Origin of the sequence: Bacillus horti, from assembly GCF_030813115.1 — a bacterium.
In the GTDB taxonomy this organism is placed as follows: domain Bacteria; phylum Bacillota; class Bacilli; order Caldalkalibacillales; family JCM-10596; genus Bacillus_CH; species Bacillus_CH horti.
This window is the reverse complement of sequence record NZ_JAUSTY010000011.1, coordinates 1-115,343: the sequence shown is the minus strand read 5'-3', so window position 1 is coordinate 115,343 and position 115,343 is coordinate 1. Positions and strand designations below refer to the sequence as shown.

Annotated in this window: 106 protein-coding genes and 3 pseudogenes (1 of these 109 running past the window's edge); 92 read left to right on the top strand and 17 right to left on the bottom strand. The window is 40.7% G+C overall.

Features of this window, described 5'->3' with window-relative positions; all coding sequences use genetic code 11:
- The 5 genes from J2S11_RS13790 to phaZ form a co-directional block, all read left to right on the top strand.
- Positions 1-2,064, top strand: partial view of a vitamin B12-dependent ribonucleotide reductase gene (locus tag J2S11_RS13790; RefSeq protein ID WP_307395483.1) — the 3' portion only. Its footprint begins 513 nt before the window's first position; the window shows 2,064 of its 2,577 coding nt (coding positions 514-2,577); the start codon falls outside the window, past its left edge; the stop codon is at positions 2,062-2,064.
- A 329-nt stretch (positions 2,065-2,393) separates the two neighbouring features.
- A complete protein-coding gene (locus J2S11_RS13785; protein WP_307395481.1) occupies positions 2,394-3,017 on the top strand; it encodes a TetR/AcrR family transcriptional regulator in 624 nt (207 codons plus the stop codon).
- 31 nt (positions 3,018-3,048) lie between these two features.
- Complete coding sequence (locus J2S11_RS13780) at positions 3,049-4,002, top strand: alpha/beta fold hydrolase (RefSeq protein ID WP_307395480.1); 954 nt, start codon at positions 3,049-3,051, stop codon at positions 4,000-4,002.
- A gap of 89 nt (positions 4,003-4,091) precedes the next feature.
- Positions 4,092-4,691: a class I SAM-dependent methyltransferase gene (locus tag J2S11_RS13775; protein ID WP_307395478.1), complete on the top strand. Its 600-nt coding sequence runs from the start codon at positions 4,092-4,094 to the stop codon at positions 4,689-4,691.
- 503 nt (positions 4,692-5,194) lie between these two features.
- Complete coding sequence (phaZ, locus tag J2S11_RS13770; RefSeq protein WP_307395475.1) at positions 5,195-6,085, top strand: intracellular short-chain-length polyhydroxyalkanoate depolymerase; 891 nt, start codon at positions 5,195-5,197, stop codon at positions 6,083-6,085.
- 104 nt (positions 6,086-6,189) lie between these two features.
- On the opposite strand, the gene J2S11_RS13765 is transcribed toward phaZ, so the two are convergent.
- Positions 6,190-8,055, bottom strand: a complete 1,866-nt coding sequence (locus J2S11_RS13765; protein WP_307395473.1) for an ABC transporter substrate-binding protein — start codon at positions 8,053-8,055, stop codon at positions 6,190-6,192.
- 225 nt (positions 8,056-8,280) lie between these two features.
- Here J2S11_RS13765 and J2S11_RS13760 point away from each other — a divergent pair, with 225 nt between their 5' ends.
- Positions 8,281-9,519 (top strand): MFS transporter, encoded by a 1,239-nt coding sequence (locus J2S11_RS13760; protein WP_307395471.1) that lies wholly within the window; start codon positions 8,281-8,283, stop codon positions 9,517-9,519.
- A gap of 305 nt (positions 9,520-9,824) precedes the next feature.
- Positions 9,825-10,826 carry a DUF2268 domain-containing putative Zn-dependent protease gene (locus J2S11_RS13755; RefSeq protein WP_307395469.1) on the top strand — a complete coding sequence of 334 codons (1,002 nt, stop codon included), beginning with the start codon at positions 9,825-9,827 and terminating at the stop codon, positions 10,824-10,826.
- Positions 10,827-11,053: 227 nt separating this feature from the next.
- Here J2S11_RS13755 and J2S11_RS13750 read toward each other — a convergent pair whose 3' ends face one another.
- Positions 11,054-12,622, bottom strand: coding sequence for an ABC-F family ATP-binding cassette domain-containing protein (locus J2S11_RS13750; RefSeq protein ID WP_307395467.1), 1,569 nt, complete (start codon positions 12,620-12,622; stop codon positions 11,054-11,056).
- Positions 12,623-13,267: 645 nt separating this feature from the next.
- Between J2S11_RS13750 and J2S11_RS13745 the strand changes: the two genes are divergently transcribed.
- The 4 genes from J2S11_RS13745 to J2S11_RS13730 all read left to right on the top strand — a co-directional run bounded on the left by J2S11_RS13745 (position 13,268) and on the right by J2S11_RS13730 (position 16,844).
- Positions 13,268-13,996, top strand: coding sequence for a cytochrome c biogenesis CcdA family protein (locus tag J2S11_RS13745; protein ID WP_307395464.1), 729 nt, complete (start codon positions 13,268-13,270; stop codon positions 13,994-13,996).
- Between the two features lie 178 nt (positions 13,997-14,174).
- Positions 14,175-15,200 carry a spore photoproduct lyase gene (gene splB, locus J2S11_RS13740; RefSeq protein ID WP_307395572.1) on the top strand — a complete coding sequence of 342 codons (1,026 nt, stop codon included), beginning with the start codon at positions 14,175-14,177 and terminating at the stop codon, positions 15,198-15,200.
- Positions 15,201-15,349: 149 nt separating this feature from the next.
- Entirely contained in the window at positions 15,350-15,772 is a 423-nt protein-coding gene (gene mntR / locus J2S11_RS13735) for a transcriptional regulator MntR (protein ID WP_307395462.1), read from the top strand.
- Between the two features lie 130 nt (positions 15,773-15,902).
- Positions 15,903-16,844, top strand: a complete 942-nt coding sequence (locus J2S11_RS13730; protein ID WP_307395460.1) for a patatin-like phospholipase family protein — start codon at positions 15,903-15,905, stop codon at positions 16,842-16,844.
- A gap of 79 nt (positions 16,845-16,923) precedes the next feature.
- Here the strand turns inward: J2S11_RS13730 and J2S11_RS13725 are convergent, their stop codons facing one another.
- Positions 16,924-17,298: an SA1362 family protein gene (locus J2S11_RS13725; protein WP_307395458.1), complete on the bottom strand. Its 375-nt coding sequence runs from the start codon at positions 17,296-17,298 to the stop codon at positions 16,924-16,926.
- Between the two features lie 56 nt (positions 17,299-17,354).
- On the bottom strand, positions 17,355-18,314 hold the full coding sequence (locus J2S11_RS13720; protein ID WP_307395456.1) for a DUF1385 domain-containing protein: 960 nt from the start codon (positions 18,312-18,314) through the stop codon (positions 17,355-17,357).
- A 184-nt stretch (positions 18,315-18,498) separates the two neighbouring features.
- Here J2S11_RS13720 and J2S11_RS13715 point away from each other — a divergent pair, with 184 nt between their 5' ends.
- From J2S11_RS13715 to efp, 4 genes are all read left to right on the top strand, one after another.
- Entirely contained in the window at positions 18,499-18,810 is a 312-nt protein-coding gene (locus tag J2S11_RS13715; protein ID WP_307395455.1) for a c-type cytochrome, read from the top strand.
- 81 nt (positions 18,811-18,891) lie between these two features.
- Entirely contained in the window at positions 18,892-19,530 is a 639-nt protein-coding gene (locus J2S11_RS13710; protein ID WP_307395454.1) for a YqhR family membrane protein, read from the top strand.
- A gap of 248 nt (positions 19,531-19,778) precedes the next feature.
- Positions 19,779-20,849 carry a M24 family metallopeptidase gene (locus tag J2S11_RS13705; RefSeq protein ID WP_307395452.1) on the top strand — a complete coding sequence of 357 codons (1,071 nt, stop codon included), beginning with the start codon at positions 19,779-19,781 and terminating at the stop codon, positions 20,847-20,849.
- A gap of 21 nt (positions 20,850-20,870) precedes the next feature.
- Complete coding sequence (gene efp, locus J2S11_RS13700; RefSeq protein WP_307395450.1) at positions 20,871-21,428, top strand: elongation factor P; 558 nt, start codon at positions 20,871-20,873, stop codon at positions 21,426-21,428.
- 227 nt (positions 21,429-21,655) lie between these two features.
- On the opposite strand, the gene J2S11_RS13695 is transcribed toward efp, so the two are convergent.
- The gene (locus J2S11_RS13695; protein WP_307395448.1) at positions 21,656-22,369 is read right to left on the bottom strand and encodes a 2-phosphosulfolactate phosphatase; all 714 of its coding nucleotides are present in this window, start codon (positions 22,367-22,369) and stop codon (positions 21,656-21,658) included.
- A 287-nt stretch (positions 22,370-22,656) separates the two neighbouring features.
- Here J2S11_RS13695 and spoIIIAA point away from each other — a divergent pair, with 287 nt between their 5' ends.
- The 29 genes from spoIIIAA to J2S11_RS13550 all read left to right on the top strand — a co-directional run bounded on the left by spoIIIAA (position 22,657) and on the right by J2S11_RS13550 (position 48,045).
- Positions 22,657-23,658, top strand: coding sequence for a stage III sporulation protein AA (gene spoIIIAA, locus J2S11_RS13690; protein WP_307395446.1), 1,002 nt, complete (start codon positions 22,657-22,659; stop codon positions 23,656-23,658).
- Positions 23,651-24,169 (top strand): stage III sporulation protein SpoIIIAB, encoded by a 519-nt coding sequence (spoIIIAB, locus tag J2S11_RS13685; RefSeq protein WP_307395444.1) that lies wholly within the window; start codon positions 23,651-23,653, stop codon positions 24,167-24,169. The genes spoIIIAA and spoIIIAB overlap by 8 nt, the downstream gene beginning before the upstream one ends.
- A gap of 13 nt (positions 24,170-24,182) precedes the next feature.
- Complete coding sequence (gene spoIIIAC, locus J2S11_RS13680) at positions 24,183-24,386, top strand: stage III sporulation protein AC (protein ID WP_307395442.1); 204 nt, start codon at positions 24,183-24,185, stop codon at positions 24,384-24,386.
- Between the two features lie 12 nt (positions 24,387-24,398).
- Positions 24,399-24,788, top strand: coding sequence for a stage III sporulation protein AD (gene spoIIIAD, locus J2S11_RS13675; protein ID WP_307395440.1), 390 nt, complete (start codon positions 24,399-24,401; stop codon positions 24,786-24,788).
- Positions 24,789-24,823: 35 nt separating this feature from the next.
- Complete coding sequence (spoIIIAE, locus tag J2S11_RS13670; protein ID WP_307395438.1) at positions 24,824-26,038, top strand: stage III sporulation protein AE; 1,215 nt, start codon at positions 24,824-24,826, stop codon at positions 26,036-26,038.
- A 7-nt stretch (positions 26,039-26,045) separates the two neighbouring features.
- Positions 26,046-26,726 carry a stage III sporulation protein AF gene (spoIIIAF, locus tag J2S11_RS13665; protein ID WP_307395436.1) on the top strand — a complete coding sequence of 227 codons (681 nt, stop codon included), beginning with the start codon at positions 26,046-26,048 and terminating at the stop codon, positions 26,724-26,726.
- Between the two features lie 6 nt (positions 26,727-26,732).
- Positions 26,733-27,413 carry a stage III sporulation protein AG gene (gene spoIIIAG / locus J2S11_RS13660; protein WP_307395435.1) on the top strand — a complete coding sequence of 227 codons (681 nt, stop codon included), beginning with the start codon at positions 26,733-26,735 and terminating at the stop codon, positions 27,411-27,413.
- Between the two features lie 12 nt (positions 27,414-27,425).
- A complete protein-coding gene (locus tag J2S11_RS13655) occupies positions 27,426-27,962 on the top strand; it encodes a SpoIIIAH-like family protein (protein WP_307395433.1) in 537 nt (178 codons plus the stop codon).
- A gap of 137 nt (positions 27,963-28,099) precedes the next feature.
- Positions 28,100-28,603: an acetyl-CoA carboxylase biotin carboxyl carrier protein gene (gene accB / locus J2S11_RS13650; protein ID WP_307395431.1), complete on the top strand. Its 504-nt coding sequence runs from the start codon at positions 28,100-28,102 to the stop codon at positions 28,601-28,603.
- A gap of 13 nt (positions 28,604-28,616) precedes the next feature.
- A complete protein-coding gene (gene accC / locus J2S11_RS13645) occupies positions 28,617-29,966 on the top strand; it encodes an acetyl-CoA carboxylase biotin carboxylase subunit (RefSeq protein WP_307395429.1) in 1,350 nt (449 codons plus the stop codon).
- A gap of 28 nt (positions 29,967-29,994) precedes the next feature.
- A complete protein-coding gene (locus tag J2S11_RS13640; RefSeq protein WP_307395428.1) occupies positions 29,995-30,378 on the top strand; it encodes an Asp23/Gls24 family envelope stress response protein in 384 nt (127 codons plus the stop codon).
- Complete coding sequence (gene nusB / locus J2S11_RS13635; RefSeq protein ID WP_307395426.1) at positions 30,375-30,818, top strand: transcription antitermination factor NusB; 444 nt, start codon at positions 30,375-30,377, stop codon at positions 30,816-30,818. Before J2S11_RS13640 ends, nusB begins: the two co-directional genes overlap by 4 nt.
- Before the next feature lie 3 nt (positions 30,819-30,821).
- Complete coding sequence (locus J2S11_RS13630; protein WP_307395424.1) at positions 30,822-31,811, top strand: tRNA (adenosine(37)-N6)-threonylcarbamoyltransferase complex transferase subunit TsaD; 990 nt, start codon at positions 30,822-30,824, stop codon at positions 31,809-31,811.
- Positions 31,812-31,919: 108 nt separating this feature from the next.
- Positions 31,920-32,783 carry a bifunctional methylenetetrahydrofolate dehydrogenase/methenyltetrahydrofolate cyclohydrolase FolD gene (folD, locus tag J2S11_RS13625; protein WP_307395571.1) on the top strand — a complete coding sequence of 288 codons (864 nt, stop codon included), beginning with the start codon at positions 31,920-31,922 and terminating at the stop codon, positions 32,781-32,783.
- A gap of 52 nt (positions 32,784-32,835) precedes the next feature.
- Entirely contained in the window at positions 32,836-34,191 is a 1,356-nt protein-coding gene (gene xseA / locus J2S11_RS13620) for an exodeoxyribonuclease VII large subunit (RefSeq protein ID WP_307395421.1), read from the top strand.
- Positions 34,184-34,450 carry an exodeoxyribonuclease VII small subunit gene (gene xseB / locus J2S11_RS13615; RefSeq protein ID WP_307395419.1) on the top strand — a complete coding sequence of 89 codons (267 nt, stop codon included), beginning with the start codon at positions 34,184-34,186 and terminating at the stop codon, positions 34,448-34,450. The genes xseA and xseB overlap by 8 nt, the downstream gene beginning before the upstream one ends.
- Positions 34,447-35,334 (top strand): polyprenyl synthetase family protein, encoded by an 888-nt coding sequence (locus J2S11_RS13610; RefSeq protein WP_307395416.1) that lies wholly within the window; start codon positions 34,447-34,449, stop codon positions 35,332-35,334. The genes xseB and J2S11_RS13610 overlap by 4 nt, the downstream gene beginning before the upstream one ends.
- A gap of 318 nt (positions 35,335-35,652) precedes the next feature.
- The gene (gene dxs / locus J2S11_RS13605; RefSeq protein WP_307395414.1) at positions 35,653-37,545 is read left to right on the top strand and encodes a 1-deoxy-D-xylulose-5-phosphate synthase; all 1,893 of its coding nucleotides are present in this window, start codon (positions 35,653-35,655) and stop codon (positions 37,543-37,545) included.
- A 1-nt stretch (position 37,546) separates the two neighbouring features.
- Positions 37,547-38,398: a TlyA family RNA methyltransferase gene (locus tag J2S11_RS13600; RefSeq protein WP_307395413.1), complete on the top strand. Its 852-nt coding sequence runs from the start codon at positions 37,547-37,549 to the stop codon at positions 38,396-38,398.
- 40 nt (positions 38,399-38,438) lie between these two features.
- Entirely contained in the window at positions 38,439-39,302 is an 864-nt protein-coding gene (locus tag J2S11_RS13595) for an NAD(+)/NADH kinase (RefSeq protein ID WP_307395411.1), read from the top strand.
- 33 nt (positions 39,303-39,335) lie between these two features.
- Positions 39,336-39,785 (top strand): transcriptional regulator AhrC/ArgR, encoded by a 450-nt coding sequence (gene ahrC / locus J2S11_RS13590; protein WP_307395409.1) that lies wholly within the window; start codon positions 39,336-39,338, stop codon positions 39,783-39,785.
- A gap of 49 nt (positions 39,786-39,834) precedes the next feature.
- Positions 39,835-41,562 (top strand): DNA repair protein RecN, encoded by a 1,728-nt coding sequence (gene recN, locus J2S11_RS13585; protein ID WP_307395407.1) that lies wholly within the window; start codon positions 39,835-39,837, stop codon positions 41,560-41,562.
- Between the two features lie 60 nt (positions 41,563-41,622).
- Positions 41,623-42,126: a hypothetical protein gene (locus J2S11_RS13580; RefSeq protein WP_307395405.1), complete on the top strand. Its 504-nt coding sequence runs from the start codon at positions 41,623-41,625 to the stop codon at positions 42,124-42,126.
- A gap of 181 nt (positions 42,127-42,307) precedes the next feature.
- Positions 42,308-43,642: a SpoIVB peptidase gene (spoIVB, locus tag J2S11_RS13575; protein ID WP_307395403.1), complete on the top strand. Its 1,335-nt coding sequence runs from the start codon at positions 42,308-42,310 to the stop codon at positions 43,640-43,642.
- A gap of 436 nt (positions 43,643-44,078) precedes the next feature.
- Positions 44,079-44,891, top strand: coding sequence for a sporulation transcription factor Spo0A (gene spo0A, locus J2S11_RS13570; protein ID WP_307395401.1), 813 nt, complete (start codon positions 44,079-44,081; stop codon positions 44,889-44,891).
- A 46-nt stretch (positions 44,892-44,937) separates the two neighbouring features.
- Positions 44,938-45,294, top strand: a complete 357-nt coding sequence (locus tag J2S11_RS13565; RefSeq protein ID WP_307395399.1) for a 2Fe-2S iron-sulfur cluster-binding protein — start codon at positions 44,938-44,940, stop codon at positions 45,292-45,294.
- A gap of 161 nt (positions 45,295-45,455) precedes the next feature.
- Positions 45,456-46,526: a putative cytokinetic ring protein SteA gene (steA, locus tag J2S11_RS13560; protein ID WP_307395397.1), complete on the top strand. Its 1,071-nt coding sequence runs from the start codon at positions 45,456-45,458 to the stop codon at positions 46,524-46,526.
- Positions 46,523-47,200 (top strand): glycosyltransferase family 2 protein, encoded by a 678-nt coding sequence (locus J2S11_RS13555; RefSeq protein WP_307395395.1) that lies wholly within the window; start codon positions 46,523-46,525, stop codon positions 47,198-47,200. Before steA ends, J2S11_RS13555 begins: the two co-directional genes overlap by 4 nt.
- On the top strand, positions 47,188-48,045 hold the full coding sequence (locus J2S11_RS13550; protein WP_307395394.1) for a hypothetical protein: 858 nt from the start codon (positions 47,188-47,190) through the stop codon (positions 48,043-48,045). The genes J2S11_RS13555 and J2S11_RS13550 overlap by 13 nt, the downstream gene beginning before the upstream one ends.
- Here J2S11_RS13550 and J2S11_RS13545 read toward each other — a convergent pair.
- On the bottom strand, positions 48,042-48,299 hold the full coding sequence (locus J2S11_RS13545) for a DUF2627 domain-containing protein (RefSeq protein WP_307395392.1): 258 nt from the start codon (positions 48,297-48,299) through the stop codon (positions 48,042-48,044). The genes J2S11_RS13550 and J2S11_RS13545 overlap by 4 nt on opposite strands.
- A gap of 146 nt (positions 48,300-48,445) precedes the next feature.
- Here J2S11_RS13545 and J2S11_RS13540 point away from each other — a divergent pair, with 146 nt between their 5' ends.
- From J2S11_RS13540 to J2S11_RS13485, 12 genes are all read left to right on the top strand, one after another.
- Positions 48,446-50,500, top strand: a complete 2,055-nt coding sequence (locus tag J2S11_RS13540; RefSeq protein ID WP_307395390.1) for a sigma 54-interacting transcriptional regulator — start codon at positions 48,446-48,448, stop codon at positions 50,498-50,500.
- Positions 50,501-50,801: 301 nt separating this feature from the next.
- The gene (ptb, locus tag J2S11_RS13535) at positions 50,802-51,707 is read left to right on the top strand and encodes a phosphate butyryltransferase (protein ID WP_307395388.1); all 906 of its coding nucleotides are present in this window, start codon (positions 50,802-50,804) and stop codon (positions 51,705-51,707) included.
- Between the two features lie 21 nt (positions 51,708-51,728).
- Complete coding sequence (locus tag J2S11_RS13530) at positions 51,729-52,820, top strand: Leu/Phe/Val dehydrogenase (RefSeq protein ID WP_307395386.1); 1,092 nt, start codon at positions 51,729-51,731, stop codon at positions 52,818-52,820.
- Positions 52,821-52,915: 95 nt separating this feature from the next.
- Positions 52,916-53,998: a butyrate kinase gene (buk, locus tag J2S11_RS13525; protein WP_370875523.1), complete on the top strand. Its 1,083-nt coding sequence runs from the start codon at positions 52,916-52,918 to the stop codon at positions 53,996-53,998.
- Positions 53,999-54,123: 125 nt separating this feature from the next.
- Positions 54,124-55,548, top strand: coding sequence for a dihydrolipoyl dehydrogenase (gene lpdA, locus J2S11_RS13520; protein WP_307395382.1), 1,425 nt, complete (start codon positions 54,124-54,126; stop codon positions 55,546-55,548).
- 72 nt (positions 55,549-55,620) lie between these two features.
- Positions 55,621-56,613, top strand: a complete 993-nt coding sequence (locus tag J2S11_RS13515) for a thiamine pyrophosphate-dependent dehydrogenase E1 component subunit alpha (RefSeq protein WP_307395380.1) — start codon at positions 55,621-55,623, stop codon at positions 56,611-56,613.
- 12 nt (positions 56,614-56,625) lie between these two features.
- Entirely contained in the window at positions 56,626-57,609 is a 984-nt protein-coding gene (locus tag J2S11_RS13510) for an alpha-ketoacid dehydrogenase subunit beta (protein WP_307395378.1), read from the top strand.
- A gap of 53 nt (positions 57,610-57,662) precedes the next feature.
- Positions 57,663-58,994 (top strand): dihydrolipoamide acetyltransferase family protein, encoded by a 1,332-nt coding sequence (locus tag J2S11_RS13505; RefSeq protein ID WP_370875519.1) that lies wholly within the window; start codon positions 57,663-57,665, stop codon positions 58,992-58,994.
- Between the two features lie 18 nt (positions 58,995-59,012).
- Positions 59,013-59,705, top strand: a complete 693-nt coding sequence (gene lipB, locus J2S11_RS13500) for a lipoyl(octanoyl) transferase LipB (RefSeq protein ID WP_307395376.1) — start codon at positions 59,013-59,015, stop codon at positions 59,703-59,705.
- A gap of 395 nt (positions 59,706-60,100) precedes the next feature.
- Entirely contained in the window at positions 60,101-60,835 is a 735-nt protein-coding gene (locus J2S11_RS13495) for a C40 family peptidase (RefSeq protein ID WP_307395374.1), read from the top strand.
- 415 nt (positions 60,836-61,250) lie between these two features.
- Positions 61,251-62,318: an undecaprenyldiphospho-muramoylpentapeptide beta-N-acetylglucosaminyltransferase gene (locus tag J2S11_RS13490; protein ID WP_307395567.1), complete on the top strand. Its 1,068-nt coding sequence runs from the start codon at positions 61,251-61,253 to the stop codon at positions 62,316-62,318.
- Between the two features lie 29 nt (positions 62,319-62,347).
- Complete coding sequence (locus tag J2S11_RS13485; RefSeq protein WP_307395372.1) at positions 62,348-62,746, top strand: MazG-like family protein; 399 nt, start codon at positions 62,348-62,350, stop codon at positions 62,744-62,746.
- A 128-nt stretch (positions 62,747-62,874) separates the two neighbouring features.
- Here the strand turns inward: J2S11_RS13485 and prli42 are convergent, their stop codons facing one another.
- Positions 62,875-62,970: a stressosome-associated protein Prli42 gene (gene prli42, locus J2S11_RS13480; RefSeq protein WP_307395370.1), complete on the bottom strand. Its 96-nt coding sequence runs from the start codon at positions 62,968-62,970 to the stop codon at positions 62,875-62,877.
- A 203-nt stretch (positions 62,971-63,173) separates the two neighbouring features.
- Between prli42 and J2S11_RS13475 the strand changes: the two genes are divergently transcribed.
- Genes J2S11_RS13475 through J2S11_RS13465 form a run of 3 tightly spaced genes read left to right on the top strand, consistent with a single transcriptional unit; the run spans position 63,174 to position 67,250 of the window.
- Positions 63,174-64,826, top strand: coding sequence for an acyl-CoA mutase large subunit family protein (locus tag J2S11_RS13475; protein ID WP_307395368.1), 1,653 nt, complete (start codon positions 63,174-63,176; stop codon positions 64,824-64,826).
- 27 nt (positions 64,827-64,853) lie between these two features.
- Positions 64,854-65,681, top strand: coding sequence for a methylmalonyl-CoA epimerase (gene mce / locus J2S11_RS13470; protein WP_307395366.1), 828 nt, complete (start codon positions 64,854-64,856; stop codon positions 65,679-65,681).
- A gap of 45 nt (positions 65,682-65,726) precedes the next feature.
- Positions 65,727-67,250, top strand: a complete 1,524-nt coding sequence (locus J2S11_RS13465; RefSeq protein WP_307395565.1) for an acyl-CoA carboxylase subunit beta — start codon at positions 65,727-65,729, stop codon at positions 67,248-67,250.
- Positions 67,251-67,408: 158 nt separating this feature from the next.
- On the opposite strand, the gene J2S11_RS13460 is transcribed toward J2S11_RS13465, so the two are convergent.
- Both J2S11_RS13460 and J2S11_RS13455 read right to left on the bottom strand, forming a co-directional pair.
- Complete coding sequence (locus tag J2S11_RS13460) at positions 67,409-67,714, bottom strand: hypothetical protein (RefSeq protein ID WP_307395363.1); 306 nt, start codon at positions 67,712-67,714, stop codon at positions 67,409-67,411.
- Positions 67,715-67,769: 55 nt separating this feature from the next.
- Positions 67,770-68,225, bottom strand: a complete 456-nt coding sequence (locus J2S11_RS13455) for a hypothetical protein (RefSeq protein WP_307395362.1) — start codon at positions 68,223-68,225, stop codon at positions 67,770-67,772.
- A 171-nt stretch (positions 68,226-68,396) separates the two neighbouring features.
- On the opposite strand from J2S11_RS13455, the gene J2S11_RS13450 reads away from it, so the two are divergent.
- From J2S11_RS13450 to srtB, 4 genes and pseudogenes are all read left to right on the top strand, one after another.
- Complete coding sequence (locus J2S11_RS13450) at positions 68,397-69,518, top strand: M20/M25/M40 family metallo-hydrolase (RefSeq protein WP_307395360.1); 1,122 nt, start codon at positions 68,397-68,399, stop codon at positions 69,516-69,518.
- A 354-nt stretch (positions 69,519-69,872) separates the two neighbouring features.
- Positions 69,873-70,097 (top strand): annotated as a pseudogene (locus J2S11_RS13445) (reverse transcriptase domain-containing protein); the annotation flags it as partial.
- Positions 70,098-70,438: 341 nt separating this feature from the next.
- Positions 70,439-76,732 (top strand): DUF7601 domain-containing protein, encoded by a 6,294-nt coding sequence (locus tag J2S11_RS13440; RefSeq protein ID WP_370875522.1) that lies wholly within the window; start codon positions 70,439-70,441, stop codon positions 76,730-76,732.
- 19 nt (positions 76,733-76,751) lie between these two features.
- On the top strand, positions 76,752-77,531 hold the full coding sequence (srtB, locus tag J2S11_RS13435) for a class B sortase (RefSeq protein ID WP_307395356.1): 780 nt from the start codon (positions 76,752-76,754) through the stop codon (positions 77,529-77,531).
- An 81-nt stretch (positions 77,532-77,612) separates the two neighbouring features.
- Here the strand turns inward: srtB and J2S11_RS22410 are convergent.
- Positions 77,613-77,798, bottom strand: a pseudogene (locus tag J2S11_RS22410) (IS30 family transposase); the annotation flags it as partial.
- A 103-nt stretch (positions 77,799-77,901) separates the two neighbouring features.
- On the opposite strand from J2S11_RS22410, the gene J2S11_RS13425 reads away from it, so the two are divergent.
- The gene (locus J2S11_RS13425; RefSeq protein ID WP_307395355.1) at positions 77,902-78,987 is read left to right on the top strand and encodes a response regulator; all 1,086 of its coding nucleotides are present in this window, start codon (positions 77,902-77,904) and stop codon (positions 78,985-78,987) included.
- A 231-nt stretch (positions 78,988-79,218) separates the two neighbouring features.
- Here the strand turns inward: J2S11_RS13425 and J2S11_RS13420 are convergent, their stop codons facing one another.
- Positions 79,219-79,488, bottom strand: a complete 270-nt coding sequence (locus J2S11_RS13420) for a hypothetical protein (RefSeq protein WP_307395353.1) — start codon at positions 79,486-79,488, stop codon at positions 79,219-79,221.
- 129 nt (positions 79,489-79,617) lie between these two features.
- Here J2S11_RS13420 and trpS point away from each other — a divergent pair, with 129 nt between their 5' ends.
- From trpS to J2S11_RS13405, 3 genes are all read left to right on the top strand, one after another.
- Positions 79,618-80,613 (top strand): tryptophan--tRNA ligase, encoded by a 996-nt coding sequence (gene trpS / locus J2S11_RS13415; protein WP_307395351.1) that lies wholly within the window; start codon positions 79,618-79,620, stop codon positions 80,611-80,613.
- Positions 80,606-81,463: a sulfurtransferase gene (locus J2S11_RS13410; RefSeq protein WP_307395349.1), complete on the top strand. Its 858-nt coding sequence runs from the start codon at positions 80,606-80,608 to the stop codon at positions 81,461-81,463. The genes trpS and J2S11_RS13410 overlap by 8 nt, the downstream gene beginning before the upstream one ends.
- A gap of 428 nt (positions 81,464-81,891) precedes the next feature.
- The gene (locus J2S11_RS13405) at positions 81,892-85,524 is read left to right on the top strand and encodes an S-layer homology domain-containing protein (RefSeq protein WP_307395347.1); all 3,633 of its coding nucleotides are present in this window, start codon (positions 81,892-81,894) and stop codon (positions 85,522-85,524) included.
- A gap of 251 nt (positions 85,525-85,775) precedes the next feature.
- Here J2S11_RS13405 and J2S11_RS13400 read toward each other — a convergent pair whose 3' ends face one another.
- Positions 85,776-87,512 carry a protein kinase domain-containing protein gene (locus J2S11_RS13400; RefSeq protein WP_307395345.1) on the bottom strand — a complete coding sequence of 579 codons (1,737 nt, stop codon included), beginning with the start codon at positions 87,510-87,512 and terminating at the stop codon, positions 85,776-85,778.
- A gap of 427 nt (positions 87,513-87,939) precedes the next feature.
- Between J2S11_RS13400 and J2S11_RS13395 the strand changes: the two genes are divergently transcribed.
- The 20 genes from J2S11_RS13395 to J2S11_RS13300 all read left to right on the top strand — a co-directional run bounded on the left by J2S11_RS13395 (position 87,940) and on the right by J2S11_RS13300 (position 107,188).
- Positions 87,940-88,755 carry a GNAT family N-acetyltransferase gene (locus J2S11_RS13395; RefSeq protein ID WP_307395343.1) on the top strand — a complete coding sequence of 272 codons (816 nt, stop codon included), beginning with the start codon at positions 87,940-87,942 and terminating at the stop codon, positions 88,753-88,755.
- Between the two features lie 38 nt (positions 88,756-88,793).
- Positions 88,794-89,804: a dipeptidase gene (locus tag J2S11_RS13390; RefSeq protein ID WP_307395340.1), complete on the top strand. Its 1,011-nt coding sequence runs from the start codon at positions 88,794-88,796 to the stop codon at positions 89,802-89,804.
- Between the two features lie 74 nt (positions 89,805-89,878).
- Complete coding sequence (locus J2S11_RS13385; RefSeq protein WP_307395338.1) at positions 89,879-90,727, top strand: MurR/RpiR family transcriptional regulator; 849 nt, start codon at positions 89,879-89,881, stop codon at positions 90,725-90,727.
- Between the two features lie 82 nt (positions 90,728-90,809).
- Positions 90,810-91,943 carry an o-succinylbenzoate synthase gene (gene menC / locus J2S11_RS13380; RefSeq protein WP_307395563.1) on the top strand — a complete coding sequence of 378 codons (1,134 nt, stop codon included), beginning with the start codon at positions 90,810-90,812 and terminating at the stop codon, positions 91,941-91,943.
- Positions 91,940-93,388, top strand: coding sequence for a serine hydrolase domain-containing protein (locus J2S11_RS13375; protein WP_307395336.1), 1,449 nt, complete (start codon positions 91,940-91,942; stop codon positions 93,386-93,388). The genes menC and J2S11_RS13375 overlap by 4 nt, the downstream gene beginning before the upstream one ends.
- A 48-nt stretch (positions 93,389-93,436) precedes the next feature.
- A complete protein-coding gene (locus tag J2S11_RS13370) occupies positions 93,437-95,071 on the top strand; it encodes an ABC transporter substrate-binding protein (RefSeq protein ID WP_307395334.1) in 1,635 nt (544 codons plus the stop codon).
- Positions 95,071-96,009 carry a nickel ABC transporter permease gene (gene nikB, locus J2S11_RS13365; protein WP_307395332.1) on the top strand — a complete coding sequence of 313 codons (939 nt, stop codon included), beginning with the start codon at positions 95,071-95,073 and terminating at the stop codon, positions 96,007-96,009. The genes J2S11_RS13370 and nikB overlap by 1 nt, the downstream gene beginning before the upstream one ends.
- Positions 96,006-96,908 carry an ABC transporter permease gene (locus tag J2S11_RS13360; protein WP_307395330.1) on the top strand — a complete coding sequence of 301 codons (903 nt, stop codon included), beginning with the start codon at positions 96,006-96,008 and terminating at the stop codon, positions 96,906-96,908. The genes nikB and J2S11_RS13360 overlap by 4 nt, the downstream gene beginning before the upstream one ends.
- 20 nt (positions 96,909-96,928) lie before the next feature.
- Positions 96,929-97,909, top strand: a complete 981-nt coding sequence (locus J2S11_RS13355) for an ABC transporter ATP-binding protein (protein ID WP_307395328.1) — start codon at positions 96,929-96,931, stop codon at positions 97,907-97,909.
- Complete coding sequence (locus J2S11_RS13350; RefSeq protein WP_307395326.1) at positions 97,906-98,865, top strand: ABC transporter ATP-binding protein; 960 nt, start codon at positions 97,906-97,908, stop codon at positions 98,863-98,865. Before J2S11_RS13355 ends, J2S11_RS13350 begins: the two co-directional genes overlap by 4 nt.
- Before the next feature lie 232 nt (positions 98,866-99,097).
- Entirely contained in the window at positions 99,098-99,535 is a 438-nt protein-coding gene (locus tag J2S11_RS13345) for a hypothetical protein (protein ID WP_307395324.1), read from the top strand.
- A 16-nt stretch (positions 99,536-99,551) separates the two neighbouring features.
- Positions 99,552-99,767, top strand: coding sequence for a helix-turn-helix transcriptional regulator (locus tag J2S11_RS13340; RefSeq protein ID WP_307395321.1), 216 nt, complete (start codon positions 99,552-99,554; stop codon positions 99,765-99,767).
- Positions 99,768-99,855: 88 nt separating this feature from the next.
- Positions 99,856-100,188, top strand: coding sequence for a hypothetical protein (locus J2S11_RS13335; RefSeq protein ID WP_307395320.1), 333 nt, complete (start codon positions 99,856-99,858; stop codon positions 100,186-100,188).
- 326 nt (positions 100,189-100,514) lie between these two features.
- Positions 100,515-102,131: an ABC transporter substrate-binding protein gene (locus J2S11_RS13330; RefSeq protein WP_307395317.1), complete on the top strand. Its 1,617-nt coding sequence runs from the start codon at positions 100,515-100,517 to the stop codon at positions 102,129-102,131.
- Positions 102,132-102,265: 134 nt separating this feature from the next.
- Complete coding sequence (locus J2S11_RS13325; RefSeq protein ID WP_307395315.1) at positions 102,266-103,216, top strand: ABC transporter permease; 951 nt, start codon at positions 102,266-102,268, stop codon at positions 103,214-103,216.
- Positions 103,217-103,228: 12 nt separating this feature from the next.
- On the top strand, positions 103,229-104,134 hold the full coding sequence (locus J2S11_RS13320) for an ABC transporter permease (RefSeq protein WP_307395561.1): 906 nt from the start codon (positions 103,229-103,231) through the stop codon (positions 104,132-104,134).
- 18 nt (positions 104,135-104,152) lie between these two features.
- Positions 104,153-105,166, top strand: a complete 1,014-nt coding sequence (locus J2S11_RS13315) for an ABC transporter ATP-binding protein (RefSeq protein WP_307395313.1) — start codon at positions 104,153-104,155, stop codon at positions 105,164-105,166.
- A gap of 49 nt (positions 105,167-105,215) precedes the next feature.
- Complete coding sequence (locus J2S11_RS13310; RefSeq protein ID WP_307395559.1) at positions 105,216-106,190, top strand: ABC transporter ATP-binding protein; 975 nt, start codon at positions 105,216-105,218, stop codon at positions 106,188-106,190.
- Between the two features lie 111 nt (positions 106,191-106,301).
- Positions 106,302-106,688, top strand: a complete 387-nt coding sequence (locus J2S11_RS13305) for an OsmC family protein (RefSeq protein WP_307395311.1) — start codon at positions 106,302-106,304, stop codon at positions 106,686-106,688.
- Between the two features lie 350 nt (positions 106,689-107,038).
- Entirely contained in the window at positions 107,039-107,188 is a 150-nt protein-coding gene (locus J2S11_RS13300; RefSeq protein WP_307395309.1) for a hypothetical protein, read from the top strand.
- A 138-nt stretch (positions 107,189-107,326) separates the two neighbouring features.
- On the opposite strand, the gene J2S11_RS13295 is transcribed toward J2S11_RS13300, so the two are convergent.
- The 4 genes from J2S11_RS13295 to J2S11_RS13280 form a co-directional block, all read right to left on the bottom strand.
- Positions 107,327-107,776: a class I SAM-dependent methyltransferase gene (locus J2S11_RS13295; protein ID WP_307395307.1), complete on the bottom strand. Its 450-nt coding sequence runs from the start codon at positions 107,774-107,776 to the stop codon at positions 107,327-107,329.
- 73 nt (positions 107,777-107,849) lie between these two features.
- On the bottom strand, positions 107,850-108,767 hold the full coding sequence (locus J2S11_RS13290; RefSeq protein ID WP_307395306.1) for an alpha/beta fold hydrolase: 918 nt from the start codon (positions 108,765-108,767) through the stop codon (positions 107,850-107,852).
- Between the two features lie 205 nt (positions 108,768-108,972).
- Complete coding sequence (locus J2S11_RS13285; protein ID WP_307395304.1) at positions 108,973-109,752, bottom strand: TetR/AcrR family transcriptional regulator; 780 nt, start codon at positions 109,750-109,752, stop codon at positions 108,973-108,975.
- A 244-nt stretch (positions 109,753-109,996) separates the two neighbouring features.
- Positions 109,997-110,440 carry an Hsp20/alpha crystallin family protein gene (locus J2S11_RS13280; RefSeq protein WP_307395303.1) on the bottom strand — a complete coding sequence of 148 codons (444 nt, stop codon included), beginning with the start codon at positions 110,438-110,440 and terminating at the stop codon, positions 109,997-109,999.
- Positions 110,441-110,564: 124 nt separating this feature from the next.
- On the opposite strand from J2S11_RS13280, the gene J2S11_RS13275 reads away from it, so the two are divergent.
- Positions 110,565-111,197, top strand: coding sequence for a hypothetical protein (locus tag J2S11_RS13275; RefSeq protein WP_307395301.1), 633 nt, complete (start codon positions 110,565-110,567; stop codon positions 111,195-111,197).
- A gap of 34 nt (positions 111,198-111,231) precedes the next feature.
- A pseudogene (locus J2S11_RS13270) lies at positions 111,232-111,342 on the top strand (GNAT family N-acetyltransferase); the annotation flags it as partial.
- A 106-nt stretch (positions 111,343-111,448) separates the two neighbouring features.
- Here the strand turns inward: J2S11_RS13270 and J2S11_RS13265 are convergent.
- Positions 111,449-112,270, bottom strand: coding sequence for an SDR family NAD(P)-dependent oxidoreductase (locus J2S11_RS13265; protein WP_307395557.1), 822 nt, complete (start codon positions 112,268-112,270; stop codon positions 111,449-111,451).
- 191 nt (positions 112,271-112,461) lie between these two features.
- On the opposite strand from J2S11_RS13265, the gene J2S11_RS13260 reads away from it, so the two are divergent.
- The 3 genes from J2S11_RS13260 (at position 112,462) to J2S11_RS13250 (ending at position 115,067) form a co-directional block, all read left to right on the top strand.
- Positions 112,462-113,049 carry a TetR family transcriptional regulator gene (locus J2S11_RS13260; RefSeq protein WP_307395299.1) on the top strand — a complete coding sequence of 196 codons (588 nt, stop codon included), beginning with the start codon at positions 112,462-112,464 and terminating at the stop codon, positions 113,047-113,049.
- A gap of 227 nt (positions 113,050-113,276) precedes the next feature.
- Entirely contained in the window at positions 113,277-113,933 is a 657-nt protein-coding gene (locus J2S11_RS13255) for a hypothetical protein (RefSeq protein WP_307395298.1), read from the top strand.
- A 24-nt stretch (positions 113,934-113,957) separates the two neighbouring features.
- Positions 113,958-115,067 (top strand): hypothetical protein, encoded by a 1,110-nt coding sequence (locus J2S11_RS13250; protein ID WP_307395297.1) that lies wholly within the window; start codon positions 113,958-113,960, stop codon positions 115,065-115,067.
- Positions 115,068-115,343: the final 276 nt, after the last annotated feature.

Below are 115,343 nucleotides of genomic sequence, written 5' to 3'. Positions count from 1 at the left end.
CCTGCAGGCCGTGTGTTATACGGAGCTGGAGCGGGTACAGACGTAACCTTCTTTAACTGCTATGTGATGCCTTTTCCTCAGGATTCACGCGGAGGAATTGCCGAGCATCGTAAAAAAGTAATGGAAATTATGAGCCGTGGAGGAGGAGTAGGGACAAATGGTTCTACCCTACGTCCTAGAGGTGCGCTATGTAGAGGTGTAAATGGTAAGTCAAGCGGCTCTGTATCCTGGTTAGATGATATTGCCAAGCTGACCCATCTTGTGGAGCAGGGTGGTTCAAGACGTGGAGCACAGATGATTATGCTTAGCGATTGGCATCCAGATATTATTGAATTTATTATTTCTAAAATGCAAAACCCAAAGGTACTCCGCTTTATCATTGAGAAGGCTGAGGACCCTCAGATTAAGAAGCTAGCGAAGGACAAGCTTAAGTTTACACCGTTGTCTGGAACAGAAAAAGAAATGTACGAGCGGATTATAGCGGTGCATAAAGAAGCTAAGGAATCTCCTTTTACCTCTGAGGTCGTTCGAGAAGCGGAAGCAAAGCTGGTAGACGGTGGAACGTATTCTGTCAATAATCCTGAGTTTCTGACGGGAGCGAACATTTCTATCTGCTTGACAAAGGAATTTATGCAGGCTGTGGAAGAGGACGGAGAATACGAGCTGCGTTTTCCTGCTGTTGAAACCTACTCTGAGGTGGAAATGAAAGCCTATAACAGAGACTGGGCACAATCCGGGGATGTTAGAGAATGGGAAGCGAAGGGCTACGGTGTACGTGTCTATAAGAAAATGAAAGCTAGAGAGCTATGGAAGCTTGTAAATATCTGTGCTACGTATTCAGCTGAGCCTGGCATTTTCTTTATCGATAATGCTAATGACAAAACGAATGCTTCTGCCTATGGTCAAAAGGTTGTGGCGACAAACCCTTGTGGAGAGCAACCACTAGCCCCTTACAGTGTGTGTAATTTAGCTGCTGTTAACCTAGCCGAAATGGTGAACAAGGAAACAAAGACCTTCGACTTTGAAAAGCTAAAGAAAACGGTTCGTGTTGGTGTGCATATGCAGGATAACGTAATTGATGCTACTCCTTATTTCCTTGAAGATAACACTATACAAGCTAAAGGGGAAAGACGTGTAGGACTTGGTGTAATGGGCTTACATGACGCACTGATCTACGAAGAGAAGGTTTATGGATCTGATGAGGGTAACAAGCTTGTTGATCAAATTTTCGAAACGATTGCTACAACAGCGTATCGTGCATCTATCGAATTAGCGAAGGAAAAGGGCAGCTTTCCTTTCCTAGAGAAGGAATCAGCCGCCGAAACAAAGCAGCTAAGGGAAGCCTTTGTCCAAACGGGATATATGAGTTCTATGCCTGAGGATATTCGTGAAGGGATTTTAGAGCATGGTATTCGTAACTCACACCTATTGACGGTAGCACCTACAGGAAGTACAGGAACAATGGTAGGAGTATCAACAGGTCTTGAGCCTTACTTTTCCTTCACGTATTTCCGTTCAGGAAGACTTGGTAAATTCATTGAGGTTAAAGCAGATATTGTACAGGATTACTTGGATCGCAATCCTGAGGCAAGCTCCGAGCAGCTACCACCTTGGTTTATATCTGCCATGGAGCTGACTCCAGAACAACACGCAGATACACAATGTATTATTCAACGTTGGGTGGATAGCTCACTGAGTAAGACGGTTAATGCTCCTAAGGGATACTCTGTTCAACAGGTTCAGGGTGTATATGAGCGCCTACACCGTGGTGGAGCAAAAGGCGGAACTGTTTATGTGGACGGCTCCCGTGATGCTCAAGTGCTTACGTTGACAGCAGAGGAAAATGATTTAAACAAAAATGATAGCCTATTTGAGCAATGGGAAATCGAAGAAAAGCCAAAGCAGTATGTGCTTGATACGATTCCAGCCCTAACGTCTACAAAGGTAACCTATGGAACAGAAGTAGGGGAAACATGTCCGATTTGCCGTAAAGGGACTGTTGAGGATATAGGTGGATGTAACACGTGTACGAATTGTAACGCTCAACTGAAGTGTGGGTTATAATAATTGTTGAAAAAGATGTGTTGCTTTGAAATAAAGTTCGATTTTTGAAATAAAGATTGATAATACGAAATAAAGTTCGATAATAAATTAACCTCTTTGGTATTTTCTACTAAAGAGGTTAATTTTCATTTTTTCAAAACGGGTGGGTGAGATGCAAAGAGTTACTTGGATGTGCTCCACACGAAATGAGAAACGTGTGAAAATGCTTAATGGGCTGAGCTGTATTTGACCTCATAGGTAAAAAATTTTATGAAAACTGTTGACCTTTTAGGTAAATGAAATTATAATAAATTGACCTTAAAGGTAAAAAGTAAATAAAGGTGGTTATCATGCTTACAAAAATTTCGAATCTGGAATCCAAAAGAAAAGAAGTAATATTAAATGCAGCATTAAAGGAATTTGCCACAAAGGGATTTGATGATGCCTCGACAAATGTTATTGCTAAAGAGTCCGGGATTTCAAAAGGTTTAATGTTCCACTATGTAAATAGCAAAAAAGACCTTTTTCTATACCTTTATGATTATTGCACTGACATGATAAATAAAGAATATCTTGATTTAATGAATTTTAAAGAACAAGATATTTTTGAAAAACTGCGTCAATCATATCTTCTCCAGATTGAGTTGCTGCAAAAGCATCCTTGGATTTTCGAATTTATAAAAATTACTGCTACCACGAAGTCTGATGAAATCAACAAGGAGCTGGAAGGAAGAGTAAATGAGAAACAATTTTTATGCCACGAGACAATGTTTGATAAGGTTGATGAATCTAAATTCAGGGAAGGACTGGACGTTGAAAGAAGCAAGCAGCTTATTTTTTGGTCGAATATTGGTTTTACCAATCAGATACTAGAGGATATTAGGAACTCAGAAATCACTGAATTAGATTATGACAATATTCTTGCAGAACTTGATGGATACCTTAATGAACTCAAGAAAATCTTTTATAAATAGAAATTAATGAATGGAGGTCTTGATATTAGCGATGAAAGACTATACAAATAAACATCAAGGTGATAAGTCCATAGACAATGGATCGCCGATTGGACGTTTTTACAACGTGGAAGGACGACACTTGTTACTCGACTGTGCTGGGGTCGGAGGTCCAGCAGTAGTCTTTTTACCAGCAGCCGGCATGGTCGGGCTTGATTATCTCAATATTCACAATCAAATTAGTCAGCGTACAACATCAGTGATCTATGATCGAGCGGGAACGGGCTGGAGCGATCAGGTTAAGCTGCCTCGAAGTGCCCTCGAGGTCACTGATGAATTGCGGAGTCTTTTACGTACCGCTGGTGTACCAGCTCCCTATATATTCGTCGGCCACTCGTTGGGTGGAATTTACGCACAACGGTACGCTCAACGGTTTCCAGATGAGGTAGCCGGAATGCTTCTGTTAGAACCGCCTCACGAGGACTTTCTCTCCCATACACCAAAGTTAAAGAAACGCTATCTACCTCAGCAGAGCTTTGCGATCGTTCGGACACTCCTAACTTACAAGCGATCCTTTCGTGGATTATTCGATCAGATGTTTGCCAAGTGGCCGGATTCGATACGTGAACCGCTGATTGACTATCATCTCAGGACATTATTGAAAACGATTACGGAAAAGAAAAACTTGAACAGCGAACTCTATAACGAAGTCCGTAAAGGAGGAGACATGCCAGATATCCCGTTGATCGTGTTTACAGCGTTGGGGATCGACCCATTTACGACTCTGTTAACAAGTCAATCATTCCTGCGCGAGACTATTGATCCATTCAATAATGTAAAAAATACGATTTATACAAAATTAGCCAATTCAGTTCCGCGTGGAGAGCATCGTATACTCAAAAATGCTGGGCATGCCACGATTCACACGGATTGTCCATTCGAAGTTGTCGAAGCAATCTGGAACTTGCTCGATTTGAGCAAAACGTATAAAGAAAATTACAATTAAGTAAAAAGGGAGATATAAATCCTCAACTAAAATGGACTGATTTCGCTAAATAAAAATGCTCTGAATGAACAAGGAGATCGAGGGATGATATGGATCGTCAATCATTAATTAAAAAGTTTGATAAGCAAGCAAAAAAATATGATAAACGACGAAAAAACGGTCAGGCTTATAAGTTCCGTCAACGAATTTTTCAAGAAGCCAAAGGAAAGGTATTGGAAGTTGCCATTGGTTCTGGACTGAATTTCCCCTTCTATAGTAGTGATATTGAATTGACAGGTTTGGATTTTAGTCATGCAATGTTGAAAACAGCGCAGAATGCGGCCAAAGATTATCCTTTTAAAACAACACTTATTCAAGATGATGTGGAAACTGTTGAATTTAACGAAAACAGCTTTGATACTATCATATCTTCCGGCAGCTTATGTGCCTATCAAGAACCTGTAAGTGTTTTAAATAGCTTTCAAAAGTGGTGTAAGCCAGAAGGGAAAATACTGATGATGGAGCACGGTATTAGTACAAACAAACCGTTGGCATGGTTACAAAAATCTTTGAATCCTTTGGCACTAAAGGTTGTAGGGTGCCACCAGAACAGAGATATTTCTGAAATTGTAAAAGAGTCTGACTTAAAGTTCATTAGGGAGGAGCGTTACTTGGCTGGTTATTTATATTTGATATGGGCTAAACCATAAGCTTTTTCCTAAATCTTAAAACACCTATATAATCATGAAAAATTGTAACGGAGGATGTGGGTTTGTGAGGTGTCTTTGATCAAACTTTATTTTAGAGCTACATGTTGAGCTATAAGTCAAAAAAGCTGTCCCAAAGTCATGGAAATGGCAGCTTCTTTGAATGATTAGGCTAAATAAATCACTAGATGGCTATTTAGGATATCTTTTAAACACCTATAAAAGTCTTAAGTTACAGTTTACCTTTATAGATTTTGACAATAATAGCCTATTTATTCTATAATGAAAGAAATTATATGAAAGGGTGACCTAGGCCAATGATCAACTAATTCTCATTCAAAAAATGAATGTTCGTGAATGAACCATTTTTGGATAGGATTAGTATGCCTTTTTTAGTGCGATCATTATTGGCTCGAGGAAACTCTTGGTTTCTTTGTGTTCTTTTTGTCGCCTCCTATCCAATTGATGGTAGGTTTTTTTTATGACTAAAATAAGGAGGCGTTTTGATGAAGGTTGAAAAGAAGAATGTGGCTTTACCTAATGGAGAAACTCTGACGTATCGCGAAAGAAAAGGTGGCGAACGAAACCTACTATTAATTCATGGAAACATGGCTTCCTCCATTCATTGGGATGTTTTTCTTGAGGAAATGGACGAAACGTATACGATATATGCTGTTGATTTACGGGGATATGGAGACTCAACATATCGGGAACCGATTCGATCAATAAAGGATTTTACTACTGATCTTAAACACTTTGTTGATCAAATTGGACTAGAGGCGTTCTCTATCATTGGATGGTCAAATGGAGGGGGTGTGGCGATGCAATATGCCGCTAATTACCCGCAACATGTCGAAAAAATCATCTTGCTGGCCTCACTTTCCACACGTGGCTATCCAATCTATCAAAGTGAGGAGAGTGAGAATGGTAGTACGACAAATCGTCTAACATCGAAGGAGGAGATTTTGGACGATCCAAGACTGGCTGTAACGTTACAAGCCATTTCCTCAAAAGACAAGCAGTACATGAAAAAGGCTTGGGATTATCTTGTATTTGATAAAGTTCAGCCTAGTGAAGAAAGGTATGATCGTTATATAGAGGCAGCGTTACAACAGCGTAATACGATTGATGTGATGCATGCCGCTAATTACTTTAATATAAGTAGTAAGTGGAATGGATTAGTTGATGGGACAGGAGAAATTCGATTAATTGAAGCTCCAGTGCTTGTGTTGTGGGGAAAAGAGGATCGTTTGACATCTGAATCGATGATAGTGGAGATCGTAGAGGATTTAGAAAGTCATGGTAAAGAAGCGAAGCTCGTCTATCTTGATGCTGGCCACTTTCCTTTTATTGACGACCTTGATCATGTTATGAAGGAAATTCATGATTTTTTGTAACAAGCATACGCCGAGTGCATGTATTGAAGATGCATTCGGCGTTTTTTTAATACCCCAATATTATTGTTGTATCTTAATTTGTATATTAAAGAGTAAATTGGTAGTTAGCTTCTTAATGAACGAGGTTTAAACCATAGAGACTTATAGTCTACGCGTCCATCATCATTTAGCCTAACACCTTGAAGTGCTGTACCTGAACGTACTTGTACACTATGTGATCTGTGGAATAAAAATTGAAGAGCGTGCTCTTCAATCAGCACATTCTCTAAATCGATTAAAGCATTCATCTGATCATCAGAATCCGTTGTACTTTTTACTACATTAAGTGTTTCATTTAGTTTATCCTTCAATGATTGATGAAGCATGGGATAGATGAATGCCATAGGCATTTGTAAGGTTCGTACCAGAGATACAATTGGATGATGACCTAAAGTCACTCCAGCAAACACGATATCAACTTGAGATAGGAACTCAGGTTTTGCAAGCTGGTGAATGGGAATTACTTCAGCCTTAGATTGAACCCCAATGGAAGACCATTGTTTTTGAACCCACTTCATTTCCATCTCTAGGTTGACCTTTGGGCGAATTTCTGTGGAACAGATACGAATGGTTTCTCCATTATATCCTGATCGCTTCAACCATTCTTGGGCTTGTTCGAGGTTGGCTCGCTGTACGGGAAACTCCTTACTTTTCTCCGCAAAAAAGCTAAAGGCAGGGATGTAATTGGCAAAGCCAAGATCTGTTCCAATTTGTGAAATAGACAAAGCCGTATACAATGCTTGCCGAAATAAAATACTCTGTTGTGGTCCTTTTTTTTCTAGATTATGAACGAAATAGGACGCCCCATTCTCCATACTAACTAAACTTTTCCAAGAACTTTTATCCTTTAAAGCACCTTCAGATCTATGAGTTTTTTCACTAAAATCATATCTATAGTTGATTAGCTCCCCTTCCTCTTGAAGCAGCTCTGGAAGAGTTAGAATCTCTACTCGGTCTACTTGGACACGTCCCTTAAAATAGTGATTAAAGGCATTTAGAGTAAGCATGGTTTTATCATGTTTCATGACTTTGAAGGGGCCCGTTCCGACGGGGGAAAGACCAAAAGCTCCTACATTTTTTTCTACCACTTCAATAGGAATAATAGAAGTATGCGGATAGGTTAAATAGTAAGGAAACAAGTAATCAGGTTTTTGCAATGTAAATCGGACTACATAACGATGTGGTGCTTCTACTTTTTTTAATGTCCACTGCTGCCAAAGATGAGCCGCTTTTTTGATCTCCCTGAATCGTTGGAATGTCTGTACGACGTCCTTAGCTGTAAGCTCCCTGCCGTGATGAAATCTGACTCCTTTTTTCAAATAAAAGGTCCATACTTTCCCCTTCCGAGTGGGCTCCCAATAATGAGCTAAATGAGTGACTATCTTATTCTGTTGTTGGTCGTATTTCAGCAGAGTGTCAAAGATATGCCCGATCATATGAGCTTCATGTCTTGAAAGTAAATGGGCAGGGTCAAGACTGAGAATGGACGGGTAAAAAGGATATCGTAATACATCTATTTCTTTCTGCCCCTCCTTCTCGATCATGTACCCTAGCTGACCATTAAGCCAATGATGAAATTGCTCTTTAATCGCTTGGTCAGCGTTGGATAATTGCTGTAAAGCAAGATCATACTTACCTTCAAGTACAAGCTCCTTAGCCATTTGAGCATTCACTTCATCTGGGAGCAGGAGAAAGGTAAGTTTCGAAGATTTTCCTCTACCACGAACAGCTTCCCACTCGATCCAATGCTTGTTCCGAAGTTCTTTTAAGATCCATTTGGTATGCCTAGTTGTACAGCATAAAACCGATTGAATCTCATCTATCTTGGTATGGACAGAAGAATGTAGCCCATATCCGCTCTCTGGTGGTTTGCTAGCTTGTTGAGAGATGAACGTCTCAAAAAGCTGAACATAATGTTCACTTAATTTCAATTCTGTTCCTCCTTAAATAGTGAGATTAATTATATATAATTCTACACTTTTTTCACACCTTTTTTCTAGATAAACTAGACAAGCGTACATAATCAAATGCTACAACATATCATGCAAGTCTAATTACATAGTTATACATGGTAAAAAGCATTAAATTTATAGCATTGATTATGGCATTGATTGAGGGTGAATAGGAGAAAACAAAAATTAAAGAGAGGTAAAATAGTGAATATTAATCCTACTAATTTGCAACAAGAGGTACTAGAGAAATCGTTGTGGCAAAATAAGAACTTTCTATTTTTATGGACAGGCTCCATACTTTCAAACTTCGGCTTTCAGATTTATTTAATCACCCTACCTTTATTGATATACGATTTGACCCAATCTGCCTTAGCTATGAGCACAATGAGAGCTATTGATTTTTTCCCAAATATTATTATCGGTATGATAGCTGGTGTCCTTGTCGATCGCTATCATCGTAAATGGATACTATCTATAACGGTGATACTCAGAATTCTATGCTTAAGTGGAATTGTTTATCTCCTGTATGTCGATCAAATAGAGCTGTGGCATTTATATCTTCTTGGATTTGTATTATCTGCCTCAGGCTATACGTTTGGGAATGCTCATCATTCTGTGCTCCCACAGCTTGTAACCAAACAACAATTAACAGCAGCCAATGCGAAATTATCCTTTGTAGATACACTGATAAGTATGACTGGTCCAGGTATAGCAGGTGTTCTGATCGCCTTGTATTCATTTGAAGTAAATTTCTCATTATATTTAGTCTGTTTAGCTTTACTACTTATCTGTGTTCAGTTCACCCGGATTCCAGCTACTGTTAAGCAGGAAAAGAAGGTGAACAGTTCAATTTGGAAGGAAATGAAGGAAGGAATTGACTCACTATTATCAAATAAAATACTACTTACACCAACAATTGCGGTTCTTTTTAACAACTTCTCCGCTAGCCTTGTTACAGGAGTTCTAATTTTCTATGCAGCTGATATTCTTGATACTACAAAACAACAAATTGGTTTTATGTTCAGCATGGGGGCAGTCGGGGGATTAGTTGGCTCCATATGTATCCCTTTTCTAAGGAGGAAATTTGGTCGAGGTAAACTTTATGTTTCGTGTATCTTTTTGGAGGCGATAAGCTATCTCATTCTTGTGTTCTCTATTCATTGGTGGATGCTTAGTTTATCCTTATTCATACGTGTTTTCGCTATTACAATGTCTAACGTTGTCTACTTTACCATTAGGCAAGAATTCACTCCAAATCATTTGTTAGGACGAGTAGCTGGTACGTCATCCATGTTAATGAAGCTTGCTGTTCCCCTTGGGTTGTTTATTTCTGGTTTATGGGCTGAATTTCTTCCTATCCCCTTGTTATTTATTATGTCTACACTGCTAACCTTGATCTTGTTTGCTATCCTGAGAAAGCATACTTTTGCTAGTGTAGAGTAATATGTTCCGCTCGACTTCTTTTGCGAGCGGTTTTTTTAACGTTTAAGAAAGTGTAAAATATGATATCTTGTTTCCATCAAATTTTATACTTTCTGACGGCAAGTGAAGCTTCCACTAATGATGGACTAGACGACTTCTTCGAGGGGGCTTCAATAGAAGCTTTTCTTGAATTGAGCACCTAGTAAATTTTTATAGAAAAACATTATTTTTATATTTCCTAATTTACCATTTTTATCTTATTAATTTGTAATATAATGTATCTAGATAGTAAATTTTCAATTCTCAAATCGAAAGGAGTGGTTAACTTGGCAAAGTTCCTACTATATACGTGTAAACTTATTGTCTTTAGTCTTCTTTTTCTAACGGCATGTGAAGTTTCTGAAGATGAGGATGTTATAGCTCAGATAGAAGTACAAGAAACCGAAGAAGGATCTTTCACTTTTGTACATAAGGATACGGAGTTTTTTATAACTACTTTCTTTGATCATGCTTTGGAGTATGTTTCTCTGGCTAGAGAGAGTGACAGAGGAGAATGGGAGCGGATTTACAGGGAGACTATTCTAGAGCCTTTTCGTTTGATCGCAAGGGGAGGGAAGCACCGAATAAACTCATTAGATGAAGGTAATTTTAGATATAGCTATAGATTAGACGAGTATGAATCCTATATCAACCTCATTAAAGAGCGGCAAGATGAAATCCTAGAAGCAGTTATCTTGTCATTAAATGAGTCAACTGAACTTTTACCTAGTAAACTACCTATAAATATCTTTCTCTTTGTAGCTAATCCTGAAGAGGCTTATTACAATCAGTATGTTAGTGGAGTTAGTGGGTTTGCTGATAAAGATAGAAACATTGTAATCCACTTAGATCCTATTAGCTTAGATATAGATATTCTAAAGTACATTTCAGCACATGAGTATCATCATGCTATTGTTTTTGAAGATATGATTGTGAATAGGCGACCACTTGATTTTCTAGAACAAAAAATAATTATGGAGGGAAAGGCAGATACTTTTGCTCAGTTAATCTATCCAGATACGCATGTCCCTTGGCTTGATCAACTTGAAGAAGAGGAGCATGTATGGAATATAATGAAGAAGGTTATGGAGCCAGATTCTAATCTGTCTGTAGACTTTTTTAGAGGTAATCATGGAATGCGGATTCCCATGGCCTCAAACTACAAAATAGGATATCAGATCATGCAGGATTTTCTAGAAAACAATCCAGAGGTCACTTTGGAGGAGTGGACAGCTATGTGGGCTACTGAAATCTTAGAGAAGAGTAAATTTGAGGATAGATTTAAATGAATTGTCTGAGTAGGATATAATCAGTGGAAGTGATCCACAGATTAATAAAATCAGAGAATTAATAAATGAATAGAATTCAAAAAAGAATAGAGAGCAACGATTCCACTCTCTATCCTCTATTTACTTAACACTAGTTGATCAGCACGAAAGTGTTCAGCTATCTCTATTACACATTAAATCTGAATAACCAATAAAATCATGCATAGTTCTTCTTCGTTAATACTTATTTATGCTTCATTAATTAACGCTTCAATATCCCACACATCCGTCACCCAATCCTGATAAAAGCTAGGCTCATGTGAAACAAGTAGTATCGTTCCGGGATATGCAATTAACGCTTCCCTCAGCGCGTCCTTCGCCGCCAAATCGAGATGATTTGTCGGTTCATCTAAGATGAGCCAGTTTGTGTCAGATAGCATGAGCTTACATAAGCGTACCTTTGCTTGTTCTCCACCACTAAGCGATGCAAGTGATTGTTTAAGGTGTACGGATCTTAGTCCACATCTAGCAAGGGCACTCCGAACCTCCCTCTGAGTCAAGTGGGGGAAAGCATGCCATACTTCTTCAATCGCTGTATGTGTATCGTCTGGATGACTTTTATCCTTATGGAGTTCCTGAGCAAAATACGCTGGTTTTACCTGTTCCCCAAGGATGACATCTCCGCTTAATAAAGGTATATGTCCTAAAATTGTTTTCAAGCTAGTACTTTTTCCTATGCCGTTATAGCCAATTAATGCGACCTTCATACCTCGCTTAAGAGTAAGGTTTAAGGGAGGGAGTAGAGGCTGTTCATATCCAACAACGAGCTGCCTAGCTTCCATAATTGTTTCGCCAGGTTCGCCTGTTATAGGGAAGCTAAACCTTGGCCGAGGCAAAATGACAGGCTTGTCTAATCGCTCTATTTTCTCTAGTTTCTTTTCCCGGCTTTTAGCTTGCTTTGCCGTTGAAGCACGTACTTTGTTCTTCTGAATATATGTTTCTAGCTTTTTTATTTCTGCTTGCTGTTGGCGATAAGCAAGAGTCTTCTCATTTTTACGAAGCTCATAAGCGTGTAAAAATTGTGTGTGATTTCCCACATAACGCTGTATCTCTTGGTGCTCCAAATGATATATAAGATGAACGACAGCATCCATAAAATCAGTGTCGTGTGAAATTAGGATAAAAGCGTTAGGATAATCCTTTAAATAGTCCTTAAACCAATTAATATGTTCTGTATCTAGGTAGTTAGTAGGCTCATCTAATAAAAGGACCTGTGGCTGCTGTAGCAGTAGCTTACCTAATAAAAGCTTTGTCCGCTGCCCTCCACTTAATGTGTCGACTCTGCTCTCTAAGCCAATCTCTGTTAGACCTAAACCCCGTGCTACTTCTTCAGCCTTTGATTCTAATCGATAGAAATCTCCGTGCTCTAAGGCTTCCTGTAAGTCAGTGAATTGCTTCAACAATACGTCTAATTCTTTTCCTGATGTCTGGCCCATCTGCTCGGATATATGGAGCATGTCACTCTCCATTTTGTATAAATCTGAGAATGCGCTTAGCAGAAACTGAAGAATGGTTTCCTCAGGTTTAAGCTGTATATGCTGCTCTAGGTGTCCTACCTGAACATTAGATATCCATTGAACCCTACCTGCATCAGGCAAAATATCACCGCATAGGATGCGAAGCAGCGTTGATTTCCCTGCACCATTAGCACCAACCAGTCCAACATGCTCGCCAGCTAATAGACGAAAAGAAATGTTACGAAAAATAGTTTTATCTGCAATGGTATGTGTGATGTGTTCTACATCTAAAATACTCATATATGTTTCTCCTCTCTAAACTAGTAGCTTTGTTTATGAAAAGCCATCTGCGTAGAAACAAGGAGAGTACAGTATAACAGTGTACATAAATCCCCTTAGGTCATGTTTCTTTAGATTTATTTAAATCCATAAAAAAAGTAGGACGAATTCACGCCCTACCCCGTATCTATTGATCCCGTTAACGGTGTAAAGGTGTTTTCCCCTTGTTTCTCGCTCTTTATTGTATCGGCAAAATTGGACAGATTTCTCCCGTCCTCAAGCCAATCCAATTGCAAGAAAAAAGGAAAACATTGATCCCTTCACACTCCTTTTTTTCATTAATGTAATTATATCTAATTATGAAACGTTCTACAACCGTGTTCTAGTTGAATCCAATAATGAGAGGAAAATTGGTGTCGAAAGGGGGTTGGCTAAGACCTGAGTTATGAGGATTTCGTGACAGAAATGCACTTTGCATTCTATTTTCCTACTTATATGTGTAGAATACTAGTAGAGCTTGTCAGCTTGTTTTTATTACTGAGTATGAATCATATGCTTAATGCTAATGGTAGTTGCGCTGTAAGTTACATATACCATAATTTTATGCAATCATAGCCGTCTTTTTTATCACTCTGTGGCAATGATTCCTGAAAGGTGTTCGATCACATGGAAAGTATTAACGATCTTACAATATGGATTGCGTTTTGGGCAGGGGTCTTATCCTTTATTTCTCCTTGCACCTTGCCGCTTTATCCAGCGTATTTATCTTATATTACTGGAATATCCGTGCAGGATATTAAGGATACAAAAAGTAAGCAGGTGCGCTTCAAGGTTGTTACTCACACGGTCTTCTTTTTACTAGGAGTGTCCTCTGTCTACTTTGCCATAGGACTAAGTGCAACATTGCTTGGTAATTTATTTATTCAATATCGTGATGTTGTTCAAAATGTCAGTGGTGTGCTACTAATCATCATGGGTCTATTTTTGGTTGGGATATTGAAGGTTGATTGGCTCATGCAGGAGAAGCGCTATCAGTTTTCGAAAAAGCCTGTGGGCTACTTTGGATCGCTTTTTATTGGTGTCGGATTTGCTGCTGGATGGACTCCGTGTATCGGTCCAATTATGACCTTAATAATTAGCTTATCTTCCTCTAATCCTTCTTTAGGGACATGGTATATTTCTATGTTTATCCTAGGATTTGCTTTGCCGTTTCTTTTATTCTCCTTCTTCATTGGCTCAACGAAATGGATTTTAAAATATTCCAATCTTATTATGAAGGTTGGTGGAGCGATGATGATTCTGATGGGGATTTTACTTGTCACTGATCAATTATTTGTTATTTCTTCTTATATCCAAAATTTAATTCAAGGAACCTGGTTTGATCGTTTAGGATAATTCAAATCGAAGATGCAGGATCAATTGTATAGTGTGGGGCAGAGGGAACTAAGTCTGCCCTTACATTTTTTAACTCGCATACAGTCATTTTCCTCGTCAACACTAAACAAAAGTAAATCGTTGATGAGGTGATAGTGTGGCAAAAAATAAGCAGTTCACCAAACGAAAAATTAAGTCAATCCCTCAATTTGAGCCTGATTTAGTATACTTTGAGCCTGATGCTTTAGAGTACCCTTTAGGTAAAGAATTGATGGAGCGTTTTAAACAAAAGGATATTCCGATTAAAATGACCACTTCACATAACCGAGTGACAGGAATTCCAGGAGATACACCTGCAGCGGCGTACAAAAATGCCAAGCGAACTTTTGTTGTAGGAGTTCGTAAGACACTTAAGTTTGACACGTCGAAGCCTTCAGCTGAGTATGCCATTCCTTTATCGACGGGCTGTATGGGACACTGTCATTATTGCTATTTGCAAACTACACTTGGAGCCAAGCCCTATATTCGAGTATATGTGAACCTTGAGGATATTTTTGCTAAAGCAGAAGAATACATTAAAGAACGAGAACCTGAAATTACTCGATTCGAAGCAGCATGTACATCCGATCCTGTAGGTATCGATCATATGACCCATTCCTTGTTTAAAGCGATTGAATTTATGGGTCAGCAGGAATTTGGTCGCCTACGCTTTGTTACAAAGTACCACCATGTTGATCATTTGCTAAAGGCTAAGCACAACAAGCGCACTCGCTTTCGTTTCAGCGTCAATGCTGATTATGTGATTAAGAATTTTGAGCCAGCCACATCTAGTTTTCAGGATCGCATTACAGCAGCGGGGAAGGTGGCAAGAGCAGGCTATCCACTCGGTTTCATAGTAGCACCTTTGATTCGATTTGATGGCTGGAAGGAAGGATATGAGGAGCTGTTTGTCAAATTAGATCAAGAGCTTGGTCAGGAGGAAAGAGAGGATTTAACGTTTGAGCTGATTATGCATCGGTTCACCAAAACGGCTAAGCGTGTGATTTTGGAACGCTATCCTAAGACGAAGCTAGAAATGGATGAGGAATCTAGGAAATACAAATGGGGACGTTACGGCAGAGGAAAGTACGTGTATCAGAATGAAGAGGCAGATGAACTTAACCAGTTCGTCAGAGATCAGATTACTCGTTATTTCCCTCAGGCGAAAATTGAGTATTTTACGTAAAAGCCTTGTATTTCTTGCCAAAAGAGTGTATCATCTTAATGCAACAAAGCTTGGTCTAGGAAATATTGACGTATGTTCACGACCACCAACTTCATACGTATACACATAAATAGAGATACAGCTAGTACTTTAATGATGGGGGAGAGTCTATGCCTACACCTAGTATGGAAGATTATTTAGAGCAAATATATTCTCTAATTGAGGAAAAGGGCTATGCCAGAGTTTCAGATATCGCGGACGCCTTACAGGTTCACCCTTCATCTGTGACCAAAATGGTTCAAAAGCTAGATCAGGGGAAATATTTGGTCTATGAAAAATACAGAGGGTTATTTTTAACAGCTAAGGGGAAGAAGATCGGGAAACGCTTAGTGGATCGTCACTCTTTACTAGAGGAATTCCTGGGAATGATTGGGGTAAATGAAGAAAATATTTATGCCGATGTGGAGGGAATTGAGCATCATTTAAGCACCGATTCCATTACTTCCATTGAATATTTGGTCCGCTATTTCAAGGAAGACCCACAGCGCTTAGAACAGCTAGCACAATTAAAAGCAGAAGACGAAAAGGAATGAGTATAAAGCATTAGATGGAAATCTGATGCTTTTGTCATATGCCAAGCTCCATTTTAATACTCATAAGCTGAATGATAATGATGACTGATCGTAGATTTGTATCCATTATGATTTAGAGGAGATGAGTGACATGAAGTGTGATGCTGTTTTCGAAGGAGGAGGAGTAAAAGGTCTTGCGTTCATTGGAGCCATTCAGGAAACGGAGAAGCAGGGCTACTCATTTAACCGCATAGCAGGAACCTCTGCAGGCTCAATAATAGCCAGTTTATTAGCTGTTGGTTATACAGGGAAAGAGCTAGAGCTCATGATGGACGAATTGTCCTTCCTTTTCTTTCTCAAGCCAGATCTTATAGGACGTTTACCCGTTGTAGGTAAAGGTCTTAATTTATTGTTCAAAAACGGAATCTACTCCTCTATTCATATTGAAAAATGGTTAGATAACAAGCTGAAGGCCAAGGGAGTCACAACTTTCGGAGACCTTCCAGCAGGAAAGCTAAAAATTATTGTATCTGATATTTCTAATGGTAGGCTTGTTATTATACCTGATGATCTTCATCAATACAGGCTCTCTTGGGAATCGTTCCCCATCAGCTTAGCTGCTCGTATCAGTAGCAGTATCCCTTACTTTTTTCAGCCTTATATCCTATACTTACCTGATCGAACTCGAATTTATATGGTGGATGGCGGTCTATTAAGCAATTATCCGATTTGGCTATTTGATGCTCGACATTCGCCACGCTGGCCAACGTTTGGCTACAGGCTTAAGGCAGCAGAAATGTTTCAGCAGCCCAATCGGATAGCTGGTCCGATCACGATGTTTATGGCTATTTTCTCAACCATGATGGAGGCTCATGATCGACGCCATATTGAAGAAGCTAACGCTTCAAGAACAGTGTTTATCCCTGTGGAAAACATCAAAGCAACGGATTTTTCCCTGACTAATGAGCAGAAAATTCAGTTGATCGAGCTTGGACGCTCTGAAACAAGGCAATTCTTTACCATCTGGAACTTTGTTGAGTATATTGAGAAGCATAGAAATCCCAACAACAGGTTTACGCAGAAGCTGAGTTAACGCCAAAACAAAAACCAGCCATTGTATGCTGGTTTTAACGAAAGGGAAGTGTAGGCATTCTAGCCTGATGCTAACAGGCCTAGAGCTTGCGCTTCCCTTTTTTTCCTTCTATGACCGTAAAAGAATGATTCCTAGCTTTGCTCGATTTAGATCTCGTTTTAGCTTTTTTTTGAACGGATTTTGTTTTTGCAGAGCTAGCAGCCGAGTAATAATCTCTAGCTGTGGCATCCTTACTTACTGGATATCTTCTATAATTGGAAAAGGACTTTTGAGTATGTCCTAACTTCCCTTTCCTAATTAAAAAATGGTAGATCCCAAACCCAATCAGAACAATAAGACCTATAGAAAGAATTGTACTTAAGAGCTGTTGTGGTTGAGTTAATAGCTGCCATAAAAATCCAAATGCAGCTAAACCAAGAAAAACATAAATCACAGGATGCTTTAGTTTTCTCACGGGATCATCACCACCTTTTATTCATTTCAATATGGTCCTATTGTTATTTAATGCTTTTAGATAGGCTGAATATTCTCTTTCGCTACCTTTATTTTTTCACTTTCAGCCTGCTGCTCTAATTCTAGCATACGCTCAAAGGATGCGATTGATACTTCAACCTGTTCATTTGTTGGTTCTTTTGTTGTTAAAAGCTGAACCCAAAGACCTGGATAGCCTAGCATTTTCAGAACAGGGATATCTCTAACTTTATTTGTGAGCTGTAGAGCTTCGAAGGCTATACCAATAACTACTGGAATAAGGGCTAAACGATAGAGTACCCGTTCAAGTAATGGTTCACTTGGTACCAATAGATACACAAACACTCCTATAATCACAGTAAAAATGATAAAGCTACTTCCACAGCGGTAATGTAAGCGAGATGAGCTTTGCACATTCTCAACCGTTATCTCTTTACCCTCTTCATAGCAATTTATAACCTTATGTTCAGCCCCATGATACTGAAACAGTCTCTTAACTAAAGGTGTAAGGGATATTAGATAAATGTATCCGAATAAAAGAATAGTTTTTATGACGCCTTCAATAATATTTTGTGCTAGATGTCCCGGGAACCATTCACGGAAAAAGGAGTGTGCCACTACAGCAGGAAGTGCCGTAAATACAAATTTACTGAACAAAAAAGAAAGTACAGCAACAACCGCTACTCCTAAAATCATTGTAAGCTTAGAAGATTCCTGTTCGGGTACAATTTGATCATCATCCTTTGGATCCACATCGAAACGCTCTGTAGAGAAATTCAAATGCTTACTTCCGTTAATTAAAGATTCAATAATAGCTACATTTCCTCTTATAAAAGGAATCTTCCTAAGCTTCTGGGCCCAAGGAATAACCTTTCGTTCAATTTCTAAGAAGTTAAGAGATGAATCCTTTCTTCTAATGGCTGTTACATTTACATTTTTACCAGCAAACATAACACCCTCAACAACCGCTTGCCCACCGTAAGCAGTTTTCTTTTCCATATTGACTCTTCACCAACCTATCCTAGCTCTATTTTTTATAGTTAATTCATACGATTTATACTACTTAAATGAAGGATTTCCTTCCATTGTCATTGTACATGAAAAAGAAAGGAAAGACTACTATTTTACCCGATTCCGATTTACAATAGAAGCATGGAATGGCTATTGAAGGAGGCAACATATAATGACAAGGAAGATCACATTTAAGCTTTCTATCATCCTTTTATTAAGCCTAGTATTGGCTGGTTGTGGAGGACAAGGAAGCTTTGAAAATGAAACAAATCCAGAGGTGTTAGCGCGTAGCTGTATCGGCTGTCATGGTACTGACCTTTCTGGAAGAAGTGCTCCATCATTACTTGAGCTTGACGGAAAATACAATGAGCAAGAGATTGCTGAGATTATCTTAAATGGATTGGGTAGAATGCCTCAAATGAAAAACTTTAGTGAAGAACAAGCTAGTCTATTAGCAGATTGGTTACTTGAAAAGCAACAATAGCTAGAAGTAACTCATTTTTCTTTCTCATCCTGTACATACTAGGAATATACAAAAGATATTCCATAGATGGGGTGAAACAGATTGGGAACAAAGACGCTAAGTAGAAAAAGTAGATCTAGAAAACGTCAGACTGATCAAATACATTTAGAGGAAGATCATTCAAATGGAGCGGATCAAGGGATAGATGAGAGTGAAGAATCCTCTGACAAAAGACATCATCATGAAAATAGAGCTGGACAAACACAGAGACAGAAAAAACAGCTTTATACCGTTACTGTTGGTTTTTTTGGAGGACTATTTGCCTCACTTATCACGTATTTAGCCCATGCTCTAAATTTTATCTCTTTTGGACCTGGCGTTGTTTGGCAGCATCTCCCTTTTACCCAAGGAATGAAGCCATTAATGGGTCCGTTAGGTCATGGCTTAAGTATCCTTTGTTTAAGCTTGTTATCCATATTAGCTTCTTCCCTTTATTACACCCTTTTCAGAAAGCTTGAGTCACCCTGGATCGGCATTTGGTTTGGATTAAGCTTATGGGTGTTACTTTTCTTAGGCTTGAACAGCTTGATTTCTGGAGCTATGACCTTCCAAGAGCTTGGCTTTACAACGAATATTATTTTTATTTGTATCTTTGCTGTTTACGGACTTTTTGTTGGGTATTCCATTTCTTATCAGTACCTGTCTGACTCCATAGAAAAAGAGCGTGAGACAAACTCCTAATGCCTTCACATTTGCTTATTTTATGATAAAATAAATGAGATCATGCCGTTCATCGTTAGGCAAAAGAGTAAAACGCTGATGTCACATGAGTACATAGATTGTTCATCAACGTGAAGAACCTGGCAATCATCGTCATAGTAATCGTACATTGCTGAGGAATTTAAGTGTCAATTCTAGGCTTAAAGGCTGAAAGGATACCAGCTTGCTCTTAATTGCTTTAATGAGGAAAATGAATTAGGAGGGGTATAATGGAGCAACGTATCAATCGTCTTCGAGCTTTGTTTGATGAGCATCAAGTAGATGGCTTTCTCATTACAAGTAAAAGTAACCGAAGATATATGACTGGATTTACAGGTAGTGCTGGAGTTGTTTTGATAACCAAAACAGAGGCTGTATTTATAACGGATTTTCGTTATGAAGAACAAGCTAAAGAACAGGCACAAGGCTTTGAGATTGTAAAACATGTAGAGCCTATTGGAGAAAAGATTGCGGAAGTTTTAGAGCGTTTGAACGTTAAACGTCTGGCTTTTGAGCAGGATCATGTCACCTTCGCTACGTATAGAGGGTATCAGCAAAGATTTAGTGCGGAGCTTGTTCCCGTTTCGGGGGCTGTTGAGAAGCTAAGAATGATTAAAGATGAGCAGGAGATTCAAACGATTCGTCATGCGGTAAAAATTGCAGATGAAACGTTTACACATATTTTAAACTTTATTAAGCCTGGATTAACTGAAATTCAAGTCGCTAATGAGCTGGAGTTCCACATGAGAAGCCTAGGTGCTTCCACTTCATCCTTTGATATGATTGTGGCTTCTGGAGCAAGGTCAGCTTTACCCCACGGTGTAGCTAGTGATAAGGTTATCGAAAAAGGGGACTTTGTAACGTTAGATTTCGGAGCTGTGTATCAGGGGTACATCTCTGATATGACGAGAACCTTTGCCGTAGGACAGCCTTCTGATAAACTTATAGAAATCTATAATATCTGCTTAGAGGCTCAGCTTCAAGGTGTACGGAACATAAAGGCAGGGATTACAGGTAAGCAAGCAGATGATTATTGTAGAGATTATATTACAGCTAAAGGCTATGGTGAGCAGTTTGGACATTCTACTGGTCACGGTATTGGTTTAGATGTTCATGAGGATCCTAAATTGTCCAAAAAAGGATCAGATGAGTTGCTGCAACCAGGTATGGTTGTAACAGTTGAGCCAGGCATTTATCTTGCTGGTGTTGGTGGTGTACGGATTGAAGATAATATTGTGATTAAGGAAACAGGAAATGAAATCCTGACACAATCAACAAAAGAACTAATCATTATTGATTAATCGTGAGAGGAAGTAATAACTATGATAACAACTTCTGATTTTAAAAATGGATTAACGATTGAGTTTGACGGAGACATCTGGCAAATCATCGATTTCCAGCATGTTAAGCCAGGAAAAGGAGCTGCTTTTGTCCGCTCTAAATTAAAAAATATTCGTAACGGAAACATTCAAGAAAGAACGTTCCGTCCTACTGAGAAATTCCAGAAAGCACATATTGAAACTCGTAAAATGCAATACCTGTATAGTGCAGGTGACGAATATACTTTCATGGATAATGAGAGCTATGAGCAGATTGTGTTGAACGGTAATCAGATCAAAAATGAATTAAACTATTTATTAGAAAACATGATCGTTAGCATCATTATGTACAATGGTGAAACAATTGGTGTGGATATGCCAAATTCAGTAGAGCTAGAAGTAACGGAAACAGAGCCAGGAATTAAAGGGGATACAGCATCAGGTGGCTCTAAGCCAGCTACTCTTGAAACTGGGCTAGTTGTTCAAGTTCCATTTTTCGTAAACGTGGGAGATAAGCTTGTTATTGATACTAGAAGCGGAGATTATGTATCAAGAGCGTAAGGCTCCTTGACTATATAGAATACAGAATTAAATAAATAAAATATCATGATATTTAAAGGGTGCCTCCAAAGTCCACTATGACTTAGATGCACCTTTTTTAACGTATAAAAAGATAAAATTTGATACCCTGTTTTCTTCAAATTTTATACTCTCTGACGGCGGGACATTGGACGGCTCGCAACTTTAAATGCCTTAGCGTCAGAAACAGATGATTTTGATGTAGTCATCTACTTTAATGCAACAATCTCCTCGCCCTGATAGATCCCTGTCAAAGGAACACTATTCATTTGAAGACAGTAATGAAGATCATCTTCTTGATCGGTTTCTAAAAGCCGAAGCGCTGTAGATCCCGTTTGAACTAAAGTATTAAGCATTTCTTTATTTTCCTCGTAGCCAATTCTAAGCATTTGAGCCAAATCTGTTAGCTGTAGGTTTTCTTTAAACTGCTTCAATAAATGTAGCATATATCCAGCTGTTAAACCGTCCTCCAAGGCAAATTCTCCTCTTGAGCCAGCACATAATAGAGTGATATCTTTTTTTAGATTTAGTGCGTGTTCTATACAATGCTGTGCATTAAGAAGGCACCCAACTAATAAGTGACTTGCTTTTCTCGCTTTAAGGATTGCTTTTGTACCGTTTGTAGAAGTTATGATAAGGGTTTTATTATGTGTATCAAGACTGAGAAGATTAAATGGGGAACTACCTAAATCAAAACCATTCACTTTCTTACAAAAACGCTCACCACAAAGGTAGGTATCTTCATGGTGAAAATAATGCAAAGCTTGCCCAATCGTTTCTACTGGAATGATTTTTGCGGCACCTTTATGCAAAGCTGTTATAATCGTAGATCCTGTTCGAAGGGTATCGATGACGATAACCGTTTTGTTATGAATATCCTCTTGTTTCAAGTAGCTAGTGGATAAAGCCACGTCAATCTTCATGCTACCTCTCCCATCCTTTTTGCTGCCATATAGATTTTTATCCATATTAATAACAAAGCACATTTCCCCAACCTTTTTAGTTAGCCATAGAATATGCAAGAAACAGATAAATGTTGCCCATTTTTCAAAAGGAGCTTGTTCAAGAATAGATGAACAGGCACAAACGTGTACAGAGTGATACAACCTGTGAAGAGGAAATCTCTTAAAATATCTAATCTCTATCATGAATCCGTACAAGCCTGCATAAAATGGAGTTAAACAGAATCAATAGACCAATTTTGAAGGGAATGGCTAAAACGATGAGAGAGGATCTACTCGTTTTTTTACCCCAACATATTAGGCAAGCCTTAAGCCAGCTTCCGCAGACCCTGCAAAATTCAATAGAAGAAATTCGGATTAGAATTCAGCGCCCTCTTGAAGTTATTATCCAGAACCAATCGTATTACCCAACTGAAAAGGGATCTTATTCCATGTCATGGCAGGATGGCATAATGACTTCACAGGAGGATGCTCTAAAGATTATGAACGTGATTAGTAGGCATTCTATTTATGCGATTGAGGAGGAGCTACGCAGAGGCTACATCACAGTACAGGGAGGTCATCGAATCGGTATTGCTGGACGTGCAGTTGTGGAAGAAGGAAGGATTAAGCATCTAAAGGATATCCGTTCATTTAATATACGTATAGCCAGACAATGTATTGGAATAGCTGAAGGCATACTCAAATTTCTTATTGAGCAACGAGAAAAGAAGGCTTATTTCTGCAATACATTAATTATTTCACCCCCCCGCTGTGGGAAAACGACCTTATTAAGGGACTTGACTCGGATGCTCAGCTATGGAACCCATAAGACTGGACTAGAAGGTCAAAAGGTAGGGGTTGTCGATGAACGGTCTGAAATCGCTAGCTGTATTGAGGGAATTCCCCAAAACGATTTGGGGCCAAGGGTTGATGTGCTAGATGCTTGTCCTAAGGCAGAAGGAATGATGCTACTTATTCGTTCCATGAGTCCCGATATTATTGTGACTGATGAAATAGGGAGCGTAGAAGATACACGTGCTATCTTGGAGGCTCTTCATGCAGGAGTATACTTGCTAACGTCTGCTCATGGTTTTTCTCTTGAGGATATAAAGTCGCGTCCTTCCCTAGAGTCATTATTCCAACAGCCTGTGTTCGAGCGTTTTATTCTTTTAAGTAAAAGAAATGGAGTTGGAACGATCGAAGCCATTTATGATAAAAACCAAAAACCGATATACCAAATCAAAAAGGAGGGAAGGATCTATGCTTAAGCTCATCGGAGCCATGTTTATTATGCTTTCCTCCACTTTAGGCGGCTATCATTTGGCAAGAAGACTCAGTAATAGGACAAATCAAATACGTGATCTACTAATGAGCTTACAGTTACTTGAGACGGAGATTTGCTATGGAGCTACTCCGCTTCAATCAGCATTTGAAAAGATAGGAAAGCAGCATTCAGGCTTTGTCAGTCAGCTTTTTGGAAACTGCTCTCATTATTTCACCAGTCTTGATGGAGCAAGCACTATCCAGTGTTGGTCTAAAGCGTTAGGTGATGTTAAAGCACAATCTGCATTAAAGAAGGTGGAATGGGAATGGCTCGAGCATTTTGGAACTGTCATTGGCAATTCTGATCGTTTGGATCAACAAAAACACCTCAACTTGATGATGACTCATTTAAAGAAATATGAAGAAGAGGCACGAGATGATCAGCTTAAATATGAAAAGATGTACCGAACCCTTGGCTTCCTAGCAGGTGCAGTCATCGTCATCCTGATGTTGTAGAGAGGTGGAGCAGGTGAATATAGATGTAAATACAATATTTCAAATTGCGGGCATTGGTATTGTTGTAGCGATGATTCATACGATTTTAAAGCAAGCTGGAAAAGAAGACTGGGCTCATTGGGTGACGCTCATTGGCTTTATTGTTGTTTTGTTTATGGTGGCTAATTTTATTCAGGATTTATTTCTGAAAATAAGATCTGTGTTTTTATTTCAGTGAGAGGCTATCGCTATGGAGATCATTCAACTTGTAGGACTAGGGTTTGTTGCAACCATTCTGATTCTGCTCATTAAAGAGCAAAAGCCCATTTTTGCTTTTGCTTTGACAGCCGTTACAGGCGTCATTATTTTCCTCTTTCTGATTGATAAGATTGCTGAGGTAATAAATGTTCTGGAGAGCCTAGCTACCAATGGCGGCATACAGCTAGTGTATTTAAAGACAATCCTTCAGATAATTGGAATTGCCTATATAGCGGAGTTTGGGGCACAGATCACTAGAGATGCTGGACAAGGAGCCATTGCTTCCAAAATTGAGCTGGCGGGGAAAATCCTAATTATGGTTTTAGCCATCCCTATTATTACAGTTATCATTGAAACGGTCATGAAGCTTATACCTGCGTAATTTTAGTAGCTTTTAAGGAGAAGGAGTTAGGGGTTATGGTACTGAGATCCGTAATAATTATATCTTGGATAAGTTTCTTTCTTTTCGTTCCTCTAACGGCTACAGAGGCTATCGCTCCCACGGATTTAACAACTTCTGAGGATGATCAATCAGAGCATCTAGGAGAAAAATTAGTAGAAAGGCAGCTAGAAAGTCTGGGGACGGATGAAATTGAGCAGTTTTGGCGAATGGTCCAAGAAGAATATGAAGGCTTTTTGCCTGAAAATCAGCCAGTTAGGATTAAGGATTTTTTTCAAACAGACGGTTCTCTTTTTTCTATGGGCTTAGTCTCTGGCTTATTGAAGTATCTTTTTCATGAGCTTTTGCTTAATGGTAAGCTGCTAGGAAGTATCCTCATACTGACGGTATTCAGTGCCATTCTAGAGCAAATGCAAGCAGCATTTGAAAGGAACAGCATTAGTAAGGTGGCGTATGCCATTACCTACTTAGTGCTTCTGATCCTAGCGATTAATAGCTTTCAGAGTGCCATGGGCTATGCCAGAGAAGCGATTGCTAGTATGGTTCACTTTATGATGGCTCTTCTACCCATTGTTCTAGCCTTAATGGCTTCAGTAGGAAACATTACATCAGTCTCCTTATTTCATCCGCTAATTGTGTTTTTAGTAAACTCTAGCGGCATTTTTATCTATAGCTTTGTACTCCCATTGTTGTTTTTTTCTACGATTTTAGGGATTATTAGCACATTTTCCGATCAGTATAAAGTCACTCAGTTGTCCAAGCTTCTGAGGAATATAGGGGTGGGTGCGCTAGGAATTTTCTTTACTGTTTTTCTGGGAGTCATCTCTGTCCAAGGAGCCGCTACGGCTGTTGTCGATGGTGTCACGATCAAAACGGCGAAATTTGTAGCAGGTAACTTTGTTCCTGTGGTAGGGAAGATGTTTACTGATGCTGCGGACACAGTTGTTGGAGCTTCACTTCTTGTCAAAAATACGATTGGTCTAGCAGGCGTTTTTATCATTATTTTATTATGTATCTTTCCAGCCCTTAAAATTATGACGATTGCCCTAATCTATAGCCTTTCCGCTGCATTACTCCAGCCGTTAGGAAGCTCAAACATAATTGAATGCCTATCCATCATTGGTAAAAATATGCTGTATGTCTTCGCCGCTTTAGCCACAGTGTGTTTGATGTTTTTCTTAGGTCTTACAATCATTATTGCAGCGGGGAATCTATCGGTGATGGTGAGGTGAAGAAATGATGAGTTTTTTAGCGGAGTGGATTAGACATATTGTATTACTTATTTTACTTGCAACCTTTCTTGATTTAATTATACCTAATAGCAGTATGAGAAAGTATGTCAAGCTGGTGGTTGGCTTCTTGCTAATTCTAATCATTCTATCACCTATTCTCCAGCTTTTAAACTTCGATCATGATCGCCTATTGACTACCTTAGAGGATCTATTAGGGGGAAGCGATACGGTATCACAGCAGCAGCTTGAGAGAGAACAGCAAGCACTTGAAAGCGTCCAGGATGAGCTACTTCTAGAAGAAGTGAAGGAGCGTTGGCTGGAGGAAATCAAAATAGGTATTGAGGCAGCTTTTGACGTTAAGGTGTCTGTTATTACGATAGGCTTAGATCACTATCAATCGACTGTGCTTGTGAATGATATGCAGCTTGTTCTTCTTGAGAAAAGAGATGCGCCCAATGGACAAACAGAGAACACAGATCAAAGAGAAGTAGTAGTAACAGCTATTACTCCGATCAAACCAATAGAAGAAGTGGCCGTTCATGAGGGAAGTAGGCATGTCCAGAGACTGAAAGAAAATGATGAGCGAAGCTCTGCTGAAAAAAAAGTAGAAAAAGAGGTTCTAAAATTTGTACAAGATGAATGGAATATTTCTGTAGACAAGATTCATATAGCTTGGTCAAGGGGGTGACTTTTGATGTTCCAAAAGCTGTGGCAATTTTTGAAGCACATGTTTTTTGAAAAAGAAAAAACCGAGGCTATACCAAGTGAAGGTACACCAACAAAAGGAAAGTTAGGATTGATTCACTGGATACTCTTATTCGCTTGCATTGGCCTAGCCGCGATGATTCTGCACAATTACTTTAGTATCCAGAGTGAAGTCCTAACTCCAATGTCACCACCTCCTGATACCCAAGCAGAGCTCGACGCACCTGCAGAAGCAGCATTTGGTTCCTCCGAAAGCTCTCCAGAAACGATGCAGGAATATGAGGAGTTTTATGAGCAAAGGTTGATTGACATCTTAAGCAGCATCGCAGGTGTTGGAGAAGTATCGATATTTGTGAACCTCGATTCCACAGAAGAGGTTATCTTTGACAAAAATATCCGAACACAAGCAACAACAACAAATGAACAGGACAGAGAAGGGGGGAGTCGCAATAATCAGGATCAGCTGAGGGATGAACAGACAGTCACAATACGAGGAGATCAGGGGGAAGCTCCTATCGTCATTATGAGGAAAAAACCAGAGGTTAGAGGAGTCGTGGTTGTGGCTACCGGGGCAGACAACATTCAGGTGAAGACTTGGATAGCTGAAGCTATTCAAAGGGTGTTAGATGTACCTCTGCATAAAATCTCGGTATTACCTAAAAAAAGCTAGGAGGGAAACGATATGGTATTAAAAAGACAGACAATTTGGCTATTGACAATGCTCAGCTTGATGGTGGTGCTTTCTGCCTATTATTTATTCAACAATGATCCAGTGGCAATGGTTGACGAGGATGAGATAGAGCTGGATATGAGTTTAGAGTCTTTAGGGGACATAGCAAGTGATGCTGATTTTGAGTTTATCCAATCTGAGGATCCACTGGATTTCATTATTGCCATGCAGTATGAAAAAGAAGTAAATAGGGCTATGCTAAAAACAGAATATGATGATGTGATTAAGTCTAATGCGTCTGTTGAAAGTATTGCAGAAGCGATGACAAATAAAGAAACCCTAGAGGATGTCGCTGAGGCAGAATATATCATTGAGAATACGCTTAGAGCAGAAGGCTATGAAGAGGCTGTTGTTGTGGCTGATAGCGATTATGTTGATGTTGTTGTACGCAGTGATTCTTTGGAGCCTAAGCAGGTGCTTCAAATCATAGATATTGTGGCAGAAGAGCTTAAGGTAGCACGAAATAAGGTTCAGGTTTCCTTCAAATAAAAAATGTTTGATGAAAAATTAAGACCTTACTTTGGGAGCAGCTCTTAAAGTAAGGTCATTTAATTTTACAACTTGATTGAAAAACTATGTTATAATGGGTACGGTATTTAATAAAACCTGATTCCGAGGTGGTAATGATGTTGAAGATGCATGAAATTCGAGAGCTAATAAAGCTTGTAGATCATTCAAGTCTAACTGATTTTGACTATGAATATGAAGGATTAAAAATATCTCTTAAAAAAGAGGCAAAGCTACAAGGAGGAAGTGTTGTACAATCCACGAGTCCTGTAGAAGTACAAGCTGTGACTCCTAATGTACCAGCAGTACAGGCTACAGAGCAAAATGGACAAAGCAATACGCCACAAATTAAACAAGAAGCTACAGTACAAGATCAAGCTGGTCTACACCAAATTTGTTCACCAATGGTAGGAACGTTTTATTCTGCTCCAGCTCCAGATGCTGATCCATACATAAAAGCTGGAGATAAGGTGTCAAACTCTAGCGTTGTTTGTATTGTTGAAGCCATGAAGCTAATGAATGAAATTGAAGCAGAAGTACGAGGCGAGATTGTAGACATTCTAGTGGAGAATGGACAGCTTGTTGAGTACGGTCAGCCGTTATTTTTAGTGAAAGCTGAATAGAAGGAGAATCTCTATGTTTAACAAAGTATTGATTGCAAACCGTGGTGAAATTGCAGTGCGAATTATTCGTGCCTGTAAAGAGCTAGGTATTTATACGGTTGCTGTGTATTCTGAAGCAGATCGAGATTCCTTGCATGTTCGTTTGGCAGATGAAGCGTATTGTATAGGGCCGAAATCCTCTAAGGATAGCTATTTAAACTTTACTAATATTATGAGCGTAGCCACTCTCGTGGAAGCTGATGCTATTCACCCTGGGTATGGTTTCTTAGCTGAAAACGCAGACTTTGCTGAGCTATGTCAGGCCTGTAACATCACCTTTATTGGACCAAGCGCAGAGGCTATCAGTAAAATGGGCTCAAAGGCAGTGGCACGTGATACGATGACTGATGCTGGTGTACCGATTGTTCCTGGCTCTGACGGACTGGTAGCGGATAGTGATGAGGCTGTTCAGATTGCGGAAAACATTGGATACCCAGTGATTATTAAAGCTACCGCTGGAGGCGGTGGTAAGGGAATTCGTGTGGCCAGAACAGAAGATGAATTAGTTAAAGGAATTAAGATTACACAGCAGGAGGCAGCTGCAAATTTTGGTAATCCAGGTGTGTATCTTGAGAAATTTATAGAGGATTTTCGTCATGTTGAAATTCAAATTATGGCGGATAATCATGGTAACACTGTCCATTTGGGTGAAAGAGACTGCTCCATACAAAGGAGATTACAGAAGTTAATCGAAGAAGCGCCATCTCCTGCACTAAGTCCAAGTAAACGTGAGGAAATGGGTCAAGCGGCTATAGCTGCGGCAAAAGCTGTGCAGTATTCCGGAGCGGGGACTATAGAGTTTATTTATGATCGAGACGGGAATTATTATTTTATGGAGATGAATACCCGGATTCAGGTTGAGCATCCTGTTACTGAGCTTATAACTGGAGTCGATCTAATTAAAGAACAGATCATGGTGGCCGCAGGGCAGCCTTTGTCCTTTACTCAGGAGGATATTGAATTTAATGGCTGGTCCATTGAATGTCGAATCAATGCGGAGAACCCCGATAAGAATTTTATGCCTTCTCCAGGTGAAATTAAGATGTATTTACCTCCAGGAGGATTAGGAGTTCGTGTAGATAGCAGTGCCTATCCAGGCTACGTGATTACTCCCCATTATGATTCCATGATTGCTAAACTAATCGTTTGGGGCAAAACAAGAGAAGAAGCCATCTTAAGAATGCGTAGAGCTTTAAGCGAATTTGTGATTGAAGGGATTCATACAACCATAGGATTCCATGAGAAAGTTCTAAGTGACGAAGTATTTGTGAGTGGGGATTTTAATACAAATTATCTCGAGCTTCACGGTGGGAAAAAAGAATAGAAGACAATTTTTTTTGGAGGTGTTGTAAATGGAAACGTCATTTCCTCAGTTTGAGCAAACTTCAGAGCTAGGTAAAGTTGAAATAGCACCAGAAGTTATTGAAGTTATCGCTGGATTAGCTGCATCAGAAATTGAAGGAGTAGCATTTATGAGTGGGGGCTTTGTAGGGGGAATTGCAGAGCGCTTAGGTCGTAAAAATTTAGCAAAGGGTGTTAAAGTTGAATTAGGAGAAACACAAACGGTAATAGACGTATCAATCGTTGTTGAGTTTGGTGTGCGTATACCTGATGTGGCAACGGCTGTGCAAGAAAATGTGAACTCCGCGATTCAAAACATGACAGGTCTAGATGTTATTGAAGTCAATGTTCATGTCGTTAGTGTGCATGTGAAACAAGGTGAAGAAGGTAAATGAAAAGAAGAAAAGCCAGAGAATTCATTATCCAAGCTCTCTACCAGGTAGACATGGTCAAGTGTACCTGGGAAGAGGCTCTAGAGCAGGTTATTGAAAATATGGATGATACTGATGATCAGGGTGAAGAAAAGCAAACAAAATCGAAGATAGATACGAAGTCCTTAGCTTTTATTAAAGAGGTGCTCGAGGGTATCACGACCAATCAATCCGAAATTGAGAAATCTGTACGAGAGGCTTTAAAAAACTGGAGCTTTGAGCGTTTGGCTCTGGTTGATCGTGCTATTTTACGACTAGGAGCCTATGAAATAAAATACCGTGATGATATTCCGCAGCAGGTTGCTATTAATGAAGCTGTTGAATTGGCAAAGCTTTACGGCAGTGAGGAGTCTAGAAAGTTTATCAATGGGGTCCTTTCTCACGTAGTGAAGCAAGGGGCATAGATTATGGCTTTTCTTGGAATTGATACAAGTAATTATCGGACATCCTTTTGTGTAATTGATGAGCATTTTCAGATCGTTCATGAGCAGAACCCACTTTTGCCAGTTGCTGAAGGTGAGCTTGGATTACAACAATCAAAGGCCGTATTTGAGCATCTTAGACAATGGTCAGAGATGCTTAAAGCCATGCCTCGGGTACAACAAATAAAAGCTATAGGAGTGAGTATAAAGCCTCGTCCTATGGACCATTCATACATGCCTGTTTTTAGAGTGGGTGAAGTCTTAGCTCAGACGTTAGCTCACTTTCTTTCTGTTCCTTTATATTCTACCTCTCACCAAGAAGGACATATTGCAGCAGGAGAGTTTACAGCCTCTGAAAGCCTAGACGATCAGTTTATCGCCGTTCACCTTTCAGGTGGGACAAGTGAGGTTCTACTTTGTACACGTAAGGAAGCAGGCTATTCTATTGAGAAGCTAGGAGGAACCTTAGACTTACACGCCGGTCAATTTGTTGATCGAGTAGGAGTTGCTCTAAATCTTCCGTTTCCAAGTGGGCCGTCCTTAGAAAGATTGGCTCAAACAAGTGAGGATGATCCTGAACTAAACGGTGTATTGAAGCAATCAAAGAATTCTTTTACTATTTCATCCTTTTGCAAGGGTGTTGATTTTAGTTTTTCCGGTCCAACTACGGCGGCTTTACGACTTGTACAACAAAGCTCTGCTGCTGATTATCCTCATATCGCTAGGGCTGTAGAAAGAAATATCGCCAAAACAATAGAGAAATCACTGCTTACGGCCATGAAGCAAACAGGAATTAAAGATATTTTACTGGTAGGTGGAGTAGCGTCTAATGTTTACATAACGACTATATTAAAAAAGCGCTTGGAGCATAGGGCTGTAAAGGGAAGGTTAATTTTAGCTAATCCAGTCTACGCTACGGATAATGCATTCGGAGTAGCGTGTATAGCGGGAACACACTTTAACATATCACGCTAAACATGAACATTCAATGAAATATATGAATCAATCGTTCGGGTATTTACTTCCCTTTTCCTACGGGTTACACTTAAAATAGTATGTAGTGATGGAATGGAGGAGAATATGGTGTCAGCGAAAGTCATAAGTGGAATTGAATTAGCTAAAAAGTATCGTGAAGAAATTAAAGCAGAGGTTGAGCAGCTTCAAAGAAGTGGAGTACAGCCTGGTCTAACGGTTATTTTAGTAGGGGAAGATCCAGCTTCCATGTCTTATGTAGCTCATAAAGCTAAGGACTGTGAAAAGGTAGGAATTGCTTCACAGGTGATTAAACTTCCTGAACAAACGACTCAGGAAGAATTATTAGAGCATGTTGAGAGACTGAACGCTGATGCAACGATTCATGGCATATTAGTTCAATTACCTTTACCAAAGCATATTTCAGAAAAGGAAGTTTTACTTGCCATTTCTCCAGATAAGGATGTAGACTGTTTTCATCCTACTAATGTTGGACAGATGGTCATAGGGAACTCAACATTTTTGCCTTGTACTCCCTTTGGTGTCGTAAAAATCATCCAATCAACAGGAGTAGAGCTGGCAGGAAAGCACGTTGTCGTGATAGGGAGAAGTAATATTGTAGGGAAGCCTGTATCCCTATTGATGCTACAGGAGCATGCCACAGTGACAATCTGTCATTCAAAAACCACGAATTTAGCTGAAGTCACTAAACAAGCTGATGTATTAATTGTGGCAGCTGGTAGACCAAATATGATCAAACGAGAGCATGTTTCTCCAGGTACCGTTGTGATTGATGTGGGCGTAAGCCGTACGGACGAGGGGCGTCTTGTTGGGGATGTTCAGTTTGATGAAGTGTCTGAGGTAGCTAGCTACATTACTCCAGTTCCTGGAGGAGTAGGTCCTATGACTAGAACGATGCTCTTAAAGAATACACTTGAAGCTGCGAAGCAAAAGCTATCAGCTTCCTTAGTTTAGTATCCAAAATCCAATCTTGATAACAGAAATAAGTGTTATTGGGGGGAGTTAGTTGAATAAGCAACAGATCTTATCAGTTAAAGAATTAACGAATCATATTAAAGGCTGTATTGAAAATGATCCAGTTTTAGCTCAAGTTTGGGTACGTGCTGAAATCTCTAATTTTGTTCATCATAGCAGAGGTCATATGTATTTTACCTTAAAGGATGACTCAAGCCGAATCAAAGCGGTTATGTTCGCAGGACATAACCGCTATTTGAAGTTTCTTCCTAAAAATGGAATGAAGGTTATTGTTCGCGGGGAAGTAAATGTTTACGAAAGAGATGGACAGTATCAATTATATGTAAAGGATATGGAGCCCGATGGAATTGGAGCGCTGTATCAGGCTTTTGAGGAATTAAAGGAGAAGCTTCAGCGCAATGGTTGGTTTGATCCTGAAAGAAAAAAAGCTATCCCTCGAGTACCCAAAAGAATAGGTGTGATCACATCACCAACTGGTGCTGCGATACGAGATATATTAACAACACTTAAGCGTCGTTTCCCTGTAGCAGAAGTCATTGTTTTTCCTGTTTTAGTTCAGGGTGAATTTGCTCCATCTTCGATCTCTCAAGCCATAAGGATGGCACATGATCATGAGCTTGAAGTGCTCATTGTGGGAAGAGGGGGTGGCTCCATAGAGGAGCTTTGGGCATTTAATGAGGAGATGGTAGCCCAAGCTATTTATGAGTCAACCATCCCGATCATTTCAGCAGTAGGACATGAAACAGATTACACCATTTCTGACTTTGTAGCAGACTTGCGTGCTCCAACTCCAACTGCAGCTGCGGAACTTGCTGTCCCTTTACTACAGGAGATGAACGGTCGGCTTCAGCAGCTTGAGGGAATGATGCAAAGGGGCTTACAGCGAACCTTAAATCAACGTAGAAGGGAATTGCTACAGCTTCAAAATAGATATGCTTTTAAGGTCCCTATGCAGATTGTTAGGCAGAAGGAGCAAGAGCTGGATCACGCTCTAATGCGGTTAGGGAAAGGAATGAATCAGCTCCTACAGCAGCATAAGCTGATAATCCAGCAAAGTAGAAGGCAGCTACTTCAAACAAATCTTAGCTATAGAATTCAGCAACAAAAGGAGCGTATAGATCGATTAACGGGTGGTCTTGCGAAGGGGATGCAACGAATCTTAGAAAAAAAGAGGGAGCAAACACAGTTTGTGATGTTTCAGTTGGATGCATTCAGCCCACTTAAAATTATGACAAAAGGATACTCCCTACTATATAATCATGAGAAAACAGTCCTCTATCGTTCAACCAAGGAAATTGAACCTGGGCAGCCTCTAAAAGTCCAGATGCATGATGGAGAGCTTGAATGTCAGGTATGGGGAATAAAGGAGGATCAATCTAATGAGTAAAGAGCAGCAGGAACACGGTAACAAATCGTCCACTCTTTCATTTGAAGAGGCGATGGACAAGCTAGAAACAATCGTAGATCAGCTAGAGGCTGGTGAGGTTCCTCTAGAGCAAGCGATTGAGCTATTTCAAGAAGGAATGAAGCTTTCTCAAGCGTGTCACCAAAAGCTAGAGCAAGTGGAGAAGAAGGTTCAGATATTAGTGGAGGAAAATGACGGGTTTGTGAAGAAGGATTTTGATATTGAGGAGGAGTCTACATGAGTCAGCAATTATCCTCATTTATCAAAGATTGGGCAGGAAAAATGGATGTAGAATTAAAGAAGTGTATCGCCGATTTACAAGCCCCACCTCCCCTTTTAGAAGCTATGGAATATTCTCTTTTAGCTGGTGGAAAACGAATTAGACCCATATTTCTTTTTGCTACCCTTGACGCTTTGGGACACGATCCTTTAAAAGGAAAGCATGCCGCATGTGCTCTTGAAATGGTGCATACGTATTCGCTTGTTCATGATGATCTGCCTGCTATGGACGATGATGATTATCGTCGTGGGAAGCTAACGAATCACAAAGTTTTCGGAGAAGCTATGGCTATATTGGCTGGAGATGCTCTTTTAACTCATGCCTTTTACCTACTAGCTAAAAACGCAGAAGGTATGAAGCCTGAACAATTTGTGACGATGTTTCAGGAATTTTCTCTGTTAGCAGGACCAAATGGAATGGTTGGGGGACAAGCTGCTGATATGCTGGGAGAGGACAAGAAGCTTACGATAGATGAGCTCTACTATATCCATGAGAGGAAAACGGCCGACCTTCTTACTAGCGCTGTTAGAATGGGCTGCTACATCGGACAAGCTTCACCAGATCAAGTCATCCATTTAACGACTTATGCAAAGCATATAGGATTAGCATTCCAAATTCAAGATGATATATTGGATGAAATAGGTGATGAAGCGAAGCTGGGGAAAAAAGTTGGTAGTGATAAAGACAATGATAAATCAACTTTTGTCTCCTTATTAGGAGTAGAAGGTGCTAAAGAGCAACTACACCAGCATGTCCAGCAATCAAAGGAAGCTTTAGCAAAAGCGGAGGTTCTATCAGATCGATTAGCCGATTTAGCCGATTTCATGGTTCAAAGGGATTATTAGTTTAGGCCAACTCTGGTTTCTGATCTTGAGATTGAGGGTATAGAGGCATTGTGATATAATGGGCTTGTTGAATGTACATAGAGTGGACTTATTGCCGTTATCACACCTGTGTTAGCGGCAATTTTCACAAGGTGGCATGGACAGGAAATTTGAAAGTCCTATCTCCTAATCTTGATGTTATTTAACGATACATTGATCTTCAAAGCTTAGAAACTTAACGTAAAAATCATAGATCGATAAAAGATGTTGATGGAGAACCTATGTTAATAGAAAGCAATAGAAGGATGAACTTATGCAAGAGGAAAGTGAGGGTCTTACGTGAGACTTGAAGATATCCAAAATCCAAACCAATTAAAAGGGTTATCTAATCAGGAGTTAAATCAATTAGCTGAAGAAATCCGTGAGTTTCTTATTCGAAATTTATCTGTAACAGGTGGTCATCTAGCACCTAATCTTGGTGTTGTTGAGCTAACTCTTGTTTTACACCAGCTTTTTGATTCTCCAAAAGACAAATTTATTTGGGATGTAGGACATCAGGCTTATGTCCATAAGATGTTAACAGGGAGAATGGACAAGTTTAATACGCTAAGACAGTACAAAGGGTTATGTGGCTTTCCTAAAATGCGTGAAAGTGAGCATGACGTATGGGAAACGGGTCATAGTAGTACATCCCTTTCTGCAGCGATGGGTATGGCAATTGCAAGAGACATTAAGAAAGAAAAGAACCACGTTGTTGCGGTGATTGGAGATGGTGCACTTACTGGAGGTATGGCACTAGAAGCTCTCAACCATATCGGGCATGAACAAAAGGACTTAATTGTAGTTCTAAATGACAACGAAATGTCTATTTCCCCAAATGTAGGGGCCTTGCATAATCATTTGGGTAAGCTTAGAACGGCAAAGCAATATAAATGGGTGAAGGAAGAGCTTGAATATCTTCTTCATAAGATTCCAGCTGTTGGAGGAACATTAGCGAAAACAGCTGAAAGGGTAAAAGCTTCGCTTAAATACCTGTTTGTTTCAGGTATTTTCTTTGAGGAGCTTGGGTATACGTATTTAGGTCCGATTGATGGACATAGTGTAGAAGAATTAGTTACGTGCTTCAAGCAGGCTAAACGGACAAAGGGTCCAGTGCTGATGCATGTGATTACTAAAAAAGGAAAAGGATATGCACCGGCTGAAGCAGATTCGGATTCTTGGCATGGGGGCGGTCCATATAAAATCGAATCTGGTGAATTTATCAAGAGTGTGGACGGTCCACAGGACTATAAAAAGGTTTTTGGTGGTGTACTGAATGAGTTAGCAGAGAAGTATCCGGAAGTTGTTGCGATTACGCCTGCAATGTCTTCAGGTTCTGGGATGCATGGTTTTGCTCAGAGATTTCCAGATCGATTTTTTGACGTGGGTATTGCAGAACAGCATGCTGTCACAATGAGTGCAGGTTTAGCTACTCAGGGTCTTAAGCCAATTTGTGTTATCTACTCAACCTTCTTACAGCGTGGTTATGATCAAGTCGTACATGATGTAGCTAGACAGAATCTCCCTGTAACATTTGCCGTAGATCGCTCTGGCTTTGTTGGTGCTGATGGAGAGACACATCATGGGGTCTATGATATTGCTTTTTTAAGACATTTACCTAATATGCAAATCATGATGGGTAAGGATGAAAATGAGTTCCGTAATTTAATGTATACGGCTATGCAAGTGGATGGACCGACAGCCGTTAGATATCCTAGAGGCTTAGGAGTTGGTGTACCATTCGATGAAGAACCTCAGCTCATTGAACTGGGAACATGGGAGGTTCTGAAGGAAGGAAGAAAGTGTGCGATATTAGCTGTTGGACCAATGGTTCAAGTAGCCTTAAAAGCAGCCGAAGCTTTGAGTAAAGAAGGCATTTCTCCTACTGTTATTAATGCTCGCTTTATTAAACCTTTAGATGAAAAGATGCTTCTAACTCTAGCTGAAAAAGGAATGCACTTAATTACCATTGAGGAACATGCGTTAGCTGGTGGCTTTGGTAGTGCTGTATTAGAATTTTATAGTGAAAATAATGTAAAAGATATCGTGATTGAGAGAATGGGTGTTGCTGATGAATTTATTGAGCATGGTTCGGTGTCAGAGCAACGTCAAGAGGCAGGATTAACTGTGGAGCAACTCATTCAAAGAGTTAAAGAAACGTATAATATTGATAGAAAAGCTCAGAGGGCATAAGATGGCAGCGAAGGAAAGAATTGATGTGCTGCTCGTTCAGCATGGTTTTTTTGATACAAGAGAGAAAGCCAAACGTGCAGTGATGGCAGGTTTGGTTTTTTCTAAAACGGAGCGTCTAGATAAACCAGGGACAAAGGTTCCTTTAGATACTGCATTTGAAGTAAAAGGCTCTACTTTGAAATATGTGAGTAGAGGTGGACTTAAGCTTGAGAAAGCGATTGAATCCTTTGATTTAGATCTTAAGGATAAAACAGTGATTGATATAGGTGCATCAACTGGTGGTTTTACAGACTGTGCTCTTCAAAATGGAGCTAAGCTAGTATATGCTTTAGATGTAGGCTATAATCAGCTTGATTGGAAGCTACGTTCACATGAACAGGTTGTTGTGATGGAGAGAACGAACTTTCGTTATGTAGAAGCACAGGATTTAAAGCATGGCTTACCTAAGTTTGCGACCATAGATGTTTCCTTTATCTCCCTTCGCTTGATCCTCCCTGTCCTATATCAGCTTCTTTGTCAATCTGGTGAAGTGGTTGCGTTGATTAAACCTCAGTTTGAGGCAGGTAAGGATCAGGTAGGAAAAAAAGGTGTTGTACGAGAGGCACGTATTCATCGGGAGGTTCTTACTCGCGTTCTTAGTTTTGCTCAAGGCGTAGGCTTTGCTTTGAAAAATCTTGATTATTCTCCTATTACGGGAGGAGAAGGAAATATAGAGTTTTTAGTTCATTTACAAAAAGAGGCTGCAAAACCCGAGCAGGAGCTAGAGAAGTTAGATTTGGAAATAGATCCATTATGGATGAGTAGGATTTCAGATATTGTGCAAGCCGCACACAATCAACTTGCCAAAAGCTAATAAAGAAAGAAAACACGTGTGGAACTAAGAGGAGAAACAAATGAAGGCATTGCAAATTGGCTTAGCTATTAACCGTGGAAAACCAAAAGCACTTATCGTAGCTAGAGAATTGATTCCTTTGATGGAGGAAAAAGGGATTCAGGTATGGGTTGAGCCCAGAGTGGCCAAGCATATTGGGCGTGAAGACCTTTCTTTGGCGTATGAAGAATTTCCTTTGAAAGTAGATATTTTATTTGTTTTTGGGGGAGACGGAAGTATTTTGGGTATTGCTAGGGATTTTGCCAAGCATGATATCCCTATTTTAGGGATTAATCTTGGTCACTTAGGGTTTCTCTCTGAGGCAGAACCAGATGATTTACCTGATATGCTGGATTTTATTGTGCAAAAGCAATACAAGACCGAAGAAAGAATGATGCTTGAAGCGGAGCTTTATCGCGCTGGCTCTCTCATTCAATCATGGACTGCCCTAAATGACGTGGGAATAGCTAAGGGATCTTACAGTAGAATGATAACATGTAAGATTCTGTTGGATAATAAGGAGCTAAATACCTTTTTTGGAGATGGATTAATTATTTCAAGCCCTACTGGTTCTACAGCCTATTCAATGTCTGCAGGGGGACCAATCGTAGCTCCAAATATGGATGCCTTATTGCTTACACCTGTATGTCCTCACAGTTTAACAGCGCGTCCTATAATCCTTTCAGCGGATGAAGAAATAACGATAGAGGTTAGTGCAACACATAATGAGTTAGGGTTGTCCATTGATGGACAGATTGGGTTTGAGCTAGAAATTTTTGATCAGATCAAAATTAAACGTTCCCCTTTTACAACTACTCTCATTAAATGGAAGGATCGTTCTTTTTTTGATGTTATCAAAAGCAAGTTTCATCATGCTGTTGAATAGAAAATAAATGGTATGTAGAAAAGAGGCTGTAGGATGAATAAAGCACAACGCCATATTCGAATCCGAGAAATTATTGCTAAAAATAACGTTGAGACTCAGGATGAGCTCGTTGATTTTTTGCGTAATGCAGGGTTTAACGTTACTCAAGCTACCGTTTCCCGTGATATTAAGGAGCTAAGCTTAATCAAGGTTCCTTTGATGGATGGGAAGTATAAATATTCTTTACCAGCTGACCAAAGATACAATCCTTTGCAAAAGCTATCACGTGTTCTTGTAGATAGTTTTGTTGGTGTAGATCATACAGAAAATCTAATTGTCATCAAAACTTTGCCTGGTAATGCCAATACAGTGGGGGTATTAATCGATCATTTGGATTGGCCAGAAATCATGGGGAATATCAGTGGAGATGATACGATTTTAATTATCTGTAAGAAGCGTGAGGAAACGGAGCTCATTGTAGAACGTATTTTAGGGTTATTGTAAAGAGCTAAAAAGCAAGATCAGACTTTTTTATGGAGTAGGGTGAGATCATATGCTTCAAGAGCTAAGCATTCGGAATTTTGCAATTATCGAATCATTAACCGTATCATTTGGTCAAGGTCTTCTTGTTATGACAGGCGAAACAGGGGCTGGAAAATCCATTATCCTCGATGCTGTTTCGCTATTAATTGGAGGCAGAGCATCTGTAGATTACGTTCGACATGGTACAGCAAAAGCAGAAATAGAAGGTTTATTTGATTTGAAAGCTGGTCATTATGTGTTTGCTTTGTTAACTGAGCTAGGAATTGAGGCCGAAGATCAGACATTAATTTTGCGTAGAGATATTAGCTCACAAGGGAAAAGTATCTGCCGAATTAATGGAAAGCTTGTTACATTAGCTATTCTCCGCGAGATTGGACAAGCAATTATCGATATCCACGGACAATATGAACATCAAAGCCTACTTCAGGATGAAAATCATCTTACGATGCTTGATGATTTTGCCAAGGAGGATATCTTTCAACACAAGCAGGAATACCGTCACTTATTTGAACAATATAAAAAGGTAAGCTCTCAGATTAAACAGCTACTAGAAAATGAGCAGCAATTGGCTCAGCGTTTAGATTTATTGAAGTTTCAGTTTGATGAAATAGCAGCTGCACAGTTAGTTCCAGAGGAAGAAGAGGAGCTAATTAAGGAAAAGCGTAAGCATACTCATGCCCAAAAGCTATTTAAGGGGGTGATGGCATCCTACGAGGCTCTTCAAAATGATGGAGGAGCTGTTGATTCTATGGGGTTAGCTTTGTCTTACCTTCAGGAGCTTGTGGAATACGATGATCAGCTTGCAGATCCTACCGAGCAGGTTGAGGCGGCATTTTATCAATTAGAGGAGGCTGTACAGCAGTTAAGTCGCTATCAGGATCAAATGGAAGTGGATCCAGAACGACTTAATGAAATAGAGTCACGCCTTCAAATTGTGGATCAGCTAAAACGTAAATATGGAGCAACCATTTCTGATATTCTTGTCTATGCATCAAAAATTGAAGATGAGCTTGATTCAATTGTACATAAAGAAGAACGTTTAGATGAACTGAAGCAAAAACAAGAGTATATACTGGAAGACCTGCTTGTGGAAGCAAGGAATTTAACACGTGTACGAACAGCCATTGCGAAGGAGTTAGAAAAGAGGATTAAAGCTGAATTATCTGGTCTACATATGGACCATACCGTTATAAGCATTCACATTACTCCTGTTCAATCAGGGGAAAAAGTAGAGCTTGCTGGGGAAGCTAGAGCTATTCGTGCTGAAGGCTGGGATGAAGTTACGATTTACATGGCCCCAAATCCAGGGGAGCCTCTAAAGCCTTTATCAAAAATCGCTTCTGGTGGAGAGCTTTCACGTTTAATGCTTGCTTTGAAATCAGTCTTTGCTAAAGTGGAGCCTGTATCGACCCTGATTTTTGATGAAGTGGATACGGGGGTTAGTGGTCGTGTAGCACAAGCGATGGCTGAAAAGCTGTATCACATTTCTAAGGATCAGCAGGTGTTATGTATCACACATCATGCCCAGCTTGCTGTGATGGCGGACGAGCATTATAGAATTGTGAAAGAAATGAAAGAGAACACAACGAAAACAAGCATTCTTCCATTGAATGATCAGGAAAGAATCCATGAATCTGCACTGATGATGAGCGGAGGGAATGTTTCATCAGTTACTTTAAAACATGCAGAAGAACTAATAGCTGCAGCAAATCAGTACAAAAAAAAGTCAGAAAACTAAATAATAAGTTTGGTTCAAATAGAATACAAACACATCAGGGAATTAGGGAGAGAAACGAAAATGAAAAATATTTGGAATAAAAGAATGGCTGTTACAGCTTTATCCATCATAATGATTATAGCTTTGGGCGGATGCTCACTGCTTTCTCAATTAACAGGTAAAACAGACGTAATGATGGATTATTTAGATAAGACAAATGACCTTACTAATGAGTATATTATGATTTTGAACACTGAGATGATGATTGAAGATTGGGATGAGCTTGTTGCTTTTACTGAGGATGAGCTATTACCGAGGATGAACAGAATTTTAGATTCAGTTAATGAAGTGATTAATGAATTTGATGAGGACGAGCTGATTACCTTACATCAGCTACTTGTTCAGTCTTATGAGAAGCTGATTGAAGGGAATGAACTGTGGCTAGCGGAGGAATATGAGGAAGCTGATGTTCTGTTGACTGAATCAGATGAGCTCTATATGCAATACGAAGAGGATCTAGACAGCTTAGCTTCTAAATGGGGCGTTAATATAGAATGGGAAGATGTTGAAGAAGGTCTTGAATAGCATTTGATATGGTTTTTATTGAAGCACTCCTACTTAGGAGTGCTTTTTTTGTAGAGATAATCTTTCCATATTAGGATAGCAATTTTATTCAGATTCCTGTTATATTTGTACCTTACGAAGGCAACATTATAGATACAGTCAATTTGGGGGTGTAGGAAGGGAAGTAGGAGAGTGATAATCGTTGCAATTAAACAAACAGAAGATCATCGGAGTACTTTTTATTGTGGCCATACTCTTTGTGGTGACATCAGTACCTTTTCAAGAGTTCGCCTCTATCCCTCATGAAGTTAGAATGTTTGAAGGAAAAACATCAAACTTTCCATTTTCATTCTTAGGAGCAGCCGAGGTTGTAACAACAGCCTCAGATGGTGAAGAAGCAAGTGCTGAAACGTTCAAGCATAATGAAGCTATTCATGCTTTAAAGGAGGAAGAAGGCTTTACCATTCAAGCATTACATCAAGGAACAGCAGAGGTACAGCTCAAGCTAGGTCAGATTCCTTTAAAGAAGGTTAAGGTGAATGTTTTACCTGAAATCAAAGTTTATCCAGGGGGGCAATCCATCGGAGTTAAACTTAGTTCAGTGGGGGTAGTAGTAGTTGGGCATCATTTCATTGATACTCAAAGCGGCAGGATTTCACCTGGAGAGGATGCAAGTATTAAAGTAGGGGATATTATTCTTGAAATGAATGGAATCAAGCTTGATCATCTAGATCAAATTGGTGGAATTGTAGATGAAGCAGGAAGAAATGGCGAAAAAATAGCGGTACAAATTCTTCGGGGAAAAGAGAAATTGAATCTAACTCTTCAACCTGCTAAGGATGCAAAAGAAGATAAATATCGGTTAGGGTTATATATAAGAAATTCAGCGGCAGGGGTCGGTACGTTAACATTTTATCATCCAGAAACGGGCTCTTATGGAGCACTTGGTCATGTCATTTCAGACATGGATACACAAAAGCCAATTATCGTGGGGAATGGCAGTATAGTAAATTCAAGTGTAAGCTCCATTGAAAAGGGTGAATCAGGACAACCTGGAGAAAAATACGCCAGATTTGTAAATGAAAATAGAGTGTTGGGTGACATTAAGAAAAACACCCCCTTTGGAATATTTGGTCACATGAAGGAAAAACCGGACAAAGGTTTATCGGAAAAGGCCATCCCTATTGCTTTGAATGAAGAAGTTGAAAAAGGTCCAGCTCAGATCTATACAGTTGTTGAAGGGGAAAAAGTAGAAAAGTATGATATCGAAATTGTTGAAGTGATGGCACAAAAGTTCCCTGCAACAAAAGGATTAGTTTTAAAGGTCACTGATCCCAAGCTGTTAGAAAAAACAGGTGGGATTGTACAAGGAATGAGCGGCAGTCCTATTATACAAAATGGTAAGCTTGTAGGTGCTGTAACTCACGTCTTTATTAATGATCCAACATCAGGCTATGGTTGTTTTATTGAATGGATGCTGGAAGATGCAGGTGTTCCCATTCAGCCTGCTTCCCTTCAGCAAGCAAAAGCATCTTAAAAGGAATTTACTGAATGTGTAGAAACAAAACAAATAAAAAGGTATTCCGAATGGCACTCATTAGGATTTGAGTGCTTTTTCGTTTCATTACATTAGAAATGTCAAAATTGTAATATTGTCAAATAGCTTGAATGGAATTAAACTTTAAAAATGATAAAAAAAAGAAGCAGGGGATAATGGAATGATGTAGAAGTAATTAAAAGTAATTAATTGAGAAGTAATTAAGTAGATTGAAACAATTTTCAAGCAAGCGTAATATCCTGCAAAAGAAGTCAAGTTTGAGTGAATTTTCGTAAGAAAAAAGTCGAAAAAAAGGGCTACTCATCGAAATAGTAAGTAAATTATTTTTTTTGAATATTGTGCAGGAAACGATTCTTTGAGCGTCGAAAGCTTGTTATAAGATTGACTTATTGTTCCAGAAGGGAGAGCGTAAAAAGTGGATAAAATTAGAATTGCAATGGCCGATGATAACAAGGAATTTATTCATTTAATGAATCAGTATTTTAGCGAGCAGGATGATATGGAGATTGTTGGTGTTGGGTTTAACGGAGTGGAGATTCTTGATGTATTGCAGCAGGAAGAGCCAGATATTATTATTCTAGACATTATTATGCCTCGTTTGGATGGGTTAGCTGTGCTAGAAAAGATTCGAATGGACAACATCCAAAATCAAGCAAAAATTATTATGCTGACAGCCTTTGGGCAAGAGGAAGTAACGAAACGTGCAGTAGAGTTAGGTGCGTCTTTTTACATACTTAAGCCTTTTGAAATGGATATTTTAGCAAACCGTATCCGTCAATTAATGTCTTCTGCCTCCAGCCCAATTCAGTCATCTGTTGGCTCTTCAGTGATGGGGTCTAATCAGCTTAACCGACCATCAGGCCAAAAGACATTCAGAAATTTAGATGCTCGAATCACCAATATTATCCATGAAATTGGTGTACCTGCTCACATTAAAGGGTACTTGTATTTGCGTGAAGCGATAACGATGGTGTACAACAATCTGGAGTTGTTAGGCTCAATCACTAAGATTTTATATCCAGATATCGCTAAAAAGTATAATACTACGGCAAGCAGGGTGGAAAGAGCTATTCGTCATGCGATTGAAGTAGCGTGGAGTCGTGGAAACATTGAGTCCATTAACAAAATGTTCGGATATACGATTAGTACACATAAAGCTAAGCCTACTAATAGTGAGTTCATCGCGATGGTAGCAGACAAGCTACGTTTGGAGTACAAGGTAGGCTGAAAGGAATAGGTTAGAAACGGTAAGCGATTATGTGTATACTATATGTATGGCAAAAATCACATTTACTTCAGACAATAAACAAATTCAATGTAAACAAAGCGAAACCATTCTTCAGGTAGCTATACGTGAAAGCCTTGAGGTCAGACATAAATGTGGAGGGAAGGGTTCCTGCACGACCTGTAAGATTAAAGTAATAGGTCAATCTCAGGGTAAGGTATCTAGCCCCACACAGATTGAGCATAAGCTACTAGGGGAGATACAGCTTGAAAACGGCTATCGCTTAGCATGTCAGACTAAGGCCCTTGAAGGAGATATTTATATTGAGCGTATAGAAGATCCTTTGAAAGCGTTGATTAGAAGACAGCTTGAAGCGAATAAGAATGAAAACAAGAATGAAATTTGATAGCAGACGAAATGTTAGCACGAGAATGAAAATGTTAAACAAAATAGGAATCTAAAAAATGGATAAAAACACACTCCAGAATAGGGGTGTGTTTTTTGATTTTTGAAACATACTAAGTAAACTAAAGACGTTTTACGGACATTAGAAACAGGAGAGATCGTATGCTTAAAATACAACCTTCACATACAACCCTATCTGGGGCAGCATATTTTAATCCTAAAACCAAAAAGCTCGTACAATATATTCCACCACAAAGTATAGCTGTTATTCAACATAAGGATATTGACGAGCTTGCTGCTAAAGCTCTTATTTATAGAAAGGTTAAAGCTGTTGTCAATATTAGGACTTCTATGTCAGGAGAGTATATGAGCTCAGGAACTAGCTTACTTTTAAAACAAGGTATTCCCGTATTTGATGTGTTGAGCTACGGCGAAGAAACAGGGAAGAATAAGGAGCTCAAAAATTATATTTCTGAGCAGCTTAGACATGGAGAGGTTTGTATCATAAATGATTTGTATTTATATAAGCTCCAAAATGGAAGAAGTGTACAGTTAGCTAAGCTACTTAAGTATACGGAGGAAATAATTCAATTGAAGAGGTCAGAGGCTGATCTAAATTCGTTGAATCAACTCCAGCAGTTTGCAGAAAACACATTGTTTTATGCTAAACGTGATATGGAGGATATTCTTAAACCTATTCTGTTACCAAATATACACACACTGATTGAAAATAAGCATGTTGTGGTCGTAACTAGAGGGAAGGGCTACCTTGAGGATTTGCTAGCCATTCGCCCCTATATTGAAAGGTATTCCCCTGTACTTATCGGTGTTGATGGAGGTGCAGACGCTTTGCTTGATTGTGGTCTAACGCCAGACCTAATTATTGGTGACATGGATAGTGTTTCGTCCTCAGCTCTACAAAGCGGTGCTGAGCTTGTCGTTCATACGTATGCAAATGGTAGGGGACCAGGTGTAGAGGAAATGTCCAGTAATGGTGTCAACCAATATGTTAGCTTTCCTTGTCTTGGTACAAGTGAGGACGCAGCGTATCTTTTAGCTTATGAAGCTGGTGCAGAGAAAATTGTTGCGATAGGAAGTCATACTTCAATGCATGATTTCTTAGAAAAAGGTCGAGAGGGAATGGGTTCAACTTTTTTAATCAGGCTCAAGATCGGAAACAAATTAGTAGATGGTAAAGGGATTCGATTTTTATTTGCGGAGGAAGCTTTATGATCCTTCCGGTGAGTGTAGTTATCCCCGCATATAATGAAGAAAAGCGAATTGGTCAAACGTTAGCAGCGTTAACCCAAGAGCAGCTTTTCAAAGAAATAATAGTTGTTGATGATGGGAGCACGGACCAAACATACAATATAGCCAAAAATTGGACAAAACATGTTCTTAAATTTTCTCAGAATCAGGGGAAGACTGAGGCTATTCGGAGAGGGAGTTTATTCGCTAGGCAGCCCATTCTTCTTTTTCTTGATGCGGACTTGGAGGAGTCTGCTGCATGGGCCTCTGAGCTTGTTCAGCCAATCTTACATAATGAAGCAGATATGGTCATTGCAGCTTTGCCTGCAGCAAAGAAGGGTGGCTTTGGTCTGATTAAAAGAATGGCTAGAGCAGGGATACACAGAAAAACAGGAAAGACATTTTTAGCTCCTCTTAGTGGTCAGAGAGCTATTAAAAGGAATGTGTTTTTTTCCTGCTTCAAAGGCAGCTATCGTTTTGGCTTAGAGGTAGGTTTAACGATAGATTGCTTAAATCAAGGGTTTGTTGTCCAAGAGATGGAGCTCCCCTTTACCCATAGAGAGCTTGGGCGTGGACCTATTGGATTTCTTCATCGCTTTAAGCAGGGATTGGCGGTTTATCAAACATTACGATCACGGAGGCGGACATGGAGAGTGTAGGTTACTTTTCCTTGTATTTTATCTACTATGGTATAAGTTATTTTATAACAAAGAGCCTACTTACCTGGTTCAAGGGAAATCGTTGGTATGCTCCTAATTTCAAGGGTGAGCTAATTCTTCAAAGCGTAGGACTTTTAATTATAGTTCATTCAGCGGTTTATCAAATCTTAATTCATGGCTATGTGTTTTTGTTTGATGATGTACTTTTAAAATCGCTTTATGATTATCAGGGGGAGGTTCTTTTATTTTTTGTCATTATAACAGTGATGGGATTAGTAGGGTGGATTGATGACCATTTTGGAGATAAAGAAATAAAGGGACTTAGAGGGCACTTTTTAACCTTTATAAGGGAATTTCGAGTGACCTCAGGTATGTTAAAAGCTGTATATGGACTTGCCGTGTCAGTGTTTTGCTCTTATTTTTACCAGACTAGCTTTCTGCATTGGGTTCTGTTAGCTGCCTTAATGCTTTTTTCGATTCATTTTTTTAATTTGCTTGATGTCCGTCCGGGACGTGTGATTAAGTTTTTTTGGATTTTTCTATTCTTCCTCCTACCCTTTGTGTTAGTTGATGCGCTTCTTTACTTGCTTATTCCAGTTGTCATTTCAACCATTATTCTTTTTCAATATGATAGGCAGAGAATCGCTATGCTAGGGGATACAGGGTCAAATATAGTGGGAGGAATTTTTGGCTTCTTTCTTATCACCCAAGCCTCAAGCTTTGTTCAGAGCGTATTCCTTTTATTATTTGTTGGGCTAGCGGTCTATGCTGAAAAAAACAGCTTTACGGTCTATATACAAAAAAATCCCCTGCTTTCTAAAGTAGATCGCTGGGGGATTCGTTAATCTTCGTCATCAATATCATTTTTAAATCTAGGTTGAACTAATTTTTTCTTTTTGTCGCTATAAAAAATAAAGCCGGCTATAAAAAGGATGCCAAGGACAAATAACAGTAACCCTGCAATAAAGATACCCCATCTAAATCCTGTCTCGGGATCAAAGGTGCTAAACAGGGCGTCTCTCAATAGCTTCACTCCATACATGCCTAATGCCCCTGGAATAACGAGAATTAACAAGGCAACTAATCGCTGTGCTCTCATGGCTGAGCGTACTTCCTTTCCATACTAATGTTCTTGTGTTCACTATACAGGAAATCAAATCAGATGAAAAGCGTATTTGCTTTTGTCTGATTTTAGCACTACAATAGGAGCATATAGTCTGCAATTTTTTTCAAGGTGGGTCGATAATGAGGAAAATCTTTATTGTAGGTGGAGGAAAGGGTGGGACTGCCCTTCTAAAGAAATTTATGAATACGGAATCCTTCACCGTGTCAGGGTTAGCAGACATTAATGTGAACGCTCCTGGAATGAAGGAGGCGCGCAAGTATGGTATTGCTACAGGTACAGACTTCAGGAAGATGATTCATGAACAGATTGATGTCATTATAGAAGCAACGGGCAAGGATGAGGTTTTTGGTGAGCTACGTGAAATAAAATCCAAACATACGGTTGTTATCCCCGGAATGATTGCCAAGATTGTCATGAGCCTTATTGAAGAGAAGGAAGAGCTTATTCAGAGGCTTAAAAGCTATCAGCATGAGCTGGATATTATTTTGAATTCAACCTATGACGGGATGATTGCTGTCAATCAAAAAGGTGTAATTACCCTTTTTAACCGAGCAGCAGAACGTATTGTAGGACTAAACTCTGAGGCTGTGATTGGAAAAAAAGCATCAGATGTCATTCAAAATACGAGGCTAGATATCGTCTTGCAAACGGGTCAGTCTGAAATTAACCATGAGCAATATCTTATTAACGATACGAAAATTATTACAAATCGTGTGCCGGTTATAAATGATGATGGTGAAGTAACTGGTGCTGTGGCTGTGTTTCGAGACGTCACGGATATTAAGGTTTTAACGGAAGAGGTTACGGAGCTGAAACAGGCTCAAAGCCTTCTAGAAGCCATTATTAATTCCTCTGATGATGCTATTTCCGTAGTAGATGAACATGGCTTAGGATTACTTGTTAATCCAGCGTATACTCGTCTAATTGGTCTGCAGCCAGAGGACATTATAGGTCAGCCTGCTGATGTAGATATTTCAGAAGGTGAGAGTATGCATATGAAGGTTCTACGTACGGGTAAAGCTATACGTGGAACGGCGATGAAGGTAGGAAAGCAGCATAAAGATGTTTTGGTGAATGTTGCTCCCGTTCATGTAGAAGGAAAGCTGAAGGGAAGTGTCGGCATCATCCATGACATTTCTGAGCTTAAGAAGCTGAATGCAGAACTAGAGCGAGCAAGAAAAATCATAAGAACTCTTGAAGCGAAATATACATTTGAGGAGATCATTGGTGCAAGTGAACCCATGCAGGCGGTGCTTGAGCAAGCGAAAAAAGCTGCGACAACGTCCGTTACCGTATTGCTCCGTGGGGAGTCTGGAACAGGTAAGGAGCTTTTTGCCCATGCGATACATAACGCTAGTACTCGTAAGTTTAATCAATTTATTCGTGTAAATTGTGCGGCTATATCTAAGCATTTAATTGAGAGTGAATTATTCGGCTATGAAGCTGGTGCTTTTACTGGGGCTAGACCAGGGGGCAAGAAAGGGCTTTTTGAAGAGGCGAGTGGAGGGACTATTTTTTTAGATGAAATAGGTGAACTACCGCTTGAAACACAAGCGAAGCTTCTACGAGTCCTGCAAGAAAAAGAAATTGTACGTGTGGGAGGAACAAAGACGGTCCCTGTCCACGTTCGGGTGATTGCAGCAACAAATCTTCAGCTAGAAAAAGCTGTCCAGCAAGGAAGCTTTCGTGAGGATCTGTATTATCGAATTCATGTCTTACCCATTAACATCCCACCGTTGCGAGTAAGGCAAGGTGATATTCAACGAATAGCAAGACATTTTATAGCTAAATTTAATGAGGAATATGGAAGACAAATTACACAGATTCCACAGGCAACTATTGATTACTTAGAGCAATATGATTGGCCAGGCAATGTGAGAGAGCTAGAGAATGTGATAAGTCGTGCTATGATCCACATGAAATCCTCTGACACGACCCTAGAAACAAAATACCTATTGCCCCTTGAAACGAAGCTACAAACTGCTGTTTCGATGGACAAGTCCTTCCAGGCACCAAAAGAGATTGCAAGCTTAGATGAAGTAATGGATAGATTTGAAAAGGAGTATTTGCAAAAAGTTCTTGCTTCATGTGATTACAATAAGACAAAGACTGCAAAACTATTACATATATCAGTGCGAAGCTTGTATTATAAGCTAGAAAAGCATAGACTTTAATTATGAAAAAAAATGCCTGCAATATACTGCATTATCCTGCAATTAAATGCAGAGCCATTGGCAACTTATCACTATTTACATTTATTTTCGATTTCACTTATAGGTATACTCTAATCAAAGATGATTAAAAAAACGCTTAGTTAGAGAGAAAATCCACATGTATGGAATCATTGTGAATTCATTTGCATTCATTTGGCATGGAAATTGCAATAATTTATTTGGGGCAATAAGTACGTTCCAACTTATTTGAAAAAACATGTGCCTAAGCATTAGATTTACGATGAAACGGATGTGATCATCAATGAATTTTGCAGAGCTTATAGAATCTGCAACGAAGATTAAACGTAAAACAATTGCTGTCGCCCAAGCGGCTGATCTGGACGTATTACAAGCAGTTACAGAAGCAAGTTCTAAGGGTATTGCAGATTTTATTTTAATTGGGCAAGAAGCCGAGATAACAGAGCTACTAAAAGGTATAGGTAGCTCGACAGAAGAGTTCCATATTATTGATGAGCCTAATATAAAGCGTTGTTGTCAATTAGCTGTTCAACTGGTTAGAGATGGTGAGGCAGATATCGTAATGAAAGGCTTGGTATCTACAGCTGATTTACTGAAAGCGGTTTTAAGTAAGGAGCATGGCTTACGAGCATCTGATTTAATCAGTCATGTAGCCGCATTTGAGGTTGAACATTATGATCGACTAATCTTAGTCACTGATTCGGCAATGAATATAGCACCTTCCTTAACAGAAAAAGCCGCTATTATAGAAAATGCTGTAAAGGTGGCTCATTCTCTAGGAATATCTTGTCCAAAGGTTGCTCCTGTTTGTGCCGTAGAAGTAGTAAACCCAAATATGCCTTCCACTCTTGATGCAGCTGCTTTAGCTTTAATGAATCAAAGAGGCCAGCTGAAAGGCTGTGTGGTGGATGGACCTTTGGCTCTTGATAACGCCTTATCTCTTGAGGCTGCTACACATAAAGGGATTGTATCAGAGGTTGCGGGCTATGCTGATATCCTGGCTGTTCCTTCTATTGAGGTAGGAAACATTCTTTATAAGTCATTAATATACTTTGCTAAAGCAAAGGTAGGAGCTATTATTGTTGGAGCAAAGGCTCCAATTATTCTTACATCAAGAGCAGATTCAGCTGAGGCAAAGCTATATTCCATTGCCTTAGCGTCACTTTATGCTGATCAAGAAAACAGATAATAAATTGGAGGTTATACAAGTATGGAAATCTTTGATTACATGGAAAAATATGATTACGAGCAATTGGTAATGTGTCAGGACAAAGCTTCTGGATTAAAAGCTATTATTGCTATTCATGATACAACATTAGGCCCTGCACTCGGAGGTTCAAGAATGTGGGTATACAACAGTGAGTCTGAGGCCATTGAAGATGCGCTAAGACTAGCTAGAGGGATGACCTATAAAGCAGCAGCAGCTGGTTTGAATTTAGGCGGAGGAAAAACGGTTATTATTGGGGATCCTAGAAAAGACAAAAACGAAGCTATGTTCCGTTCGTTAGGACGTTATATTCAAGGTTTAAATGGACGCTACATCACGGCAGAGGATGTAGGGACAACAGTGGATGATATGGATTTAATCCATGAGGAAACAGATTACGTAACAGGAATTTCGCCTGCTTTCGGAAGTAGTGGAAATCCTTCTCCTGTAACGGCTTATGGAGTATATGTTGGAATGAAAGCTACAGCAAAGCAGGCCTTTGGTGATGACTCCTTAGAAGGAAAAACAATTGCTGTGCAAGGTGTAGGTAATGTCTCTTATAACCTGTGTAAATATCTACATGAAGAGGGAGCGAAGCTTATAGTTACAGACATTAATAAAGAGTCTGTACAAAGAGCGGTGGAGAGCTTTAATGCGAAGGCAGTAGATATCAACGACATTTATTCTGTCGATTGCGATATCTTTTCTCCAAATGCACTAGGAGCCGTCATCAATGATACTACAATTCCACAATTCAAATGTAGAGTCATTGCTGGTGCAGCTAATAATGTATTGAAGGAAGAACGTCATGGAGATATGATTCATGAAATGGGCTTCTATTATGCACCTGACTATGTCATCAACGCTGGTGGTTTAATTAATGTAGCTGATGAGCTGTTAGGCTACAATCGAGATAGAGCGTTGAAAAAGGTGGAAGGGATCTATCAGAACATTGAAAAGGTCTTCGAAATTTCAAGCCGTGACCACATTGCTACGTATAAGGCAGCAGATCGGATGGCTGAGGAAAGAATTGAAGCACTAAAGAATACAAAGAGCACTTTTCTTAGAAGAAATAAAAGTCTTATAGATCGCTAAGTTTAATTAAAAATAGATAGAAAAATATAGATAGAAAAATATAGATAGAATAAAGATAGGAAGACAGAATAGGAGTGCAGAGAGTGGAACAAAATATGTATCGTTTGCTCGCCATTAATCCAGGATCAACGTCTACGAAGATAGGGGTTTACGATAATGAGCGATCGATTTTAGAAGAAACCTTAAGACACGACACCAGTGAATTAGAAAGCTATAAAACCGTTTTTGAGCAATATCAATTTAGAAAGCAAACAATCCTAGAAACGCTGCATAATGAAGGAATTAACCTGCAAAGGTTAAGTGCTGTGGTTGGGCGCGGTGGGGTGCTAAAGCCTATTCCCGGTGGAACCTATCGTGTCAACCAAAGTATGCTTGAGGATTTACAGGGAGGACGCTATGGTGAGCATGCGTCTAATCTTGGAGGTATTATTGCTCATGAAATTGCCTCACAGTTTAATATACCGGCTTTTATTGTAGATCCTGTAGTGGTCGATGAGCTTCAGCCTGTGGCAAGACTGTCTGGTCTACCTGAAATAGAGAGACGAAGCATTTTTCATGCCTTAAATCAGAAGGCTGTGGCTCGTAAGATGGCTCGTCAGCTTGGGAAAAAGTACGAAGATTTATCGCTGATTGTCTGCCATATGGGAGGCGGGATCACGGTAGGAGCTCACCATCTAGGCCGAGTTATTGATGTCAATAACGGTTTGAACGGAGATGGTCCGTTCTCTCCTGAGAGAGCAGGTGGTGTGCCTGTAGGCGATCTAGTAGCCTTATGCTATTCGGGACAATTTTACTCGAAAGAAATGGTTAGGAAGCTAGTTGGATTAGGTGGGTTAGTTGGCTATCTAGGTACGAATGATGCTCGAGATGTTGAGAGTATGATTGCTGAAGGAAATGAGGAGGCTAAGCTTGTCTATGAGGCGATGGCTTATCAGGTAGCAAAAGAAATTGGAGCCTATTCTGTTGTACTAAAGGGCAAAATTGACGCTATTATTTTAACTGGTGGGTTAGCGTATGGAGATTCCTTTATTCAAATGATCAAGGAACGTATTGAATGGCTGGGGCAGGTTATTGTCATGCCCGGTGAAAATGAATTACAGGCTCTTGTTGAAGGTGGTTTACGCGTATTGCGTGGTGAGGAACAGGAGCAATTGTATGATCAGGTTGTGGCTAGGTAGTAGCTAGGTAGTAGCAGACAATAGATTTAAGAACTAGGTCATAATTTTGCGATAACTAAACAGTAGTACGTAGTCATAATGCTGGAGCATATGTCTTGAAATATAAGCAGAAGGGAGAGAGCGCGTTGTCTAAAGAATACGATTTAGTGATTCTCGGTGGCGGAACAGGAGGCTACGTTGCTGCAATACGAGCTGCACAGCTTGGCTTAAAAACAGCAGTGGTGGAAGCTAGGAAACTAGGAGGGACCTGCCTCCATCAAGGCTGTATCCCGTCCAAGGCATTCTTAAGAAGTGCTGAAGTTTACGCTACTTTAAAGGATAGTGAGGAATTTGGTGTTACAGCAACGGATGTTGGCTTTGACTTTTCAAAGGTACAAGCTAGAAAACAGAAAATTGTAGATCAGCTCCATAAAGGTGTACAATATTTAATGAAAAAAGGAAAAATAGATGTCATCGAAGGCTTTGGAAGAATATTAGGACCTTCTATTTTTTCACCAACCGCAGGCTCTATTTCTGTTGAGTTCAGTAATGGGGATGAAAATGAAATTTTAATTCCTAAGAATGTCATTGTAGCCACTGGTTCAAGACCAAGAACGTTACCTGGATTAGAAATTGATGGGGATCGTGTGCTTACCAGTGACGAGGCTCTTGAGCTTAATGCTTTACCCCAATCAATAATGATTATCGGTGGTGGAGTCATTGGAATTGAGTGGGCTTCACTCTTGAGTGATTTTGGCGTAGAGGTTACCATTATTGAGTATGCCGATCGTATTCTCCCACAAGAGGATAGAGAGATAAGCAGAGAGATGGAGCGTTTAATGAAGAAAAAGAAGGTTAAGATTGTAACTGGGGCTAAGGTTTTAGGTGACAGCTTACAGAAGGATACACAGAGTGTAACCATTAAGGTTGAGCGTGACAGCAATGAAGAGGAATTTAAGGCAGAAAAAATGCTTGTATGTGTAGGTAGACAGGCGAATGTGGAAAATATCGGCCTAGAAAATACAGATATTAAGGTTGTCCAAGGTGCTGTTGAGGTGAATGAGCACTTACAAACAGCGGAATCCCATATCTATGCGATTGGAGATGTTATTGGTGGCTTACAGCTTGCCCATGTGGCTTCACATGAAGGGGTTGTTGCCGTAGAAAGAATTGCTGGTCACTCTCCAGAGCCTATTAACTATGAGCATGTGCCTAAATGTACATACAGCAGGCCAGAGGTTGCTAATGTTGGATTAACAGAAGAGGAAGCTAAAGCTAGAGGCTTTAAAGTTAAGATTGGCAAAGCTTCATTTAAATCCATAGGAAAAGCATTGATTTACGGTGAAACTGATGGCTTTGTGAAAATCGTTATGGATGAAGCTACTCAGGATTTACTTGGTGTTCATATGATTGGACCTCATGTTACTGACCTGATTACTGAAGCAGGTTTAGCGATGGTCTTAGACGCAACTCCATGGGAAATTGGTGAGACTATTCATCCCCACCCTAGCCTTGCAGAGGTAATGGGTGAAGCAGCTCTAGCTGTAGAGGATCGGCAGTTATCTTCTTAACGAAGTAATACTTATATTTAAAGCTATAATTAGTTTCTATAATATTGATCAATGGTAGAGGAGGCTATTAGTATGTCTGAAAACCGTCATGAAAGTCTTGGCTTAAGTAGTGAAGATGTGTTAGAAATGTATCGTTTAATGCTTCTAGCTAGGAAAATTGATGAAAGAATGTGGCTGCTAAATAGAGCGGGGAAAATTCCTTTTGTTATTTCTTGTCAAGGTCAGGAAGCTGCTCAGGTAGGAGCAGCATTGGCTCTAGATCGGGAGAAGGATTTTGCTGCGCCTTATTATCGTGATATGGGGGTTGTTTTAGCGTTTGGCATGACTGCCCGTGATCTGATGCTATCTGGCTTCGCTAAAAAAGAAGACCCTAATAGTGGAGGGCGTCAAATGCCTGGACACTTTGGCTCCAAAAAACTAAGGATTCTTACTGGATCTTCTCCTGTAACTACACAGGTACCACACGCTGTCGGAGCAGCTCTAGCAGGGAAGATGGACGGTAAAGATTTAGTTTGCTTTACATCCTTTGGTGAAGGCTCTAGTAACCAAGGAGATTTTCATGAAGGGGCAAACTTCGCAGGAGTTCACAAGCTACCAGTAATCTTTTTCTGTGAAAACAACAAATATGCTATTTCCGTCCCTATTGAAAAGCAAATTGCCTGTGAAAGTGTGGCAGACCGGGCGATAGGATATGGTATGCCAGGTGTTAGTGTGGATGGAAATGATCCTTTAGATGTGTATAAAGCGATGAAAGAAGCTGTTGATCGTGGTAGACGAGGAGAGGGTCCTACATTAATCGAAGCTGTTACTTATCGCTTAACACCACACTCTAGTGATGATGATGATCGGACATATCGGGACCAGGATGAGGTTAAGGAAGCGAAGAGGCTTGACCCATTGGTTCGCTTTAAGGAATATCTAGAAGAATGTGGCGTGCTTACAGAAGATAAGCTAGCTGAGATAGAGAATCAACTGAAACAGGAAGTTGATGCAGCAACAGAATACGCTGAAAATGCTTCTTATGCAGATCCTGAAGAAGCATTAAAGCATGTATACGCGGAATAGGGGGGAGAGCAAATGGCAGTTATTTCATATATCAATGCAATCACGCTGGCGATGAAGGAAGAGATGGAAAAGGACGCAAACGTTTTTATTGTTGGTGAGGATGTAGGGAAACGTGGTGGTGTCTTTCGTGCTACTGAGGGCTTGTATGAGCAGTTCGGTGAAGAGCGAGTTATTGATGCACCACTAGCAGAGTCAGCTATTGTTGGGGTAGCTATTGGTGCGGCTATGTATGGAAAGAGACCGATAGCAGAAATTCAATTTGCTGACTTTATTATGCCCGCTGTAAACCAAATCGTAAGTGAAGCGGCGAAAATTCGTTATCGTTCTAATAATGATTGGACGTGTCCTTTAGTTGTGCGTGCTCCATATGGTGGAGGAGTCCATGGCGCTTTATACCATTCACAGAGTGTTGAAGCTATGTTTAATAGTACACCTGGATTGAAAATTGTAGCTCCTTCTACTCCATATGATGCAAAGGGTCTACTAAAAGCAGCTATTCGTTCTGAGGATCCTGTTCTGTTTTTTGAACACAAACGCTGTTACCGCCTTATCAAAGGGGAGGTTCCTGAAGAGGATTATACTTTACCTATAGGCAAAGCTGAGGTGAAGCGAGAAGGTACTGATGTTACAGTCATTTCATATGGATTAACACTTCATTTTGCCTTGCAGGCTGCTGAAAAGCTTGAGAAGGAAGGAATTAGTACTCATATTTTGGATTTGCGTACTTTGTATCCTCTTGATCAGGATGCTATTATTCAAGCGGCAACGAAAACAGGAAAAGTGCTTCTTTTAAATGAAGATAACAAAGAAGGTGGATTATTAGGAGAGGTGGCAGCAATTATTGCTGAGCATGCTTTATTTGAGCTAGACGCTCCTATTCAGCGTCTAGCTGGACCAGATATCCCTGCTATGCCTTATGCACCTACTATGGAGAAATTCTTTATGCCTAACCCTGATAAAGTGATTAATGCTATACGAGAGCTAGCCGAATACTAAGCCTATAGATGTAACTATTACCACTTCTATTTAAATGTAAAAGGAGGGTTATCATGTCCACAAAAGTGACCATGCCTCAGCTTGGGGAAAGCGTGACAGAGGGAACGATCAGCAAATGGTTGGTAAAGGTCGGAGATAAAGTAAATAAGTACGATTCTCTTTGTGAGGTTATGACAGATAAAGTAAACGCGGAGGTTCCTTCCTCCTATACAGGTACGATTGTTGAGCTTGTAGCAGCCGAGGATGAAACTGTTGAGGTTGGGGGACTTATTTGCTTGATTCAGGAAGAAGGCGCTGAAGCACAAGCTCAACCAACGACAAACGCTAATCAGGAGAATACGTCTACTTCTAGCCAGGACCATTCAGGAAAACCTGAAGGTGAAGATCATATTGAACAAGGTGATCAAAGCATGAAGGGGCGCTATTCGCCGGCTGTTCTTAAGCTATCACAGGAACATGGAATTGATCTAAAGCAAGTACAAGGAACAGGAAAGGGCGGCAGAATCACGAGGAAGGATCTGCAGCAGATTATTGAATCAGGTAACATTCCTGCAGCAACGACTGATCAGCCTACTCAGCAAGAAGCACAATCAGACACGCAATCAGTTTCAAAGCAAGCTGAGGTTTCCAATTCAGGAAAGTCCTTTACCTCACCAACTCAGAAGCAGTCCTATCCAGCTTCACAGTCTGGTGATGTTGAGATTCCTGTATCAGGAATTCGAAAGGCTATCGCCAATAAAATGCTACAAAGTAAGCATGAGGCTCCACATGCTTGGACGATGATTGAAGTAGATGTAACGAATTTAGTCGAATATCGTAACAAGATGAAACAGGACTTTAAGCAAAAAGAAGGGGTTAATTTAACCTTTTTACCTTTCTTTATTAAAGCTACTGTAGAAGCCTTAAAAGAATTTCCAATGATTAATTCTCAGTGGGCTGGGGATAAAATTATTCAGAAGAAGGATATCAATATATCTATCGCAGTAGCTACCGAGGACGCTTTATACGTCCCTGTCATTAAACGGGCTGATGAGAAGAGCATATTAGGTCTTGCTCGCTCTATAGATGAGCTAGCTCAGAAAACTCGTAATGGGAAACTTGGTACAGAGGATATGCAAGGTGGGACATTTACTGTAAACAATACAGGGTCCTTTGGTTCAGTTCAGTCTATGCCTATTATCAATTATCCTCAAGCGGCTATTTTAAGTGTTGAGGCGATTGTTAAGCGACCTGTGGTGAAGGATAATATGATTGGCATCAGAGATATGATGAATCTTTGTATGTCATTAGATCATCGGGTCTTGGATGGCTTAATTTGCGGACGATTTTTACAAAGCATTAAACAGAAGCTTGAAGCGATGGGTGAAGGAACGAGCTTATCGTAGGCAAGGAGTTGATTGGATATGGAGTGGAAGGATGATCTTCTGGAGATTCATCATTTCAATATGCAGCAGAAGTATCAGCCTATGTGGGATACTCAGATTAAATGGGTACAAGAGATAGATCAGAAGCAGCGCTTTCCCTCTCTTTTACTGCTTGAACATCAGCATGTCTATACATTAGGACGTGGTTCACACCTAGAGCATTTGCTCATAACAAAGGAGCAATGTCTTGAGAAAGGAATTGATCTGGTAGAAATTGATAGGGGCGGAGATATAACGTATCATGGACCAGGTCAGCTAGTGGGTTACCCGTTAATTTTGTTACAGTCTAGCGGTAACGATGCTCACCTTTACCTCAGAAATCTAGAGGAATCGATTATCCGAACACTTGCTGATTTTGGGATAGAAGCTGGACGCAAGGAGAGCTACACAGGTGTATGGGTCAAGGATGAGAAAGTAGCTGCCATTGGAGTTAAATTTAATCGTGGCAGACAGACGAAATCCTTTATTACGAGCCATGGCTTTGCCTTAAATGTAAGCACTAACCTAGATATGTTTGAGTATATTATCCCTTGTGGAATTAGAGAATATGGAGTTACCTCTTTAGAAAAAATATTGGGTACTAAAGTGGATATACTGGAAGTTAGTCGTATTTATTCAAAACATTTTCTAGACGTTTTCAGCCTTACTAATAAAGACATTTCCTTGGTTTAGGAGATGTCTTTTTTTAGTATGTGATGTTCAATTTCAGGCTATTATTTAAAATTTGTTAGCTAGAAAACTTAGTCATCGCCGCCGAAATTCAAACTGGTAAATGTCTGTTCAATTGTAAATTAAATCCCAATTTAGATCGATTTATTATCATCGAAACCTAATATATGTAAGTATATTTAATATACTGGTTGATTTATCGGAAATGGTTTCCTCTAAAAAAAGTTGGTAATTTTTGAGCGTTGAAGCGGTATGGTTGCCCATGTTTAAATGTGAACTATCCTAGGCTATGGGATGTGAATGTCTTTTTAGCTTGGATACATAATCGAAATCAAATTTCCCATGAGCTATGCTCGGAGCTGATCTTCGGTTAAAAAACACATTTAGGGAGGAACAACATGAAGAAATTACTAATCTATGTCTCAACAGGTATTTTGCTAGCCTTTTCTAGCTTAAGTGTACCTGGACTGCAAGAAACAGTAGCAGAAGCTGCATCAGTCAGATATGCGGAAACAACCACAGGATTAAACTTCCGTACCGCGCCAAACACAAGTGGTAAGGTTCTAGGAGTACTAAAAAAGGGGACAAGAGTAGAAGTTTTAGAGGTTGTCAATTCAAATTGGGTGAAGGCAAAGTATAGTGGTCGTACAGGCTACTTATCTATAAAGTTCTTAAAAGAGGTTTCAAGAAGTTCTAGTAGTTCTTCTAGTAGTTCTTCTAGTTCTAGTAGCTCTAGCAGTTCAAGTGCTAGCAGATCATCTGTGGCCGATAAAATCATTTCTCAAGGTCAAAGATATAATGGGACAAAGTATCAATTTGGAGCAAAGGCTGGACAAACAAGCACTTTCGATTGCTCTTCATTCGTTCAATTTTTGTACAAGCAGCAAGGAATCAATTTACCACGTACGTCTAGAGCACAAGCTGGTGTTGGAACGACAGTAAGTCAGTCTAATCTCCAAAAAGGAGATCTTATTTTCTTTAAAACAGGTAGTTCCGGTAAAATCGACCATGTGGCGATCTATATGGGTAGCGGGAAAATTCTTCACACCATTCCTAAAGGAGGAGTACAGGTTAGTAATTTCAGCGGCTACTGGAAAAACACAGCTGTACTCGCTAAACGTGTAATTAGATAATTAAACAATCTAAAAAATTTCTAAGAATATTTTCATATATTTTTCTTTTTCTTCGACTTTCTTACTTTTATAAACGGTAGGGTTGCTCAAAAGGTTTCAAAAAGTTGCTTAGGAAATTATGGAAACTTTTTAGCAGAGTGAGAAGAAGTAAAAGGGCTGGGATCAAGATGATTTCAGCTCTTTTACTTTTATTAAGTTGAATGGTGGTCATTGATTTAATCCTAAAAAAGAACTGTGCTATAATCGAATAAGTAAATTGTATAATGAACCATCTTATTTCATGTTGAATAATTTACATAGTAAAAATGAAAGAGTTATTCTTTAGATGGCCTAGAGAGGTTACATAAAGAAGAGTTAAAAGAAGATAGATAAATGAATTAGAGAAATAGGAGCATGTATAAAGGAGGAATCCACTCTGAGCAAGTGTATCGTTTTTACAGGTGGAGGGTCAGCAGGTCATGTAACAGTTAATGTTGCACTTATTCCGTATTTTCAAAAGGAAGGCTGGGAAGTGCATTATATAGGGTCTGAAGAGGGCATTGAAAAACAAATGATTTCAGCGATAGATGGAGTTCATTATTATGGAATTGCAACAGGAAAGCTTAGGAGATACTTTGATTTACAAAATATAAAGGACCCCTTTAAGGTTCTAAAGGGCATTTTTCAAGCTTCAAAGATCATTAGGAGGCTCAAGCCTAATGTTATTTTTTCAAAGGGTGGATTTGTTTCGGTGCCTGTTGTCTTGGGAGGCTGGATGAACCGAGTTCCTATACTCATTCACGAGTCTGATTATACACCAGGGCTGGCGAATAAGATTGCCTTGCCGTTTGTCTCAAAGGTACTTCTTACTTTCCCTGAGACCAAGCAGTTTGTGAATGAAAAGAAGGCTCAGTATATAGGGTCAGTGGTTCGTGAGGAATTAAAGCAAGGGAATGCACATAAAGCACAAGAAAAACTCGGCTTTTCGCCTACTAAGCCCGTTCTGTTAGTAATGGGAGGTAGCTTAGGGGCAAGAAAAATAAACGAAACGGTTCGAAGTCATTTGGAGACGCTTTTAGAGCGGTTTCAAATTGTTCATTTATGTGGAAAAGGGAGTGTAGATCCATCTCTCAACATGAAAGGGTATGCTCAGTTTGAGTTTCTACAGGAAGAGCTAGCTGATGTATTAGCACTGACTGATGTCGTGATTTCAAGAGCTGGGTCGAACTCTATTTTTGAGTTTTTGGCTTTAAAGAAACCTATGCTACTCATACCACTTTCTCGTAAGGCAAGTCGGGGGGATCAAATATTAAATGCTAAGTCCTTTGCTAAATCAGGCTATTGTCATATGTTAGAAGAAGAAGACTTGACTGATGAAACATTTTTAAAGGCTGTAGAGGCTGTTTATAGAGATAGTGAAACATTTATTCAAACGATGAAAAAGGCTCAGGTAGAAAATACGACTGCGGAAGTATTGGATATAATTAAACAAACAGCTAAATAAGGGAAGTTTCCTACATTAACTGCAAAGGGGTGGAGATTTTGAACAAGGTGCAGGAATTGTACAAAGAATTTGAGAAAGAAATGGGCTTTGGTATGTCTGGAGATAAGGAGAATCCTGAGGATAGCAAGCTATTTTTACTCTATGTTCATATGCTATTAACCACTGAAGTAGCAGAGGTAGCTGAAGAGTTTAGAAAAATATTTTATTTAGTCAAAAGATATACACAGGAAGGAATGGATCCACAAGAAGCGTATGCTAAAGCTAAGCAAGAGGTTCGAGTTGATTTGGGCAAAGAGCTTGCTGATTGTCTAGCTTATATATGCAAGCTAGGAAACTTTTTCGATTACGATTTAGAGGACGAGCTATCTAAAAAGCTGAACGAAATTCGTTCAACAAGAAAACAACCCCGAGCTAACGTAGAAGCTTAGGAAAGAACAAGAGATGAACAAAAATCAGCCTTGAAAACAAAAAAAGCCCGTAAAGGGCTTTTTTATTTTAGCTATTTATATCATAATAATAGTAAGACAAGAAAATTCATAATCATTTCACTTTTGATTTATAGGAAGAAGCCTGCACCCATCATTAAGCTAGAAATAACTAAGGCTCCGACTAAGACATAAACTACGACTTTAACGAATTTTTTCGGCATCATAAAAGTAACCTCCTTTAAACCCTTATCTGGACAATCTACTACTATCATACTTAATGTATAGGTAGGAATCAACAGGGTTAGACTAGTTTCTTTTATTTATATGTTGAAAATCTGTGAATTAATGTGTTTGTATGGCTGATATGGGGCTAATGTTTTCATATTGTAAAAGAAATGAACGCACGTTCAGGGGAAGGGTGTTGACGATGACAAGGACGAATGATTCTGAGTATACGGAGCACTGGAAGAAAAAGACGGAGGACCTACTTAAACGTTTTCCAGAGCAAAAGGAAAGCTACAAGACTTCATCCGATATCCCGATTGAAAGAGTGTATCTTCCTCAGCAGGTAGATGACACATACAAGGAGCATTTAGGCTTACCAGGAGAGTTTCCTTACACAAGAGGGATTCAGCCGACGATGTATAGAGGGAAGCTCTGGACGATGAGACAGTATGCCGGCTTTGGTTCAGCTGAAGAAACAAATAAGAGGTTCAAATATCTGCTTGAACAAGGTCAAACTGGTTTGAGCGTGGCGTTTGATCTCCCCACACAAATTGGCTACGACTCAGATGATACGATGTCACGTGGAGAGGTAGGTAAGGTCGGAGTAGCGATTGATTCCTTAGCAGATATGGAAGCGCTTTTATTTGAAATTCCTCTAGATAAAGTAAGCACTTCTATGACCATTAATGCTCCGGCAAGTGTTCTATTGGCTATGTATATCGCTGTTGCCGAAAAACAAGGGGTTTCCTCAGAGGCTCTGTCTGGAACCATCCAAAACGATATTTTAAAGGAGTATATAGCAAGAGGAACATATATTTTTCCACCAAAGCCCTCAATGAGGCTGATTACGGATATATTTGCTTACTGTTCTGTACACGTTCCTCGTTGGAACACGATTAGTATAAGCGGCTATCATATTCGTGAAGCTGGCTCAACGGCTGTACAGGAGTTAGCTTTTACGATTGCTAACGGTATGGCATATGTTGATGCTGCTTTGGAGGCAGGGCTAGATATTGACCAATTTGCCCCGAGGCTAGCATTTTTCTTTAATGCTCATAATCAATTTTTTGAGGAGATTGCGAAATTTAGGGCGGCTAGAAGGATATGGGCCAAGATTATGAGATATAAATATAAAGCGAAGAAGGAAAAGTCGTGGCAGCTTAGATTTCATACTCAAACAGGTGGCTCAACGCTTACCGCTCAGCAGCCCGACAATAATATCGTACGTGTCACAGTGCAAGCACTAGGGGCTGTGCTAGGAGGAACACAGAGCTTACACACCAATTCTAGAGATGAAGCGTTAGCCTTGCCTACGGAGGATTCAGCTAGAATCGCTTTGCGTACACAGCAAATCCTTGCTAATGAAAGCGGGGTAGTGGATACAGTGGATCCTTTAGCAGGCTCCTATTATGTAGAGACATTGACCGATCAAATGGAGCAGGCTGTGCAAAGCTATTTAGATAAGATTGAGGATTTAGGTGGCGCTGTGGTGGCTGTGGAACAGGGATTTATGCAAAGGGAGATACATCGTGCTGCCTATGATACGCAAAGAGGTGTTGAGGCAGGAGAGGAAATTGTTGTAGGGATGAACAAGTACATGATCGAAAATGAAGTCCCTCCTGAGCTATTACGTGTAGATCCTGAAATCGGGCAGAAGCAGAAGGAGAAGCTTGAGAAGCTTAGAGCCAATAGGGATCATGGAGCAGTGACCGAGGCTTTGGCAAATCTGCATCAAGCAGCAGTAGGAACAGAGAATTTAATGCCTTTTATTCTAGACGCTGTTCGAGTGTATGCGACGATCGGTGAAATATGCAATGTGTTGCGTGAGGAGTTTGGGGAATATCAGGGAGTATAGCTATAGATAGCAGGAGGAGGAGAGTGGATGGAAAAGATACGTGTATTAGTAGCAAAACCAGGCTTAGATGGGCATGATCGAGGGGCATTAGTGATCGCCCAAGCGTTACGCGATGCAGGGATGGAGGTTATTTATACGGGCCTACGTCAATCGCCGGAGCAAATCGTAGCAAGTGCTATTCAAGAGGATGTCGATTGTATAGGGCTATCCTGTTTATCTGGTGCTCACAATGAGCTCTTCCCCGATATTATGCGACTGCTGAAGGAGCAAAATGCTGAGGATATTATTGTAGTTGGTGGAGGGGTCATTCCTCTAGAGGATATTCCTTTTTTGGAGAGCAAAGGAATTAAAAAAATCTTTACTCCTGGAACACGTACGCAGGATACAGCCGATTTTATTCGGTTTGCCGTGGCAGAGCAGAGAAAGCTAAATCATGCTCCTGCTGCCCCAAAGAAACTGGCCCATATCGGAATTGCTGTAAGCTCGATTGAAGAGATGCTTCCGTTCTACCAGCAGCTTGGCTTCGAGCTCGAAGGAGTAGAAACGGTAGAGGAGGAGCAGGTAAGAGTTGCTTTTTTCAAGATAGGAGAAACGAAGCTTGAGCTTCTTGAATCTCTTTCGACTGAAGGGCCAGTTGCTAAATTTATAGCTAAACGAGGACAGGGAATTCATCATATTGCCTTTGAGGTGGATGATCTTGCATCGAGATTAGAGTACTATAAGCAGCACGGGATATCTTTGCTACAGGATGAGCCTCGGCAAGGAGCAGAAGGAGCACAGATTGGGTTTATTCATCCCAAATCTGCTGGGGGAGTATTAGTTGAATTGTGCCAATATCCAACAGAGAAACAGTAGAGGAGGATGTAGAGGATGCGTCAAGATGAGACAGCAAATGAAGCCATGCTAGAGAAAATTAATGAAATGTACGATAAAAAGCGGCATATTGAGCTTGGTGGTGGAGATCAGCGTATTCAGGCTCAGCATGATAAAGGGAAGCTTACAGCAAGAGAAAGAATTCAGCTTTTAGTGGATACAGATACATTTGTTGAGCTGTATGCCTTTGCCCAAAGCAGAGGAGATGTGAGTGCACCTGGAGAGGGAGTTGTAACAGGGTATGGTAAGATTCATGGTAGGCTAGTGTATATTTTTGCTCAGGACTTTACTGTTTATGGAGGTGCTCTTGGAGAAACTCATGCTCAAAAAATAGCTAAAGTTATGGATCTAGCTGCAAAAAATGGAGCTCCAATTATCGGGCTGAATGATTCTGGCGGCGCTCGCATTCAGGAGGGTGTTGTTTCTTTAGACGGATATGGTCATATTTTTTATAGAAACTCTATTTATTCGGGAGTGATTCCTCAAATCTCTGTTATTATGGGTCCTTGTGCCGGAGGAGCGGTGTATTCTCCAGCGATTACTGATTTCGTGTTTATGGTGGAGAAGACAAGTCAGATGTTTATCACTGGTCCAAAAGTCATTGAATCTGTTACGGGTGAAAGGATTACTTCCGAAGAATTAGGTGGAGCTAATGTCCATGCTTCAACTAGTGGCAACGCTCATTTTACATCTTCAAGTGAGCCGGCCGCTTTAGAGGAAGTAAGACGACTTATTCCTTATCTCCCACAAAACAATGAACAAAAGCCGCCTTCCCAAGAAACAAACGATTCAAGGGACTGGGTTGAAGAATTACTTGACGCGGTTCCTATTGAAGGGACGAAGGTCTATGATGTTAGAAAGGTCATTGAACTCATTGTGGATCAAGGAGATTTTATGGAGGTCCATGCTTCCTTTGCCAAAAACATTGTGGTCGGATTTGGCAGAATCAATGGTGAGTCTGTAGGAATCATAGCCAACCAACCAAAGGTCATGGCTGGTGGATTAGATATAAATTCAGCAGATAAGCTCTCTCGTTTCATCCGTTTTTGTGACTGCTTTAACATACCTTTAATTACGTTTGAGGATGTAACTGGCTTTTTCCCTGGAATCAAGCAGGAGCATGGGGGGATTATTCGCCATGGAGCTAAAATCCTCTACGCTTATTCGGAGGCAACGGTGCCTAAGATTACGGTTATTACTCGTAAAGCTTATGGCGGGGCGTATGTAGCCTTAAATAGTAAGGCTATCGGTGCGGATGTTGTGTACGCGTGGCCTAATGCTGAAATCGCAGTGATGGGACCAGAGGGTGCAGCTAATATTATCTTCGCTAAGGAAATTAATCAGAGTGAGGATCCAGTTGCCACAAGGGCCACTAAGATACAAGAGTATCGAGAGCAATTTGCTAATCCGTACATAGCGGCGTCTAATGGGATGGTGGATGATGTGATTGATCCTAGAGAAACACGGAAGAAGCTGATCGAAAGTCTTGAAATGCTAAGGAACAAGAAGGAGCCTCGCCCTTCTAAAAAGCATGGGAATATTCCGTTATAACATAACGGATAAGAGCAGCATCAGATGTTTTTGGCTTTAATAAAATACGAGAAAATGTGAGTAAAAAATAAAAAAACTGCCGTAATGAGAAAGTAATCAAGTCTAAGCAAGAAATACTTGAGCAAATTCTCTTCAGTAATATGGCAGTTTTTAACTATTTAAAAGTAGATGGATACCGATGCTGGAAAATCGGGAAGGTCAATAGCTTTGGCTACCTCATCTTTAAACTTTTCTATATTTAACCACGCTACAAATTCATCTGGACCGAAGCTGTTTACATAACCAGCAAAGGATATAGTTCCATCTGGATCAATCATTTCCCAATATTGTTTAAAAGGATGGTTTCCCTCCACATTCCTAAGCCATTCATCAAATTCTAATTGTAGTTCATAAGCTTGCTCAGCTAAATCATCACTGAACTCATAATAAAACTGTGTATGGGCACAATGAATTTCTACAACCATATCTTTGTACTCCTTTTATATATTTATTAATATTTAGCATTGTAATCTTCTAAAACTATTCATTTAAGTCTAAGACGTCTAGCCCTTGCAACAATAATTCTGAAGTCGATCTTCGTTCGGTAAAGTATTTAATTAGCTTTTCCTTGGGTTGGTAAACAAGATATTTTGAGTATTTTTCAAGCAGTTCTTGATGTGATGATGTAATAGGTATCACAATAATTTCAGGTTCTCTATGATCTGCATATTGGCGGTAGCCTCTTTCGCTGCTTCCAATACCATGAATAGATCTCAACAAAATAAGTTCTTCTCTGGTAAGAAGTGAAAGTCTGTTATGTAGGATTTGTTTACAGTCTAAATAATTCTTATATAGGTCTGCTGGTAACGATTCCTTATCCCCTTCTCTATAAAAGGGAAGTAACTCATCACCAGCATCATTTAGAATTTTACACAACTTTACAATTTTATGAATGTCATTTTTTAATCTTTGAGCTTCTTGATAAATTTGAATCACCCCTGTTTAACAGAGTAGTTTAGAGTAGTGAACTATGTGATCATATGCATATAATACTTCTAGGAAGTCTAGTTGTACCCCTATCATTTTATTATAAAAAGAGGTACTTATGGTATAGTATTAGTATATGTAACGTTAGAGTTGTAGAATGAAAGAAAGAGGGATTATGGAATGGTTAATGAACAACGCTTATTAGATGAATTTTTAGAATTAGTACAAATTGATAGTGAAACAAAGCATGAAGCTGAGATAGGGAAAGTACTTATAGATAAGCTAAATGAACTTGGTCTAGAGGTCTTTGAGGATGACTCTAAGGCTATAACTGGTCATGGTCATGGAAATATTATTGCTTTCCTTAAGGGGAATACTGAGGCACCGTGTATTTATTTTACTTCTCATATGGACACTGTGGCACCGGGTAACGGAATTAAACCTTCTATTCAAGATGGTTATGTGGTTTCAGATGGAACGACGATTCTTGGTAGTGATGATAAAGCAGGTCTTGCTGCGATGCTAGAAGGAATTAAAGTGTTGAAGGAAAACAATCTACCACATGGAGATATTCAATTGATCATTACAGCAGGAGAGGAATCTGGCTTAGTAGGAGCGAAGGCGCTCGATCCTAAGCATTTAAAAGCTGAGTTAGGCTTTGCCTTTGATAGCAATGGTCCAGTTGGTCATATCATTGTAGCGGCACCAACTCAGGCAAAGGTAAAGGCGACGATTTACGGAAAATCCGCTCATGCTGGTGTTAATCCAGAGGATGGTATCAGTGCGATTCAGGTAGCTAGCCAAGCAATCTCTAAAATGAAACTAGGACGTATCGATTCGGAAACGACAGCAAATATCGGACGTTTTGAGGGTGGAGGAGCTACAAATGTAGTTTGTGATCGTGTAGATATTTTTGCCGAGGCTAGAAGTCTTGTAACAGAAAAAATGGAAGCCCAAGTTCAGGACATGAAGCGAGTATTTGAGCAAGTGGCTAAGGATAATGGAACTTCTGCTGACGTGGAGATTGCTGTGATGTATCCAGGATTTAAGTATTCTGATCAAGACCTTGTTGTACAAATTGCTCAAAAGGCAGCTAAGGAGATTGGTCGTGAATCTAAGCTATTATCAAGTGGTGGTGGATCTGATGCTAACGTGATAGCAGGTCATGGTATTCCTACTGTAAATCTAGCGATAGGCTATGAGCATATTCATACAAAGCAGGAGAGAATGCCTATTACTGAGTTAAATAAAACAGCTGAGCTCTTTATTGCTATTACTCAACGAGTTATTTCTCTTACATAACTCCGCAGGATCGTACCGTGTACAAAGCTCCCAGCGCAAGGTGTTTCGCGACACGATTGCGGTCGTTTGACTACATGCAGGACTTCACCAACACGTCGTATATGGCTGATAAGTATTAAGGATGATAGATATTGAGAGAATGATATTTTCCCCCTAATAATTCGAGGTCAACAACTCATATTTAATTTGGATGAAAAATATTGGATACAGCCGTTAGCCCCTCTGTCTCAGACAGAGGGGCTATTTTGTGCGCCAGCATGTGCGCTATCTCTAGGGTTCAAGTCCCGAATAGCGAAAGCAGTAGTAGCTATTAGCTTAAGACAAGGGTGTCCACGCAAAATCCTCTTCTTTCTAAATATTGTCTTAGATGAATTAGACAAAGAATTAGAGAAGAGGGGTCATCACTTTGTACGTTACGCAGATGATGCCAACATCTATGTCAAAACAAGAAAATCAGGCGAAAGAGTGATGAGTTCAATTACGACATTCATTGAGAGGAAACTATAACTAAAGGTCAACCAAGAGAAGAGTGCGGTGGATAGACCATGGAAACGTAAGTTTCTAGGGTTCAGCTTCACTTTTCATACCCTCCTCACTCGATTGCTATGTATAGGTTTTGTATAGGCCTTGGTAGTATAGTAGTTAAATACGCTGTATAAACTTGGCGTATTCTGTGGTTTTTCAGTATTTGATTGGCGAAAATGGTCGACGGAGGGGGGAGAGAGGAAAGTTATTAAGCATTGATTAATCGCCTGCACACCCAAGGAGCCTGCTCGGTCATCTGAAATTACGCAAGATTTCGAAGATGTGCAGGGCTACTGAGGTCAAGCAAATAGCATATGTCTATTCGATTTTGCGCTATATGGGGCAGATGATCTTGCTGTCGACAAAAAATTCGCGAAATGGAGGGGAATTTGGCATTGAAACGAAAACACAGTGTAAGCAAAACTGTGCTGTCTTTCTGTCTGGCGGTTATGCTTATTTTACAAGCAGTGACGTTCTCTGCTCCTGTATATGCGGAGAGCGCACCAGTCGATGTCAGTGAGGACGGCTCGCCGACCGAGTCGGTAACTGAGGCGGTGTACGATGCGCCAGACGGGCCTGTTGCACTGGAGGTCACCGGCTCGGTGGCTTTAGCGGCTGGTCCAGAGGACAAAACGGCGCTGTTTATGGGAGCGAACGAGCCCTTTCCGCTAGAGGTGGTGCAGGATAACCAAGCCGTTGTTCCTGGCGGCACTATCCAAGGCAGACAGCCATTCACGCTTAAGTCGGAAGGTCTAAAGGTGCCAGTGAATGGTGATGACGCCGATCCGACTAATGCGGATCCAGACCTATACATTCAGAAGGGTGACTGGATCGAGCTGAAAAGGGATGACTACTTCAAGGAAGTGGTGTTGCCAACGGCTACTAGACCCTTGATGGCATCAACTGAAAGTGGCGTGAAACAGCTTGGCATTGCCTATTTCACACCGAATAGCATCAGGATTGTTTTTGATGGCGATGATGGCTTTTTCAATGGTGTCGGTCGAGGGGTTAGCTTCGGCTTTGAAACCACCGCTAACTCGGATGTAACAGGCTTAGAACATGGTGAGTCAAAGGACACTTTCATTTTCGGGGAAAACTACCAGCTAAAAAACCCGGATGTTACGCCGGCATACAGCATCAACTTGACAGGTAACAACTGGCCAAAGAATGGGAGCTGGACATGGTGGTATGTGACCGTGCCAGCCTATCAGGATGGTTATTTGACCTTCCAGTCAACTCCATCCTCTTTTGATGTGCTTGATCCAACAATCAAGCTGCCGCTGGATGAGATGACTTTCTATACGAAGCCTTCCGATTACCGTATGGTCTATATACCGGGCTCCTTCAAGGTAAACGGCGCTACGGTAGAGCCAACCATAGATGCAGATGGCGGTTTGAGCTACATCTTTCCGCTAGGAACAGGGGTGGATCCACAGGTCGAGTATCGAGCATGGTTTCATAAGGATTTGTATTATAAAGAGTACCGGGCCGTGGGAATCGATCCCGGACGAAATGGCGGACAGCGTTTCGACCCAAAAGTAGAACTGAGAGCTGGGAGTGCTGATGTAATAGCCAGTGCAGCACGGGAAACGTGGCTTGCACCCGACTGGATTCAAGCATCCGCCTCTTATGATCATCCCAATGAGACTATTACATGGACAGTCAATGTAAACCAATATAACAAGCAAGGTTTAAAAAACCTTACCATCACAAATGTACTACCTGCAGGGCTGGAGTTTACCTCTGCCACATGGCAGACATGGGAGAATGGTGTGGCATCTGAAGAAATGTCGATTACTCCGGATGGGGACAGTGTATACTCCTTCGGGAATATCGACGGTAGAGTTCAACTGATTATTAAGTCCAAAGTAGAAAGCGGTTCCGAGTTCAGAATCGATCCACGTGCCAACTGGGCTTTGGATACACCAGACGGCATTCAGAATAATGATGTAACCACTGATTTAAGACCTTTAGCAGTTACTGACGAGGCAATTGTTACCATTGGCGCGCACACTTTTACAAAAGGTGGCACTATTTCAATGGAGGATTTCAACCTAGGCGGCATCACGTGGACCGTTAATCTAACGCCACAGTATGCCCTTCCAGATGCGGTCGTATACGATGTATTGGTGCATGGCGGAGATTTGAACGTTCTGGATAACGCTGTGGATGAAACCGACGAAGTGAATGCAGAAACCATTGCAAAAATTAAAGCAAATGTAAACATTGCACAGCTTTGGAAGAAGTATCATGAGGGAACCTTGAATGGTGTTACGAATGCGAACGACTTAACCATGAAGGTTATACCTTTAACCGTGAACGGTGAAGTGGTGGCTGATTTGATCAAGGTGACCGGATACACCACCGACAAAGCTACTTCCTTCAAATTTCGTGCACTTGAGACCAACACGGACATTCTCTTCAAACAGGATATTATTGCAGAGAGAACACGCTGGAATCGGGCTTTGCTCTTTGACGGCGAAACCGTAAAACAAGCACAAAACAGTATCAATCTTCACCTGCGTATGCTGAACAAGGATATGCTTACAGCATCCTATCCTATTAAGGACGACGGGACGACTGACACATGGTATATCCCGAACGACGTTCACCGCTATATCGGTTGGGATGGTTCATCAAGCGGCGACGAATACACATTGGCCGGTTATGACCGTACAACCAAGACGGTTACCTTCCGCCTAGGCGTCAATATGCCGGGCTACAATACGGACGAAATGGCGAAAGATGGCGGAAGTCGAGTGATCAGCGACAATAGACTGGTAGACACCCTGCCGGAGGGCTGGGAGTTCGTTCCGTTTTCCGAGGGGAAGGATTTTGAGCTTTGGAAAGGTTATTCGGACAATGGCAGCGACACTGGCTATGGAGTTCGAAACAACGCTGTATCAATCATCGAGCCGAATGACCCTGCTCATGTGGTGAGTTTCTCTCATAGCGGCAACGTAGGCACCTTCACCTTCTCCAAATTGGAGGGGCCTTATGTCATTCTGGTGAAGGCAAGACCTTCCAATGTTGCTCTGGAGAAATATCTGGAGGAATACATCACAAACGGGACAGACCGACAGGTGCTATATAACAAAGCCGACCTCCATATGACATGGGGCGGTGTGGAGAAGACGGTCACTGAACAGCGTAAGGTAATCGTCCCGATCCAGACATTAAGCAAATCGGTAAGCAAGCCGACGCCGGGCGTGCTGGAATGGACAGTAAACTATACGCCTCCATTTAATCTGGAGCAGGGTGTGTATTTGCAGGATACGATCGGCGCTAACATGAACCTGCGCTATGATGTAGACGGCAAGCTCGTGCTAACAGCTCCCAGCATGGCAGTTTATCCGGCTAAACTGACTCCCAGCGGTGCTCTGGAACGAGAGGGCGCAGCACTGGATCTAAGCGACCCGAATGCTGAAGTACAAATAGAAGCTGCACCAGGCGTAGAAGGCACTACAGTTCTAGAATTCAAAATGAATGACCCTAATAAGTTTTACCAGTTTGTGTACCAAACAGAGGTGGATCCATCTAAAGCGAAAGCCGGAGACAAAATGGGCAACGAGGTAAAGCTGGTGGGTGATGATAAGCTGGAATCTATCAGTGCAAAAAGTGAAAGCACGCTAGACAGTTCGGACGTAGCCGGCAGTTCAGGTTCCAATGCTCTACTACCACTGAAAAAGGTGGACCCCGACGGTAATCCGCTGCAGGGGGTACAGTTTACACTGTATAAGAAAGATGACGGAACCGAAGCTACAAAAGGAACAACCAATAGCGAAGGTAACCTTAATCTGCTATTCCCAGATCCAGGCTATTATGAGCTAAAGGAAACCTATATTGACACAAATACTTGGCTGCCAACTACAAGAGTTTATCAGGTGTATGTAGGAAATACTCCTGGGAAGCCCATCTGGGTGGACGGGATTAAGGTAGATGTGAATAATCAGCTGGTCGTGCCTACGCCGGCGCAAGGAAAGCTGACCATCAGTAATGAAGTGGAAGGAAACGGCAGCGATTCTTCCAAGGATTTTGAATACACCGTGACCTTCACCGGCGAGGGAGAGGATGGCGAGTACACCTATCAGAAGTCGGATAATACGGTTGGCAAGATTAAGAGTGGAGACAGGATTACCCTCAAGCACGGGGAATCAATGACGCTCCCGGCATTGCCTGCAGATCTGGGCTATACGGTAACCCAGAAAGATTATACTCCAGACAGTTACACGACCATGCCGGTGACGAGAGAGCTGTCCGGAACAATCGTGAATAAAGGTGACCACAAGGCGGATTTTGTCAACGAGCGATACGTTAACGATTTGACTGTTAGCAATACCGTCACGGGGGACGGCGCAGAATCGGACAAGCCGTTTAAGTACACGGTGACCTTTGACGGTACAGGGAAGGGTCGAACCTACAATTATGAGCATTCAGACGGCACGACGGGCACGGTCAAATCCGGCGATACCTTCGAGCTCAAGCATGGTGAGACCTTTAAAATTAAGGATCTTCCAGAGAATTTGAAGTATACGATCACCCAGGACGATTACAAGAACTACGGCTACGCGACTACCCCTGTGGCATTGTCCGATGAGGGGGTTATGGCTCGTGTCGATCGCGAAGCGGACTTCACCAATGAACGGACCGTCAACAAGCTGACGATCAGCAACACGGTTATGGGCAACGGCGGCGACAAGACGAAGGAGTTCGAGTACACCGTCATCTTTGAAGAAGCAGGCAAGGCTGGAAGTTACGCGTATACCAAGTCGGATAGCGAGACGAGTACACCAGGCACGATCAAGTCAGGCGATTCCTTCACACTCAAGGATGGAGAGACACTGGAAATTGTGGGTCTGCCTGAGGATCTGAAATACACAGTTACCCAGAAGGACTACACAGCCGATGAATACGTGACCATTCCAGAGGAACGGTATTATACCGGGGTCATGGAGGGCGAAGATGAAGATGCCCCGTTCACGAACGTGCGAGTCTTGAAGGGCGGCCTGCTAATCAGCAACACGGTTAAAGGCAAAGACGACGACAAGAAGAAGCCGTTCAAGTACACGGTTACCTTCACAGGCGAGGGAGCGAACGGATCCTACTCCTATGAGAAGTCGGACGGCAGCAAAGGCTCGATCAAGAGCGGGGAGACCTTCGAGCTTACAGATGGCCAGACGCTCGTTGTGCAAGAACTTCCGACGTATCTCGAGTATATGGTGACCCAGGATGATTATACGGAAGAGGGCTATGTGACGGATCCTGAAAGTCTCGTTCGCACAGGCACCATTCCGGAGAAAAAAGTGGCCGAAGCACACTTTGTCAATACCCGACCATATCTGGAAGGCGTGTTGCGTGACAACAACACAGGTGAAGTCATTCCGAACGCGGAAATCATCGTGACGAACAAGAAGAACGACGAGCAGCAGACGATTTGGACAAATGAGAAGGGTGAATATTCAGTTCCTGCTGAGGCGGATACCGACTATACGATCACGTATACGAAGATATATCAGGTAGGCGGGAAGGATGTCTCTATCCCGTTCACGCAGAAGGCCAATGTGGACAGCAGCGTGAAGGACGAAACCGTTCCAGCGGACATTACGGCGGTAGGGATCGTTCTATTCAAGCAGCTGGATGGAACAACAGAGCTATTCAACGATTCGTTTACCAGCCAGATGCGCATCTATTTGAAGGACAAGGACGGCAATTATATAAGGGAAAACGGTCGTCCCAAGGCATTTCCGATGGCTTCGAACGGCACTTTCTCCGTGGAAGGGCTAAGCGAGCAGAAGTACACAATGGAAGTTCGTTATAAAGCTGAGATCGGTGAGGAACTGCTCTTCAGAGTGACGCAACTGGACGTGAAAGCCAATGGAGAGCTGAATATTTCCGAGGAATTGGTTGACCCTTACGGTACGGTTTATGATGAAACGACAGGAGATGCTATCACTGGCAAGAAAATTGACGGAGCCAAAGTTACACTGTATTATGCGGATACGCAGCGCAATAGAGATAACGGCCGCATTCCGGATACGAAAGTAACGCTTCCTTCGGTTCCGAATTTCCCGCCATACGACAACGAGAGCCCCGAGCAGGATAGCGACGCAAATGGCTTCTATGCATACATGGTTTTTCCTGAAGCGGATTACTATCTGATCGTAACGAAGGACGGCTACGAGACGCACAGGAGCGATACGATTTCTGTCGATTTTGACATTGTAAAATATGACGTGCCAATGAAACCGATTCGTTCTGGTGGGGGCTCCGACAACGGTAACAACGATACCGACAATGGAAACAGCGGAACCGACAACGGCAACAACGATACCGACAATGATAACAGCGGAATCGACAACGGCAACAACGATACCGGCAACGGCAACAACGAAAACGACAATGATAACAGCGGAACCGGCAACGGCAACAACAATACCGACAATAATAACAGCGGAACCGACAACGGCAACAACGATACCGACAATGATAACAGCGGAACCGACAATGGCAACAACGATACCTACGATGGTAATAGCGGAACTGACAACGGTAACAACGAGCTGGACAATGTTCCGAAAACAGGAGATAATAGCACATCGCCAATCTTCTATTTAGCTTTGGCATTGATGTCCTTGATTGTGATCGGGTTCTGTCTGCTCACTAGCAAGAAGAGAAAGCACATTCTGTAACCGGAAAGGCGGTAAGAAAATGAGCAAAATCAAAAAAATTCTTATCGTCATTTCCTTCCTTCTGTTGGTTTTTTCTCTCATCAATGTTGCGCGAATTCTCCTGCAGGATTATGAGGAGCAGCGGCAGATGAAAGAACTAACAGAAATCTGGAAAAAAGAGTCAGACAAAGGGGAGAATGCCGCAACACCCTCCCCTTTTTTCACGAAGACGCATGAGCCGGTTATGCTCCCTGAATTTCAAGAGCTTTACAGGAGAAACCCGGACATCGTCGGCTGGCTGGAAATTGCCGGCACCCGAATTAATTACCCGATTATGCAGAACCAACAAGATTCGCAATACTATCTAAACCATGATTTCGATAAAAAGAAAAACAAAAATGGACTCCCCTTTTTGGACGCACATAGTCGGATAAACGGTTCGGACATTTTGCTGATTCACGGGCATCATATGAAAAGCGGCGTGATGTTTGCTGATCTGATGAAGTACAAGAAAGAAAGCTACTATAAGGAACATGCTACGCTCCAGTTCAGTACGCTTTACGAGAAGGAAGAATATGAAATTGTTGCTGTTATTCTTTCAAAGGTTTATCGCCAAACGGACGACGTTTTTAAATACTACCAGATTGAGAAGGTAGAAACGTCCGACGAGTTTGACTCGTACATTCAGAACATCAAAAAACTCGCACTATACGATACGGGCGTGACAGCTCAGTATGGCGACAAGCTTATTGTTCTGTCAACGTGTGAATACTCAACTGAAGATGGCCGATTAGCGGTGGTCGCCCGAAAGCGTACATGACGATGTTGAAACACGGAGTCAAGCTACTACATATCGCGTTCTCCCTAGGAGAACGCATTTTTTTTGAATAATGACGGATTGTCAAGCTAAGTGCGACAGTTCATCCATGAAAGCGTTAGTGAGCGGACCTCCAACTAGACTTTTACGAGGGCGATGGTTAATGAGACGGAAGTCTTCAGTTAACTCTTCGTTGGTGCTCTGAGCGAAGCCATGGCCTTTAGGGAAGAATTCCCGAAGAAGACCGTTCCCATTTTCGTTAGAGCTTCGTTATGACATTAACATCTAAATATAGGGCTCAGACTTATCGACAAAATTCAACAAAAAATGGTAAACTTATCATGAAAGTAGTCTGAAGAGAAAGGGGATCCTAATGAGAGCCATACTTGTGGATGATGAGCAACTGGCTCTGAAGCAGCTCAAGCAAATATTCGAACGTGATATAGATGGAGTAGAAATTGTGGAAACATGCTCGGATCCGTACAAAGTGCTTGAGATTGCGACCAAACATCTTCCTGATGCTATATTTCTAGATATTCGTATGCCTGAGATTGATGGTTTAAAGCTGGGGGAACAGATCCAGACGCGCCTGCCCGATGTAGAAATCGTCTTTGTTACTGCTTACGATCGCTATGCGGTACAAGCTTTTGATCTTCATGCCTTAGATTACATTATGAAACCTGTGCAGACAGATCGTTTGCGACGAACCATAGAACGTTTGCAGGGGAGATTTAAAAAAAGAAAAGCTAACCATATCCACGGGGTACAAACACCATTTATTTATTGTTTTAACCAGATTCGGTACCAGCTTCCCGGAGTGGAGCCTCAAACGATCAAATGGCGAACAAGCAAAGCGCAGGAGTTGTTTGCCTATCTGTTGCATTACCGTGGGCGAACCATTGACAGAAGTACGATTATCGAGCTTTTGTGGCCTAACCTTGAAGTGTCAAGGGCATCCCAGCAGCTTTACACCACCATCTATCATATTCGTCAAACGTTGAAACGAATCGGACTGGAGACGATATCGATCAGTAGCGGGGATTTAGAGTCTGGATACAAACTGATTATCGGGAACGCACGAGTGGATGTGGATGAATGGGAGAACAGACTGAAACAATTAGGTGTTCCACATCTTGAGCATATTAAAGAGCACGAGCGTATCTTTAAGCAGTTTGACGGTAATTATTTTGGAGAGTACGATTATTTATGGGCGGAACACGAACGGGAACGGCTTCGATTGTTGTGGTTAATCCAGGCAAGAAACTTGGGGAGACTATATATTGAACACGGAATGGCGGAAAAGGCTATTCAGGTGTATAGAATTGTTCAACAACTACTTCCTGATGTGGAGGAAACGTACTTTACCTTAATGAAATTATACAAGGCTGTTGGAGATATTGGAGGTGTAGAGGAGCAGAGTTGGCTGCTGTCCTCAAGAATGGATAGAGAATGGAATTGATTTTTGCTCAAAATCAGTAAGACGCCTCCAATAACTTGTACATATTCTCTAAAAAGGCAGACATAATGCCCTCAATTGGGTTAGACAGTAGTAATGAGAGTAGATAATGAAAATTACTCTTGCTTTTTTGGGGAAGTACTGATAATATAACTTTTAAATCTAAGCCCAACCTTTTTTACTAACGTATTATGGACTAAACTTTGAAAAAACAAACCGTTCTAAATAGTCAATTTAACATAGCACGCGATGATGGAGAAAAGTAAGTGTGAGGAGCATTTCAGAGAGCTGATGGGCGCTGCGAATCAGTATGCGAATTACGCCGAATGGGCTTCTGAGCAATGTGAAGATGAAGTGAGTTGTAGAAAGCTCCTGACAGTGAACTTTAAACGTACGATCTTTCTCTGGTAGGTTGTAGTTTGTATAGCCAGTGATTGACAGTATCGGATTGAAGAGCAGTTTGATCGTTGTGCAGGAGGTACAAACAACTAATAAAGGTGGCACCACGGGTTCCTCGTCCTTTTTATATGGATGGGGAGCCCTTTTTGTTTTTTAGCTTTTTGTTTAACAGGAAACAGATTAGTTAGCAAAAAAACTTAATAAAGAAGAGTATTGAAGGGAGCTTGAAGAACAGTGACAAAGAAGAGAATTTTATCAGGAATTCAACCGAGCGGAACATTAACTCTAGGTAACTACATTGGGGCTTTGCAGCATTTTGTTCGTTTGCAGGAGGAAGAGGAATGTTATTTCTGTATTGTAGACTATCATGCGATTACTTTACCTCGCAATGTAGAACAGCTAAGAGAAAACAAAAGAAAGCTTGCCGCGACTTACTTAGCGGTAGGGATTGATCCAGAAAAGGCAACCTTATTTGCCCAATCTGACGTATCGGCACACTTAGAGCTTGGATGGATTATGATCACAACGTCCTATATGGGTGAGCTTGAACGTATGACTCAATTCAAGGAAAAGTCTAAGGAAGCAGAGAGTATTCCAGCAGGGCTGTTTACGTACCCATCCTTACAAGCAGCAGATATTGTTTTGTACAATGCTACACATGTTCCAGTTGGAGATGATCAGAAGCAGCATCTTGAGCTAGCACGAGATTTAGCGCAACGCTTCAATCAACGCTACGGAGAGACTTTTGTGATTCCTGAACCAATGATTGCAGAGTTCGGGGCAAGAATCATGTCCTTAACGGAGCCTACGAGTAAAATGTCTAAAAGTAGCCTTGTAGAAGGTAGCTATATTTCTTTATTAGATGATCTAAAAACGGTAGAAAAGAAAATCAAACGTGCCGTTACTGATTCAGAGAATGAAATTCGCTTTGATGCCGTGAACAAACCAGCCGTTAGTAACCTACTGACGATCTATTCTTCCATTACTAATAAGAGCATGGCTGAAGCAGAGGAGCATTTTGCTGGTAAGGGTTACGGAGCTCTTAAGACAGAGGTGGCAGAGGTAGTAGTCGATATGCTTAAGCCTTTCCAAGAGAAGTATGAGTATTACTATCAGTCCGAGGAACTAGATAAATTGATGCAGCACGGCGCTGAAAAAGCTAGGAAAGTAGCCAATGAAACTCTTCAAAAGGTTAGAGATACGTTGGGGGTGGGTTTTACTAATGTTTAAAAACATCGTCACACGGGACTGGCTACTTGAGCATTTAGAGGATGAAGCTGTGGTTGTAGCTGATTGTCGATTTGATCTAGGTAACGCTCAGTTGGGTCAAGAGCAGTATGACCAAGACCATATTAAAGGTGCTGTTTACTTTCACTTAAATTCAGACCTATCTGGTCCAAAATCGGAGCATGGTGGAAGGCATCCATTGCCCGATGTTGAAGCTCTAAGTAAAACGTTTGGAGAAAAGGGAATTGACCAAAGTAAAACGGTGGTTGCTTACGATGCTCAAGGGGGAGCGATGGCAGCGCGTCTGTGGTTCTTATTGAAATACTTAGGTCATGAAAAAGTATATGTTTTAGATCAAGGCTACGGGAAATGGAAGGATAACGGATATCCTATTTCGACTGGAACGGGAACTGAAGCAAAAACTCCCGAAAAGAAAACCTTTGTCCCTAATGTTCAGCAGCATTTGTTGTATGGGATGGAGGATGTAAAGAAGAGGTTGAATGACATAGGAGTAACCATCATAGATTCTCGATCTCCTGACCGTTATCGTGGAGAAAATGAAACGATTGATCCAGTAGGTGGTCACATCCCTGGTGCGGAGAGTGCTTTCTGGATGGATAGCCTTGAACAAGGTCGCTGGAAGGCGAAGGAGCAACAGGAGGAGCGATTGCTTCAGTATTTACAGAGCGATAAAGAACTGGTTGTTTACTGTGGCTCTGGGGTAACCGCTTGTGCTAATTTAATTGCTTTTGATGAGGTTGGGTTAAAGCCTAAGCTGTATCTTGGAAGCTGGAGTGATTGGATTAGCTATAAGGATAATCCGATTGCGACGGGTGATGCGGAGATTGATTGAGCAAAATAGTCGTTTGCGAATCAGAGTACATCGTAATTATGACAGTCTAGTCTTTGCTTAGGATCCAAAAAGGGAAGAACTGAAAAGTGTAAAATTGTAAACAGCAGAGGGAGCCATTCGGCTCCCTCTCTTTTATGGGCTTGATTATTTTCTCAGCTTCCTAGCTCAGGTTTTTAAAATATCCCTACAATGGGGGATACATTATTTAATTTTGAACCTCTACAATTTTAGTGGAGGGCGTAGAGGTCTTCCTTGTTCTTCCTTACCAGCATCTGGTTAAGCACCTTTTGTTTCTAACCTTTTGCAAAAAGAAACTATGTATAAATATAACCGAAAGGAGTCAAGAAAAAATTAACCAGCTAACGCAAAAAATAATAAGCTGCATCATTTTAATGGTGCTTTTGGGGACACTAGCATCCACGCTATTCATGCCTGGCAACAGCGTCTCTGCCGCACAGGTCCAGGCTCAGTTTCTAAGAGATATTGTCTACTTACCATCTGGTTTTGCAAATATTATGCACGGTTATAGTGACGGAACAAGCGTCACATATGCAGATCCGGATCAGATACCTAGTAATGCGCGCTGGGTTACCATTGCACCCTTTTCCAGTCAGTTAAATGAAGGGGTAGAATTTTATTTCAGCAGGGATGGGATCACTACAGAAAAACGATTTATAGAGCTAAACAACTGGAGCGATTTCCCTGCAGATGTCAGGTGGTTGACTGTTAGCAACTTTGATGGAGGGTTCGGCGAGGGGAACCCTCTACAAAATCAAGAATATGCTTACAGTGTAGATGGGCTTACGGTGCAGAGGGGCTCGGAGGTCCCTGCAAATGCTTTATGGGCTACCTTGAGCTCTTATCAAGTCGAATGGGGAGGAGAGCTCAAAACGTTGGACTACAGCCGGTCACACTCCAGCTTCCCCCTTAACGTTGAAGTCATCCAAGCTGTTACGATAAGTTCAGATGCTTCAAACCCCAGCTTTGCTAAAATAGGGGATGAGGTCATCCTTTCCTTTACTTCCCTTTTTCCCTTACACGCACCTAGCGTTACTATGGCTGGGCAGTCCGTACCAGCTACAACAACAGATCCCAGTGGGAAAGTATGGAGGGCTTCTTTCATAGTGAGTCCAGTAGTGAACGAAGGGGAGGTTTCCTTTAGCCTCGTATATCGGGATCCTATAGACGATAGTCAAGAGACTGTAACGGGTACCACAGATGATAGCTCTGTGATCATTGATCAGACTCCACCTGCAATCATCCTAACTCCATCCACAACAGATTGGACGAACGATGTCGTTGTGGTCACTGGCCACGTAAGCGACATGGGGAGTGGAGTAGCTATACAAAAATGGGCTGAAGGGGAAAGAGATACCTCTTATTTTGGAGATGGCGGGCACATCGTCGAGGGAGATACAATTACCGCTTCAAAGAACCAGAGGTATACGTGGTACGCTAAGGATCGAGCGGGAAATGAAACGGTACAAATAATTGAGATCACTAATATAGACACGGTTGCCCCCACTTTGACGTTAGGCCATAACCCAACAGGGTGGACCTCAGAAGCTGTTCAAATTTCTGCTGTAGCTTCCGATGATCTGAGTGGCATTAAAGTTGTCAAGTGGGCATTAGGCGCACAGAATGAAGCTTTCTTTCAAAACGGTGAAGGAACTGGATTTAGTGATTCTTTTCCTGTAACTGCAAACGGGACGTACACGGTGTACGCCGAGGACTGGGCTGGGAATGGGGTAGTTCAACAAATAACGATTAGGAACCTAGATACCACTCCGCCTATCATTAGCTTAACGCCCTCCACCACAGTAGCAACTAAAGAGGATGTAATAATTAGAGCAGACATTTCAGATTCCGAAAGCGGGATTGCTCTGAGCAAATGGGCGGCTGGAGAGCAAGATGCTTCCTATTTTTTAAATGAAGGAACTAGTTTAGACGGGGAAGCCTTTATAGTTTCTGAAAATGGCAGCTATACGGTCTATGCCAAGGATAACGCTGGGAATGAATGTGTAGAGACTATTGAGATCAGTCATATATTTAAAACAAGCTCTAGTGTCAGCTTATCTCTGGAAACAAATACGTGGACGAACGAGCCGATTCGTGTTCAAGCTCATATCATGGATAACGGTAGTGGCATAGCAGAACAGAAATGGGCTAAGGGTGAGCAAGAAATTCCTTATTTCATAGACGCCGGAATACCCCTTGATGATATAGAGTTCACAGCAAATGAGAATGATTGGTATACGGTATATATCAAAGATAACGCAGGTTATGAGGTTGTAGTAAGCATTGAGGTTACAAACTACGATTATGAAAAGCCGACCATAGATGAGCCCATACTGTCTCCAGCTACATGGACGAATGGAACGATCACCGTTACCGTATCCGCTCAGGATAACTCAGGTGAACTCTCCATATACAAATGGAGTACTGGGGAACAGGTCGAGGCCTTCTTTCTGAATGGTGGGGGCACAGCTTTCAGTGATTCGTTTACTGTGGATGAGAATGGAGCTTACACCATTTATGTACAGGACGCTGCCGGTAATGGGGCAGTGCTATCATTTCATGTGAGTACAATAGATAGAGACGTTCCTGAGACTCATTTACGTCTTTCTACTGAGCTCCCAACGAATCAGAACGTTACGGTGACGGCAGATGTTTACAGCGCAAGCCCTGTTCTCAGGCAAAAGTGGGCTTTAGGTGAGCAGCTCCTATCCTATTTTGATACAGAGGGTATTGATTTTGTCGACACCTTTGAGGTGGAGCTAAACGGTTGGTACACGGTCTACGCAGAGGACGCAGCTGGAAACAAGCAGGTTGAAACATTTGAAATCACAAATATATTCAAAGAAGTCCCTGTCATCCGGCTCATCGTGTCACCCACTGTACCTACTCAAGAAAGGATAACGGTGACAGCTTCGGTTTACTCTCAAAGTCCATTAGTAGAACGCAAGCTTGCCTTTGGGCAGCATGATGTTACTTATTTTCAAACAAAGGGTGAGCCTTGGAGTGATCAGCTTGAGGTACTAGAGAACGGATGGGTGAGCTATTATGTGCAGGATTACGTAGGAAATGAAACGGTCAAGCAGGTAGAAATCACGAACATTGACCGGGAAAAGCCTATTATCACACTAAACGGCCAGGAAAAAATGAGCGTTGTAGAACGCTCTGCCTTTACAGATCTAGGGGCGACAGCCTTTGATAATCTAGACGGTGATCTTACTGAGCAAATTGTTGTGTCGGGACAAGTGAATACTCAAGTCGTAGGTGAATACAGTCTCCAATATAATGTGACTGACACCGCAGGTAATTCTGCTGAGGAAGTCATCCGAATAGTCACTGTTCTCCCTCGCCCGAGCGTTGGCGAGCCTGACCATGGCAGCGGGCTCGCGCCTAAGGAAACAGCAAAGCCGCATTCACCCGGAGAAGGTAAAATACCTAGCTCTCCCGAAGAACTCACCTGTCCTGATGAGAATTTAGCGGGAGAGTGTGGAGCAGAAGATAAGCTGATGTTCCAAGATATTAACGAACATTGGGCCAGAGAAGCTATTAATAAGCTGACTAGCTCTGGGCAAATCCAAGGATATCCAGACGGGACATTCAAACCAAACCGCATGATCACGAGGGCGGAGTTTGCTACCCTGTTGGTTAACAGCCTAGGGTTAAACAAAAAGAAGGAAAATTCGTTTCTAGATACACCCGAGCATTGGGCAAGGGATCACATTGCTGCGGCAAAACAACATGGGATTATTGCTGGCTACAGCGACGTATCGTTTGGCCCTGATGATCCGCTTACAAGAGAACAGATGGCTATGATGCTCGTGAATGCATACTCGCTAAGTGCTAAGAAAGAGCCTGCCTTGATTTCTTTTCATGACTACAAGACTATGGCAGGATGGGCACAGAATGCCGTTCAAATTGTGGTAGATAATCAGATTATGGTTGGTTTTCCTGGGGGCTATTTCCACCCTAAGGCATTTAGCACAAGGGCAGAGAGTGCAGTTGTCTTGTACAGGGTGCAGCTCCTCATGAATGATCTTTCAGAGTGAACGATTCTTTCCCTGTTCTTCCTACGGGATATTCTATCTCAAAAGCACAAGGGATTAGGGCGTTCAGAGGAATCTTTCAGGTGCTAGCTCCATAGATTTCTAACGCAAAAAAAGTAGACTTCTTTCTGGATTGAACTGTACCCTATGTTAGACATTTTCTAACGAAGGAGGGGCAGTTCAGATATAGGGTAGTCTACTTTTTTGCAATGGATATTTGATACTGATAGAAGCAGTATACCAACTAAGCACAATTACTCCTCTAACATCCCGAGTGTCTTGGCCACGGCTACCGCCTTCATCCGCCGATCGACCTTTAGCTTATCAAAGATGTGCTTGACATGGGTTTTGACCGTTTCTTTTGTGATGGTTAACGCTTCAGCGATCTCCCCGTTTGAAAGGCCCTTAGACATAAGCTGCAGCACTTCTTCTTCCCTTTTAGTCAGGGAAAGCTTGTTAGTAGGCTGTTGTTCCCCTAATTCATTGAGATAGTTATGATATTCTCCTCCTACTGGGGATGAATGAGCATTTAAAGCAAATAGCGCCTGTAAGGTTAGGCTTCTTAAAACGTGAAAACGCTCTGGAGCGAAGCCATTATTGGTAAGTGTGTTCTCAATATACAAGAAGCCCATGATTTGTTCGTGTACCAGGACTGGTAAACAAAGCGCTGAACCGTTTTCCCGTCCTGAGGCACGAGTAGCTTGGCTATGAATACTCCTTTGCTCTTTTGCTTGTATCAATTCTTTTGTTCGCCAAGCTGTATGAACGAGCTCTTGTCTCACGCCTGGACAATTCTCTAGAGAGAGTCGATCAGACGAAGATACAATCCTATCGCGCTCAAGTCTTGCTTCTATCTCTACGTACAATCCACTGTTATGAATCGTAATTAACAGGCCCCTTTCAGCTCCTGCACTTTTGATGAGAAGCTGGACAAACCTCTCGGCCATACGCTTGCCCTGTGTATTCTCATTATAGATTTCAGACGCTAGAACAGTCGCTGCTAAATCTAACACTTGGGGGTAGCCAACAATTTGCTCGAAGAATGTTAAAGGGGGCTGAGTCGGTTCAAAAGCCTGACTGATCTCGGCTTCCTGTTGAGCAGAGGTGTTGGAACTCATTGGAACAGAAGAAGGTGATGGGGCCTTGTTACATTCTGGTGCTTCAAGAAAATCTTCTGTTTCCTCCGACAAATACAGGGCTATATCAGTTTGTAAAGCAAGCAGATTCGCATACCGTGCGTCTGGATCCTTAGCCAGCATGCGCATGACTATTTCTGAAAGCTTCTGGGGTATCTTTTGATTCACAGCATGTGGGGGAATAGGCGTTTGAGCAAGATGGGAGTGGGCCCAGTCCAGCGATCCAGTTTCCTGAAAAGGAAGCTTTTGAGTAAACAACTCATAGAACGTCATTCCCAAGGAGTAGATATCTGCTGTTATGTCAACGGTCTGGTTCAACCTACCCGTTTGCTCCGGTGACATATAAATCGGGTTTCCTTCCAGCTGTCCTTTGTCCTGAAACATCTGTTGTTTGATCTGGACGGCATAGCCAAAGCCAGTTAAAAATATTTGGTTCGTGTTGGGCTGGATGAGAAGTGTATCAGGTCTAATATTCAAATGAAGGATATTATGCTCGTGAAGCTGGTGTAGGCGTTGCACCACACGCATCAGGATAGACGCATACATAGCGACTGAGACTGAACCATTGGCAAAGTAACCCCTTAAAGTAGCTCCATGGATCGGTTCGTATTCTAGAATGATTTTATTCTTAAAAGTAATATAGGAGGTCGGTTTCAAGATCCCTTCCATCTCAAACTCACTTAGAAAGTTATACTCATGGATAAGCTTAGCGTTCTCAATCATGGTCCTGTTCCCATTTATAACCACCTTTAATAGCATGATTTTCGATGTTTTCTCGGAAACCGCATACCCAATCATAATGTAGGGGTCATGATAAATTATTTCTGTTATGGAATAGCCCGGTATCTCTATCAAGTCTCAACATTCCTTTATTAAGCGTACGTATTTTCAAAAGCTGTACAGTTGCTTGTTGTATTCGCATAACCAAGCCACTTCTTATCATAAAATATTTTTGTATCAAACATTAAAAATCCATTATTTCTAAATTATAAATGAAAGCATTTGAAATGAAAACAAGTCAAACTATCAAAACAGTTTAGCAGTTTAAGAATAGATTATCAAATTAATTAAGATTTGTTATTTTGGTAGGCTAGTATAGATCCATTTGTTTAGTACAAAATCAAAAGCTGATAATAAATGAATCGGAAATACATATTTAAAAAAGAATATTTATTATTGAGAAATATTTCTGACTATTATATAATATCAAAAAAGAGGATTTCCTTTTTTACTCGTATATTTAGAGAAAATCCTTCTAATTGAAGATAGGAGGACAAAGGAAATGACTAACAGTGAAGCTATTTTGTATTCAGAAGTGACCAGTCACCATGAGCTGCATCAAGTGGTGCAGTTACAGACTGAAATCTGGGGACAAGATGTTGTATCTCCACTTCCACAATTACTGGCTACTATTCATCATGGAGGAATCATTATTGCTGCTTTCAGCGAAGGGGAAATGGTCGGATTTAACTATGGCTTTCCAGGGGTTGAAGGAGATCATAAATACTTGGTTTCACACATGACAGGAATTGTTCCGGGATTTCAAAACAAGGGAATAGGCTTTGGTTTAAAAATGAAACAAAAAAAACTAGCGAGTTCGTTAGGCTATAAAAAAATCGTTTGGACTTATGATCCATTAGAAGCTCGAAATGGCTTCTTTAATATTTGCAAACTGGGTGCAAAGCCAACCAAATATCTGGAAGCTTATTACGGTCAAATGACAGATAAGATTAATAAAGCCCTCCCTGCTGATCGTCTTCTTATGGAGTGGTGCATCGATCAGGAGTTACATAAAGCACGTTCGGCAAAAAAACATGATGAGACGGTCTCTCCAAAAAAGTATGCTATTAAGATTAAAAATGGATCTCCATATGTTTATGACCTGGAAAAGATTTTACAAAATAGTCTGCCAATATACGTTACTGTGCCTAGCAACATTCACCAAATAAAAGAGGAAGATATTGAATTGGCCAAAGCTTGGCGTTTCACTATTCGTGAAGCTGTAAAGACATCATTTACACATGGTTATCGGATTACGAACATGGTGAAAAATGAGCAGGAATCCACTTACTCATACGTCCTTACAAAAAATGATTAAAAATATCTTCATGTCGAATTCAAAAGGAGAGTCATAACATGCCTCAGTTTGAAGGTCTAATTGTTGATGGACACTTTGATTTATTGATGGATGTACAAATTCAACGCGAAAAGGGCAGGAAAAAGGTAATTCTATCAGATTACTATTTGCCATTTAAAAAAGGAAACATTGATGTAATTATAGCGGCAGTTTTCATTGAAAATACATATCTGCCTGAAATGGCCCTACGTAAAGCAATGGGGCAAATCAGTGCGTTATATGAGGAGGTAAGCGAATCTCCTGATCATTTAATGATTTGCTATGATGGTCAGGATATGAAGCGAGCAAAGCAGGAAGGTAAGGTTGGATTTCTCCTTTCTTTAGAGGGGGCTGAACCAATTGGGACAGATCTAACCCTACTGCGAGTGTTTTATGAACTAGGGGTCCGTAACTTAGGGCTGGTATGGAGTCGTAGGAATGCTGTGGGAGATGGAAGCGACTTCAGTTCAGTGCAACAAGGAAATAAAAGTGGTGGTCTATCGAGGTTTGGTATAGAGGTGGTTGAAGAGGCTGAACGAATAGGGATCACAATTGATGTGTCCCATCTAAATGATGAGGGCTTTTGGGATGTAATGAAATACAGTACCAAGCCGGTCATTGCTTCACACTCAAACGCACGTGCCTTATGCATGGCGATGCGGAATATCACTGATAAACAAATCGAGGCCATTGCTTCAACTAAAGGAGTAATAGGTGTAAACGTGGTGAACATACTGGTCAGTCAACATGACGAACAGGCAACGATCGAAACTTTATTGGATCATTTGGATCACCTTATCAAAGTTGGGGGTATTGAGCATGTTGGCTTTGGGTTTGATATGTGTGATGAATTCATGAAATATGTGTCTCCAGATGCTTTGTCCGGCATGGAGAGGAAGCCTTTTGATGTAATCTCTGGACATCAATCGGTCCCACTTGTCATTAAAGGTTTAGCGGAAAGAGGTTATACAGAATCTCAGATACGATTGCTAGCAGGAGAAAACTTTCTAAGAGTTTTTTCAAAGAAATAATGGACTAGACAACCTCTTAGAGAAGTCTTCATATAGAAGTTTACTTAGTTTAACTCAGATGAAGGAGAGAAAAAGTGGATCAATTGAAAGAGAAGGTCTTAAATCAGTATGACAACTTATCAAAAGGACTGAAAAAGGTTGCCAAGCATTTTTTAAATCATCCAGCAACATTTGCGATGTATTCTGCCGCTCAAGTAGGAAAAGAAATAAATGTTGGGGAAACGACCGTCATCCGTTTCTGCCATGCTCTTGGATATCACCGTTTTAGTGATTTTCAAAAAGAGGTTAAGGATAAACTCCTCAATAACCAAAGCAGTTTAAATGAATACCATTCTGAAAAGAAAGGTTTAGATCACAATATTAACTTGGTCAAACAAATCATGTTCAAGGATGCTGAAGTGATCCAATCTACAGCTGAGAAAATGAATATAGAGGACTACCAACGTGCGATTGACCACTTGGAAAAATCGAAGCGGATTTTAGTTTCAGGGATGCGCTCTTCCTATGCTATGGCCCATTGGTTTGCCTTTGTTTTAGAGATATTTCGCGGAGACGTACGGCTGTTTCGACCAGATATGGACGATATCATTTTACGCTTACATGAACTAAATTCAGAGAGTACGCTAGTTGCGTTCTCCTTCCACCGTTATGCCATAGAAACTGTCAACATAGCGAAAGAAGCCAAAAACCAAGGTGCCTTTGTTATCGGTATATCCGATTCCATGGTTTCACCAATTCGAGAGTATGTTGATGTGCTATTTACAGTTCCATTACCGAAGCCTTCAACATTAGACGTTGGACCCGCTGTTTTTTCACTCATTAATGCTCTGGTAGCTGGTGTGTATATGAAAAATCCAAGTCAATTCGAAAAAAGAATGGAGCTTTACGATAAAGTGAAAATCAATCATTTTTTTGCAGAATAGGTCTATAGACTGGTCCTGAGAAAAGAAAAATATAAATCTAGAATGTGCCATAGAAGGAGGATTTAACTTGAATGATTTTCAGCTGCAGATAAAAAAAGTCACACTACATAAGCTATTTATGAAATTAAAAAGTCCATTTGAAACGAGCTTTGGCTTATTTAAAGATCGAGAATTTTTTGTCATAGAAGTGGAAGACGAAACCGGAGAAATTGGGTTCGGGGAATCGGTCGCTTTCGCTTTACCTTTGTATAATGAGGAAACCAACAAGACGGTTAAGCATGTGTTAGAGGATTTTTTAATTCCGCTTGCCATGGATAAACCGATTCATCATCCAGATGAGCTATCTGAACGCTTCAAAACAATCAAACGAAACTACATGGCAAAGTCAGCTATAGAAGGAGCCATTTGGGATTTATACGCCAAGCGCAGGCAGCAAACACTTGCAGAAACGATTGGGGGGGTGAAAAAGGAAATTGAAGTTGGGATCAGCATAGGCATTCAGGATTCAATTGAAGAACTGCTCAAAATCGTGGATGGGTATGTGAAACAAGGCTACAAACGCATGAAAATTAAAATTAAACCGGGTCGAGATTATGAATTGATACGTAAAGTGCGTGAGAAATTCCCAAATATCTCAATCATGGTGGATGCAAATTCAGCCTATACGCTAGATGATTTCTCAATATTTGCAAAATTAGATACCCTAGATTTGATGATGATTGAGCAACCACTTGCACATGATGACATCATCGACCACGCAAAACTTCAAGCAAAAATTAACACACCGATCTGTTTGGATGAAAGCATTCATTCATTAGAAGATGCCAAGAAAGCAATTGAACTGGGAAGTTGTAAAATTATTAACATCAAGGTCGGACGTGTCGGTGGCATAACAGAGGCCAAAAAAATACATGACTATTGCCAAAAGCACGGAATCGATGTTTGGTGCGGAGGAATGCTTGAATCAGGTATTGGACGGGCCCACAATGTAGCCATTAGTACACTCGCACAATTTACATTACCAGGAGATACAGCCGGGTCATCACGTTATTGGGAAGAAGACATCGTTGATCCTGAGATTGAGGTTAGAAACGGTGTAATTAGTGTTCAAGATTCTCCTGGTATTGGGCACAAGCTCAAGCGTTCCTTATTAGAATCATTGAGAACAGAAATGTTTGTTATTCAAAATAAAAAAATGAGGGAGGCAAAGCGATGAAAAGTCTAGCATTATCAAAAGCATTTGAGGAACATTACCAGAAGACGGTAGAAAAGCACCAAATTCCAGGGATTGTTCTTGGTCTAGCAACTAAAGGTGGATTGAGAGAGTTTAAGAGTATCGGATACCGGGACTATCATAAGCGCTTACCGTTTACGCCTGATACGGTGATCGGTATTGGATCCGTTACGAAATCATTCACTTGTATAGCCATTATGCAGCTACAGGAACAAGGCAAGCTAAGTGTGCACGATCCAGTCGTGAAGTACTTGCCCGAATTTAAGACTCCAAATGAAGAGTACACACAAGCCATGACCATCCACCATTTCATGACACACAGTGCCGGATTACCCCCACTGCCATCTCTTTTTGGAGCTATGAGACGATCATTGGAAAAAGATATTGATCCCAAGCCGAAAGATCCGGATAAGCCAGATCCATTTAGTCAACTGCCCTATATCGAGACATATGAAGAATTGATGGTGGAAATAGCAAAAGGGGAGTACGAACTCCTAGGTGAGCCTGGTAAACAGTTTTCTTACTCAAATGATTGCTATGCCCTTTTAGGCGCCATCATAGAACGAGTGAGCGGAGTCACTTATGAGGATTATCTAAAGCAAAACGTTTTAGAGCCGGCAGGAATGAAAAATAGTGTCTTTCATTTAGAAGAGTTAGACGGACATGAGGATATAGCTTCGATTTACAATAAATACGAGGACGATGGTAAATCGGTTATTTATGAATCTAACAACCCATGGGACGCTCCGTCCATGCGGGCAGCAGGCTTTCTTAAATCTACAGTCAATGACATGATCAAATATGGTGAAATTTTTCAAAACAACGGTAAGGTTGGGGATCAGCAGATTCTTACACCAGAAAGTATGGAAGCCATTATGACCCCGCATATTCAATGCGAATATAACCGGTATTATGGATACGGTGTCATGATAACACCAGACTTCTTTGGCTACAAGTTAATTGATCACGGGGGTTCCATTAAGGGTGTAGCTGCACAGTTCAATGTGCTACCTGAACTTGGAATCACAGGGATTTCCCTAACAAACCTTTCAGGTGTTCCATCGACTACCCTGCTGCAGCATGCCTACTATGATTTATTAGAGCAACCGCTTGACGATTCGCACTATAAGATTAATTTTATCGAATTAAGTGAGGATGAATTAAATGAATATGGCGGAACGTACGTATCAGGCGAAGGAGCAAGTTATACAGTACAGCTAGAGGATGGAGAACTTATCGCGGTGATTCCAGAGCAGGGAGAAATGGTATTGAAACCATTCGGGGATGGCTGGTTCTTTACACATCTTAGGGATATGGCTTTGACAGCTAGATTTTTCAGAGACGAAGAGAATAAGGTTTTTCGTTTGTCATTAGGATTTAGACTACTCAACAAATTGGATGAGAACGAAGCGTCAGCTCAAGAGTAATAAGACTAAGACAAAGGGTTCAAACAATGGACATGAGGTGGATCGTAAATGAAAAAATGGTTTTCTTTCTTCGTGGTAGCGATAATGGCCCTTTTCATAGCGGCTTGTGCATCTGATTCGGCAAAACCAGTAGACGGTCAGCGCGAGGAGCCAAGTCAGGTTAACAATAATGATGTTGAGGTTGGAGAAGCACAATCAGGTGGTGTGATTCGCATTGGTATTCCACAGGAACCAGACACACTTGATATGCACAGAACGAATATGGGAATTGCGAGCTTTATTGGAACCAATTTTGGTGGAGGGTTATTATCTGTACATCCCGAAACTGGTGAATTAGAGCCGTATCTTGCTGAGAGTTATCACGTCTCTGATGACGGGACAACGATAACGTTCACGCTAAAAGAGGGGATTACATTTCATGATGGAAGCTCTTTAACAGCTGGAACATATAAAGAGACTTTCGATCGTATTCTCCAACCCGAAACTGGCGTAGGAGTCGTAGCAAGTATGGTTGGTGATATCACTGAAGTATCAATCGTGGATGAATATACATTTGCCCTACATTTAGCTCAGCCGTCTGCACCCCTTCTTCGAAACTTAGCCATCGCTTCTTATTTACAGCCGCTTCCTCTCGATATTGGAGAAGGTTTTGGTCGATTGCCAGTAGGAGTTGGGCAATATCGGTTTGTAGAATGGAACACGGGACAATCCATTAAACTAGAGCGTTATGATGACTATAATTGGGGACCTGCACACTATACGAATCAAGGGACAGCCTATCCAGATGAAATAGAGTTACGAATCATACTAGATAATCAAACGATGTTAACAGCGCTAGATAGTGGGTCAATAGATATAGCGTATAGTGTTTCGCCGCGTGATGCAGAGCGTTATCGATCCAACGAGAACTATTACATCGTTGAGGAGGAAATTCAAGGTATTGGACTGTTCATGCAGATGAATACGGAAAATGAAATCCTTCAAGACACTAACGTTAGACGGGCACTGAATATGGCCATTGATAAAGAGGCCATTATTCAAGCAGTGCTTGGTGGACAAGGTTCTCCAGCACATGGTCCCCTCTCTTCAACCACTTTTGGTTATGATCCCGAAGTGGAAAATTATAGTTACTCTTTTCATGCAGATGAGGCCATTGCCTTACTTGAACAAGCAGGTTTTGAAATGAACGCAAGAAATGTATTAGAAAGAAACGGACAACCTCTTTCATTCGAATTGTCTTCAATGGAGGGACATAACCAAGCTGCACAAATCGTTCAAGCCATGCTAAGACAAATCGGTATTGAAGTAAATATCCAATCCTATGATGCAGGAACATTAATTGAACGTGTTTCACAAGGGGAATTTGAATTGTCTTTTTTGACCTACGCCTACCCTGATCCAGACATTCTCTATAATTTCTTTCATTCAAGCATGATTAACGTTATGAACCATGTCCGTGTATCAAATGAAGAGCTAGACACCTTGCTTGAAGCTGGAAAAGTAACTATGGATCCAAACGACAGACAAGCCGTATATGCTGAGGCTCAACAACTGATCGTTGAGGAAGCTTATTGGGTACCGATATATACAAACAAAGTCTTTCATATTGTAAAGCGTAATGTTCAGAATGTGAAGATGGTTGAAAATACAATGCTGTTGCATGATAGTTGGGTGACCCCATAATGAAGCCATTCATTGTGAACAGGATCTTTAGTGGGATATTTGTCATTCTTGGTCTATCAGTCTTCTCATTTCTACTGATTCACCTCGTTCCAGGTGATCCTGTTCGCATTATGCTTGGGATCAATGCAACACCAGAAAGTATCGAGAATTTGACGAATCATTTGGGGCTAAATGAGCCCCTTTTGATTCAATATTTTCAATATATTTCAAATGCTTTTCAAGGTGATCTGGGCACCTCACTTAAATCTGGAAGACCTGTCTTAGTAGAAATCCTTGAACGATTCCCTGAAACGATGAAGTTAGCTATCTCCGGAATGACGATTGCTGTGGTTGTAGGAATTACGATGGGGGTAATGGCAGCCAAATATAAGGATAAATGGGTAGACACTCTATTCACAGGTTTGGCGACACTGGGTATTTCCATTCCAAGCTTTTGGTTAGGAATATTATTAATTATTGTATTTACTGTGAATCTTGGATGGTTCCCAATTGCAAGTGGGACAGGAGTTAGAGACTTGGTGTTGCCGGCCTTCACGCTCGGTGTACTCGCCTCAACAATCATTAGTCGGATTACTCGTAACGGTATGGTTGAAGTCCTTTCTAATGAATACATAAGGACGGCAAGAGCAAAAGGGTTAAATGAAAGGTATATTTTGTATCAGCATGCACTAAGAAATGTGTTGATTCCACTTGTCACGTTAATCGGTTTGCAATTAGCCTCCCTTCTAGGTGGAACTGTCATTATTGAGACGGTATTCAACTGGCCAGGACTCGGAACTTTAGCCGTGGATGCGATTATGTCTCGGGACTTCCCGTTAATTCAAGGGACGATACTGTTTATGGGTGTCGTTTATGTCACAATCAATATTTTAGTCGACGTTTTATATGGCGTGATTGATCCGCGTGTTGAGTTGAATACGAAGGAGGGAAGAAAGTGAGTCATCCAGCATACGATCTGAAGCAAAATCAGGAGTTGATGACTCAGAAACATCCTCCTATGAAAATTTCTCACAATGTGTTGCGGAAAATGCTTAAGAACAGGCGAGCGAAAATATGTTTATCCTTCATGCTATTCATTGTGTTGATTGGTATATTCGCACCTGCCATTGCTCCCTATCACCCGGAAGAGCCTTTTTACCATAAAATTTTGGAGGCTCCAAGCAAAGAACATTGGCTAGGAACGGATAGTATTGGACGTGACGTGTTATCAAGATTGATCTATGGGGTTCGGGTTACTTTGTCCTATGCCACACTAGCCGTGTTTATTACGTTTTCGATCGGTACGATGATCGGGGTCGTCGCTGCTTACGTAGGCGGAATAATCGATAACATTTTGATGAGGATTATGGATGTGTTTTTAGCACTACCGAGTATTATGCTTGCTTTAGCTATTGTAGCCATATTAGGACCGAGTTTAACGAATGCCATGATTGCAGTCGGAGTCGCTTCAATTCCAGGGTTTTCTCGTATTATTCGAGGTGCATCAATTACGATTAAATCGACCGGATATGTTGAAGCAAGTAAATCAATTGGCAGTTCTACACTCTGGATTTTGAGGCGTCATTTCCTTCCCAATATTACGAGTGTACTAATTGTATACACCATGTTATTTATCGGGATTGCCATCTTGGAAATTGCTGCGCTCAGTTTTATTGGGTTAGGTGCTCAACCGCCTACTGCAGAATGGGGAGCTATGCTGAGTGAAGGGAAAAGTTATATTTTCGATGCCTGGTGGCTTTCTACGTTTCCAGGTTTGCTGATTACGATGGTTGTATTTGCCGTAAATTTCCTAGGTGACGCATTAAGAGACTTATTTGATACAAAATCATCAGGTTAACGATGAGGGATGTGAATAAATTGACAAAATTACTAGAGGTTCGAGGCTTGACTACACAATTTGAAACGAGTACTAGCACTCTTACCGTCGTGGATCACATAGATTTTACAATTAAAAAAGGGCAGATTCTAGGTATTGTTGGGGAATCAGGCTGTGGTAAAAGTGTCACATCATTATCGATCATGCAGCTTCTTGGAAGTAAAGGACGTGTATCAGATGGTCAAGTCATTTTTAAGGGTCAGGATTTAGTTGGATCTAATGAAAGAAGCTTGAGGACGATTCGGGGGAAAGAGATTTCCATGATCTTTCAAGATCCTATGACGTCTTTAAATCCTGTGATAACCATTGGTCGCCAAATTGGAGAGGTCATCGAAAAACATGATGGGATACATGGTAAGCAGCTAATAGATAGAGTGATCGACTTAATTAGGTTGGTCGGCATACCAAATCCTGAAAGAATCTATAAAGAGTATCCCCATCGTCTATCAGGTGGCATGAAGCAAAGGGTGATGATCGCTATGGCCATTGCCTGCCAACCTTCTTTGGTGATTGCAGATGAACCGACAACGGCCCTTGATGTCACGATTCAAGCCCAAATTTTAGATATTTTAAGGAGTTTAAGAGATGAATTGGATGTGTCCATTTTACTCGTTACTCATGATCTAGGTGTTGTAGCCGAACTGTGCGATTCCGTTGTAGTGATGTATGCAGGACAAGTGGTTGAATCTGCAGATACACGGACATTATTACGTGAACCCAAGCACCCCTATACAAAAGGGTTAATTCAATCAACACCACACCAATCAAAAGGGGAGAGACGATTAAAATCAATTCCTGGACAAGTGCCAACACCTGAACAATACCCAATTGGCTGTCGTTTTGCAGATCGTTGTAACCATGTGATGGATAGGTGTCGAGTGCAGGATCCACCGCTTCAAGTATTAGAGGATGTATCGGAAGTAAAATGTTGGCTATATTCCGAAGTGGAGGGATCCGAATGAGCTTAACTCTATTAAAAATAAGTGATCTTGAAAAGAAATTTAAAATGAATAAAAGCTGGTTTCAAGCACCTCAATATGTTCATGCTGTGAATGGTGTGAATTTGACTTTGAATAAGAATGAAACACATAGTATTGTCGGTGAATCCGGTTCTGGAAAATCGACTACCGGTAGATGTATATTGAGATTGATTGAACCAACAAGTGGAAAAGTAGAATTTGATGGTATTGATATCACAACATTAACTAAAAAAGAAATGAAAAGAATGCGAAAGGATATTCAAATGGTTTTTCAAGACCCGATGGATTCCATGAACCCAAGGCTGACGATTAAAGAAATACTGTCAGAACCATTGATTGCGAATAAAGTGCCCAAGAAAGAACACGACGAGAAGATTCTTGAGACGATTCAATTAGTTGGACTATCTGACATGCATTTATCGCGATACGCTCACGAACTCTCAGGCGGACAGAGGCAACGAATCGGGATAGCTCGAGCTATTATATTAAGACCAAGAGTCATTATATTAGATGAACCAGTATCTGCACTCGATGTATCCGTACAATCGCAGATATTAAATTTATTACTGGATCTTCAAGAGGATCTCGATTTATCTTATTTGTTCATTTCACATGATTTAGGTGTGGTAGAGCATATAGCCGATAAGGTAAGCGTCATGTATTTAGGACAAGTCGTTGAAACATCGACAAAAGAGAATGTTTTCAATAACCCTCTTCATCCATACACAAAGGCATTAATCTCTGCTATACCAAAAACAGATCCAGATGAAGAAAAAGAGAGAATTCTCCTAAAAGGTGAGCTCCCATCGCCGACAAACCCACCAACGGGCTGTAAATTTCATCCGCGTTGTGAGTTTGCCATGGACATTTGCAAAGAGATTAAACCGTCGTCTAAAGAGGTTGAAGGAAATATTGTTGCGTGTCATTTATATGAATAGAAAATCGGATCGGATACTAAGCACAACACAGTTTTATTTGCGGTAAACTATAAAAAGTATGAGAATGTAAGCTCTTCAAGAATAGGATACACCGTTACAGGCTGAGATGGCTTGGCGGTGTATTTTTATATTTGAAATAAATAGAAGCCTGCCTCGTTGACAAGTAACCTAAAGGTGATAAAATGAGTAGTATAGGTTACATTTATGCTATTGAACTAGGAGGAGATATTAGTTGATATCTGAAATCACTCTGCTGGAAAGGAAAAGAACAAGAGGCTTGATTGGGTCCCTACTCGGTTATATGGTCTGGCTATTGCCCGTGCTGGCTAACAGTTTAAATGATGGGCGGTTGTGGCAGCTAACGGGATGGGGTGCGGTTATTTCTGGCCTTGGTGGGCTTGTTTGGACGTTTTATCTTATTCGTATGGTACAGCTATCATTAGCGGTTCGAAAAAAACGTAAGCTGGTGAACGCCTTAAACAATGAGTATTATCAACTCATTCGTTTAAAGAGTTTTATGGTAGGGTTTTGGGTGCTCATAGGTGTAAGCACTATTCTACTCGGTTTAAGCCAATGGATTCAGTTAAACATTGAATTTGTTTTGCTCACTTTTCTTTTTACTGGAGTTGTTACTACACTTATCTCTTACCTAATCTTTGAAAAAGAATGAAAATGAGGTTCAATCAATGAATGAAGACTATCTAGAAAATCTGTTAAAGGTGCATAGGGCAAAGCATAATCTTACCCAGGAACAACTGGCAGAATTGATTGGAGTGACAAGAAAAACAATTAATACGATTGAAAATGGCAAGTTTATGCCAAGTGCTATATTAGCAATTAAATTAGCTAAGGTTTTTGAAGTAGCAGTGGAGGAATTGTTTATTCTCAGATCTCGCGAGTGATCAAAATGACACATTAAAAAAGTTGATGCCATAAGGAAGGGAATATGAAAGCCATAACTGAAATTTATTGTGAAGGGGGTGGATTTTTATGATGATGTATGAAGTAATGAATTCTAAGCTATCAGAAGAAGAAAATCTTGATGTTAATGATGTAGTTCAAGAAATCGAAGAGGTTATTTCCGAATTTCAGCTTAAAGTTACCCAGAAGACAACACTTTCTAAGATGCCTGGTTCCATCCATTATCATCTAAAGAAAGGCAATGTAGCTGGTGTTCTTGAAGTAACATATTGGCCAAAAAAGAAAAGCTTAATTGTCGATATACATGACAATCGATTAAAGGAATGGAATATGGAATTGATTCTTCCGTTTTCTGAAGCATTAGCAAAACGTTTTTCTGGAGTGGTGCAGCCTAAGGTTTAATAACATAGCGATATCTGTCACAGTAGAAGCATAAAAATATTCAATAGCTTCGCTTGTGCTAAAACCACAATTGATGCAATTGAAGTGTATTTGAGGGCTGTAATACTTGCTTTGAGGCAGGCTGTTACAGTCCTTTTTTATACCCCCTAATTATGACATATGTTTACATTGACAAAAAACGAGGATTCAAGTAGTATTTCAATATTCATTAATTCTTATGCGTTTAGTTGGTTTTGTTTAATAAGATACTTACTTATTTATGTTTAATTCATTGTGCTCTTACAATGTAGGGGACTAAAGACTTGATTACAAGGGGAGAAGAGAAAATGAACATCATTAAGAAGTCAGGCTGGATCGTACTTACGCTGTTTTTTGTACTGGTATTGGCTGCGTGTGGTAGTAATGCTTCTACTGATTCTAACGACACGGAGAACACACCATCCACTAGTGAATCAGTAAATGGTAATGAAAACACTGAGTTGGAGTACAAAGATGATCTGAATATTGCCTTGACCGCCCAACCTCCGACATTAGATACTCCGATTACGGTCTCAGCTGTAGCCCTAGATACAGCTGGTAATATTTTCGAACAGTTATTTACACTCAATGCTGATTACGAGCCAGTACCAGTATTAGCTGAATCGGTGGAAATTAGTGACGATGGGCTAACCTATACGTTTCCACTACGTCAGGGAGTCAAGTTCCATAACGGCAAAGAAATGGTTGCAGAGGATGTCGTCGCTTCAATGAATCGCTGGCTAGTGAATTCATCTCGTGCTAAGACATTACTTCCTAATGCAAATTTCGAGGAGATTGATCCGTACACAGTTAAGCTAACAGTTGAGGATGCGACTTCAGATGTCCTTATTTTATTATCAGCTCAAGCTCAATTTGGTTCCATCGTACCAAAGGAAATTATTGATTCAGCATCAGCTGAAGGAATTACTGAATACATCGGAACTGGTCCATATAAATTTGAGGAGTGGAGGCAGGATCAATATATTCATCTCGTTCGGTTTGATGAGTATCACAACTCATTGCAGAATGATCCAAGCGGCTTTGATGGGCGTAAGGAAGCACCAACAGAAAATCTGTACTTCCATTTTGTAACGGATCATTCTACTCGTATTGCTGGTATTAAGACAGGACAATACGATGTAGCAGATAGCATTCCACTTGAAAACTATGATGAGTTAGTTGCGGATAACAATCTAGATGTTCAATCCTTTCCTGGTGGTGCTCTGACTGCTTTCTTCAACACATCAGAGGGCTTACTTGCAGATGTAAACATTCGTCAAGCGATACTCGCAGCCTTTAATAATGAAGAGATTATGTTGGCTAGCTTTACTAAGCCTGACCTATATACTCTGCATCCAGGCTATTTAAATCAAAATCAGGTTCAGTGGTCAAATGAAGCAGGTGCTGAATATTACAATCAAGCTGATCCAGATAAGGCGAAAGCGTTGTTGGATGAGGCAGGCTATAACGGGGAAGAGATTACGCTTCTAACAACAAGAGATTACAATGAAATGTATACAGCTACGTTAGTTATTCAGGAGCAGCTACGTCAGATTGGAATGAACGTTAAAGTTGAAAACTATGATTTTCCTACCTTCCTAGAGACGAAGAATGACACCAGTAAGTGGGATATTTTTGTAGCTAGTACAGGTTACCAGTTAACACCACCTCAGCTCTTGGCTGTAAACCCGGACTGGGCAGGATTGGATAACGAGACAGTAAAGCAAGCTCTTATTGAAATTCGCTCTGCTTCAACACCAGAACAAGCTAAAGCAGAATGGGAGAAGCTACAGGGCTTCATGTATGAACATGCTTCCTCTACAGTAATCGGACATTATAACGGAGTGGTAGCTATTAATAAGGACTTAGAAGGCTTTGAGCTTTATGAGGCTCCAGTTGTTTGGAATGCCAAGCTACCAAAATAAACAAGACAGTTACTAGACTGAAAAAGCTCGTGATGAACTAGGAGGGTGTGACAAGTGGCTTGCCCACTTGAGCGCTCTTCTTTTTTTAAAGACAATTTAATCTTGATGTTTCAGAAGGAATAGGGGGGAGAAATATGCTGGCGTATATTATTAAACGGTTGCTGTCTTTAATACCTGTTTTATTTGTAGTAACGGTAGTTATCTTTATGATTATTCATATTACTCCAGGTGATCCGGCAGCAGCTATTCTTGGAATGGAGGCAACCAAAGAGCAAGTGGAGGCTTTAAATGAACAGCTTGGTCTGAATCAACCTATCTATGAGCAATATATCCAATGGGTTGGGAAGGTGCTTCGTGGTGATCTTGGTGATTCAATCTTTATGCGTCAGTCGGTTAATAAAGCGATTATTGAACATATCGGTCCTACACTTTCTCTAGCCATAGTGGCACAATCTATTGCTCTTTTGTTAGCTATACCATTTGGAGTGCTGGCTGCTTACAAACGAGGTACGGCAGTGGATTACTCATTAATGGGAGCCTCTTTGCTAGGGATGGCTATACCAAGCTTTTTACTTGGACTGCTTCTGATGCTTGGGTTTGGTGTCAAGCTTCAGTGGTTTCCAGTGGCTGGATATGAACCACTGAGTAAGGGTCTGTGGAATCATCTACAGTATTTGATTATGCCTGGTATTTCATTAGGAGTGATTCAAGCTGCCCTCACTACTAGAATGACTAGGTCGTCCATGCTTGAAATTCTCAATCACCCTTTTATTAAGACGGCTCGTTCTAAGGGTTTACCTGAAGTAAAGGTACTTCTAAAGCATGCTTTTCGTAATGCTTTTCTTCCGATTTTAACAGTGATTGGGCAAACCTTTGGAACTCTTATTACTGGTGCTGTGGTGGTAGAGTTCATATTTAACATACCGGGACTTGGACAACTCATTCTTAATTCAATTGCACGACGTGATTTTGCTGTGATTCAAGGTGTGGTGCTTGTAGTGACCGTGATGTATGTAGGCATCAATTTATTGATTGATCTGCTATACGGCATCATCGACCCACGGGTACGCTTGGATCGGAAATAGGAGGGATTGATGATGATAACGGCTGAAGAAAGAGCACGTATTGCAGAACTGAGCAAACAGATGAAGGCGGATCAGCGCCGCCTTTCCTTCCTGCGGATCCGATCCAACTACGGTATTTTAATTGGGGGAGGAATCCTTGCTTTTTTCATATTGGTTGCTTTATTTGGACCACTTGTTACTCCTTATGATCCATACGACATGAAGGTAGTTGAACGTTTGCAGGAGCCAAGCGTAACTCATTGGCTTGGAACTGATGAATTTGGGCGAGATTTGCTAACGCGTATCATTTATGGAGCAAGGGTTTCTATTTCTGTGGGATTAATCGTTGCTTTACTATCCTCTGTATTAGGATTAATTATTGGTGTGTATGCGTCCTTTTATAAAACGCTAGATCATATCCTGATGCGAATTTGTGACGGGCTTGTGGCTATACCGGGAATTCTTTTGGCTATTGCTCTAATGGCTGCACTTGGTGCATCAGCTACTAATGTCATCATTGCGTTAACCGTTGTCTTTACCCCGAATATTGCTAGGGTGGTTCGCTCATCCGCATTGATCATCAGAGAGATGCCATATATTGAGGCTATGCAGGTGCAGGGAGCTGGTAGTACTCGTATCATATGGAGACATATTGTGCCCAATGTCCTTTCACCGCTGTTAGTGCAGGCTACCTTTGTCTTTGCGGATGCTATCATTTCAGAGGCAGCATTAAGCTTTTTAGGGGCTGGTATTCCTGCTCCAGAGCCAAGCTGGGGAAATATTTTGCAGGCGAGTAAGCTAGTCATTTTTAAAGCGTGGTGGATGGTTGTATTCCCAGGAGCGGTCATTGTTCTGTCCATCTTATCCTTAAATCTACTAGGAGACGGGTTGAGAGACTATTTAGATTCAAGAATCCGGCTTCGTAAAAAGAAAAAATAAGTGTAAGGAGTGGTGTAGATGAACCCATTGTTGGATGTATGTCAGCTACGGACGCATTTTTATACGGAGCGTGGGCAGGTTACTGCCGTTGATGGTGTAAGCTTCACCATAAGTAAGGGGGAGATTGTAGGGATTGTAGGTGAATCCGGATGTGGAAAAAGTGTGATGTCACAATCCATTCTCCGTTTGTTAGATCATACAGAGGATGTGTCTTATGAGGGGGAGGCGCTATTTGATGGCGAGGATTTACTCAAGCTTACTCCTAAGAAGCTACGTAGTATTCGAGGCTCAAATATCTCTATTATCTTTCAGGACCCCTTGACCTCATTAAATCCTGTATATACCGTCGGAGATCAAATTGAAGAAGTGATACGTCTTCATCAAGGTTTGCCTCCAAAGGAGGCTAGGAACAAGGCAATTCGTATGCTTTCTTTAACGGGAATCCCATCCCCTGAGCGGAGAATTGATGAGTATCCGCACCAGCTGTCTGGAGGTATGCAACAGAGGGCTATGATTGCCATGGCGCTTGCCTGTGAGCCCAAGCTACTGATTGCAGATGAGCCTACTACGGCTCTTGATGTGACCATTCAGGCTCAAATTTTAGAGCTCATTGTGGAGCTTAATGAGAAGCTAGAAATGGGAGTGCTTTTCATTACGCATGATTTAGGAGTAGTTGCGGAGATTTGTACAAGTGTCAAGGTGATGTACCTAGGGCAGATTGTAGAAGAGCTACCGACGGATCTATTGTTTTCTAATCCTTTACACCCTTATACACAGGGACTTATTCGTTCAATTCCACGCATAGATGGTAATCGTCATGAGGATCTTCATGTGATTGAAGGAACCGTTCCTTCATTAACAGATATTCCGATTGGTTGTCGTTTCGCTACTAGATGTCCGTTTGCGGATGATCAGTGTAGACAGGTAGAGCCTCAAATGGAAACGGTAAGTGAAAATCATAGAGTTAAATGCTGGCACTATGATGAAATTAGACGTAGAAGGGAGGAGAGCGATCATGCAGAAAGGGCTTGAAGCGGAACAGTTAGATAATCAGGTTCATGTAGAGCCTTTTACCGAGAGTATGAATCAAAGAGACCCCCTATTAGATGTTGTTTCCTTGGAGAAGAAATTTCCGGTATACGGTGCTTTCGGAAAGCTATTCGGTTCCAAGGGACAGGTACACGCTGTCACGGACGTTTCTTTCTCCCTTTATGAAGGGGAAACCTATGGTTTGGTAGGTGAATCTGGATCAGGAAAAAGTACAACTGGTCGGGCACTTCTTGGATTGAGTCCTGCGACAAGTGGAGAGGTTCGCTACCGTGGACAGGATATTACCCATTTGAGTGAAAGGGAGCTTAGGTCTATTCGTAAAGAGATACAATTTGTTTTTCAGGACCCGTATGCCTCTCTTAATCCTCGTAAGAGGATAGGAGATATTCTGCGAGAGCCGTTAGATATTCATCAAATAGGAAGTTCATCAGAACGTATAGAACAGGTATATCAAATGTTAAAAACAGTTGGACTGCAGCCAGAGCATGCTTACCGTTACTCACATGAATTTTCTGGAGGACAGCGTCAGCGTTTAGGTCTAGCAAGAGCTCTAATTTTAAATCCGCAAATCCTGATCTGTGATGAGCCTGTATCTGCTTTGGATGTTTCGATTCAGTCGCAAATTTTAAACATGCTCAAAAGGCTACAGAGAGAGTTTCAATTAACGATGCTCTTTATTACTCATGATATAAGTGTTGTGCGACATATTTCCGATAGGATTGGTATTATGTATCTAGGACGTATTGTAGAGGAAGCCCATACCGATGAGCTGTTCGCAAATCCACTACACCCTTACACAAAAGCCCTGCTTTCCTCTGTACCCAACCTATCTCGACGGATGCGTGAAAGAATCGTTTTAAAGGGGGAGATTCCTTCACCCCTTGAACCCCCATCAGGCTGTGTCTTCAGAACACGGTGTCCTATAGCTACCGAGCAATGTGCACAGGAGATTCCTAAGCTACGTGAGATTCGGTCTGGCCATAAGACAGCCTGTCATTTTGTATAAGAGGATTTAATTGAAGTAAAAAATCTCATTATGTTGAAGCTTCATTTTAGTAAATGAGCAAGCATTTGTTGTAGGATGGTTATACATTATATTCAGAAGGGAAGTCATACAATGGCAATTATTCGTATCGAAGGTGGGCAGGATCAAGTATATAATGGAGCAGGCATACAGCTGGTTGGTAGCCACGCACCAGATCAAGAGGGGCTATCACCTAAAGAGCTTTTAGAGAGTGCATTAGCCCTATGTATATCTATCACATTGCAGAAGCTTTTAGAGCGTGATGGAGTGTCGTATGAGAAGGATGAAATCATCGTAGAGGTTAAGGCAAGAAAAGAAGAAGGGGTAACTAATCGATTTACTCATTTCCATACTACCCTTACGTTTCCTTCTGTTCTAGATCCTGCTTACCGTGCTAAGCTACTAACGATAGTGGAACGCTCTTGTACTATTAGTAATACATTACGTGGTGATGTTGTAATTGAAACGATAGAGAAATAAGTAGAATCAAATATACTAAATGATCCTGTTTCAGAGACTTCTGAGCAGGATTTTTTTATTTTATGATACTAACCCCCTATTGACTGTAATGGCAGAAATAAAATCATTTATACAATGGTTCAATGATAAAGGCAATAGCTCTGCAACATATGTCATGGAGCTGGATTACAATAAAGGTCTATTTACAAGTGTAAGCAGGGTGAAGTAGGAGCAATTTAGAGGGCGTCTTTTTTACTTGTGAATAATAAATAAAAATTAAAGTTAAAATAGAAAATTCTGATAAGTAAAGGAGATTAAACTCGATTGTAGAATATAGAAATTATAAAAAAAAGAAAGGGGTACAGATAAAAATGGGAAAATTATCCATGAATTTACTTTCTAGTGCTTTGCTTCTTGGGCTACTTTTTACTCCTATCTCAAGCGCTATTGTTGATCCAGGTGGTGGAGGGTCACCGCCAAAGCCGCCAACAGAGCCCATAAGGATTGAAAGAGTCTCTTAATAGGGGCTCTTTTTTGTTTGCAAGAAGATTTACCCTTATGTCGAATAGATGGCATAGGGGGTATACGTGATAGATAAAGAGACAATAGCAAATATTATATAAATAAATAGTGACATAGTAGATCCTTTTTTGTAACGCCTATCCCATTTTTCGTGCAATGTACATACCTCTGCCAATAAGTCCATGTTCATCATATTCTACCTCGAATCCTGCTTGCATAAATGAATGAATAAGATCATTGACTGTAAATAGCCCCATCCGATGTTCCTCAGTAAAATACTCTATTCCTGAATCAGTACCGAACAAGTAATCAAGCTTTAGTATGGAAAGATTGCCTTGTCTTCGAGCATGAGTCATCCTACACATTTTAATATCGTTAGATATAAATTCAGGGTTAAGATCGATTCCATCAACTAAATACTGATCCTTTAGGTAAAAGGCATGTTGAGCTGTCCCACAGGCAACGTCTAGGATGGTTTTATACTCCTGCCTTTCATTGGTTATGTATTGATGAATCTGTTCTGCTTCAGTTTTGTAATTTTTTGTGCTGTAAATAGTGTCATAGTATTTAGAAGAAACGTCAAACATGGTAAGCTTCACATCCTTTTGGTTTGCTAAAAAATATGATATTTTTAGCATCTTATCACAGATGAATTATTGTTTAAAGTAGTTTTATTGCTTCCCAAACTTTCTCTGGATGAAGCTGAGGAATCATGTGTGCTGTTTCTTTCCAGACTAACAAATGGGATTGTGGTACTTCTCGATGTAAACGGAAGCTGTGTTCTTTGGTTTCAAAGGGATCATCTTCCCCTAGTCCAATAACAATAGGGACTGTAATATCCTTGTACTTCTTAGAAATACGTTTTGCTACAGAAGAGAAGTAAAGGATATCCTCTCTGTTTGCTCTGAACTGGCCAGGTCGAAGCCATAATGCTTTAGCTTCTTGTTTATATCCCTCTGGAACTAGTTCTGGATTAAAAGTTACTTTCATAATCTGGTCGGATAATAGTGGACCAATCGTTGCAAGAAGAGTGTGGAGTGAAATAAAACCAAGCCATGGGGTGATTACCAATGATGAGATAGGATCTCCATTCTCTGCTGGATATCCTTCGGCATACATTCCTCCTCCCAGTGTAATTATTCCGGTCACTTTGCCTGGGTATTGAAGTGCATAAGCTAAGACTAGAAGACCACTCCAAGAGTGCCCGACTAATATGGGCTTTATCACCCCAAGCTTAGCTAATGCTTCGTGAATCATCTTTGCTTGATCTTCTGGTGTAGTGTTTTTTGGTCTATCACTGTAGCCATATCCTGGTCGATCGAAGGCGTAAGCACGGTATCCATGAGCTACTGCTTTGCTCATTACATCCTGAAAGTCATTAGCTGTAAGGACACCCCCATGCAAAAATACTACAGCCTGACCGTCTTCTTTACCTTGTTCCAAGTAATGCAATCTATAGCCATTAATCGTTATGAACTTTCCTTGAGGTGGATATTGTTCCTCTGCTCTTTTAAATTGATGAAGATTATATATAACTAGTATAGCAATAAAAAATCCGATACCGATAAGTACATACATTTTATGTCACTCCTCAAATTTAAGAATGCGTTCCTACAAAAAACTAGTGAGATTGTGGTAAAACAGATAAAAATATATGGAAGTACAATAAAGAAAAACACATCAATATACTACTTATAATATTATTCAAATACCAATTAGTATGTTATTGGTATAGAAAATGAATGAACAATCTGCTTTGAAAAGACTTATACAAGTCCTAAGTTCAAGAAGAAGGACTTATATTTTCCCATAAGAAGGCTGAAACAGTATGAATATATGAGGAAAGATCGGCCCTCTCAGGGTCAATCATCCACTCAACAGCCGCCCCTTTTAGAATAGAATCAATCAGCAAAGCAAAACTACTTGGATTTATGCTTGCCCTTATTCGTCCTTGATGTTGCATGTCAGCTATCAATTCGCTAATGTGTTGTAAAAAATCACGCTGTAAACTAGTTAAACGATCGCGTACTTCTTTCTCACGGCTAGCCACAACAAATTCCATGAAAAGACCAGCTGATTCTTTATTCTCTGCTAATCCTTCTAATTGCTCTTTGAGCCATTCTTCCAGTGCTAAGCGTGGATTGGGTGAAGTAAGCAAAGCTTCAATCCTTATTGAGAGTAGACGAATTTGTTGCTGTAGATGCTGCTCTAATAACGCTAGAAAAAGGTCCTGCTTACTACTAAAATGCCAATACACAGCCCCTTTAGTCATCCCTGTGTGCTCAGCAACTAGATCTAGAGAAGCCTGATGGTATCCTATTTTTGAAAACACGGTGGCAGCAGCCTTTATGATTCGTGAACGCGTATCACTTAGTTGGTAATTCTCACTCATTTGTTTATCTCGAAGCCACTCTCTCATTTCAGTCTTACCGCCAAAGTAACGGCGAACAGAGGTCCAATGCACTCCAGCTTCTTGAGCTATCTCTGCCATTGTAATTTGATCAAAGGGCTTTTCTGCGACGAGGCGAACAGCAACTTCAAAGACTCTATCCTTTGTAGACATAATTAATCTCCTTGATATTATATTCAAATACTCATTAGTATGTTAAGAGTGTAGCACAATAGATAGCTTAGAACAAGTGGTATTTGAATGAAGACAGGATGATAAAAAATGAAAACGAATCGTTGACTCAGCTTAAAGTCTTGCTTTAAGGTCTACCCACAATCCACAAAGTTATTCACCGAAACACCGATTCGCTTTCAAACACTTTTAATGGCTACATCTCGCTTCAGTTCAACAGGCTCAACTAGTCGATTGGAATCTGTTTACGAGAATGATGGTTATCAGGAAGCTTAGGTATCCATACGTGTAGCAAACCGTTCTCTAATTTAGCTTGAATAGAATTTACATCCGCGTTTCCTAAAAAGAAGCTCCTCACAAATTCTCCAGTTCTCCTTGAACTACCAATTAAATAGTTGTTATGATCCTTTAGCTCATTTATTTCATTAGTCTTCGCACGGATGGTCAGATAATGCCCTTCTAGCTCAAGATTAATATCATCCTTAGCAACCCCAGGAAGCTCTGCCGTTACAATGTAATGGTTTGTGTCCTCTCGAATACTGCTTCGAAATGATTGGTAGCCAAATGGAGACGCCCAGTTGCTCTCCATCAAATCATGGAAGGATCTAAGTAATTGCTCAAAAGGATCCTCATTACTGCGATAGGGATTCAATTCAGATATTTTAATCAACTCCTTTAGGTTTTTAAACTAACGTCTATCACTTATCACACTAAAAAGAGGATTCTTTATCCTCATTACCTAATATATTGAAATAGGCGGAAGTTGCTACACTCCATTTGAAAGGAGAGCAAAGGTGATATCAAAGAAGGTATTGATTATAAGTTTGATTAGTATTGGGGTTGTTCTAGTAGGCATAGGAATAGCCTTGTACATACAGTCAAATTTTGAAGCTCAGATACTGGAGGTAGAGCATGACGGTTTTATCATAACTAAAGCGCTAGAACCGTTATATAAACAATATGACCACCTCAATGATGTTGAGGACAGAGCAGAATTAATTATTATCGGAGAGGCGACTCAAAGCTTTGAAGAATTAAAGCAGATCCACAAAAATCGGATTATTAATGACCAATCACGAGAATATTGGGTAGATACTCAAATCAAGGTGCGACATATTATTAAAGGAGTATATGAAGAGAATGAAATCACAATTCCTCAACCCTTAACTGACTTTGATGTAGAAAATAACCACATTTTTACCCCTATGGGATATTCACCTTTCATAGAAAATGCACGATACGTTCTTTTCTTAACCAAATCTGAATTTGGTGTAAGCGGTGATCAGGAGTATGCATGGAACGTCATATCAGCGAATCATGGCAAGTATAATCTAGATGGCCAAGATCATATTGAGGACATCTTTTCTGATCGTAAGCAGCAGCGGATTAAAAGGCAAGTACTAAGAAAATATCAAGAATGGCAGTGATATAGTAGATACGCAAGAGATTGGAGATCGAATTATGTATATTAAGACGAAGCAATTAATCATTCGAAAGTTTGAAGAGAAAGATTGGCAAGCCGTTACGAATATACGTCGGATCAGGAGGTTATGACCTATATCCCTGAGCTCAGTGGTGTTAGGAGTCCTGCTCAAATGTATGCAAATAATAGTGGCTGCAAGAATTTACTTTTGCAGCCTATAATACTTACCTATATTTGAAGGAATTATCGCTTAAGCTATCTTAGGATGTGCTTAGTAAGGTTATATAGCTTAAGCGCATCCTCCTTACTAAGAGTAGGAAGGGTAAGGTCTAGGGACTTCGTTCGATCCCAGGCAATAAGACGTTGGGAGGGAGGATTATCCATCAGCTTGATAATCGGTTGAATACTTTTTTCTACTGGCTGTGCAAAGAGCTTACCCATTACTTTCATTATCCCTTTAAAAGGCTGGGACAAATGATTTGTACCGCTATTGGTATAGCCGGGGTGGTTAAGAATAAAGCGGGTCTTCCCGTTTTTATGATTCTCGGTATAGGCCACCCCAAGCAGATCGTTTGCACGTCCTCCCTGCAGAGTAGCCTTAAGTAAGCCATACCCCTGTTGAAGATTCAGGTCATCCCAATGTATCTCTCCTTTCGTCATTCCAGTACCTCCAATGCTCACAATTACTGGATTGTCACCGAGTTCCAGCAACTCCGTCAATCCGTAGCTCAAAACAAACCGACTGATGTAATAAAGGGCAAGCGTGCTTTCAAAACCATCCGGAGTCAGTTTGCGCTTAGGAAATTGCTGCATAGCCGTTAGAACTAATCCATCAAGTGACTGATGGCGTTGTTGCACCTCTTTGATTACCCGTCGATTTTCGGACAAAGACAACAGATTAGCTTGAATAAAGGACGCCTGTTTCTTAGCCCCAAGTTCTGCCGCTTCATCTAAAAAGTCTTTTCCCCTGAGAAGGTTACTGCCGGAAACAGTTACCCTGCTACCTTGGCGTAAATAGTGCATGGCAATTCCTTTACCCATTCCAGAAGTACCGCCTGCTATAAATAAGTCTTTCATCATCCCCACTCTCCCAAAAAAATATTAATTTTATCTACAAATGTTGACTAAACAACAATTGTCAATTAACATGTTAATATTATTACGTAAGCTAAACAATAAGCAAAAGGATTGATCTGTTGTGTAAGCAACATTTTATCGAAATTGTGTTTTTCCCAGGTCGGGATAGCGAGATAAGGAGATAATGTGACATGAGTTTAGTTAACCCTAATGATCCTCGTGTGAAGCGGACGAGAAAATATATTCAGAAGGCATTTACTGATTTGCTTGCAGAGAAGGACTTTGAAGACATCTCAATTCAAGATATTATGGAACGGGCAGAGCTGAACCGTGCCACTTTTTATAACCATTTTCAAGATAAATATGAACTGCTTGAATTGACCATGAAGGGGGCTTTTACGGAGATTCTATCTACATGGATTCCAGAAGGTACGAATTTGCAGGGCCATGATTTGTTGCGAAGTCTGATGCTGGCAGTCTGTCAGTGGCAGATTGAAGTAACTAAGCGGTTAAATTCAAGGCGGACTCTATCACAAGCTATGGAGCAGAATGCCAAGGAACAGCTGTATAACGTGATTATTACATGTTTAACTCAGGCCGGGAATTATTCAACTCAAGAACTCCGGAAAATAGAATGGATCGCAACGATGATTAGTTGGTCGATTTACGGGGTGGTTGTTAAATGGAGCAGTTCTCAGGAAGAACCAGCTGAAATATTCGTTGATAACGTGTTACCTTTCCTAATGTCGAACTTAAGTACTCTAGATGTCTTGAACTGAATATGAAGGTAGAATAAGTAATAAAATCCTTAATGTGATCTATAATCGTGCCAGTATTGATAAGGGAATGATTATGTGCAATTATGTGTCGACAGATTTATGTTGAATAGTCAGATTTTGAAGGATAAACTATATTAAAATCTCAGCATGAAAAGAAACTGGTGATCAAGAATTAAAAAAGTACGGCATGAAATCTAATCGATTAGGTCAATAAGGAGCGTGTGAGGATGTACAAGCATATAGCAGGTCGCTTGGATAAAAAGGTTAATTATACAAAGGATACAATTCAGGAAAAACAGGTCAGTTCATCTAGACAAGGCGCTCCATTTGTTGCTAGAGGGAGGGAAGTGGATCCCAAGGATGTCCTTACCTTGCAGAGAATGATAGGAAATGGTGCTGTACAGCAAGTGTTTCAGCTTGGACGAAAAAAAGATCTGGATGGCAATAGCAATAACAGAAAGAAGGAAAAAGGAAGCAGAAGAACGGAAAAAAAGGGTGGTAAGAAAAGCCAAAGAGACAAACGACCTGGAATCATGAGTGATCCTATTTTAGGCGATATATTTATTGATTTTTGGCATGGATTCAAACAAAAGCACGGTGGCAAGCTGGCTGATTATACAGGCGATAGAATGTTAAGGATGACTTTGAATGATTTAACCCAAGGAACGAGTGAATCTGAGCATGCTAATCAAACTTTACATTGGTTTTTCTCTAGATTCTTAGAGGAGCGACATCCGGAGTTATATCAAGAATTACTAGATAATGCAGAGCATGAAGACTATCACAATGATGAAGTAAAAGATAATGATAGTGATGAAGACGATGATGATTTCGGGGGCTTAGGTTCAGGCGGCAGTTTGGGAAGTGCAATAACATCGTATTAATAATGGGCACATGGGGGAAGCGTTGTGTTAAAAGGTACAAAAAACAAAGCTGTTACTACAACAAAGGTAGGGAACAAAAAAAAGACAGTTCACACTCAAGAACCAACCACTTTTGTCTTACAGAAAGCACTAGGAAATCATGCCCTCCAGTCGATCATACAGAGAAGCATTATGATTGGAGAAGAGCATAAGCCCTATTCAGCATTAGAAACATGGAATCTACTTGTACAAGAAAGAAGCTTCCCCACCAGTGCACAGTCCTCTGTCATGGAAGTACTTTTGGAATGGGATGAGGAAGATAGAGAATTTACGAGCTTAGATGAGATTGAAGAAGAGCTGGGAGGCTATGAAGTAGAGGTTCAGGGAGAGAACGTATTTTTTGAATTCAGTGAGGGCGATGATCAGATTCAGCTTGCTGACGATATCATTATGGCACTATTTATGGAGTATGGCATCTCATTTAATTCAAGGCACAGCTTTTTGGCTATAAAAAATAGTTTGAGACTTAATAAAGAAGAAATTGGTCAATCTGAATATAAGAAAAGATTAAAAAGATTAGATACAAGAACAAAGGAATCATGGTTGCTTGAAGATTTAAAAGCACTCCTGGAAGCATTAAAGTATTTTTCTCCTATCCTTGGTCGTAGAAGAGTAACAAGTCCTAGAGCTGATTTCCTTCAGGAGATCACTTCCTTCGGTAAAATAGATGAGGACGTAGACTTTGGTCATACATTAGCAGAAACGTTTAAGGAATCTGGTCATATCGTAATGTATGATGAGGGAACTAACGAAGTTGGGGAAGAGCCGAGCTATTCAGAAAAGGTGGATACTTTTGTTCATGAGCTAACCCATGGGCTCCTAGAGCATCGTCTCGATGATTTTAAAGAAAATGTTCCTTTTTGGACATGGATTGATCAACAGGAGAGGCATGAGGAAAGGGACCCAAGCTATAATAGACCTGACTATGATGGTGAAAAACCACCAACTCAGGTAGCCGTACAGGCTGTTCACGAAGATTTTGCTGAATCGGTGATGTTATTCTTTCGAAATAGAAAAAATTTTAGGATGATGTATCCAGTGAGATCTGCTATTGTGTCAAGGATTATAGAACAAGAATTTGGAGTAGAGCTTTAAAGGTGAAGAGACATCTATTCTAGGTGTTTTGCTGCTTCGTTTTAATCAATCTGATGATAATTAAGTAATGGAGATTTTAAAGAGAGCAAATTAAAAGAAACCCTCCTGGCTCAGTTGTTTATAATTGTGGTATACCAAGCTGTATAGGCTAAATATCCTTACATTATATATGTACATGGGATAAGGAGCCATTCCTGTAATGAAGTAATTTGAGGTTTGAGTAGAAAAGCGCCACTTGGTATACTGGGAAACGTTCCAAGCAGAGAACAAATCCCA

What these genes read in the sequence shown, in the direction of transcription:
- srtB (WP_307395356.1), top strand. Translation starts at nt 76,752, where the DNA reads ATGAGCAAAATCAAAAAAATTCTTATCGTCATTTCCTTCCTTCTGTTG.
- J2S11_RS13610 (WP_307395416.1), top strand. Translation starts at nt 34,447, where the DNA reads ATGAGTCAGCAATTATCCTCATTTATCAAAGATTGGGCAGGAAAAATG.
- J2S11_RS13580 (WP_307395405.1), top strand. Translation starts at nt 41,623, where the DNA reads ATGAAAAATATTTGGAATAAAAGAATGGCTGTTACAGCTTTATCCATC.
- J2S11_RS13300 (WP_307395309.1), top strand. Translation starts at nt 107,039, where the DNA reads ATGGGAAAATTATCCATGAATTTACTTTCTAGTGCTTTGCTTCTTGGG.
- J2S11_RS13530 (WP_307395386.1), top strand. Translation starts at nt 51,729, where the DNA reads ATGGAAATCTTTGATTACATGGAAAAATATGATTACGAGCAATTGGTA.
- J2S11_RS13255 (WP_307395298.1), top strand. Translation starts at nt 113,277, where the DNA reads ATGTACAAGCATATAGCAGGTCGCTTGGATAAAAAGGTTAATTATACA.
- J2S11_RS13695 (WP_307395448.1), bottom strand. Translation starts at nt 22,369, where the DNA reads ATGAAGATTGACGTGGCTTTATCCACTAGCTACTTGAAACAAGAGGAT.
- spoIIIAA (WP_307395446.1), top strand. Translation starts at nt 22,657, where the DNA reads ATGGCTAAAACGATGAGAGAGGATCTACTCGTTTTTTTACCCCAACAT.
- ptb (WP_307395388.1), top strand. Translation starts at nt 50,802, where the DNA reads ATGAATTTTGCAGAGCTTATAGAATCTGCAACGAAGATTAAACGTAAA.
- J2S11_RS13260 (WP_307395299.1), top strand. Translation starts at nt 112,462, where the DNA reads ATGAGTTTAGTTAACCCTAATGATCCTCGTGTGAAGCGGACGAGAAAA.
- mntR (WP_307395462.1), top strand. Translation starts at nt 15,350, where the DNA reads ATGCCTACACCTAGTATGGAAGATTATTTAGAGCAAATATATTCTCTA.
- J2S11_RS13595 (WP_307395411.1), top strand. Translation starts at nt 38,439, where the DNA reads ATGAAGGCATTGCAAATTGGCTTAGCTATTAACCGTGGAAAACCAAAA.
- J2S11_RS13410 (WP_307395349.1), top strand. Translation starts at nt 80,606, where the DNA reads ATGTTTAAAAACATCGTCACACGGGACTGGCTACTTGAGCATTTAGAG.
- J2S11_RS13265 (WP_307395557.1), bottom strand. Translation starts at nt 112,270, where the DNA reads ATGAAAGACTTATTTATAGCAGGCGGTACTTCTGGAATGGGTAAAGGA.
- accC (WP_307395429.1), top strand. Translation starts at nt 28,617, where the DNA reads ATGTTTAACAAAGTATTGATTGCAAACCGTGGTGAAATTGCAGTGCGA.
- J2S11_RS13720 (WP_307395456.1), bottom strand. Translation starts at nt 18,314, where the DNA reads ATGGAAAAGAAAACTGCTTACGGTGGGCAAGCGGTTGTTGAGGGTGTT.
- phaZ (WP_307395475.1), top strand. Translation starts at nt 5,195, where the DNA reads ATGAAGGTTGAAAAGAAGAATGTGGCTTTACCTAATGGAGAAACTCTG.
- J2S11_RS13745 (WP_307395464.1), top strand. Translation starts at nt 13,268, where the DNA reads ATGGAAAGTATTAACGATCTTACAATATGGATTGCGTTTTGGGCAGGG.
- J2S11_RS13315 (WP_307395313.1), top strand. Translation starts at nt 104,153, where the DNA reads ATGAACCCATTGTTGGATGTATGTCAGCTACGGACGCATTTTTATACG.
- steA (WP_307395397.1), top strand. Translation starts at nt 45,456, where the DNA reads ATGCTTAAAATACAACCTTCACATACAACCCTATCTGGGGCAGCATAT.
- J2S11_RS13465 (WP_307395565.1), top strand. Translation starts at nt 65,727, where the DNA reads ATGCTAGAGAAAATTAATGAAATGTACGATAAAAAGCGGCATATTGAG.
- J2S11_RS13715 (WP_307395455.1), top strand. Translation starts at nt 18,499, where the DNA reads ATGACAAGGAAGATCACATTTAAGCTTTCTATCATCCTTTTATTAAGC.
- J2S11_RS13325 (WP_307395315.1), top strand. Translation starts at nt 102,266, where the DNA reads ATGCTGGCGTATATTATTAAACGGTTGCTGTCTTTAATACCTGTTTTA.
- J2S11_RS13640 (WP_307395428.1), top strand. Translation starts at nt 29,995, where the DNA reads ATGGAAACGTCATTTCCTCAGTTTGAGCAAACTTCAGAGCTAGGTAAA.
- J2S11_RS13460 (WP_307395363.1), bottom strand. Translation starts at nt 67,714, where the DNA reads ATGGTTGTAGAAATTCATTGTGCCCATACACAGTTTTATTATGAGTTC.
- J2S11_RS13335 (WP_307395320.1), top strand. Translation starts at nt 99,856, where the DNA reads ATGATGATGTATGAAGTAATGAATTCTAAGCTATCAGAAGAAGAAAAT.
- J2S11_RS13705 (WP_307395452.1), top strand. Translation starts at nt 19,779, where the DNA reads ATGGAGCAACGTATCAATCGTCTTCGAGCTTTGTTTGATGAGCATCAA.
- J2S11_RS13450 (WP_307395360.1), top strand. Translation starts at nt 68,397, where the DNA reads ATGGTTAATGAACAACGCTTATTAGATGAATTTTTAGAATTAGTACAA.
- J2S11_RS13330 (WP_307395317.1), top strand. Translation starts at nt 100,515, where the DNA reads ATGAACATCATTAAGAAGTCAGGCTGGATCGTACTTACGCTGTTTTTT.
- J2S11_RS13565 (WP_307395399.1), top strand. Translation starts at nt 44,938, where the DNA reads ATGGCAAAAATCACATTTACTTCAGACAATAAACAAATTCAATGTAAA.
- buk (WP_370875523.1), top strand. Translation starts at nt 52,916, where the DNA reads ATGTATCGTTTGCTCGCCATTAATCCAGGATCAACGTCTACGAAGATA.
- J2S11_RS13395 (WP_307395343.1), top strand. Translation starts at nt 87,940, where the DNA reads ATGACTAACAGTGAAGCTATTTTGTATTCAGAAGTGACCAGTCACCAT.
- J2S11_RS13425 (WP_307395355.1), top strand. Translation starts at nt 77,902, where the DNA reads ATGAGAGCCATACTTGTGGATGATGAGCAACTGGCTCTGAAGCAGCTC.
- J2S11_RS13730 (WP_307395460.1), top strand. Translation starts at nt 15,903, where the DNA reads ATGAAGTGTGATGCTGTTTTCGAAGGAGGAGGAGTAAAAGGTCTTGCG.
- J2S11_RS13775 (WP_307395478.1), top strand. Translation starts at nt 4,092, where the DNA reads ATGGATCGTCAATCATTAATTAAAAAGTTTGATAAGCAAGCAAAAAAA.
- J2S11_RS13505 (WP_370875519.1), top strand. Translation starts at nt 57,663, where the DNA reads ATGTCCACAAAAGTGACCATGCCTCAGCTTGGGGAAAGCGTGACAGAG.
- spoIIIAD (WP_307395440.1), top strand. Translation starts at nt 24,399, where the DNA reads ATGGAGATCATTCAACTTGTAGGACTAGGGTTTGTTGCAACCATTCTG.
- J2S11_RS13555 (WP_307395395.1), top strand. Translation starts at nt 46,523, where the DNA reads ATGATCCTTCCGGTGAGTGTAGTTATCCCCGCATATAATGAAGAAAAG.
- recN (WP_307395407.1), top strand. Translation starts at nt 39,835, where the DNA reads ATGCTTCAAGAGCTAAGCATTCGGAATTTTGCAATTATCGAATCATTA.
- nusB (WP_307395426.1), top strand. Translation starts at nt 30,375, where the DNA reads ATGAAAAGAAGAAAAGCCAGAGAATTCATTATCCAAGCTCTCTACCAG.
- J2S11_RS13320 (WP_307395561.1), top strand. Translation starts at nt 103,229, where the DNA reads ATGATAACGGCTGAAGAAAGAGCACGTATTGCAGAACTGAGCAAACAG.
- spoIIIAF (WP_307395436.1), top strand. Translation starts at nt 26,046, where the DNA reads ATGAGTTTTTTAGCGGAGTGGATTAGACATATTGTATTACTTATTTTA.
- J2S11_RS13390 (WP_307395340.1), top strand. Translation starts at nt 88,794, where the DNA reads ATGCCTCAGTTTGAAGGTCTAATTGTTGATGGACACTTTGATTTATTG.
- J2S11_RS13515 (WP_307395380.1), top strand. Translation starts at nt 55,621, where the DNA reads ATGTCTGAAAACCGTCATGAAAGTCTTGGCTTAAGTAGTGAAGATGTG.
- J2S11_RS13405 (WP_307395347.1), top strand. Translation starts at nt 81,892, where the DNA reads ATGCCTGGCAACAGCGTCTCTGCCGCACAGGTCCAGGCTCAGTTTCTA.
- J2S11_RS13375 (WP_307395336.1), top strand. Translation starts at nt 91,940, where the DNA reads ATGAAAAGTCTAGCATTATCAAAAGCATTTGAGGAACATTACCAGAAG.
- J2S11_RS13785 (WP_307395481.1), top strand. Translation starts at nt 2,394, where the DNA reads ATGCTTACAAAAATTTCGAATCTGGAATCCAAAAGAAAAGAAGTAATA.
- J2S11_RS13510 (WP_307395378.1), top strand. Translation starts at nt 56,626, where the DNA reads ATGGCAGTTATTTCATATATCAATGCAATCACGCTGGCGATGAAGGAA.
- spoIIIAB (WP_307395444.1), top strand. Translation starts at nt 23,651, where the DNA reads ATGCTTAAGCTCATCGGAGCCATGTTTATTATGCTTTCCTCCACTTTA.
- J2S11_RS13305 (WP_307395311.1), top strand. Translation starts at nt 106,302, where the DNA reads ATGGCAATTATTCGTATCGAAGGTGGGCAGGATCAAGTATATAATGGA.
- accB (WP_307395431.1), top strand. Translation starts at nt 28,100, where the DNA reads ATGTTGAAGATGCATGAAATTCGAGAGCTAATAAAGCTTGTAGATCAT.
- J2S11_RS13310 (WP_307395559.1), top strand. Translation starts at nt 105,216, where the DNA reads ATGAATCAAAGAGACCCCCTATTAGATGTTGTTTCCTTGGAGAAGAAA.
- J2S11_RS13475 (WP_307395368.1), top strand. Translation starts at nt 63,174, where the DNA reads ATGACAAGGACGAATGATTCTGAGTATACGGAGCACTGGAAGAAAAAG.
- ahrC (WP_307395409.1), top strand. Translation starts at nt 39,336, where the DNA reads ATGAATAAAGCACAACGCCATATTCGAATCCGAGAAATTATTGCTAAA.
- mce (WP_307395366.1), top strand. Translation starts at nt 64,854, where the DNA reads ATGGAAAAGATACGTGTATTAGTAGCAAAACCAGGCTTAGATGGGCAT.
- J2S11_RS13655 (WP_307395433.1), top strand. Translation starts at nt 27,426, where the DNA reads ATGGTATTAAAAAGACAGACAATTTGGCTATTGACAATGCTCAGCTTG.
- J2S11_RS13540 (WP_307395390.1), top strand. Translation starts at nt 48,446, where the DNA reads ATGAGGAAAATCTTTATTGTAGGTGGAGGAAAGGGTGGGACTGCCCTT.
- J2S11_RS13780 (WP_307395480.1), top strand. Translation starts at nt 3,049, where the DNA reads ATGAAAGACTATACAAATAAACATCAAGGTGATAAGTCCATAGACAAT.
- nikB (WP_307395332.1), top strand. Translation starts at nt 95,071, where the DNA reads ATGAAGCCATTCATTGTGAACAGGATCTTTAGTGGGATATTTGTCATT.
- prli42 (WP_307395370.1), bottom strand. Translation starts at nt 62,970, where the DNA reads ATGATGCCGAAAAAATTCGTTAAAGTCGTAGTTTATGTCTTAGTCGGA.
- J2S11_RS13630 (WP_307395424.1), top strand. Translation starts at nt 30,822, where the DNA reads ATGGCTTTTCTTGGAATTGATACAAGTAATTATCGGACATCCTTTTGT.
- J2S11_RS13350 (WP_307395326.1), top strand. Translation starts at nt 97,906, where the DNA reads ATGAGCTTAACTCTATTAAAAATAAGTGATCTTGAAAAGAAATTTAAA.
- lipB (WP_307395376.1), top strand. Translation starts at nt 59,013, where the DNA reads ATGGAGTGGAAGGATGATCTTCTGGAGATTCATCATTTCAATATGCAG.
- xseB (WP_307395419.1), top strand. Translation starts at nt 34,184, where the DNA reads ATGAGTAAAGAGCAGCAGGAACACGGTAACAAATCGTCCACTCTTTCA.
- J2S11_RS13750 (WP_307395467.1), bottom strand. Translation starts at nt 12,622, where the DNA reads ATGAGTATTTTAGATGTAGAACACATCACACATACCATTGCAGATAAA.
- J2S11_RS13285 (WP_307395304.1), bottom strand. Translation starts at nt 109,752, where the DNA reads ATGTCTACAAAGGATAGAGTCTTTGAAGTTGCTGTTCGCCTCGTCGCA.
- J2S11_RS13295 (WP_307395307.1), bottom strand. Translation starts at nt 107,776, where the DNA reads ATGTTTGACGTTTCTTCTAAATACTATGACACTATTTACAGCACAAAA.
- J2S11_RS13550 (WP_307395394.1), top strand. Translation starts at nt 47,188, where the DNA reads ATGGAGAGTGTAGGTTACTTTTCCTTGTATTTTATCTACTATGGTATA.
- J2S11_RS13495 (WP_307395374.1), top strand. Translation starts at nt 60,101, where the DNA reads ATGAAGAAATTACTAATCTATGTCTCAACAGGTATTTTGCTAGCCTTT.
- J2S11_RS13545 (WP_307395392.1), bottom strand. Translation starts at nt 48,299, where the DNA reads ATGAGAGCACAGCGATTAGTTGCCTTGTTAATTCTCGTTATTCCAGGG.
- J2S11_RS13370 (WP_307395334.1), top strand. Translation starts at nt 93,437, where the DNA reads ATGAAAAAATGGTTTTCTTTCTTCGTGGTAGCGATAATGGCCCTTTTC.
- J2S11_RS13600 (WP_307395413.1), top strand. Translation starts at nt 37,547, where the DNA reads ATGGCAGCGAAGGAAAGAATTGATGTGCTGCTCGTTCAGCATGGTTTT.
- J2S11_RS13290 (WP_307395306.1), bottom strand. Translation starts at nt 108,767, where the DNA reads ATGTATGTACTTATCGGTATCGGATTTTTTATTGCTATACTAGTTATA.
- efp (WP_307395450.1), top strand. Translation starts at nt 20,871, where the DNA reads ATGATAACAACTTCTGATTTTAAAAATGGATTAACGATTGAGTTTGAC.
- spoIIIAG (WP_307395435.1), top strand. Translation starts at nt 26,733, where the DNA reads ATGTTCCAAAAGCTGTGGCAATTTTTGAAGCACATGTTTTTTGAAAAA.
- spoIIIAE (WP_307395438.1), top strand. Translation starts at nt 24,824, where the DNA reads ATGGTACTGAGATCCGTAATAATTATATCTTGGATAAGTTTCTTTCTT.
- J2S11_RS13340 (WP_307395321.1), top strand. Translation starts at nt 99,552, where the DNA reads ATGAATGAAGACTATCTAGAAAATCTGTTAAAGGTGCATAGGGCAAAG.